Origin of the sequence: Streptomyces sp. NPDC048254 (genome assembly GCF_043201895.1) — a bacterium.
Lineage (GTDB): Bacteria > Actinomycetota > Actinomycetes > Streptomycetales > Streptomycetaceae > Streptomyces.
The window spans coordinates 288,228-396,623 of record NZ_JBICZJ010000009.1 but is presented as its reverse complement, the minus strand read 5'-3'; the positions used below and the strand labels follow the sequence as shown (position 1 = coordinate 396,623).

General features: G+C 69.7%; 119 protein-coding genes, 1 tRNA gene and 5 pseudogenes (2 of these 125 running past the window's edge). 77 read left to right on the top strand and 48 right to left on the bottom strand.

Going from position 1 to position 108,396, the window contains the following annotated elements; translation table 11 throughout:
- The 6 genes from ACGFZQ_RS26515 to ACGFZQ_RS26490 form a co-directional block, all read left to right on the top strand.
- A protein-coding gene (locus ACGFZQ_RS26515; protein ID WP_393842393.1) for a hypothetical protein crosses the window boundary here: on the top strand, window positions 1-316 show its 3' end. 869 nt of this gene lie to the left of the window's left edge; only the last 316 of its 1,185 coding nucleotides appear in the window; its start codon lies off the left edge, out of view; the stop codon is at window positions 314-316.
- 139 nt (window positions 317-455) lie between these two features.
- The gene (locus tag ACGFZQ_RS26510; RefSeq protein ID WP_393842392.1) at window positions 456-1,193 is read left to right on the top strand and encodes a DUF2993 domain-containing protein; all 738 of its coding nucleotides are present in this window, start codon (window positions 456-458) and stop codon (window positions 1,191-1,193) included.
- Between the two features lie 213 nt (window positions 1,194-1,406).
- Window positions 1,407-1,487 (top strand): Ms5788A family Cys-rich leader peptide, encoded by an 81-nt coding sequence (locus tag ACGFZQ_RS26505; protein ID WP_350751515.1) that lies wholly within the window; start codon window positions 1,407-1,409, stop codon window positions 1,485-1,487.
- Between the two features lie 121 nt (window positions 1,488-1,608).
- Entirely contained in the window at window positions 1,609-2,448 is an 840-nt protein-coding gene (locus tag ACGFZQ_RS26500; RefSeq protein ID WP_351747020.1) for a sulfurtransferase, read from the top strand.
- 63 nt (window positions 2,449-2,511) lie between these two features.
- The gene (locus ACGFZQ_RS26495) at window positions 2,512-2,799 is read left to right on the top strand and encodes a DUF1416 domain-containing protein (RefSeq protein WP_351708937.1); all 288 of its coding nucleotides are present in this window, start codon (window positions 2,512-2,514) and stop codon (window positions 2,797-2,799) included.
- Between the two features lie 154 nt (window positions 2,800-2,953).
- Window positions 2,954-3,217, top strand: coding sequence for a DUF3099 domain-containing protein (locus tag ACGFZQ_RS26490; protein WP_351747018.1), 264 nt, complete (start codon window positions 2,954-2,956; stop codon window positions 3,215-3,217).
- A gap of 17 nt (window positions 3,218-3,234) precedes the next feature.
- On the opposite strand, the gene ACGFZQ_RS26485 is transcribed toward ACGFZQ_RS26490, so the two are convergent.
- On the bottom strand, window positions 3,235-4,080 hold the full coding sequence (locus tag ACGFZQ_RS26485; protein ID WP_393842391.1) for an SDR family oxidoreductase: 846 nt from the start codon (window positions 4,078-4,080) through the stop codon (window positions 3,235-3,237).
- A gap of 107 nt (window positions 4,081-4,187) precedes the next feature.
- Here ACGFZQ_RS26485 and ACGFZQ_RS26480 point away from each other — a divergent pair, with 107 nt between their 5' ends.
- Window positions 4,188-4,589, top strand: coding sequence for a helix-turn-helix domain-containing protein (locus ACGFZQ_RS26480; protein WP_351747012.1), 402 nt, complete (start codon window positions 4,188-4,190; stop codon window positions 4,587-4,589).
- Between the two features lie 23 nt (window positions 4,590-4,612).
- Here ACGFZQ_RS26480 and ACGFZQ_RS26475 read toward each other — a convergent pair whose 3' ends face one another.
- Window positions 4,613-4,975 (bottom strand): DsrE family protein, encoded by a 363-nt coding sequence (locus ACGFZQ_RS26475; RefSeq protein WP_046732507.1) that lies wholly within the window; start codon window positions 4,973-4,975, stop codon window positions 4,613-4,615.
- 23 nt (window positions 4,976-4,998) lie between these two features.
- Complete coding sequence (locus ACGFZQ_RS26470; RefSeq protein WP_393842390.1) at window positions 4,999-5,373, bottom strand: hypothetical protein; 375 nt, start codon at window positions 5,371-5,373, stop codon at window positions 4,999-5,001.
- 176 nt (window positions 5,374-5,549) lie between these two features.
- On the opposite strand from ACGFZQ_RS26470, the gene ACGFZQ_RS26465 reads away from it, so the two are divergent.
- Together ACGFZQ_RS26465 and ACGFZQ_RS26460 are read left to right on the top strand one after the other, a co-directional pair.
- The gene (locus ACGFZQ_RS26465; RefSeq protein WP_393842389.1) at window positions 5,550-6,392 is read left to right on the top strand and encodes a helix-turn-helix domain-containing protein; all 843 of its coding nucleotides are present in this window, start codon (window positions 5,550-5,552) and stop codon (window positions 6,390-6,392) included.
- On the top strand, window positions 6,374-6,571 hold the full coding sequence (locus tag ACGFZQ_RS26460; RefSeq protein WP_393842388.1) for a DUF397 domain-containing protein: 198 nt from the start codon (window positions 6,374-6,376) through the stop codon (window positions 6,569-6,571). Before ACGFZQ_RS26465 ends, ACGFZQ_RS26460 begins: the two co-directional genes overlap by 19 nt.
- Here ACGFZQ_RS26460 and ACGFZQ_RS26455 read toward each other — a convergent pair.
- Complete coding sequence (locus ACGFZQ_RS26455; RefSeq protein WP_393842387.1) at window positions 6,561-7,109, bottom strand: TetR/AcrR family transcriptional regulator; 549 nt, start codon at window positions 7,107-7,109, stop codon at window positions 6,561-6,563. The genes ACGFZQ_RS26460 and ACGFZQ_RS26455 overlap by 11 nt on opposite strands.
- A 126-nt stretch (window positions 7,110-7,235) precedes the next feature.
- Here ACGFZQ_RS26455 and ACGFZQ_RS26450 point away from each other — a divergent pair, with 126 nt between their 5' ends.
- A complete protein-coding gene (locus ACGFZQ_RS26450; protein ID WP_393842386.1) occupies window positions 7,236-7,976 on the top strand; it encodes an SDR family oxidoreductase in 741 nt (246 codons plus the stop codon).
- A gap of 63 nt (window positions 7,977-8,039) precedes the next feature.
- Here ACGFZQ_RS26450 and ACGFZQ_RS26445 read toward each other — a convergent pair whose 3' ends face one another.
- The 3 genes from ACGFZQ_RS26445 to ACGFZQ_RS26435 form a co-directional block, all read right to left on the bottom strand.
- Complete coding sequence (locus ACGFZQ_RS26445) at window positions 8,040-8,417, bottom strand: toxin Doc (RefSeq protein WP_393842385.1); 378 nt, start codon at window positions 8,415-8,417, stop codon at window positions 8,040-8,042.
- A gap of 3 nt (window positions 8,418-8,420) precedes the next feature.
- Window positions 8,421-8,669, bottom strand: coding sequence for an antitoxin MazE7 (locus ACGFZQ_RS26440; RefSeq protein WP_393842384.1), 249 nt, complete (start codon window positions 8,667-8,669; stop codon window positions 8,421-8,423).
- Window positions 8,670-8,732: 63 nt separating this feature from the next.
- On the bottom strand, window positions 8,733-9,587 hold the full coding sequence (locus ACGFZQ_RS26435) for a LysR substrate-binding domain-containing protein (RefSeq protein ID WP_393842455.1): 855 nt from the start codon (window positions 9,585-9,587) through the stop codon (window positions 8,733-8,735).
- 115 nt (window positions 9,588-9,702) lie between these two features.
- On the opposite strand from ACGFZQ_RS26435, the gene ACGFZQ_RS26430 reads away from it, so the two are divergent.
- From ACGFZQ_RS26430 to ACGFZQ_RS26405, 6 genes and pseudogenes are all read left to right on the top strand, one after another.
- Entirely contained in the window at window positions 9,703-10,188 is a 486-nt protein-coding gene (locus tag ACGFZQ_RS26430) for a cupin domain-containing protein (protein WP_393842383.1), read from the top strand.
- Window positions 10,185-10,545 (top strand): annotated as a pseudogene (locus ACGFZQ_RS26425) (DoxX family protein). The gene ACGFZQ_RS26430 and the pseudogene ACGFZQ_RS26425 overlap by 4 nt, the downstream one beginning before the upstream one ends.
- 275 nt (window positions 10,546-10,820) lie before the next feature.
- Entirely contained in the window at window positions 10,821-11,081 is a 261-nt protein-coding gene (locus ACGFZQ_RS26420) for a hypothetical protein (protein WP_393842382.1), read from the top strand.
- Window positions 11,082-11,304: 223 nt separating this feature from the next.
- Entirely contained in the window at window positions 11,305-11,880 is a 576-nt protein-coding gene (locus tag ACGFZQ_RS26415) for an FABP family protein (protein ID WP_362561570.1), read from the top strand.
- A 29-nt stretch (window positions 11,881-11,909) separates the two neighbouring features.
- Window positions 11,910-12,371 carry a Fur family transcriptional regulator gene (locus ACGFZQ_RS26410; protein WP_351746990.1) on the top strand — a complete coding sequence of 154 codons (462 nt, stop codon included), beginning with the start codon at window positions 11,910-11,912 and terminating at the stop codon, window positions 12,369-12,371.
- Window positions 12,372-12,381: 10 nt separating this feature from the next.
- Complete coding sequence (locus ACGFZQ_RS26405) at window positions 12,382-13,347, top strand: YgfZ/GcvT domain-containing protein (RefSeq protein ID WP_393842381.1); 966 nt, start codon at window positions 12,382-12,384, stop codon at window positions 13,345-13,347.
- A gap of 219 nt (window positions 13,348-13,566) precedes the next feature.
- Here the strand turns inward: ACGFZQ_RS26405 and dtd are convergent, their stop codons facing one another.
- Window positions 13,567-13,992, bottom strand: coding sequence for a D-aminoacyl-tRNA deacylase (gene dtd / locus ACGFZQ_RS26400; protein ID WP_390864653.1), 426 nt, complete (start codon window positions 13,990-13,992; stop codon window positions 13,567-13,569).
- A gap of 158 nt (window positions 13,993-14,150) precedes the next feature.
- Here dtd and ACGFZQ_RS26395 point away from each other — a divergent pair, with 158 nt between their 5' ends.
- The 3 genes from ACGFZQ_RS26395 to ACGFZQ_RS26385 all read left to right on the top strand — a co-directional run bounded on the left by ACGFZQ_RS26395 (window position 14,151) and on the right by ACGFZQ_RS26385 (window position 17,373).
- Window positions 14,151-14,741 carry an aerial mycelium formation protein gene (locus tag ACGFZQ_RS26395; RefSeq protein WP_382534918.1) on the top strand — a complete coding sequence of 197 codons (591 nt, stop codon included), beginning with the start codon at window positions 14,151-14,153 and terminating at the stop codon, window positions 14,739-14,741.
- Between the two features lie 91 nt (window positions 14,742-14,832).
- Window positions 14,833-16,077, top strand: a complete 1,245-nt coding sequence (locus tag ACGFZQ_RS26390) for a GNAT family N-acetyltransferase (RefSeq protein ID WP_393842380.1) — start codon at window positions 14,833-14,835, stop codon at window positions 16,075-16,077.
- Window positions 16,078-16,458: 381 nt separating this feature from the next.
- Window positions 16,459-17,373, top strand: coding sequence for a winged helix-turn-helix domain-containing protein (locus ACGFZQ_RS26385; protein ID WP_393842379.1), 915 nt, complete (start codon window positions 16,459-16,461; stop codon window positions 17,371-17,373).
- Between the two features lie 18 nt (window positions 17,374-17,391).
- Here ACGFZQ_RS26385 and ACGFZQ_RS26380 read toward each other — a convergent pair whose 3' ends face one another.
- Entirely contained in the window at window positions 17,392-17,583 is a 192-nt protein-coding gene (locus tag ACGFZQ_RS26380) for a hypothetical protein (protein ID WP_351746974.1), read from the bottom strand.
- A gap of 143 nt (window positions 17,584-17,726) precedes the next feature.
- Here ACGFZQ_RS26380 and ACGFZQ_RS26375 point away from each other — a divergent pair, with 143 nt between their 5' ends.
- From ACGFZQ_RS26375 to ACGFZQ_RS26325, 11 genes and pseudogenes are all read left to right on the top strand, one after another.
- Window positions 17,727-18,602 (top strand): winged helix-turn-helix domain-containing protein, encoded by an 876-nt coding sequence (locus tag ACGFZQ_RS26375; RefSeq protein WP_351746972.1) that lies wholly within the window; start codon window positions 17,727-17,729, stop codon window positions 18,600-18,602.
- A gap of 29 nt (window positions 18,603-18,631) precedes the next feature.
- Entirely contained in the window at window positions 18,632-19,345 is a 714-nt protein-coding gene (locus tag ACGFZQ_RS26370) for an HAD family hydrolase (protein WP_393842378.1), read from the top strand.
- Between the two features lie 314 nt (window positions 19,346-19,659).
- Complete coding sequence (locus tag ACGFZQ_RS26365; protein WP_393842377.1) at window positions 19,660-20,526, top strand: winged helix-turn-helix domain-containing protein; 867 nt, start codon at window positions 19,660-19,662, stop codon at window positions 20,524-20,526.
- Window positions 20,527-20,772: 246 nt separating this feature from the next.
- Window positions 20,773-22,992 (top strand): phosphotransferase, encoded by a 2,220-nt coding sequence (locus tag ACGFZQ_RS26360; RefSeq protein ID WP_393842376.1) that lies wholly within the window; start codon window positions 20,773-20,775, stop codon window positions 22,990-22,992.
- A gap of 24 nt (window positions 22,993-23,016) precedes the next feature.
- Window positions 23,017-23,631, top strand: coding sequence for a TetR/AcrR family transcriptional regulator (locus ACGFZQ_RS26355; RefSeq protein WP_393842375.1), 615 nt, complete (start codon window positions 23,017-23,019; stop codon window positions 23,629-23,631).
- A 40-nt stretch (window positions 23,632-23,671) separates the two neighbouring features.
- A complete protein-coding gene (locus ACGFZQ_RS26350; protein ID WP_393842374.1) occupies window positions 23,672-25,675 on the top strand; it encodes a HelD family protein in 2,004 nt (667 codons plus the stop codon).
- 15 nt (window positions 25,676-25,690) lie between these two features.
- The gene (locus ACGFZQ_RS26345; protein WP_393842373.1) at window positions 25,691-26,167 is read left to right on the top strand and encodes an HAD domain-containing protein; all 477 of its coding nucleotides are present in this window, start codon (window positions 25,691-25,693) and stop codon (window positions 26,165-26,167) included.
- A 56-nt stretch (window positions 26,168-26,223) separates the two neighbouring features.
- A pseudogene (locus ACGFZQ_RS26340) lies at window positions 26,224-26,788 on the top strand (DUF6817 domain-containing protein).
- Window positions 26,785-26,952 (top strand): hypothetical protein, encoded by a 168-nt coding sequence (locus ACGFZQ_RS26335; protein WP_393842372.1) that lies wholly within the window; start codon window positions 26,785-26,787, stop codon window positions 26,950-26,952. Before ACGFZQ_RS26340 ends, ACGFZQ_RS26335 begins: the two are co-directional and overlap by 4 nt.
- Window positions 26,953-27,037: 85 nt before the next feature.
- The gene (locus tag ACGFZQ_RS26330; protein ID WP_351746951.1) at window positions 27,038-27,409 is read left to right on the top strand and encodes a VOC family protein; all 372 of its coding nucleotides are present in this window, start codon (window positions 27,038-27,040) and stop codon (window positions 27,407-27,409) included.
- Window positions 27,410-27,486: 77 nt separating this feature from the next.
- Complete coding sequence (locus ACGFZQ_RS26325; protein ID WP_393842371.1) at window positions 27,487-28,212, top strand: class I SAM-dependent methyltransferase; 726 nt, start codon at window positions 27,487-27,489, stop codon at window positions 28,210-28,212.
- A gap of 61 nt (window positions 28,213-28,273) precedes the next feature.
- On the opposite strand, the gene ACGFZQ_RS26320 is transcribed toward ACGFZQ_RS26325, so the two are convergent.
- From ACGFZQ_RS26320 to ACGFZQ_RS26310, 3 genes are read right to left on the bottom strand one after another with little or no spacing between them, the layout of a single operon-like run.
- Window positions 28,274-28,930, bottom strand: coding sequence for a hypothetical protein (locus tag ACGFZQ_RS26320; RefSeq protein WP_393842370.1), 657 nt, complete (start codon window positions 28,928-28,930; stop codon window positions 28,274-28,276).
- A gap of 50 nt (window positions 28,931-28,980) precedes the next feature.
- A complete protein-coding gene (locus ACGFZQ_RS26315; protein ID WP_393842369.1) occupies window positions 28,981-29,232 on the bottom strand; it encodes a hypothetical protein in 252 nt (83 codons plus the stop codon).
- On the bottom strand, window positions 29,220-29,486 hold the full coding sequence (locus tag ACGFZQ_RS26310; protein WP_393842368.1) for a TnsA endonuclease N-terminal domain-containing protein: 267 nt from the start codon (window positions 29,484-29,486) through the stop codon (window positions 29,220-29,222). Before ACGFZQ_RS26310 ends, ACGFZQ_RS26315 begins: the two co-directional genes overlap by 13 nt.
- Before the next feature lie 173 nt (window positions 29,487-29,659).
- Between ACGFZQ_RS26310 and ACGFZQ_RS26305 the strand changes: the two genes are divergently transcribed.
- From ACGFZQ_RS26305 to ACGFZQ_RS26250, 12 genes and pseudogenes are all read left to right on the top strand, one after another.
- Window positions 29,660-30,490: a site-specific integrase gene (locus ACGFZQ_RS26305; protein WP_393842367.1), complete on the top strand. Its 831-nt coding sequence runs from the start codon at window positions 29,660-29,662 to the stop codon at window positions 30,488-30,490.
- A gap of 45 nt (window positions 30,491-30,535) precedes the next feature.
- Window positions 30,536-30,910, top strand: coding sequence for a tyrosine-type recombinase/integrase (locus ACGFZQ_RS26300; protein ID WP_393842454.1), 375 nt, complete (start codon window positions 30,536-30,538; stop codon window positions 30,908-30,910).
- Window positions 30,911-31,095: 185 nt separating this feature from the next.
- Window positions 31,096-32,997, top strand: a complete 1,902-nt coding sequence (locus tag ACGFZQ_RS26295) for a tyrosine-type recombinase/integrase (protein WP_393842366.1) — start codon at window positions 31,096-31,098, stop codon at window positions 32,995-32,997.
- Window positions 32,998-33,007: 10 nt separating this feature from the next.
- The gene (locus ACGFZQ_RS26290) at window positions 33,008-33,241 is read left to right on the top strand and encodes a hypothetical protein (protein ID WP_393842365.1); all 234 of its coding nucleotides are present in this window, start codon (window positions 33,008-33,010) and stop codon (window positions 33,239-33,241) included.
- A gap of 70 nt (window positions 33,242-33,311) precedes the next feature.
- Window positions 33,312-33,749 (top strand): hypothetical protein, encoded by a 438-nt coding sequence (locus tag ACGFZQ_RS26285; protein ID WP_393842364.1) that lies wholly within the window; start codon window positions 33,312-33,314, stop codon window positions 33,747-33,749.
- Window positions 33,746-34,909, top strand: a complete 1,164-nt coding sequence (locus ACGFZQ_RS26280; protein WP_393842363.1) for an epoxide hydrolase family protein — start codon at window positions 33,746-33,748, stop codon at window positions 34,907-34,909. Before ACGFZQ_RS26285 ends, ACGFZQ_RS26280 begins: the two co-directional genes overlap by 4 nt.
- A gap of 769 nt (window positions 34,910-35,678) precedes the next feature.
- A pseudogene (locus ACGFZQ_RS26275) lies at window positions 35,679-36,527 on the top strand (putative RNA methyltransferase).
- 248 nt (window positions 36,528-36,775) lie between these two features.
- A complete protein-coding gene (locus ACGFZQ_RS26270) occupies window positions 36,776-36,997 on the top strand; it encodes a type II toxin-antitoxin system VapB family antitoxin (protein ID WP_181801051.1) in 222 nt (73 codons plus the stop codon).
- Window positions 36,994-37,413 (top strand): PIN domain-containing protein, encoded by a 420-nt coding sequence (locus tag ACGFZQ_RS26265; protein ID WP_181801050.1) that lies wholly within the window; start codon window positions 36,994-36,996, stop codon window positions 37,411-37,413. Before ACGFZQ_RS26270 ends, ACGFZQ_RS26265 begins: the two co-directional genes overlap by 4 nt.
- A 243-nt stretch (window positions 37,414-37,656) precedes the next feature.
- Window positions 37,657-38,160 (top strand): helix-turn-helix domain-containing protein, encoded by a 504-nt coding sequence (locus ACGFZQ_RS26260; protein WP_351746945.1) that lies wholly within the window; start codon window positions 37,657-37,659, stop codon window positions 38,158-38,160.
- Window positions 38,161-38,237: 77 nt separating this feature from the next.
- A complete protein-coding gene (locus tag ACGFZQ_RS26255; RefSeq protein WP_393842362.1) occupies window positions 38,238-38,882 on the top strand; it encodes a hypothetical protein in 645 nt (214 codons plus the stop codon).
- 132 nt (window positions 38,883-39,014) lie between these two features.
- A complete protein-coding gene (locus ACGFZQ_RS26250) occupies window positions 39,015-39,350 on the top strand; it encodes a DUF2516 family protein (protein ID WP_382534890.1) in 336 nt (111 codons plus the stop codon).
- Between the two features lie 92 nt (window positions 39,351-39,442).
- On the opposite strand, the gene ACGFZQ_RS26245 is transcribed toward ACGFZQ_RS26250, so the two are convergent.
- The 3 genes from ACGFZQ_RS26245 to ACGFZQ_RS26235 form a co-directional block, all read right to left on the bottom strand.
- Complete coding sequence (locus tag ACGFZQ_RS26245; protein WP_393842361.1) at window positions 39,443-40,774, bottom strand: PP2C family protein-serine/threonine phosphatase; 1,332 nt, start codon at window positions 40,772-40,774, stop codon at window positions 39,443-39,445.
- Between the two features lie 289 nt (window positions 40,775-41,063).
- Entirely contained in the window at window positions 41,064-42,173 is a 1,110-nt protein-coding gene (locus ACGFZQ_RS26240; RefSeq protein WP_393842360.1) for a C40 family peptidase, read from the bottom strand.
- Between the two features lie 186 nt (window positions 42,174-42,359).
- The gene (locus ACGFZQ_RS26235; protein ID WP_393842359.1) at window positions 42,360-43,151 is read right to left on the bottom strand and encodes a class I SAM-dependent methyltransferase; all 792 of its coding nucleotides are present in this window, start codon (window positions 43,149-43,151) and stop codon (window positions 42,360-42,362) included.
- 246 nt (window positions 43,152-43,397) lie between these two features.
- On the opposite strand from ACGFZQ_RS26235, the gene mshA reads away from it, so the two are divergent.
- The 3 genes from mshA to ACGFZQ_RS26220 all read left to right on the top strand — a co-directional run bounded on the left by mshA (window position 43,398) and on the right by ACGFZQ_RS26220 (window position 47,073).
- Window positions 43,398-44,735 (top strand): D-inositol-3-phosphate glycosyltransferase, encoded by a 1,338-nt coding sequence (mshA, locus tag ACGFZQ_RS26230; RefSeq protein ID WP_393842358.1) that lies wholly within the window; start codon window positions 43,398-43,400, stop codon window positions 44,733-44,735.
- Window positions 44,728-45,228, top strand: a complete 501-nt coding sequence (locus tag ACGFZQ_RS26225) for a YbjN domain-containing protein (protein ID WP_393842357.1) — start codon at window positions 44,728-44,730, stop codon at window positions 45,226-45,228. The genes mshA and ACGFZQ_RS26225 overlap by 8 nt, the downstream gene beginning before the upstream one ends.
- A gap of 159 nt (window positions 45,229-45,387) precedes the next feature.
- Window positions 45,388-47,073: a glycosyl hydrolase family 28-related protein gene (locus tag ACGFZQ_RS26220; RefSeq protein WP_393842356.1), complete on the top strand. Its 1,686-nt coding sequence runs from the start codon at window positions 45,388-45,390 to the stop codon at window positions 47,071-47,073.
- Here ACGFZQ_RS26220 and ACGFZQ_RS26215 read toward each other — a convergent pair.
- The gene (locus tag ACGFZQ_RS26215; protein ID WP_382534875.1) at window positions 47,052-47,861 is read right to left on the bottom strand and encodes an AraC family transcriptional regulator; all 810 of its coding nucleotides are present in this window, start codon (window positions 47,859-47,861) and stop codon (window positions 47,052-47,054) included. The genes ACGFZQ_RS26220 and ACGFZQ_RS26215 overlap by 22 nt on opposite strands.
- Between ACGFZQ_RS26215 and ACGFZQ_RS26210 the strand changes: the two genes are divergently transcribed.
- Both ACGFZQ_RS26210 and ACGFZQ_RS26205 read left to right on the top strand, forming a co-directional pair.
- Entirely contained in the window at window positions 47,860-48,369 is a 510-nt protein-coding gene (locus tag ACGFZQ_RS26210) for a DUF2000 family protein (protein ID WP_393842355.1), read from the top strand. The two genes, ACGFZQ_RS26215 and ACGFZQ_RS26210, sit on opposite strands and share 2 nt — an antisense overlap.
- 146 nt (window positions 48,370-48,515) lie before the next feature.
- Window positions 48,516-49,664, top strand: coding sequence for a hypothetical protein (locus ACGFZQ_RS26205; RefSeq protein WP_393842354.1), 1,149 nt, complete (start codon window positions 48,516-48,518; stop codon window positions 49,662-49,664).
- A 40-nt stretch (window positions 49,665-49,704) separates the two neighbouring features.
- Here the strand turns inward: ACGFZQ_RS26205 and ACGFZQ_RS26200 are convergent, their stop codons facing one another.
- The gene (locus ACGFZQ_RS26200; protein ID WP_393842353.1) at window positions 49,705-50,997 is read right to left on the bottom strand and encodes an MDR family MFS transporter; all 1,293 of its coding nucleotides are present in this window, start codon (window positions 50,995-50,997) and stop codon (window positions 49,705-49,707) included.
- A gap of 165 nt (window positions 50,998-51,162) precedes the next feature.
- Between ACGFZQ_RS26200 and ACGFZQ_RS26195 the strand changes: the two genes are divergently transcribed.
- The gene (locus tag ACGFZQ_RS26195) at window positions 51,163-51,924 is read left to right on the top strand and encodes a phosphoglyceromutase (protein WP_382534866.1); all 762 of its coding nucleotides are present in this window, start codon (window positions 51,163-51,165) and stop codon (window positions 51,922-51,924) included.
- A 211-nt stretch (window positions 51,925-52,135) separates the two neighbouring features.
- Here the strand turns inward: ACGFZQ_RS26195 and ACGFZQ_RS26190 are convergent, their stop codons facing one another.
- Entirely contained in the window at window positions 52,136-52,450 is a 315-nt protein-coding gene (locus tag ACGFZQ_RS26190) for a DUF6415 family natural product biosynthesis protein (RefSeq protein WP_393842352.1), read from the bottom strand.
- Window positions 52,451-52,734: 284 nt separating this feature from the next.
- On the opposite strand from ACGFZQ_RS26190, the gene ACGFZQ_RS26185 reads away from it, so the two are divergent.
- Genes ACGFZQ_RS26185 through ACGFZQ_RS26175 form a run of 3 tightly spaced genes read left to right on the top strand, consistent with a single transcriptional unit; the run spans window position 52,735 to window position 54,369 of the window.
- A complete protein-coding gene (locus ACGFZQ_RS26185; RefSeq protein WP_393842351.1) occupies window positions 52,735-52,995 on the top strand; it encodes a hypothetical protein in 261 nt (86 codons plus the stop codon).
- A complete protein-coding gene (locus tag ACGFZQ_RS26180; RefSeq protein WP_393842350.1) occupies window positions 52,967-53,494 on the top strand; it encodes a DUF6879 family protein in 528 nt (175 codons plus the stop codon). Before ACGFZQ_RS26185 ends, ACGFZQ_RS26180 begins: the two co-directional genes overlap by 29 nt.
- A 23-nt stretch (window positions 53,495-53,517) precedes the next feature.
- Window positions 53,518-54,369 (top strand): helix-turn-helix domain-containing protein, encoded by an 852-nt coding sequence (locus tag ACGFZQ_RS26175; protein WP_393842349.1) that lies wholly within the window; start codon window positions 53,518-53,520, stop codon window positions 54,367-54,369.
- 281 nt (window positions 54,370-54,650) lie between these two features.
- On the opposite strand, the gene ACGFZQ_RS26170 is transcribed toward ACGFZQ_RS26175, so the two are convergent.
- From ACGFZQ_RS26170 to ACGFZQ_RS26150, 5 genes are all read right to left on the bottom strand, one after another.
- Complete coding sequence (locus ACGFZQ_RS26170) at window positions 54,651-56,939, bottom strand: S8 family peptidase (RefSeq protein ID WP_393842348.1); 2,289 nt, start codon at window positions 56,937-56,939, stop codon at window positions 54,651-54,653.
- A 221-nt stretch (window positions 56,940-57,160) separates the two neighbouring features.
- Window positions 57,161-58,135, bottom strand: a complete 975-nt coding sequence (locus tag ACGFZQ_RS26165) for an AAA family ATPase (protein ID WP_393842347.1) — start codon at window positions 58,133-58,135, stop codon at window positions 57,161-57,163.
- 770 nt (window positions 58,136-58,905) lie between these two features.
- A complete protein-coding gene (locus tag ACGFZQ_RS26160) occupies window positions 58,906-59,181 on the bottom strand; it encodes a ribosomal protein L7/L12 (protein WP_393842453.1) in 276 nt (91 codons plus the stop codon).
- A gap of 577 nt (window positions 59,182-59,758) precedes the next feature.
- Window positions 59,759-60,556, bottom strand: a complete 798-nt coding sequence (locus ACGFZQ_RS26155) for a hypothetical protein (RefSeq protein ID WP_393842346.1) — start codon at window positions 60,554-60,556, stop codon at window positions 59,759-59,761.
- Window positions 60,557-61,124: 568 nt separating this feature from the next.
- Window positions 61,125-61,646: a hypothetical protein gene (locus ACGFZQ_RS26150; RefSeq protein WP_393842345.1), complete on the bottom strand. Its 522-nt coding sequence runs from the start codon at window positions 61,644-61,646 to the stop codon at window positions 61,125-61,127.
- Between the two features lie 385 nt (window positions 61,647-62,031).
- Between ACGFZQ_RS26150 and ACGFZQ_RS26145 the strand changes: the two genes are divergently transcribed.
- The 3 genes from ACGFZQ_RS26145 (at window position 62,032) to ACGFZQ_RS26135 (ending at window position 65,030) form a co-directional block, all read left to right on the top strand.
- Window positions 62,032-62,976: a hypothetical protein gene (locus tag ACGFZQ_RS26145; protein WP_393842344.1), complete on the top strand. Its 945-nt coding sequence runs from the start codon at window positions 62,032-62,034 to the stop codon at window positions 62,974-62,976.
- A gap of 145 nt (window positions 62,977-63,121) precedes the next feature.
- The gene (locus tag ACGFZQ_RS26140) at window positions 63,122-63,739 is read left to right on the top strand and encodes a GNAT family N-acetyltransferase (RefSeq protein WP_393842343.1); all 618 of its coding nucleotides are present in this window, start codon (window positions 63,122-63,124) and stop codon (window positions 63,737-63,739) included.
- A 337-nt stretch (window positions 63,740-64,076) separates the two neighbouring features.
- Window positions 64,077-65,030: an alpha/beta fold hydrolase gene (locus ACGFZQ_RS26135; RefSeq protein WP_393842342.1), complete on the top strand. Its 954-nt coding sequence runs from the start codon at window positions 64,077-64,079 to the stop codon at window positions 65,028-65,030.
- Between the two features lie 200 nt (window positions 65,031-65,230).
- On the opposite strand, the gene ACGFZQ_RS26130 is transcribed toward ACGFZQ_RS26135, so the two are convergent.
- Together ACGFZQ_RS26130 and phoU are read right to left on the bottom strand one after the other, a co-directional pair.
- Window positions 65,231-65,386, bottom strand: coding sequence for a hypothetical protein (locus ACGFZQ_RS26130; protein ID WP_351746889.1), 156 nt, complete (start codon window positions 65,384-65,386; stop codon window positions 65,231-65,233).
- Between the two features lie 201 nt (window positions 65,387-65,587).
- Entirely contained in the window at window positions 65,588-66,277 is a 690-nt protein-coding gene (gene phoU / locus ACGFZQ_RS26125) for a phosphate signaling complex protein PhoU (RefSeq protein WP_382534847.1), read from the bottom strand.
- A gap of 223 nt (window positions 66,278-66,500) precedes the next feature.
- Here phoU and ACGFZQ_RS26120 point away from each other — a divergent pair, with 223 nt between their 5' ends.
- Together ACGFZQ_RS26120 and ACGFZQ_RS26115 are read left to right on the top strand one after the other, a co-directional pair.
- Complete coding sequence (locus ACGFZQ_RS26120; RefSeq protein WP_393842341.1) at window positions 66,501-67,757, top strand: sensor histidine kinase; 1,257 nt, start codon at window positions 66,501-66,503, stop codon at window positions 67,755-67,757.
- Window positions 67,754-68,434 (top strand): response regulator transcription factor, encoded by a 681-nt coding sequence (locus ACGFZQ_RS26115; protein WP_010358452.1) that lies wholly within the window; start codon window positions 67,754-67,756, stop codon window positions 68,432-68,434. The genes ACGFZQ_RS26120 and ACGFZQ_RS26115 overlap by 4 nt, the downstream gene beginning before the upstream one ends.
- A gap of 190 nt (window positions 68,435-68,624) precedes the next feature.
- On the opposite strand, the gene ACGFZQ_RS26110 is transcribed toward ACGFZQ_RS26115, so the two are convergent.
- Complete coding sequence (locus ACGFZQ_RS26110) at window positions 68,625-69,290, bottom strand: DUF461 domain-containing protein (protein ID WP_393842340.1); 666 nt, start codon at window positions 69,288-69,290, stop codon at window positions 68,625-68,627.
- Window positions 69,291-69,892: 602 nt separating this feature from the next.
- On the opposite strand from ACGFZQ_RS26110, the gene ACGFZQ_RS26105 reads away from it, so the two are divergent.
- The 6 genes from ACGFZQ_RS26105 (at window position 69,893) to ACGFZQ_RS26080 (ending at window position 76,279) form a co-directional block, all read left to right on the top strand.
- Complete coding sequence (locus ACGFZQ_RS26105) at window positions 69,893-70,375, top strand: CarD family transcriptional regulator (protein WP_003953493.1); 483 nt, start codon at window positions 69,893-69,895, stop codon at window positions 70,373-70,375.
- 266 nt (window positions 70,376-70,641) lie between these two features.
- Entirely contained in the window at window positions 70,642-71,394 is a 753-nt protein-coding gene (gene ispD / locus ACGFZQ_RS26100; protein ID WP_382534840.1) for a 2-C-methyl-D-erythritol 4-phosphate cytidylyltransferase, read from the top strand.
- Window positions 71,384-71,878 carry a 2-C-methyl-D-erythritol 2,4-cyclodiphosphate synthase gene (gene ispF, locus ACGFZQ_RS26095; RefSeq protein ID WP_393842339.1) on the top strand — a complete coding sequence of 165 codons (495 nt, stop codon included), beginning with the start codon at window positions 71,384-71,386 and terminating at the stop codon, window positions 71,876-71,878. The genes ispD and ispF overlap by 11 nt, the downstream gene beginning before the upstream one ends.
- 130 nt (window positions 71,879-72,008) lie before the next feature.
- Complete coding sequence (gene cysS / locus ACGFZQ_RS26090; protein ID WP_393842338.1) at window positions 72,009-73,421, top strand: cysteine--tRNA ligase; 1,413 nt, start codon at window positions 72,009-72,011, stop codon at window positions 73,419-73,421.
- 98 nt (window positions 73,422-73,519) lie between these two features.
- Window positions 73,520-74,461, top strand: coding sequence for a 23S rRNA (guanosine(2251)-2'-O)-methyltransferase RlmB (gene rlmB / locus ACGFZQ_RS26085; RefSeq protein WP_393842337.1), 942 nt, complete (start codon window positions 73,520-73,522; stop codon window positions 74,459-74,461).
- 150 nt (window positions 74,462-74,611) lie between these two features.
- On the top strand, window positions 74,612-76,279 hold the full coding sequence (locus ACGFZQ_RS26080; RefSeq protein ID WP_393842336.1) for a DoxX family membrane protein: 1,668 nt from the start codon (window positions 74,612-74,614) through the stop codon (window positions 76,277-76,279).
- Window positions 76,280-76,373: 94 nt separating this feature from the next.
- Here the strand turns inward: ACGFZQ_RS26080 and ACGFZQ_RS26075 are convergent, their stop codons facing one another.
- The 3 genes from ACGFZQ_RS26075 to ACGFZQ_RS26065 all read right to left on the bottom strand — a co-directional run bounded on the left by ACGFZQ_RS26075 (window position 76,374) and on the right by ACGFZQ_RS26065 (window position 79,015).
- A complete protein-coding gene (locus tag ACGFZQ_RS26075; protein WP_351749277.1) occupies window positions 76,374-77,105 on the bottom strand; it encodes a nucleotidyltransferase family protein in 732 nt (243 codons plus the stop codon).
- 87 nt (window positions 77,106-77,192) lie between these two features.
- The gene (locus tag ACGFZQ_RS26070) at window positions 77,193-77,654 is read right to left on the bottom strand and encodes a hypothetical protein (RefSeq protein ID WP_393842335.1); all 462 of its coding nucleotides are present in this window, start codon (window positions 77,652-77,654) and stop codon (window positions 77,193-77,195) included.
- A gap of 224 nt (window positions 77,655-77,878) precedes the next feature.
- On the bottom strand, window positions 77,879-79,015 hold the full coding sequence (locus tag ACGFZQ_RS26065) for an ABC transporter ATP-binding protein (RefSeq protein WP_393842334.1): 1,137 nt from the start codon (window positions 79,013-79,015) through the stop codon (window positions 77,879-77,881).
- Between the two features lie 217 nt (window positions 79,016-79,232).
- On the opposite strand from ACGFZQ_RS26065, the gene ACGFZQ_RS26060 reads away from it, so the two are divergent.
- Window positions 79,233-79,306, top strand: a tRNA-Thr gene (locus ACGFZQ_RS26060).
- 29 nt (window positions 79,307-79,335) lie between these two features.
- On the opposite strand, the gene ACGFZQ_RS26055 is transcribed toward ACGFZQ_RS26060, so the two are convergent.
- Together ACGFZQ_RS26055 and ACGFZQ_RS26050 are read right to left on the bottom strand one after the other, a co-directional pair.
- Window positions 79,336-80,376 carry a sensor histidine kinase gene (locus tag ACGFZQ_RS26055; protein WP_393842333.1) on the bottom strand — a complete coding sequence of 347 codons (1,041 nt, stop codon included), beginning with the start codon at window positions 80,374-80,376 and terminating at the stop codon, window positions 79,336-79,338.
- On the bottom strand, window positions 80,373-81,047 hold the full coding sequence (locus ACGFZQ_RS26050) for a response regulator transcription factor (RefSeq protein WP_351736997.1): 675 nt from the start codon (window positions 81,045-81,047) through the stop codon (window positions 80,373-80,375). Before ACGFZQ_RS26050 ends, ACGFZQ_RS26055 begins: the two co-directional genes overlap by 4 nt.
- Window positions 81,048-81,290: 243 nt before the next feature.
- On the opposite strand from ACGFZQ_RS26050, the gene ACGFZQ_RS26045 reads away from it, so the two are divergent.
- From ACGFZQ_RS26045 to ACGFZQ_RS26035, 3 genes and pseudogenes are all read left to right on the top strand, one after another.
- The gene (locus ACGFZQ_RS26045) at window positions 81,291-82,346 is read left to right on the top strand and encodes an alpha/beta fold hydrolase (RefSeq protein WP_393842332.1); all 1,056 of its coding nucleotides are present in this window, start codon (window positions 81,291-81,293) and stop codon (window positions 82,344-82,346) included.
- A gap of 31 nt (window positions 82,347-82,377) precedes the next feature.
- A complete protein-coding gene (locus ACGFZQ_RS26040) occupies window positions 82,378-82,557 on the top strand; it encodes a hypothetical protein (protein WP_393842331.1) in 180 nt (59 codons plus the stop codon).
- An 8-nt stretch (window positions 82,558-82,565) separates the two neighbouring features.
- Window positions 82,566-82,889: pseudogene (locus ACGFZQ_RS26035) on the top strand (disulfide bond formation protein DsbA); the annotation flags it as partial.
- Between the two features lie 289 nt (window positions 82,890-83,178).
- Here the strand turns inward: ACGFZQ_RS26035 and ACGFZQ_RS26030 are convergent.
- From ACGFZQ_RS26030 to ACGFZQ_RS26015, 4 genes are all read right to left on the bottom strand, one after another.
- Complete coding sequence (locus ACGFZQ_RS26030) at window positions 83,179-84,942, bottom strand: SpoIIE family protein phosphatase (protein ID WP_393842330.1); 1,764 nt, start codon at window positions 84,940-84,942, stop codon at window positions 83,179-83,181.
- A gap of 100 nt (window positions 84,943-85,042) precedes the next feature.
- Window positions 85,043-88,294: a Tat pathway signal protein gene (locus ACGFZQ_RS26025; protein WP_393842329.1), complete on the bottom strand. Its 3,252-nt coding sequence runs from the start codon at window positions 88,292-88,294 to the stop codon at window positions 85,043-85,045.
- A 97-nt stretch (window positions 88,295-88,391) separates the two neighbouring features.
- Complete coding sequence (locus tag ACGFZQ_RS26020) at window positions 88,392-89,798, bottom strand: NAD(P)/FAD-dependent oxidoreductase (RefSeq protein ID WP_393842328.1); 1,407 nt, start codon at window positions 89,796-89,798, stop codon at window positions 88,392-88,394.
- Between the two features lie 9 nt (window positions 89,799-89,807).
- Window positions 89,808-90,464, bottom strand: a complete 657-nt coding sequence (locus tag ACGFZQ_RS26015) for a rhomboid-like protein (RefSeq protein ID WP_393842327.1) — start codon at window positions 90,462-90,464, stop codon at window positions 89,808-89,810.
- Here ACGFZQ_RS26015 and ACGFZQ_RS26010 point away from each other — a divergent pair.
- Window positions 90,463-91,380 (top strand): aminoglycoside phosphotransferase family protein, encoded by a 918-nt coding sequence (locus ACGFZQ_RS26010; protein WP_393842326.1) that lies wholly within the window; start codon window positions 90,463-90,465, stop codon window positions 91,378-91,380. The genes ACGFZQ_RS26015 and ACGFZQ_RS26010 overlap by 2 nt on opposite strands.
- A 216-nt stretch (window positions 91,381-91,596) precedes the next feature.
- Here the strand turns inward: ACGFZQ_RS26010 and ACGFZQ_RS26005 are convergent.
- Window positions 91,597-91,731, bottom strand: a pseudogene (locus ACGFZQ_RS26005) (oxidoreductase); the annotation flags it as partial.
- Between the two features lie 156 nt (window positions 91,732-91,887).
- On the opposite strand from ACGFZQ_RS26005, the gene ACGFZQ_RS26000 reads away from it, so the two are divergent.
- A complete protein-coding gene (locus ACGFZQ_RS26000; protein ID WP_351737027.1) occupies window positions 91,888-92,574 on the top strand; it encodes a pentapeptide repeat-containing protein in 687 nt (228 codons plus the stop codon).
- Window positions 92,575-92,595: 21 nt separating this feature from the next.
- On the opposite strand, the gene ACGFZQ_RS25995 is transcribed toward ACGFZQ_RS26000, so the two are convergent.
- The 3 genes from ACGFZQ_RS25995 to ACGFZQ_RS25985 all read right to left on the bottom strand — a co-directional run bounded on the left by ACGFZQ_RS25995 (window position 92,596) and on the right by ACGFZQ_RS25985 (window position 96,347).
- Window positions 92,596-92,916 (bottom strand): hypothetical protein, encoded by a 321-nt coding sequence (locus ACGFZQ_RS25995; RefSeq protein ID WP_393842325.1) that lies wholly within the window; start codon window positions 92,914-92,916, stop codon window positions 92,596-92,598.
- A complete protein-coding gene (locus ACGFZQ_RS25990) occupies window positions 92,871-95,555 on the bottom strand; it encodes a hypothetical protein (RefSeq protein WP_393842324.1) in 2,685 nt (894 codons plus the stop codon). The genes ACGFZQ_RS25995 and ACGFZQ_RS25990 overlap by 46 nt, the downstream gene beginning before the upstream one ends.
- A gap of 291 nt (window positions 95,556-95,846) precedes the next feature.
- Entirely contained in the window at window positions 95,847-96,347 is a 501-nt protein-coding gene (locus ACGFZQ_RS25985) for a hypothetical protein (protein WP_393842452.1), read from the bottom strand.
- A 37-nt stretch (window positions 96,348-96,384) separates the two neighbouring features.
- Here ACGFZQ_RS25985 and ACGFZQ_RS25980 point away from each other — a divergent pair, with 37 nt between their 5' ends.
- Window positions 96,385-97,782: a M1 family metallopeptidase gene (locus ACGFZQ_RS25980; protein ID WP_393842323.1), complete on the top strand. Its 1,398-nt coding sequence runs from the start codon at window positions 96,385-96,387 to the stop codon at window positions 97,780-97,782.
- 6 nt (window positions 97,783-97,788) lie between these two features.
- On the opposite strand, the gene ACGFZQ_RS25975 is transcribed toward ACGFZQ_RS25980, so the two are convergent.
- Complete coding sequence (locus tag ACGFZQ_RS25975) at window positions 97,789-98,316, bottom strand: GNAT family N-acetyltransferase (protein WP_393842322.1); 528 nt, start codon at window positions 98,314-98,316, stop codon at window positions 97,789-97,791.
- Window positions 98,317-98,438: 122 nt separating this feature from the next.
- Window positions 98,439-99,386, bottom strand: a complete 948-nt coding sequence (locus tag ACGFZQ_RS25970) for a DUF2218 domain-containing protein (protein ID WP_393842321.1) — start codon at window positions 99,384-99,386, stop codon at window positions 98,439-98,441.
- A 116-nt stretch (window positions 99,387-99,502) separates the two neighbouring features.
- Here ACGFZQ_RS25970 and ACGFZQ_RS25965 point away from each other — a divergent pair, with 116 nt between their 5' ends.
- Window positions 99,503-100,117: an ArsR/SmtB family transcription factor gene (locus tag ACGFZQ_RS25965; RefSeq protein WP_393842320.1), complete on the top strand. Its 615-nt coding sequence runs from the start codon at window positions 99,503-99,505 to the stop codon at window positions 100,115-100,117.
- A 117-nt stretch (window positions 100,118-100,234) separates the two neighbouring features.
- Here the strand turns inward: ACGFZQ_RS25965 and ACGFZQ_RS25960 are convergent, their stop codons facing one another.
- The 6 genes from ACGFZQ_RS25960 to ACGFZQ_RS25935 form a co-directional block, all read right to left on the bottom strand.
- On the bottom strand, window positions 100,235-100,792 hold the full coding sequence (locus ACGFZQ_RS25960; RefSeq protein ID WP_393842319.1) for a Uma2 family endonuclease: 558 nt from the start codon (window positions 100,790-100,792) through the stop codon (window positions 100,235-100,237).
- 74 nt (window positions 100,793-100,866) lie between these two features.
- Entirely contained in the window at window positions 100,867-101,214 is a 348-nt protein-coding gene (locus ACGFZQ_RS25955; protein ID WP_393842318.1) for a hypothetical protein, read from the bottom strand.
- A gap of 21 nt (window positions 101,215-101,235) precedes the next feature.
- The gene (locus ACGFZQ_RS25950; RefSeq protein ID WP_393842317.1) at window positions 101,236-102,168 is read right to left on the bottom strand and encodes a hypothetical protein; all 933 of its coding nucleotides are present in this window, start codon (window positions 102,166-102,168) and stop codon (window positions 101,236-101,238) included.
- Window positions 102,165-102,749: a DUF6932 family protein gene (locus tag ACGFZQ_RS25945; RefSeq protein ID WP_393842316.1), complete on the bottom strand. Its 585-nt coding sequence runs from the start codon at window positions 102,747-102,749 to the stop codon at window positions 102,165-102,167. Before ACGFZQ_RS25945 ends, ACGFZQ_RS25950 begins: the two co-directional genes overlap by 4 nt.
- Window positions 102,750-102,827: 78 nt before the next feature.
- Entirely contained in the window at window positions 102,828-103,727 is a 900-nt protein-coding gene (locus ACGFZQ_RS25940) for a helix-turn-helix domain-containing protein (protein ID WP_393842315.1), read from the bottom strand.
- A 257-nt stretch (window positions 103,728-103,984) separates the two neighbouring features.
- Window positions 103,985-104,161 (bottom strand): hypothetical protein, encoded by a 177-nt coding sequence (locus ACGFZQ_RS25935; protein WP_393842314.1) that lies wholly within the window; start codon window positions 104,159-104,161, stop codon window positions 103,985-103,987.
- A gap of 146 nt (window positions 104,162-104,307) precedes the next feature.
- Here ACGFZQ_RS25935 and ACGFZQ_RS25930 point away from each other — a divergent pair, with 146 nt between their 5' ends.
- The 6 genes from ACGFZQ_RS25930 to ACGFZQ_RS25905 all read left to right on the top strand — a co-directional run bounded on the left by ACGFZQ_RS25930 (window position 104,308) and on the right by ACGFZQ_RS25905 (window position 107,435).
- Window positions 104,308-104,568, top strand: a complete 261-nt coding sequence (locus tag ACGFZQ_RS25930; RefSeq protein ID WP_393842313.1) for a hypothetical protein — start codon at window positions 104,308-104,310, stop codon at window positions 104,566-104,568.
- Window positions 104,540-105,070: a DUF6879 family protein gene (locus ACGFZQ_RS25925; RefSeq protein WP_393842312.1), complete on the top strand. Its 531-nt coding sequence runs from the start codon at window positions 104,540-104,542 to the stop codon at window positions 105,068-105,070. The genes ACGFZQ_RS25930 and ACGFZQ_RS25925 overlap by 29 nt, the downstream gene beginning before the upstream one ends.
- A 26-nt stretch (window positions 105,071-105,096) precedes the next feature.
- A complete protein-coding gene (locus ACGFZQ_RS25920) occupies window positions 105,097-105,945 on the top strand; it encodes a helix-turn-helix domain-containing protein (RefSeq protein WP_393842311.1) in 849 nt (282 codons plus the stop codon).
- A gap of 390 nt (window positions 105,946-106,335) precedes the next feature.
- Window positions 106,336-106,560 (top strand): hypothetical protein, encoded by a 225-nt coding sequence (locus ACGFZQ_RS25915; RefSeq protein ID WP_393842310.1) that lies wholly within the window; start codon window positions 106,336-106,338, stop codon window positions 106,558-106,560.
- Between the two features lie 100 nt (window positions 106,561-106,660).
- Window positions 106,661-106,885, top strand: coding sequence for a DUF397 domain-containing protein (locus tag ACGFZQ_RS25910; RefSeq protein ID WP_393842309.1), 225 nt, complete (start codon window positions 106,661-106,663; stop codon window positions 106,883-106,885).
- An 82-nt stretch (window positions 106,886-106,967) separates the two neighbouring features.
- Window positions 106,968-107,435: a hypothetical protein gene (locus tag ACGFZQ_RS25905; protein ID WP_393842308.1), complete on the top strand. Its 468-nt coding sequence runs from the start codon at window positions 106,968-106,970 to the stop codon at window positions 107,433-107,435.
- Window positions 107,436-107,502: 67 nt separating this feature from the next.
- On the opposite strand, the gene ACGFZQ_RS25900 is transcribed toward ACGFZQ_RS25905, so the two are convergent.
- Complete coding sequence (locus ACGFZQ_RS25900) at window positions 107,503-108,078, bottom strand: TerD family protein (RefSeq protein ID WP_351737045.1); 576 nt, start codon at window positions 108,076-108,078, stop codon at window positions 107,503-107,505.
- Window positions 108,079-108,259: 181 nt separating this feature from the next.
- On the opposite strand from ACGFZQ_RS25900, the gene arfB reads away from it, so the two are divergent.
- Window positions 108,260-108,396 carry the 5' portion of an alternative ribosome rescue aminoacyl-tRNA hydrolase ArfB gene (arfB, locus tag ACGFZQ_RS25895; protein WP_351737047.1) on the top strand. The gene runs 292 nt beyond the window's last position, so only the first 137 of its 429 coding nucleotides appear in the window; the start codon lies at window positions 108,260-108,262; the stop codon falls past the right edge of the window.

Genomic DNA, 108,396 nt, shown 5'->3' with positions numbered 1-108,396 from the left:
GGGCGCGGACCCGGACGCGGCGTCGGTGGGCGCGGCGGCGGTCGCGGTGGCGGTGGTGGCGCGGGCGCTGCCGCTGCCGACGGTGGCGTCGGTGATCGTGTCGGTGCTGGCCGCGGCCGGGGCGGGCATCGCGGTGGGCGGCATGACCGGCGTGGGCACCAAGGGCGCGCTGATCGGAGCGGGGGCCGCGGTGTGCGCGCTGGCCGGGCACCGGGCGGCGAGCTACGACTACCCGTCGAAGTTCGTCCACTTCACGGCGGGCGTGGCGCTGCCGCTGGCCGCGGCGGCACCGGCGGTGTGGATTCTGGGGCGCTGATCGCGGCGGCCCGTCAAGGGCGCGGGCCCGCCCGCACTGTCACAGGTGGTCGACAATCTCCGGTGGGATCGCTCCCACGGGGCTAGCGTGAGATCACCGACGTGCACAGCCGACTCGCCGACCCGGGGGACCCCATCACATGCGCGCCCTGCGAATATTCCTGATCGTCGTCGTCATCCTCGGAGTGCTCTTCGTGGTCGTCGACCGCGTCGCCGTGCACTTCGCCGAGGGCGAGGCGGCCGGCAAGCTGAAGACGACGGAGGGCCTCGCGAGCACCCCGGACGTCTCCATCAAGGGCTTCCCGTTCCTCACCCAGGTCGCCGGCGGCACGCTGGACGACGTGGAGGTCGGCATCCAGGACTACGACGCCACCACCGGCACGGCCGGCAAGACGATCCGTATCGAGGACCTGAAGGCCGACATGAAGGGCGTCACCTTCACCGGCGACTACAGCTCCGCCACCGCGCAGACCGCCACGGGCACCGCGCTCATCTCCTACAGCGAGCTGCTGAAGAACGCGGACGCGCAGCCCACCGACCTCGGCCTCGGCTTCACCGGCAAGGTGATCGGTCTCGCCGACGGCGGCAACGGCAAGATCAAGGTGACCCTCGACGTCACCGTCCCCGGTGTGGACGCCCATCAGAAGGTGACCGTCCTCAGCACGGTCACCGTCAAGAACAACACGGTGCAGGTGCACGCCGACAACCTGCCCAAGCTCGCCGGAGTCAGCCTCGTCGAGGACCGGTTCCGGCAGGCCTCCGACTTCCAGCAGGCGATCAGCCAGCTTCCCGGCGGCATACAGCTGGACAAGGTGCAGGCGGCGGCGGACGGTGTGGAGATCGGGGTGAAGGGTTCGAACGTCCGGCTGGCCGGGTAGAAGGGGCCACGGCGGCGGCCGACACGACAGACGCAAGCCGTCCATCTGTCGAGACGGCGGTGTCCGTACCGTAGATATGACAACGGACGGGGCGGGGCGGCTGCCGCGCGATCACGCCCCGAGCCCCCCACCCGTCCCATAATCCGGACGATCGCGTCTCATCATGCGACATGCCGGTGACATGCCCGGTCATCCGTCCCTACGATCGAGCCCATGAAGCGTCAGGCGGATCTCACGAAGCGGCGGGCAGTCGACCTGTGCCGCGTCGCCGCCATGCTCTGTCGCCCCTTCTGACGGTGGAGGCCCCTGCCTCCGCATCCCCCCAGCCCTCCCACGCCGAGGGCATCCGTGCGCGTCTGCGCGCACCCACCCGCACTCGCACGCCCCGCCGCAACTGCCCCGGAGGAGAAAGAGCATGAGCCGCAGCGACGTCCTGGTCGACGCCGACTGGGTCCAGGACAACCTGGACAACCCCGAGATCGCGATCGTGGAGGTGGACGAGGACACGTCCGCCTACGAGAAGAACCACATCCGAGGCGCGATCCGCATCGACTGGACCAAGGACCTTCAGGACCCGGTCCGCCGCGACTTCATCGACCAGGAGGGCTTCGAGAAGCTCCTGTCGGCGAAGGGCATCGCCAACGACACGCTGGTGATCCTGTACGGCGGCAACAACAACTGGTTCGCGTCCTACGCCTACTGGTACTTCAAGCTCTACGGCCACGACAACGTCAAGCTCCTCGACGGCGGCCGCAAGAAGTGGGAGCTGGACGCCCGCGAGCTGGTCGAGGAGGTCCCGGAGCGTACCGAGACCACCTACTCGGCCAAGCCGCAGAACAAGGCGATCCGCGCCTTCCGCGACGACGTCGTGGCGGCCATCGGCTCGCAGAACCTCGTCGACGTCCGTTCCCCCGACGAGTTCTCCGGCAAGCTGCTCGCCCCGGCGCACCTGCCGCAGGAGCAGTCGCAGCGTCCGGGCCACGTCCCGTCCGCCCGCAACATCCCGTGGTCGAAGAACGCCAACGACGACGGCACCTTCAAGTCGGACGACGAGCTCAAGGAGCTCTACGCAGAGGAGCAGGTGGACCTCGCCAAGGACACCATCGCCTACTGCCGTATCGGTGAGCGCTCGGCCCTGACCTGGTTCGTCCTGCACGAGCTCCTCGGTGTCGAGAACGTCAAGAACTACGACGGCTCCTGGACCGAGTACGGCAGCCTCGTCGGCGTCCCGATCGAGCTCGGCGCCAACAAGTAGGACCCCGCAGGACCCCTGGCAAGTCCCCAGACCGACCTTTCAAGACCTCAACAGGAGTACGACATGTGTGGAGCGAAGGCCGGCGGCCCGGACAGCTCGACGATCAAGCCCGGTGAGACCACGATCCAGGGTCAGGTGACCCGCGACGGCGAGCCGGTGACGGGCTACGTCCGCCTCCTGGACTCGACCGGCGAGTTCACCGCGGAGGTGCCCACCTCCGCCACCGGACAGTTCCGCTTCTACGCGGCGGAGGGCACCTGGACCGTCCGAGCCCTCGTCCCCGGCGCCACCGCCGACCGCACGGTCGTCGCCCAGCAGGGCGGCCTGGCCGAGGTCGCGATCGCGGTCTGACCAGCTGAACGCAAGGGCCGCACCCCGGGTCGAGGACCCGAGGCGCGGCCCTTCGCCGTATCCGGCCCTTGGACCTACCCTTTGCGTCGGCCTCCGGCCGTCGATCCCGCGGTGGGGCCGTGCTCAACCTTCGTGGCCGACCTACCCTTGACTCATGCTCGCCCGGCGTCGTCGCGTGTACTTCGTCATGATGGGGATCTGCATCGGTCTCTTCGTCCTGGCCTGGGGAGTCGTGCGCATCTGGTCCGTCCCCGCCGCCGTGGGGATGTGTGTGGTGGCCATGGTCATCCCGCCCGTCGCCGCGATGGTCGCGAACCGGCGGGGCCCCGACGACCGCTGGTGGGACGACCCCTCCGGTGACCCCAAGTCCGACGAGTGGTGGGACGAGCTGGACGGGAAGAAGCGCCCCCGGCAATGACAGCCGACGCGCCCGGCCTACCGGAACGCCTCGACGTTGCGCAGGGCCCACGCGGCGAAGGTCCGGGGCGGACGGCCGAGCACTCCCTCGATGTCCGGGCTGAGCCGCAGCTCGCCCGCGTTGGGCTCGCCGAGGACGGCCAGCGTCGTCTCCACCACCGGCTCCGGCATGAACGCGGCCATCCGGGCGTGCGCCGCGGCCCGGGTCAGCTCCACGAACCGCACCGGCTCACCGAGCGCCGCACCGATGGCCGCCGCCTGCTCCCGGGGCGTGACGGCCGCCGGACCGTTCAACTCGTAGACCCGGCCGGTGTGTTCGTCCTTGCGCAGGGCCACCGCGGCGACCTCCGCGAGGTCCGCCGGATCGACCACCGGGATCCCGACGTCACCGAACGGCGCGGCGACCGTCCGCTCGGCGCGTACCGACTCCGCCCAGGCGTAGGCGTTGGACGCGAAGCCGCCGGCCCGGAGGATCGTCCAGGCCAGGCCCGATCCGCGTACCGCGTCCTCGAGCGCCCGCATCGCTCCGCCGTGCGAGGGCGACTCCGGCCGGGTCGCCACGCCCTGCGAGGAGAGCAGCACCACCCGCGCCACCCCGGCATCCCTGGCCACCGCCAGCACGGCCGGTGCGTCGAGCCCGTGGCCGCCCGTGCCGCCGTCGTGCAGGAACAGCGCCTCCGCACCGTCTAGCGCCGGCCGAAGACTCTCCGGCTCGGCCAGGTCAGCCCGCACCTGTACGACTCCGTCCGGCAGGTCGACCGGGGCGATCCCCCGCGACACCGCCGTCACCCGTTCCCCGGCCGCCGCCAGGGCCGCCACCAGCGACCTGCCCACGTTCCCGGTCGCACCCGTCACCACGATCATGCTCAACTCCCGTATTTTCCGGTGGTCTTACGCGATGACAGCGACGCTAACAGCGCCGGTATAGTAGGTACCTAGAGGAAAGTGACTACCTCAGAGGGGTGTGGCTCATGACGACCGCGACGCGACGGCCCGCGCCCGACCCCCTGTCCGACCCCGAGCTGGCCTGCCCGGTCTCCCCGGTCGTGGACATCGTCTTCAGCCGGTGGACGACACCGATCCTCTGGTCCCTGCACACCTTCGGCCGCCAGCGGTTCGTCCAGCTGGAGCGCCGTATCAAGGGCATCACGCCGAAGGTGCTCACCCAGCGGCTGCGCCAGCTGGAGCGCGACGGCCTGGTGGTGCGGACCTACCACCCCGAGGTGCCGCCGCGCGTCGAGTACGAGATCAGCGACCTCGGCTCCACCCTCGCCCCGCTCTTCGCCCACCTCGCCGACTGGGCCGGCACCCACCTCGACGACGTCGAGACGGCCCGGCAGCGCTACGACGAGGCGGGATCCCCGCGCCCCTGAAGCGCGGTTCCACAAGCGCGGTCCTAGTAGACGAGCGCCTGCGTCCCCTCCGCCATCGCCTCCTGCACGAAGACCTGTGCACCCGCGATCCGGACGCCCTCGATGACGTCCTTCTCCGTGATGTCCCGGCGGGCCGCGCACTGCGTGCAGAGCGTGAGCGTGCCGCCCGCCAGGATCGAGTCGACCAGGTCCGGCAGCGGAGCGGCATGCGGCAACTCGAACTCGGCGGCCCGCCCCGGCAGCGCGAACCACGCGGACTCGCCGGTCAGCCACATCGACACCTCGACGCCGCTGGCGACGGCCACCGCCGCCACCGTGAACGCCTGCGAGCACCGCTCCGGGGCGTCCGCCCCGGCCGTCACCTTGATCACGAGCTTCTTCGCCATGCGTGCAGCGTAATCGGGCCGGGTCATGGCTGGTGCTCCGCGCGCAGGTGCTGGCGCAGCAGCACGTTCGCGTCGGTGGCCGCGCTGTGGTCGTACGCGACCAGCGCGGTCCCTCTTCGATCGCCGAGGTCCGCGCACGCGGCACAGCCGGGGACGGGCCGGGGTGGTCGGCTCAGGTCGTCGGGGGACGGCGGCACGGCCCAGGTACTTCGGTCGTTCGCCGCGCGCACGCCGGCACTGAGCCGCTCTCTGTCGGTAGCGGGGCGTAGCGTCGCCGGGTCGGCCTGCCACTCCCTGCCGCCGCCGACGGGACGCAGCATCGCGTACGGCCCCGACTGGTCCCGGTACTCGCCGACCTGGTCGGTGGCGGTGTCGTAGAACAGGGTTCCGGGCTCCATGGCATTTGCTCCTTTCGTCCAACATCTATACGAAATGCGTGAGTTGGACTACTCTGGGTATCGAGGCTGCTACGAGCATGGCCCGGAGGTGGCGTCGGCACGCCGATGGCGAGCGGTTCTTCCCCGTCTGGCGGCGCTAATTCCACAAATTCCATGGCGTACCAGGGAGGGGTGCGGTGCCGCAGAGGCGCGTGGTGACGGGGCGTAGTCAGGAGCCCAGGCAACGGTTCGCGGAGGAGTTGCGGCTGTTGAGGGCGGAGAAGGGGGTGAGCTTACGGGAGCTGGCCGAGCGGGCTGGCTGGGATCCGTCCCTCTTCGGGAAGATGGAGAACGGGCACACGCTGGGCGGGCCGGAGGTGGTCCAGGCGCTCGACCAGTACTACGGGACGCCGGGGCTGTTGCTCGCCCTGTGGGAGTTGGCGGTCGCGGATCCTACGCAGTTCCGGGAGCGGTATCGCCAGTACATGGTGCTGGAGGCGGGAGCGGTGAGTATGTGGCAGTACTCGCCGAGCGTCCTTCCTGGTCTCTTGCAAACGCCCGAGTACGCGCGGGAGTTGCTCCGTCGGGGTGGGCTCACCGGCGACGAGCTTGGGGCGCAGGTTGAAGCACGCGTTGGGCGACGAGAGGTGCTTCTGGGGGAAGACCCGCTGCAACTTCGCGCCATCGTCTCCGAGTCGGTGTTGCGTACGCCCCTCCGGAATCCCGGTGAATGGCGTGGACAGCTGGAGTACCTCGACATGATGGCGCGAGGCCACAACGTGACCGTTCAGGTGCTGCTGTTGTCGGCCGGCCTCCACGCCCTCACCAACACGGACACCATCTTTCTCCGAGGTGTTGATGGCCAGACGGTGGCGTGGGTCGAGACCGGCTATTCCGGCGAACTAGTGCAAGAAACAGCCACCGTCGAACGCCTCCTGCTCCGATACGATCGGGTACGTGATTTGGCCCTATCCCCGGACGAATCACGGCAGTTCATCGAGCGGATGCTGGAGGAAGCGCCATGCGAGCCATCGACCTGAGCGACGTCACCTGGCGCAAGAGCAGCTACAGCAACCAGGACGGCGGCGCCTGCCTCGAAGTCGCCGCCGACATCCCCTCCCTCGTGCCCGTCCGTGACAGCAAGGCTCCCGATCGCGGAGCCCTCCTCTTCGGGGCCTCCGCCTGGGCGGCCTTCGTCGACGGAGTCGTCAAGCGCTGACCCTCAGGCCGTCCAGCGTGAGGTCGAGCAGGCGCTCGGCGCGGTCCCGTTGTTCGGGCCTCGCCGAGGTGAGGGCGATGCCCTCGAGGGCCGTGGCCAGGTCGGCGGGGCTGATGTCCGTGCGGATCGCGCCCGCGGCCACGCAGGGGTCCATCAGTGCGGTGATGGCGGCCCGGATCATGTCCCGGCTCTGGCCGTAGGGGCTGTTTCCCGTCGCGGCGATGGCACGCAGGGCGTCGATCATGCCGTATTTCGTGGTGACGTAGTCCAGGAAGAGACGGGTCCAGGCGTGCAGGGCCGCGTAGGGCGGCTGCGCCGCCAGCAGGCCGGGGACGGCGTCGCAGAGCTGGGCCACCTCGTTGCGGTAGACGGCCTCGATCAGGGCCTCCCGGGTGGCGAAGTTGCGGTAGAGGGTCGCGCTGCCCACGCCCGCCTCCTTGGCGATGCGCTCCAGGTGCACGTCCAGGCCCTCGTCGGCGAACATCCGCACCGCGGCCGCGAGGATCTTGTCTCTGTTGCGCTGTGCGTCAGCCCGCACCGAAATCTCCTTCGACTTGCTAAGTGGGGGCGTGTCCACTTAGCGTTGAGGTAAGTGGTGGCGCCTCCACTTTCATCGTAGGCCATGCTCTGGCCTGCGCACATCCCCCTTGGAAGGGTGTTGATCATGTCATCAGGGATCGAGGGCAGGGTCGTGGCGATCACGGGTGCCAGCAGCGGCATCGGCGCGGCGACGGCGGCCTACCTCGCCGAGAAGGGCGCACGGCTCGTGCTCGGGGCCCGGCGGGAGGACCGGCTGGCCGCGGTGGTGGAGGAGATCACGGCGAAGGGAGGCTCGGCCGTCGGGGTCGTCGTCGACGTGACACGCCGTGCGGACCTGGGGCGGCTGACGGACACGGCGGTCGACCGGTTCGGGCGCCTGGACGTCCTGGTCTCCAACGCCGGCACGATGGGGGTGTCGCCGTTCGACGAACTGCGTCAGGACGACTGGGACGCGATGGTCGCGACCCACATCACCGGCCTGCTGAACGGTATCGGGGCGGCGCTCCCGGTCTTCCGGCGGCAGCGCGCCGGCCAGTTCGTCAACGTCGCCTCCACCGCGGCCTACGTCGTGAAATCCCCGATGGGTGTCTACGCGGCCACCAAGACGGCGGTGAAGGTGCTGACGGAGGGGCTGCGGCAGGAGTCGGGGCCCGACCTGCGGGTCACCCTGGTCTCGCCCGGGTTCACCGACACCGAGGGGGTGGGCAAGGGAGGGAGTCCCGAGGTGGCGGCAGCGCTGGCCCGGCAGCGCGACGAGATCGCCATGCCGCCCTCCGCCGTCGCGTCCGCGATCGGTTACGCGATCGGGCAGCCCGCCGGTGTCGACATCAGCGAGATCGTCGTCCGGCCCACCGCGCAGGCCTGACGCCCGAGGGCGCCTGGCCGGTACGTGCTTCAGGGTGCCACTGGTCGCCTTGCCGTCGGCTGATCAGGTCGCTCGCCAGGATCGGAGCCGCTCGGCGATGCTGTACGAATCAAGTCGTAGCGCGCGAATGTCATGGATGAGGTCGCGCCACAGTTCGAACTTCGTCTCCACGTGTTTCCCGGAGGCTTCCAGGTAGGCGACGGCGACACCGTATCCGAACAGCTCGTTGCGGGCGGGAAGCGGGCGCAGCAGAACGATCTCTTCGAGAAATGTCGCGGCCCGCCAGTACGCATCCGGGTCGGAGTGGTCGAGATGTGGGGTGTTGACACGGTGGCGAGCCGTCATGCCGACGAGGACGGAGAGGTCGTTGACGGTGAGGTCGCGGCGGAGGATGTCTTCCTGGCGATCCAGGAACCACCGGTGGTCGACGTGCAGTTCCAAGGGTCAGGCCACCCGTCCGGTGCCTTCGGTGACGGGCGGGAGCCCGCCGAACTCGGCGTCGAAGGCCTCCTGGACGCCGGGTTCGCTGATCACGCGGCGGAAGGCGGCGGTCGCCGTGGTGAGGGCTCGTTCACGCTGGTGCTCCACAGCCAACCGGGCGAGGTACTCCTTGATGGAGAGCCCCTGTGCGTCTGCCAGCTCTCGCAGTATGTCCCTGGTGGCCTCGTCGATCTTGACTGTGGTATCGGCCATGCAGCGAGTATGCCGCACGGTATACCGCTCTGGCCACCGTCACTTACGCCGAGACCGGCGCCCTCACGCGGTGCGGTACGCGGCGGTCGCTGTCCGGACGAATGAGTGGAGCAGAGGGCTCGTGTCGCCCTCCCGCCACGCCACCACCACCCGGCTCGGCCGCATGTCCGCGACCGGTACCGTCACGAGCCCGGCGCCCGGCTCGTGGTCGGTCGTCGTCATGCCCACCGTGCCGTTCCACAGCACCGCCTGCCGGCATTCCTGGATCGCCCGCACCACCGGCCCCTCCCGCACCGCCCCGCCGTTCCAGTACGACTGCCAGCGGCCGTCCGTGCCCGCCGGGAACCGGAACCACTGCCGGTCGGCGAGGTCGGCCAGCGTCAGGCTCTTTCGGCGGGCCAGCGGATCGTCGGCGCGCAGCAGCGCACCCACCGGGTCGGCCCGCAACTCCCTTACCACCAGGCCGGTTTCGTCGAAGGGCGCGCGGGTCAGGGCGATGTCGACGAGCCCGGCGTGCAGCCCGCAGGTGGGGTCGGTGAGGTCGGTCTCGCGGATGCGGATCTCGACGCCGGGGTGGCGTTCGCGGTAGGCGCGGGCCAGCCGGCGCACGCCGGGATCCGTGCTGTCGCCGAGGAGGCCGACGGTGAGGGTGGTGGCACCCGCCGCCGTGGCGACCCGTACGCGCAGCCGGTCGGCCCGGTCGAGAAGCGCCCGTGCCTCGTCGAGGAGCACGGCTCCGACGGGGGTGAGCGCGACACCGGCCGAGGACCGCTCGAAGAGCGCCGCGCCGATCTCGCCCTCCAGCCCCTTGATCGCCCGGCTCAGCGGGGGCTGGCTCATGTGGAGCCGTGCGGCGGCCCGGCCGAAGTGGAGTTCCTCGGCGACGGCCACGAAGTAGCGCAGCGTCCGCAGCTCGATCCGCTCCCTCCGCTCCCTCCGCTTCATCCCCTCCATACAGCCACGATACCGATCGGGTATCGAGGCGGCGGAACAGGTCTTGGACAGCCGTACGTCCCGGCCGTGGAATCGAGACATGACGACCCACGACCACCCCCACGACCACCACGATGAGCCCGCCGTATCCGTCGTCGGCCCGGACGACGGCGAGGTGCTCGTCCTCGGCACCACCCGGATGCGTGTCCTGGAGGACGGCCGTACCACCGGCCACCGGCTCGGCATCGCCGAGTCCGTGCTCGCGCCGCACACCCCCGGCCCGCCGCAGCACCGGCACGCCGGGCACGACGAGGGCTTCTCCGTCATCTCCGGATCCGTGCGGTTCACCGTCGGGGAGGACGACTACGACGCCACCGCGGGCACCCTGGTGATGGTGCCGCCTGGCGCCCCGCACACCTTCGCCAACGTCACCGACGCACCGGCGGTCATGCTCAGCACGTTCACGCCCGACCTGTACGTGCAGTACTTCCGGGAGCTGCGGGACCTGTTCGCGACCGGAGCGGCACCGACCGCGCGGGCGAACGTCGAGGTGATGAGCCGGTACGCCACCGAGCCCGCCTCATGAGCGTCGCGTACTGGACCGTCGCCGGTCTCCTCGCCCTCTTTTACCTCTACGCGGGCGGGCTGAAGGCCGTCCGGAGCCGGGAGCGGCTGCGGCCGATGATGGCGTGGGTGGACGGGATGCCGATGGCGGCCGTGCGGGCGATCGGGGCCGTCGAGCTGCTCGGTGTGCTCGGCCTGGTGCTCCCGCGTCTGACCGGTGTCGCGACCTGGCTGGCGGCCGCGGCCGCGGCCGGGTTCGTCGTCCTCCAGGTCGGCGCGCTCCGGGTGCACCTGAAGAGGGGGGGACCGTCAGGTCGCCCTCAACGTCACGGTGCTGCTCGCGGCGGCGGTGACCGGCTGGCTGGCGGCGGTGTCCTGATCGTGATTAATCGTTGTACAACTCAGTGAGTCGACCATGAGTCTCCTGTGGCGCGCGGATCAAGGAATCCGCGCTCCCGTTTTCACAGGGGGATCCATTGGACGCCTCAGAAACACCTCCAGAAACACCTCCGGGAAGACCGAGAAGACGCCACACCGGCGTGCTGATCGCCACCGCCGCCGTGCTCGGCGTCGTCGCCGGCACCTGCGTCGGCTACCTGCTACCTCCTCCAGTTCGGCACGGCGGCGGTCGCGGACGAACTCAGCCACCAGCTCATGACCTACTCGTCGCCGACCTTCGCACTGCGCGACGGCGACCAGTACGAACTCGACCAGAAGTTCCCGGACCCGGCCCGGATCGACGACGTCACCCTGGCGTCCTACGCGGAGCTCAGGCCGTACGGCGCCGAGCAGGTCCGGCAGGCCTACGTGACCAGCGGCGACACCGTCGGCGTGATCATCCAGTCCCGGAAGGGCGGCGCACTCGCCGTCCCCTACCAGCAGACGGTCACCCTGCAGGGCGAGCTGCTGGCCTGACCCCGCAGGGGCACACCTCGCCAAGAGCCCCGGGCCCCGGCCGCGTAAGCTGGGGCCCGGCTCTTTTACGTACGCCCACCCCCGCTCAAGGAGCACCCGTGGAGATCTTCTTCGAAACCCTGCTGGTCCTGGTCTGCGTCGGCGTCATCGCCTTCGCCGGACTGACCGTGAAGAAGCTTTACCAGGGCCAGCGCTGATCCCCACCGCCTAGGAAACCGCCGTCATGATCGAGATTCCGTCCGACCTGCACAAGGACCTGGTTCCGCTCGCCTTCCTGCTGGGCAAGTGGGCCGGCGCGGGCGTCCACGACTTCCCGGGCTCGGAGAAGTGCAACTTCGGCCAGGAGGCCACCTTCAGCCACGACGGGCGTGACTTCCTGGAGTACCACTCCCAGACCTGGGTGCTGGACAACGACGGGAACAAGGTCCGCCCGCTGGAGACCGAGCACGGCTTCTGGCGCATCGACGCCAACCGCAGGGTCGAGGTCACGATGACCCGCGACGACGGCGTGATCGAGATCTGGTACGGCGAGATGGCCGACAAGAAGCCCCAGATCGACCTGGTCACGGACGCCGTGGCCCGCACCGCCGCCTCCGCCCCGTACACCGGTGGCAAGCGCCTGTACGGCTACGTCAAGAGCGACCTGATGTGGGTGGGGGAGAAGCAGACCCCCGAGGTCGAGCTGCGCCCGTACATGTCCGCGCACCTGAAGAAGGTCGTCACCCCGGAGGAGGTCGAGCGCTGGGCCAAGGCCCTGCCCGCCGATATGCCGGACGACGGCATCGCTTTCTTCAAGTAGTTCCCGCAGAGTAGTTCTAGACTTTCGGTGTGGTGAGCACCGACTGGAAGAGCGACCTAAGGCAGCGCGGCTACCGGCTGACGCCGCAGCGGCAACTCGTGCTCGAAGCTGTGGACACCCTTGAGCACGCGACCCCCGACGACATCCTCGGTGAGGTGAGGAAGACCGCGTCGGGGGTCAACATCTCCACGGTCTACCGGACCCTGGAGCTCCTGGAGGAGCTGGGGCTGGTCAGCCATGCCCACCTCGGGCACGGTGCGCCGACCTACCACCTCGCCGACCGGCACCATCACATCCACTTGGTCTGCCGCGACTGCGAGAACGTGATCGAGGCGGATGTGGCGGTCGCCGCGGAATTCACCGCCAAGCTGCGGCGGGAGTTCGGCTTCGAGACCGACATGAAGCACTTCGCGATCTTCGGCCGCTGCCAGGACTGCGCGCGCAAGAGAGCCAAGGCCGCAGCCGTCCAGACTTCAATTACCGAGTCGTAGGCTTACTCATATGAAGAGTCCCCTGCTGACCCTGCCCGGCGCCGTCCCCGCCGAGGGCGTGGACGAAGGTGTCGCCGCCCACTACGGCGACCTGTTCCGCGAGCAGCGCGCCCTCGCCGACGGTGCCGGTTTCGTGGACCTCTCGCACCGCGGTGTCGTCACCGTGACCGGCGACGACCGGCTCGGCTGGCTGCACCTCCTGCTCACCCAGCACGTCAGCGAACTGCCCGTCGGCGAGGCCACCGAGGCGCTGGTCCTCTCCGCGCACGGCCACATCGAGCACGCGCTGTACCTGGTCGACGACGGCACGACGGTCTGGGCCCATGTGGAGCCCGGCACCGCGGAGGCGCTGATCGCCTACCTGGAGTCGATGAAGTTCTTCTACCGGGTGGAAGTCGCCGACCGGACGGGCGAGTTCGCGGTCGTGCACCTGCCGGCCGGCTCGATCGCCGAACCCCCGGACGGTGCCGTCGTACGCGAGACGCCGTACGGCCGTGATCTCTTCCTGCCCCGCGCGGACCTGGAGTCGTACGCGGAGAAGGCGGGCCCGGCGGCCGGCCTCCTCGCGTACGAGGCCCTCCGGGTGGAGCACCACCGGCCCCGCCTCGGCTTCGAGACCGACCACCGCACCATCCCGCACGAGCTGGGCTGGATCGGCAGCGCGGTGCATCTGCAGAAGGGCTGCTACCGGGGCCAGGAGACGGTGGCCCGGGTGCAGAACCTCGGCAAGCCGCCCCGCCGCCTGGTCTTCCTGCACCTGGACGGCAGTGACGTGCACCTGCCGCCGCACGGCACGGAGATCCGGCTGGCCGACGACGGCGAGGACGGCCGCAGGATCGGCGTCGTGACGACGTCGGCACGCCACCACGAACTGGGTCCGGTGGCCCTGGCGCTGGTCAAGCGCAACGTCCCGCTGGACGCCCGGCTGATCGCGGGGGAGACGGCCGCGGCACAGGAAGTGATCGTCGAACCGTAGGGAGCCGGGATTCCGGCTCTTCCCGGGATTCCGGCCTGCGGCCGCCCGGCCCGTCGAGGGGCTGCGTACCGAGTTCGAGCTGATCTCCTCCGCGGAGGCCACGGTGTCCATGTCATAGAGCAATCGCATCCCGTGATCCTCCGGGACTTCGGCAAGTCCCGTGCCAGGGCGCAGCTGCCTGAGCCAGGAATCCCCTCCCTTGACCTGAGGGAGGGGGATTCACATCTCCAGCAGAACGGTGAACGGTCCGTCGTTGGTCAGCGACACCCGCATCTGCGCCCCGAACCGCCCGGTGGCCACGGTCGCCCCCAGCGCCCGCAACTGCGCCACGACCTCCTCCACCAGCGGCTCGGCCACCTCGCCCGGCGCCGCCGCGTTCCACGTCGGCCGCCGCCCCTTGCGCGCATCGCCGTACAGCGTGAACTGGCTGATCACCAGCAACGGCGCGTCGATGTCACTGCACGACCGCTCCTCGGCCAGCATCCGGACCGACCAGAGTTTCCGGGCCAGTTGGGCCGCCTTCTCCTTGGTGTCGTCGTGGGTCACGCCCACGAGCACACACAGCCCCTCGCCCTCGATCGCGCCGACCGTCTCGCCGTCCACGACGACACTGGCGCCGTCCACCCGCTGAACCACAGCTCGCATGCGGACCATCATGCCCGGTGCCCCGGCGGCCCCCGCGGGGGGCCCACTATTGATCCTTAACCTCACATCTACGGCCGTTCGGGGGCACTCGGTCACATTGCGGCCACTTGGGGTGGCACCATGCTTCCACACGCCGGTCGAGGGGACGGTAGAGGCGTATGAGCACACCGAGTACCGGGCGACTGAGGACGCAGGGCGCGCAGAGCGCGAGCCTGCCCCGGCCGCCCGCACAACGCGGCGAGGGCATCGCACTGCCCGCGGAGCCGCCGGAGCACGACCTGGCCCGCCTGAGCCTGCCCGAACTGCGCGTCCTGCGCCGGGACGCGCAGCGCGACGAGGCCGACCTCAGCTACGTAAGACGGCTGCTCCAGGGCCGTATCGACATCCTGCGGGCGGAACTGGCCCGCCGCTCCCCGGCGGGTGCGGCCGCCGTCGTGGACCGCCTCCCGGAGATCCTGACCGACGCCCCGGCCCGCCACCGCTCCTCGGCCCGCCACGTCACCCTGGGCACCCCGCACAACGAGGAGTACGGCCGCCTGGCCGCCGACATGCTGGCAGAGGTCGAGCTGTCCGACCTGGCGGCCCGCACGGACCCGGAACTGACGACGGCGATGGGGAGGCTGGTCCGGTACGAGCAGGAGGTGTCGAGACGGCGGCAGCGACTGCAACGGACGGCCGACGACTCCAGCGGGGAGATCGCAAGGCGCTACCGGGAGGGCGAGGCCCAGGTCGACGATCTGCTGACGTAGGGCTGAGCGCCCCTCCGCTGGGGGCGGCCCCCGCGCACCCGCACCCGAAATTCGATCGGCACCACCCCGATCGAACACCTACCGTGCTGTCATGAACGACGCCGTCGAAGTCCGCACCGTCACCGAACCCGAGCTGGAGGACTGGCACCGGGCCCTGAGAACCGGCTTCCTGCACCCGCCCGCCCTCACGGCCGACCAACTCGACGCCCGCCGCAGGCAGTTCGTGCCGGGCAGGCTCCTCGGCGCCTTCGACGGCCCCCGCTGCGTGGCGACGTTCCGCTCCTTCGCCCAGGAACTGACCACCGTCGGCGGAGCGACCGTCCCCGCCGACGCCATCACCAACGTCACGGTCACCGCCACCCACCGCCGCCGCGGCCTGCTCACCCGGATGATGAGCCAGGACCTCGCCGCGGCGAAGGAGCGCGGAGACGTGGTCGCGACCCTGATCGCCGCCGAGTACCGGATCTACGGCCGTTACGGCTTCGGCCCGGCGACCACGATGACGGAGTGGACGGTCGACGTCACGCGGGCCGGCCTGGACCCGCGCTGGTCGCGCCCCGAGGACGGCGGGCGGATCGACCTCGTCGACGCCGACGACGTCTGCAAGCTCGGCCCCGAACTGCACGAACGCATCCGCCGCGCGCATCCCGGCGCGGTCAGCCGGGACTGGCTGTGGTGGCGGGCGAGCACCGGCAAGATCCGCTTCGGCACCGACTGGACCGAGCCGTTCTACGCGGTGTACCGGTCGGCGGACGGCGAGGTCGAGGGCATCGCGTCGTACCAGTCGGACGACAAATGGCAGGACAACCAGCCGCACAACACGGCCGAGGTGAACTGGCTGCTCGCCACCGGACCCGCGGCCGAGCGTGCCCTGTGGCACTACCTGTGCTCGATCGACTGGATCACCAGGGTGAAGAGCGGCTGGCGGTCGCCGGACGACCTGCTGCCGCACTACTTCCCGGACCCGCGCGCCGCGCGGATCACCAGGCAGGTGGACTGGCTGTGGGTGCGGATCCTGGACGTCGTACGGGCCCTGGAGGCGCGGACCTACGACGTGCAGGGGTCGCTGGTCCTTGAGGTGGTGGACCGGCAGGGGCTGGCCGGCGGGCGGTTCCGGCTGGACGCCTCCCCCGAAGGGGCGTCCTGCGTCCCGACCGCCGACGCCCCCGAACTCACTGTCGACATCGCCGAGTTGGCGAGCGTCTGGCTTGGCGACCAGTCCGTGGCGCGGCTGCACGCCCTCGGCCGGGTCCGGGAAACGCGAGTGGGCGCCGCCCGGAAGGCCGACGCCCTGCTGCGCACGTCCGGGCGCCCCTGGTGCCCGGACGTCTTCTGAGACGGTCTCCTTTCTTCCGGCGACGGTGCCTGAATCACCTTGTTCACTTGTTCAGCTGTGCTCATCCGTAGCGAGCCGTTCGAGCTGTTCGAGCTGTTCGAGCTGTGAAGTTGTGGCTGTGCGGATCTGCGGGTGTTCAGTTGTCGGTGTTCAGTTGTGACTGTGCTCAGGTGCTGTGCACTGGTCGTGCGCCTCGGCGGCCGCCCTGATTGACCGGGCTCCCGGCTCCCCTCCGGAAGGGAACCCTGTCGGCCAACCACCGAGGAAGTATGACCATGTTGCAGAAGTTGGTGGCCAACTTCACTGTACTTATCTCCACTTGGAAGCGACTCATAACCACCTTCCCGGGAACTGCCGAAAGATGGCGGGAAGTTGTACTGTTTGTCCGTGGACCCGGAACGCGCCTCCGCCAGTGGGCGGGAGAGGCCACAGCGGCCTCTGGCGTCACACCGAACGGTGGCCGACGCGCTGCGCACCCAGATCAGGTCGGGGGTGCTGCGGCCGGGCCAGCGCATGCCCACCCAGGCCAAGCTGGCCGACGAGTTCGGCGTCGAGCGCGGGGCCGTACGGCAGGCGCTGCGCATCCTCCAGTCGGAGCATCTGCTCACCAACGCGTCGAAGGGCGCGCCGGCGACCGTCGCCCCTGATCCGGGGCCGATCCGGCTGGCCGTGGGCCCGGAGGCGGCGCCGCAGCCCACCATGGTGGCCCTCGCCTCCCGGATAGAGGCGGCCTTCGCGGCCCCGCAGGTGCGGATCGACGCGCTCTGCCTCACCTCGGTCTCCCTCAACCTCGCGCTCGGCGAGCCGCTGCGCCTCATCCACGCGGGGCGCCTGAAACCGGCCAAGATCGACGTCCGGGTGCTGCTGCCGAGCCGGAACATCGACCTCGCGTTCCCGACGGCGCTGGACGCCTCGGACGAGGAGGCGGTGCACAACCGCTGGCTGGCCCAGCGCAACGCCCAGGGCCAGGTGCTCCAGCACAACCTGCAGGCGCTGCGCGCGACGCACGGCATCGACGTCCAGGTCACCTTCCGGGCCCTGCCGTTCACCCCGCCGGTCAAGCTGTACCTGCTCAACGGGGCGGAGGCGCTGTTCGCGTACTACACGCTGGGGCGCCACGAGCGGGAGATCGGCCACGAGCACCTGCAGACGTACGACGCCGAGGGCACGCGGTCGATGCTCTTCGCGTTCGAGCAGGGCGCCGGGCTGCGGGACACCGCGTTCGTGGACCAGTCCACGCGCTGGTTCGACGCCCTGTGGGAGACGATCAGTTCGGATCTGCAGCTGACGGCCTAGTCCGCGCCGGGCCGGTCCTCACAGTGCGGGACCGGTGAGCAGCAGGGCGAGCAGGACCGCGCCGACGGAGCTGACCGCCGGACTCTTGGCCTTGATCCCCACGGTGAGCAACAGCAGACCGATAATGCCAGTGGCACCGTACTTCGACTGGACCATCTGTTCGAAGCCGAAGACGAAGGCGGCGGAGAGAAGTGCGAGGGCGGCAGGCATGGCGGTTCCCCCATCGTCGGGAAGCAAAGCTTCCACCAACTCGACCAAGTTGGTAACCAACTATGCTTAAGTTGTCCCCAGTTGGTTGGGACTTATAAACAACTTTCAAACAACTCCCGCCAAATAAATCAAAGTTGTAGCGTTTGGTCGTGACTCAGGAGAACGTGGCAGTGAACGGCGCAAGCAGACTCACTCCCCAGGAGATCGCCGACGCCCTGCGCAAGCGCATCCGCAGCGGTGACCTCAAGGCGGGCGACCGGCTGCCCACACAGGCCGAGTTGGCCGACGAGTTCGGCGTGGAGCGGGGCACCGTGCGCCAGGCCCTGCGGGTACTGCAGGACGACGGTCTCCTCACCAACGTCACCAAGGGCAGCCCACCGCGGATCGCCGTACCCGGCCCGCGGCCCCATGACGAGCCCCAGCCGACGATGGTCGGCCTCGGCCCCCGCATGACGGAGGCGTTCGCCGCCCCGCACGTCCGCATCGACGCCGCCTGCCTCACCGCCCAGAGCCTGCTGCCGGCCCTCGGCGAACCCCTGCGCCTGATCCACGAGGGCCGGATCCGCCCCGACCGCATCGACGTCCGCGTGCTGCTCCCCGGCCGCGACATCAACCTTGCCTTCCCGGTCCCGGTCGAGGGCGACGACGACGCCGTGCACAGCCGCTGGCTGGGCATGCGCAACGCCCAGGGCCAGGTCCTCCAGTACAACCTCCAGTCCCTGCGTTCCACCCACCAGATCGAGGTCAACGTCACCTTCCGGGCCCTGCCGTTCACCCCGCCGGCCAAGCTGTATCTGCTCAACGGCGTGGAGGCGTTGTTCGGGTACTACATGGTCATGCGCCGCGAGGAGCTCACCGACAGCGGAACGCTGGACATGTACGACGCCGTCGGCTCCGAGTCGCTGCTCTTCTCCTTCGAGAAGCGGGCAGGTCACCGGGATGCCGCGTTCGTGGAGCAATCGCAGAAGTGGTTCGACGCCCTCTGGGAAACCATCACCACGGACCTGACACTCTCCTAGTGACTCCTGATACGACGCAGACTGAACCAGTGACGGAAGAGACGGCGCGCGAGACCGAGCAGCTGCGAGAACTGATCACGCGTGCCCAAGTGGTCCTGTGGGACTTCGACGGGCCGATCTGCCGGCTGTTCGCCGGCCATTCGGCGGACCGGGTGGCCGCGGACCTGGTGCGCTGGCTGGAGGGCCGCGGCCTGCGGGGCCTGGTCACCGGCACCGAGCGGGACTCCCTCGACCCGCACCTCGTGCTGCGCGCGGTGGACCGCCGGCGCCGTGGCAGTGACCTGGTCGCCGAGTTGGAGGAACGTCTCACCAACGAGGAGCTGCGGGCCACGTCGACCGCGATGCCCACCGCGTACGCGGACGTCCTCATACAGACCTGGCGGGCGCACGGCGCCCGGATGGCGATCACCACCAACAACTCCCCGCGGGTGGTCCGGGCCTACCTGGAGGAGCGCGAGCTCATCTCCTGCTTCCACCCGCACCTCTACGGCCGCACCGAGGAACTCCAGCACCTCAAGCCCGACCCGCACTGCCTCAACCGCGCCCTCAACGCGATGGGCGCCGCCCCCGGCGCGGCCCTGATGATCGGCGACTCCCCCTCGGATCTCGAGGCGGCCCGGAGGGCCGGGGTGCCGTTCCTGGGCTACGCGCGTAACGAACGGAAAGCCAAGCTTTTGACCGAGGCCGGGGCGGAGTGCGTCGTGGGCTCGCTGGAGCCTCTGCTGGCGATGCTGCGGGACTAGCCGCAAGTTCGCGCGCCCGCCGGCGCCTGCGGACCCATGCCGTCAGGGACACCAGTAAACCCGTTGCCCAGAACACCAGTTGCATCAGGTCGTCGACCTGTACGCCGATCCCGAACACCTGGATGGCCATGGCTTTCCACCCCCCTTTGACCCCGCAGCTGTCCGTCAACCTCTCAAGTTCCGCAGTTGACTGAGAAGTTGACTGCCTACCGCAGGAATGCCCAGGCAACTAGATCCAGTAACCGGCAAGTTGACTGGCAAGTTGCATGACTGGAAGTTGTTTGCCGGGGACCCGCACGAGGTACGTACGGCATGTGACCAACCGGACGAAAGACGGCGGCGCGTTCCAGCGGGTCTCGGAGGAGCTCCGGGTCCGGCTCTCCGACGGCGGCTACCCGCTGAACTCCTTCCTGCCGTCCCAGGAGACGCTCGCGCAGGAGTTCGGCGTCTCCCGCGACACCGTCCAGCGGGCCCTGCGCGAGCTGGGCAGCGAGGGGTGGATCGAGGGCGGCCGGGGCAAGCGCTCCAGGGTCGTCATGCGGCAGCACATACAGTCCTCGGCACCCCGGGCCAGCCGGTCCCGGCACCACCCGATGACGCTGGGGCCGCTGATCGGCGAGGCCTTCGAACGGGACGACGTCACCCTGGACATCTCCACCCTGACCTCGGAGAGCCTGGACGCCCACATCCGTATCCAGGCCGAGCGGATCCGGGCGGGCGACATCTCGCCCCGGCGGATCCACCTGCGGATGCTGCTTCCGGCCGAGACCCAGAACATGCCGTACCCCCGGGCGAGGGACAACAAGGACGACCCGCGGCTGCCGGCGCGGCTGCGCGCCATCACCGAGGCCCACACCGCGTCCCTGCGCACGGTCCTCGACCAGCTGCACACCGAGAACCTGGTGCCGGACGTGCGGCTGGAGGTCCGCCGCACCGAGCTCACCCCGACCTTCAAGCTGTACGTCATCAACCACGACGAGGTGCTGCACGGCTTCTACGAGCCGATCCTGCGCACGGTGATCCTGACGGACGGCACGGAAGTGGAGGCCGTGGACGTCCTGGGCTTCGGCGCCACCCTCACCCACCATGTCGGCGACTCGGACCCCAAGTCACCCGGTTCGGTCTTCGTCGCCAACACGACCAGGTGGTTCAACGCGGTGTGGGACCTGCTCACGGTCTGACCCGGCCCGCCGTGCGCTACCATGCGGCCAACCGTCTGAGCAACAACTCGGGTTCACGCGTATGAGTGCGTGTGTCAGGCACGGCGAAAGCACCGGCCTGGGCCGACCGAGGACCGGCAGACGAGTGCCCACCACCACCCGACGGGGTCACTCGGCCAGGCCTCCAGTCGTGTCGCGCGTTGTCTGGCATTACCGTTTCCCTGCCCAATTCCTCGCGATCTCGCGCGCACGACCCCGGAGCGGCCAGTGGGTGTACCGCCTGTCCCCCCTGACGTCGTGAACGGGGGAGACAACGGCAGACCGCCGCCCGTCGACGAGTACGACGCGTTCCTGCGGGACGCCGCGACCCGGGGGCTCGCCAGCAGCGGCTTCCACAACCAGAACTACGTCCTGCCGCTGACCGAGCCGATGGCCCGGCACCTGGGCCGCGAGCCCGGCACCGCCGTGACCGTCCGGGTCCGCAGGTCCGACGCGCTGCCCGTGGTGATCAGGACCTGGCAGAACGAGGCCGCGATCCTGCGGGCGATCCAGGGCGTGCTGCCCAACGTGCCGGCGTGCCTTTTCGAGGGGAATCGCTTCACCATCCACAGCTATGTGGAAGGAGTGCCGCTCTCCGCCGTCTGCCCGAACGACAAGCCGGTCGATCACCTGCTGCTGAAGGACCTGGTGGAGCTGTTCGCCCAGATGACGCAGGTCCGCGGTAGCGCGCTGCCGTCGCTGCCGTCGATCTGGCCCCGGAACCACGTGGACAGCCAGGGCTTCCTGCGGACCCTGGCCCGGATGGCCGACATCCAGATCCGCGAGGCCAACTGGCCCGCGTTCGGCGGCTTGTTCGCGGCCCTGGGCATCCCCGAGGACGCCCTGCTCCGGTTCGCCGACCGGGTGCCCTGGATGGCCCGGCGTCCCTACAGCCTGCTCCACGCCGACCTGCACCGCGACAACCTGATCATGTCCTACGACGGCCCCGCGCCCCTCATCTGCGTCGACTGGGAGCTGGCGAGCTACGGCGACCCCCTGCACGACCTCGCCACCCACCTGGTCCGGATGCGGTACCCGGAGCACCAGTGGGACGAGGCCGTCGACGCGTGGGCGGCGGCCATGCAGGCGGTGCGGCCCGCCGCCGTGCACGGGACGGCCAAGGACCTGCGGCACTACGTGGACTTCGAGCGGGCGCAGTCCGTCTACCCCGACGTGATGCGGGCCGCGCAGTCCCTGGAGGAGTCCCTCGACCAGAAGAGCCTGGACCGGGCGACGGCGGCCGTCCGCCGCGCGCTGACGGCGGGCGCCGAGCCGCTGCGGCTGCGCACGGTGCCCGGCGACCGGGAGATCGAGCGGATCCTCGCCCGCTGGGCGACGTCCCCGGCCGTCGACGGCACCCGGCGCGGCCGGATCACCGGTGTCATCGAGTGGAAGCCGGACCGGCGGGTCCCGGAGCACCCCGACTTTCCGTATCACGCGGTGTCCTCGGCCCTGCTTCTCGAAGGAGCGGCGACGGCCCGCCAGGTGTTCAAGGGCACCGCGCACCTCAACTCGGTGATCCGGGTGCCGGGCATCGAACGTCCCGTGGTGGTCCGCCGCAAGGTGCCCCACGTGCTGCGCCGTGAGCGCAGCTACCTCAGCGAGCACGCGGTGCTGCGGGCGATCGAGCGTTCCCGCGCGCGGGTGGCCGCACCCCGGGTCCTGGCCCTCGGGGAGAGTCACTCGCACTACCTCTTCGCGCACTCCAGGGACCGCTTCGCCATCCACACCTACGAGGGCCCGGCCGACATCGACCGCAGACCCGACCACCCCGTGCACGGCCTGCGCCCGCACGAGGCCGACCGGCTCGTCGACCAGCTGGCCGCGCTCACCGAGGTCGACTACACCGAGGTCGACCCGGTCGCGAGCCAGCCGTACTTCTACGAGTGGCTCAGCGACCAGCTCTTCGCCCTCGTCGCCGGCCTCCCCAAGGAGTCCCAGCAGCTGGCCCGCTTCCTCGGCCTGCCCGACGCCGCCCGGCTGCGCGAGATCCTCGCCCGGCACCGGCTCAGCTCCCGCGCCCCCGCTCTCCTGCACGGCGACCTCAACCCCTGGAACCTGGTGCGCCGCGACGACCCGCTCGCGCTGACCATCATCGACTGGGAGATGGCCCTGGTCGGCGACCCGCTCTACGACCTGGTCCGGCACATGCATCTGACCCCGACCCGGCCGGAGATCCGCGACCGGATGTTCCGCCGCTGGGAGCGCCTGCTGCCGGAGAGGTTCACCGTGGACTGGCAGCGGGACTGGCGGGTGTACCGGTGGACCGAGATCGTCCGCTCGGCCTACGTCGACCTGGACCGCCTGGTCACCGGGGCGGGTCTGGACGCGCCGAACGTGCGCCGCGCGGTGGACACGTACACCATGACCCTGGCCGCGGCCACCGCCTCCCTGGGCCTCACGGTCCCCTACCGGGCCAACCCCTACCTCACCCGCGCCCTCGCCTGACGCCCGCTGCGTAGGCTCGGTCCCATGGGTGAGACGGGCCTGCGCGCGCGCAAGAAGCGGCGGATGTACGAGGACGTGTCGGACATCGCCGTACGGCTGTTCCTGGCGAAGGGGTTCGACGCGGTGCCGGTCGCCGAGGTGGCCGCCGCGGCCGGTATCTCCAAGCCGACGCTGTTCCGGTACTTCCCGGTCAAGGAGGACCTGGTGCTGCACCGGATCGCCGACCACGAGACGGAGGCCGCGCGGCTGGTCGCCGGGGCGGAGTCGCCCGTCGGCGTACTGCGGCAGCGCTTCCTCGACGGCCTCCGGCGCAACGACCCGATCACCGGGCTCAACGACCACCCGCAGGTCCTCGCCTTCCACACCCTCCTCAACAGCACGGCCACCCTGGTCGCCCGCCAGCACACCTATCTGGAGCGGTCCGAGGCCGCGCTCGCCGAGGCCCTCGGCGGCACCCTGGACGCCCGGCTGGCCGCCGGCCAGATCATCGCCGTGCAGCGGATCCTCGCGCAGGACAACTGGCGGCGGATCGTGGCGGGGGAGGGGGTGGAGGAGGTACGGGAGGACGCGGTGCGGGCGGCGGAGCGGGCCTTCGAGCGGCTGGAGCGGGCCCTGCCGGAGCTCGCGAGTCCCGGTTAAAAATTTAACCGGGTTACGTTTTCTCGTCTACGCTGTTCCCATGCAGCAGGAACTCGACCGCGAACGCGCCCACCACGACACCTGCCGGGCCGCCCTCGCCCGCATGGTCGAAGGCGCCGCCGAGCACGTCGTCACCGGCGCGGACGTCTCCGCCTCCGGCGCCGACGCCGAGGTCCTCGGCCACCGGCTGCGCAGCCGGGCCAAGGAGATGCGCGAGCTGCCCCAGGGCCCGCTGTTCTTCGGCAAGCTGGACTTCGAGTCCGGCGAACACGCCGGGCAGAGCTACCGCATCGGCCGGCTGCGGATCAGCGAGGAGCCGACCGCCCCGCCCCTGGTCGTCGACTGGCGGGCGCCCGTCTCCCGCGCCTTCTACCAGGCCGGACCCGACGAACCGCAGGGCGTCGCGGTACGGCGCCGGTTCGGCTGGGCGCCGGGCAGCCGCGGCGACTCCGCCGACCTCACCGGATGGGAGGACGAGCGGCTGACCGCGGGCGAGTCCGGCCCCGGCACGCTCCTCGCCCAGGAGATCGAACGGCCCCGTGTCGGCCCCATGCGGGACATCGCCGCCACCATCCAGCCCGACCAGGACGACCTGGTCCGCGCCGACCTCGCCGCCTCCGTCTGTGTCCAGGGCGCCCCGGGCACCGGCAAGACCGCCGTCGGCCTGCACCGCGCCGCCTACCTGCTCTACACCCACCCCCAGCGCATCCGCCGCTCGGGCCTGCTGATCATCGGCCCCAACCGCACCTTCCTCTCCTACATCTCCGAGGTCCTGCCGGCCCTGGGCGAGACCGGCGTACGCCAGACCACCCTCCCCGACGAGATCGCCCGCCACCCGGCCACCGGCACCGACTCCGCCCGGACCGCCGCGCTCAAGCACGACCCCCGGATGGCCGAGGTCCTGCGCCGCGCCCTGTACGCCCACGTGTCCGCCGAGGCCGTCCACCCGCTCTCCCTCTCCGACGGCACCTACACCTGGCGGGTGTCCGCCGCCGCGCTGACGGAGATCGTCGCGGCGGTACGGCGCGAGGAGCCGCCGTACGCCGTCGGACGCGAGCGGGTGCGGGGGCGGGCGATGCGGGCCGTACAGCTCCAGGCGGAACGGCGGGCGGGGCCGCAGCCGGCCGCCTGGACCCGCCGCCTCGAACGGTCGCGGGCGATGAGCGCCTGCCTCGACACCGTCTGGCCGAAGGTGCGCCCGGAGGAGGTGCTGGCCGCACTCCTCACCGACGCCGAGGTGCTGGCGCGGGCGGCCGAGGGGCTCCTCGACCCCTCCGAACAACAGACCCTGCGCTGGCCCCGGCCGCCGCGCTCCCACAAGTCCGCCCGCTGGTCACCCGCCGACCTGGTGCTCCTCGACGAGATCGCCGGGCTGGTCGAACACCCCGAGGGCTACGGCCACATCGTCGTCGACGAGGCCCAGGACCTCTCTCCCATGGAGTGCCGGGCGATCGCCCGCCGGGCCGTCTTCGGCTCGCTCACCGTCCTCGGCGACCTGGCCCAGGCCACCACGCCCTGGTCCGCGCGGAGCTGGGACACCGTACTGCGCCACCTGGGCAAACCGGACGCGACGGTCGTCCCGCTCACCACCGGGTTCCGGGTCCCCGCCGCGGTCGTGGACCTGACGAACCGGCTGCTCGCGCACCTGGACACGGACGTGCCCCCGGCCCGTTCCTACCGCGCGGACGGAGAGCTGACCCTCCGGCCGACCCGGGACGTGCCGGCCGCCACGGTCGCCGCGGTACGCGAGGCCCTGGCCCGCGAGGGGTCGGTGGGCGTCGTGGCGGCAGACGCGCAGGTGGCGGACGTACGCGCCGCGCTCACCGCCGCGGGCATCGACCCGGCGGAGGCGGACCGGCTGGGCGCCAGGGTGGCCGTGGTCCCGGCGAGCCTGGTCAAGGGACTGGAGTACGACCACGTGGTCGCGGTGGAACCGGCGGCGGTGGCGGAGGCCGAGGAACGCGGGCTGCACCGGCTGTACGTGGTGCTGAGCCGGGCGGTGTCGAGGCTGGACGTGGTGCACGCGAGGCCGCTGCCGTTCTGAGCGATCCTGTCCCCGATGCTTCTCTTCCTGGACATCGACGGTCCCCTCATCCCCTTCGGCGCCCCGGCGGGCCACACCTACCCGGTCTACGAGACCGCGCACGCCGCCCCCGCCAACCCCCTGCTCACCCGCATCGACCCGGCACTGGGCCCGCGCCTCGCCGCACTCGGCTGCCAACTCGTCTGGGCCACCACCTGGATGGACGACGCCAACACCACCGTCGCCCCCTGGCTGGGCCTGCCCCCACTGCCCGTCGTGCGGTGGCCGGACGAGGACGAGCCGCCCGCCCTGCTGCACTGGAAGACGCGGCCGCTGGTGGAGTGGGCGGGGGAGCGGCCGTTCATCTGGATCGACGACGAGATCACCGAGGCCGACCGCGCCTGGGTCGCCACCCACCATCCCGGCCCGGCCCTGCTCCACCGGGTCGCCCACGAGTTCGGCCTGACGGACGCGGACTTCAGGGCCGTGGAAGCCTGGCTGACGGGCCGCTGAGGGCACGCTGAGGACCGGGGCAGGGGCACGGGTGCCGGCCCCCCTGCCGGGGAAGGATCCCGGCCGTGCCCGATCTCCCTGTCGCCGCCTCCGCCCAGGCCGTCGCCCTGCTGCGCGATCTCGGTGCCGCCGGGATCACCCACCCCGGAGGGACCCTCCTCGCGCACCTCCAGCGCGTCGAGGAGCAACTCGCCGTATGGGGGTGCCCGGCCCGCCCTCCGGCTCGCGGGCCTCTGCCACGCGTTCTACGGCACCGACGGCTTCCCCACCGCGCTGTTGCCCCTGAGCCGCCGTGCCGAACTCGTCGCGGTGATCGGCGCGGAGGCCGAAGCCCTGGTGTACCGCTACGGCTCGTGCGACCGGAAGGCCACCTATCCGGCGCTCGCGCAGGCCGACGCCGCCGTCCACGACCGGTTCACCGGCCGCGCCCGCGTCCCCGGCATCCAGGCGTGCCGGGACTTCGCCGAACTGACGGCCGCCAACGAACTCGACCTCGCCGTCATCGACCCGTCCTTCCGCGAGCGGTGGGGCGCCGGTCTGCTCGCCCTCTTCACCCGCTTCCGCCCCCTGCTGAGCCGACCGGCCTGGGAGTCCTGCCGGAGCGTGCTGGGGGAGAGGTGAGCGCGGGGCCCCTGGAGTGGATCGGGGTCCCCGTCTTCGCGACCCTTCACGGTTACGCCGACCTGGCCGCGACCGGCATGCTCGCTCCGCAGATCGCGGAACGGGGGCTGGACGAGGTGATCGCGTTCATCCTGCGGGGCTGCGCACCGGACCCGCGGCCCTGACCGCTGCCGTCTTATTCCGGATGGCCGCAGGCGGCCGCCCTAGGCTGCTCCTCGCAGATCTCCACTGGCCGGCCCGGAGGTGCCCATGTCCCTGCAGATGAAGCTGGTTGCGATAACGCTCGACTGCCCCGACCCGACGGCTCTGGCGGCGTTCTACCAGCAGGCCACCGGTCTTGAACCGCACCCGAAGTCCGACGCCGAATTCGCGGGCCTCAACGGCGAGCACGGCCTCTTCATCGGTTTTCAGCGGGTCGACGACTACCGGGCGCCACGCTGGCCCGAGCAGACCGTTCCCCAGCAACTGCACCTGTGCTTCGACGTCGTGGACCTGGACGAAGCCGAGACCCGGCTGCTCGCGCTGGGCGCGGGCAAGCCGGACCACCAGCCGCACGAGGCAGCCAGGGCCCGCGTCCTCACCGACCCGGCCGGCCACCCCTTCTGCATCTGCCTGGGCTGACCGGGCGTCCTGCCCCACCGCCGGCTGCCGCGGAAATCGACTGGTGGGCAACTCGGCCTCCCCGTACGTTCGGCCGCATGGCTGACGAGTGCTTCGGGCATCCACGGCTCGCCGCGATCTATGACCCGCTCGACCCCGATCGCCGCGATCTCGACGCGTACGTCCGGATGGCGGAGGAGTTCGGGGCACGTCAGGTGCTGGACATCGGCTGCGGGACAGGTGTGTTCGCGCTTCTGCTGGCCGATCGCGGGGTCGAGGTGGTCGGCGTCGATCCCGCCGTGGCGTCCGTCGACGTGGCGCGCGGCAAACCGGGCAGCGAGCGCGTGCGCTGGATCTGTGGGGATGCGACGACACTCCCGCCGCTGCGGGTCGACCTGGTGACCATGACGGCGAACGTCGCCCAGGCCATCGTCGATCCGCGGACGTGGCGGAAGACCCTGCGAGGAGCATACGAAGCACTGCGACCCGGCGGGCATCTGGTCTTCGAGACCCGGGACCCGGCCGGGCGCGCCTGGGAGGAGTGGAACCGTGAGGCTTCGTACACGGTGACGGAGATCCCGGACGTCGGCGCCGTCGCGAGCTGGGTGCGGTTGACCGAGGTGAGCGAGCCGCTGGTGACGTTCCGCTGGACGTATGTGTTCGGCGCGGACGGGCAGGTGCTCACCTCGGACTCCACGTTGCGTTTCCGTGGGCGGCAGGAGGTCGAGGCCGAGCTGACCGCGCAGGGATACGTGGTCGAAGACGTACGCGACGCCCCTGACAGGCCGGGCAGGGAGTTCGTCTTCGTCGCGCGTCGTCCGTAGGGCACTCGGGTGTCCGTTCCCAAATGATCTGAATGGGCGAGGTTCTCTGAGCTGGGCGTTGTCAGTTCTGCTGGGACAGCTCCGAAGCTGACCGGCCCAGCGGATCTGAACGGTGATGAGCCTGCTTGCCCGGTCCGTGCCGTTCCGCCAGCAGCGCCTCCACCCGCCGACGCAGCCGGCCGCGGGTGCCAGTGGACTCGTTCGTCGTCGCGGCCAGGATCTCCGTGATGGCGGACACGACCCGGTCATCGGCTCGTCCCGTCGGTGAGGAGAGACGAGTCGCACGGTGATCGACCAGGCCCCACAGCCCCTGCTCGCGGTAGCGCCTGCGCATCCGCTGAACGGTCCCCACACTGGCCTGCCAGCCGATAGCCCGCAGTTCCGCCGCCTTGGCCGCCACCCGCTCCTCCACCGTGTGGCGGGCCGGGTCGTATTCCGGACGAGGCAGGGCCGTGGGATCAGCATCCAGCGGCCTGCCGAACTCCACCTCGGTCACATGCCGTTCCCAGGCCACCGCCTTCTCGGCTTCCCGTTCCGGCACGATGTCCAACAGGGCGAACGGCGGCATGCGGCCCTGATCGGCACCCTGGCCGATGAGCTCAAAGCCCTCCGAGACCAGTAGATGCGACAGGAACACCAGACTCGCCGACCCGGCTTCGTCGAGGAGCCGCACTGTCGTCCCGGACAGGCCCACGACCGTGTGCAGCCGGTCGTCCATGCGCACCTGATCCCCGACCCTCAACGCTCCCCGTGCCCCTGGGGGCCCGCTCACCGAGCCTCCGCCCGTGACACCAGCGTGGCATCCGACAGGGGCCGCGACAGGTCAGCTGTCAGTCGTCCCAGCCAGAGCAGGTGGAACACCGTCGGCAACACCGCGATCGGATCACCGAGCAGCGCAGCCTGTGCCACCAGCGGCGACGGCATCGAGAACAGGGCCAGCGACCGGGCCGCGAGCCCGTCATCGGCCCCGTGCCGTGGATGCCGGTATCCCGCCAGCCGGCGGACGTTCACCATCCGCACCGGATCCACCTCGCCGACGACGCGATATCCCACCCCACTGCCTCACAAGCCGCCCGCGCCGCTGCGAACTTGGCCGCCGACCGTGCGTCGATCCGGTCCAGGGGGCGGCAATCCACCACCAGCCCCCGCCCGTCCTCGAACCGAGCGAAGTAGTCCGGAGCGTGCGAGACCCGCTTGCCCCGCTCGTCCTCCCAGAACAGCCACAACGGCTGCGACAGCAGCCCCGTCACCTGCGGCGTGAAGTCGAGCAGCATCGCGTGTCCTGTTGACCGAACTAACCGAGGTCACGGCCCTCTGCTCACCGTGCCGTGAAGTAGCAGACGGTAGCCACTCCCTCTGTCACCCGTCTCCAGAGCGTCCTCGATCAAGTTCCGACTTGTGCTGAGATCCCGGGTCGTCAGCGTTCGCGACGTACCTGGGGGCAGAGGTGGCAGACGGGCAGGTCCGGAACATCCAGGCGTTGGTCGTGCCGCGGGTCGGCAAGGTCAAGCAGATCTTGGGCGACCCGATCCCGTACCGGCTGTTCGACGCCTGCGGGAGTGAAGTGCTGGCGGTGACCGAGTTCCTGCGAGATCTCACAGCGTCCGACTGTTCGCCGGCGACCCTGCGGTCGTACGCCTACGAACTCCTCGGCTGGTTCCGGTTCTTGCAGGCCGTGGCGGTTTCGTGGGATCGGGCATCGCGAGCCGAGGCGCGCGACTACGCGCTCTGGCTGGCCCGCGCGTCCAAGACGCCCCGGCCCCGGCGCCAGGACAGCCCGCCGCCCGGGGCGGTCAACCCGGTCACCGGCAAAAGGCATCCAGCGGAGTCCTACGCGGTGGCGACCCGTCGGCATGCCCGCGCGGTGATCCACGGCTTCTACGAGTATCACCGCGCGGAACACGGACACCCGCTGGTCAACCCGTTCCCGGCTGGCCGCGGCGCCTCGGACGCGTACGTCATCGCGCATCACAACCCGCTGCAGCCCTGGCGGCGGCCCGGACGGCCGGCGCCCTACCAGCCCAAGGCACCCAAGCGGGTTCCCCGCGCGATCCCGGATGAGTGCTTCAACGAACTGTTCGCCGCGCTGTCATGCCACCGCGACCGGGCCCTGCTGGCCTTCTGGATCTCCACCGGAGCCCGGGCCGAAGAGCTCCTTGGCGCGGTCCGCGGCAGAGTCGACCCGGCTGACCAGCTCATCGGCGTGATCCGCAAAGGAAGCCGTGCTCTGCAGATGCTGCCCGCCTCCGCCGATGCGTTCGTCTGGCTACGGCTCTAACAACACAGCCTTCCTGACGACGTTCCCAAAGGGCCGGACGATCCGCTGTGGTGGACGCAACGGCGCCCGCGCCGTCCCTTGTCCTATGACGCCGCCCGGATGATGTTCACCCGGGCCCAGCAGACCCTCGACTCCAACTGGTCCCTGCACGACCTTCGCCACAGCGCGGCATATCGCATGGTCAACGACCCGCACATGACCTTGGTCGACGTCCAATGGGTCCTCGGACACGCTCATTTGTCCACGACGGAGCTATATCTGACACCCAACCCCGACCACGTGGTCGAACGTCTCCTCGCTCACCACGCGCGGCAGAGCGAAGCGGCAGCGGCCCCTCCACGGCCGGCGCCGGGATACCGCCCCGAAGTGCTGCAGGCCCTCTTTGGCACCCTGCCGCCGAGTGAGGAGACGACCTCGTGACCACAGACGTCGCACACACGGTCCTTCCCACAGCCCGGCACGACGCGCCCGCCCGCGTCCCGCAGCAGTACCCTCCTCGGCCTCAGCCACAGACCTGGGCAGAGACAGAGCAGTCCCGTGAGGAGCTCCTCGAGCGCCTGACGAAGCCACCGTTCCGACCGGACGGTGCCGACATCCGGCGGGCCATGCGCCGCGGGCTCACCGCGCTATTGCACTGGCTCGGTGAACACCCCGGACAGACCTGGCAGGACCGCTGGCTGGCCAGTGGCGCCGAGACGGCAGGGGCAGCCTGGACGGATCTCGTCGTGCAAAGCGTCCCGGCTCTCGCCGACCGTCCGCCGAAGCACGTCCGCGCTGATCTGCTCGCGGCGATGCGGTTGCTGCTCACCGGTAAGGTGCTCCGCCCCGGCTACCGGTGGCTGCTGCGCTACCGGCCCAGCGTGCTCCTCGAAGAAGCCCGCAGCCGGCTGGACTCCGCCGGCGTCGCCCGGCTGCTCGCCCATTGCGAAGCGACCGGCCGCCGCAATCCCCTCGACCGCAAGGAGGCCCTCAACCGGATCACCTGGATCTTGCTGAACAAGGGCGGGCGGATCAGCGACATCACCGTCGGCGACTGCATCGAGCTCAACACCGCGTTGTGCCAATACCAGTGCAGTGGATCCAACAACCGGCCGCTCTTCTATGCCCTGCTGGCCGAGACGTGGGTTCTGCCCGCCAGTTCGCCGCCCCGCCTCCGAGCCACCCAGATGCCCGGGCAGCGCACTCCCGCCGAACTCGTCGACAAGTACGCACTGCAGAACCCCTCGGTGCGGGAACTGTTCGTGTCGTACTTGTCCGAACGGGCCGCCGAGCTCGACCACGCCTCCCTCGTGCACATGGCTCACGCCCTCTGCGGCCTGTTCTGGCGGGACCTGGAACAGCACCAACCCGGAATCGACTCCCTGCACCTGGAGACTTCGGTCACCACAGCCTGGAAGGAACGCCTCAAGCACCTCCGCGACCAGGACGGGCGGCCCACTGGTGACCGGGTCACGGCCCGCAGCCAGCTGCTGATCATCCGGGCGTTCTATCTCGACATCGCCCGCTGGGCTGCCGAGGACCCGTCCCGATGGGCGGCCTGGGCCGCACCGTGCCCCATCAAGGCCAGCGAATGCTCCCTACACAAGGAGCGCAAGCACCGCAAGGCCGCCATGGACCAACGCACCCGCGCCCGCCTCCCCGTGCTTCCGGCACTGATCCGTACAGCCGAACGCGAACGCAAGGAGACCCGCGCCCGCCTCGATGCCGCGCTCGCGGCCTCCCCCGGGAAGGTGTTTGCCGCCCAAGGCGAGAAGTTTCTCCGCAGACGGGCCGCAGCGGGAAGGATCTACGTCACCGACCTCGCGATCGAACGGCGCCGTGACCTCACCTTCGAAGAGGAACGCGCCTTCTGGGGCTGGGCCACCATCGAAGTGCTCCGCCACACCGGCATCCGCATCGAGGAACTCACCGAGCTGTCCCACCACAGCTTCATCGCCTACAAGCTGCCCAGCACCGGCGAGGTCGTCCCGATGCTGCAGATCGTCCCGTCCAAGACCGACGCCGAGCGGCTGCTGCTGGTCTCACCCGAACTCGGCGAAGTCCTCGCCGAGGTCATCCACCGCGTCCGCGGCGGCCGAGCCACCCTGCCCCTGGTGGCCGCCTACGATCCCTACGACCGCAGCTGGAGTCCGCCGATGCCCTTCCTGTTCCAGCGGCCTCGCGGCCCTGAACACCGGGCACTCTCCTACGGCACCATCCGCCGGTTCCTCAACCACACCCTTGCCGTCTCGGGTCTGACAGACGCCACGAACCGCCCACTGCAGTTCACCCCGCACGACTTCCGCAGGCTATTCGCGACAGACGCCCTGCGCTCGGGACTCCCGCCCCACATCGCCGCCAAAATCCTCGGCCATCTCGATCATCGCCCGCCGTCGCACTCTCCGCCCCGGCGAGGAATATCGCGACCTCACCGCCGAAGAGTGGGACCAGTTCCTTCACCACTTCGAGCTCCGCAAGGTCGCACTCGGCGTCTGCACCAGGGACTTCGGCAGCCCATGCGTCCATGAGCACAGCTGCGTGCGATGTCCGCTGCTCCGTCCCGACCCCCTCCAGGAACCCAGGCTCCTGGAGATCCGCGACAACCTGCGGGCCCGGATCGCCGAGGCCCGCCACGAGGGCTGGCTCGGCGAGATCGCCGGCCTGGAGGCCACCCTCGACGCCGCCGAGCAGAAGCTCCAGACCATGCAAAAGCTCAGCACACGGGCCGAACCGACCCGCCTTGGCATGCCTGGCTTGCCCCAAAGGAGCTGACCCCGGGACACCACTCCAAACAGCGTCAGGGCACCTTGACGTCAAGGTGCCCTGACGAAATACTCGGGCCGTGCCTACCCTCAACGAGCTTGAACACCAGTTCACGCTGGTGACCGCGGTCGTGCGTTATGACGTACTACGGACTCGCGACGCTCTGGCGCCGCCGACGGATGAGGACGATTCCGCGCTCTCGCCGCCCGCCCCCGGCACAGAGCCTCTTACGCAGGGCGAGGCGCTGGAGCTTCTCGCACTGGGTGAGGTGATCGCGCGCAAGGCGAGCTATGGACGTCAGCTCTCGGTGCGCTCCGCCCGCAGAGTCGGCGCCTCGTGGTCGCAGATCGGTGCGGCCCTGGGCACCAGCAAGCAGGCGGCCTGGGAAGCCCACAACCGCTGGATCGACGAACAGGCCGAGCAGCCCCAGCACCCCGGCCACTGGGGCTGGGACGAGAGCGACCTGGCTGCCGCACGCGCACTCGCAGGCGAACCCGAAGACGAGGACACCGAATGAACGAGCACACAGCAACCGCCGTCCGCTCCTTCACCCTCGACATCCCCCAGACAGATCTGGACGACCTGGCCATCCGCCTCGCCGCCACCCGGTGGCCCGACGAGTTAAGCGATGTCGGCTGGTCCCACGGCGTGCCGATGGCCTACCTCAAAGAGCTGACCGCCTACTGGCACACCACCTACGACTGGCGGGAACACGAAGCACATCTCAACCGGCTGCCCCAATTCACCACCACAATCGACGGCGCCAACATCCACTTCCTGCACATCCGCTCCGCCCAGCCCGACGCTCTGCCCATCCTGATCACCCACGGCTGGCCCGGATCCATCATCGAATTCCTCGACACCATCGGCCCACTGACCGACCCTGGCTCCCACGGCGGCGACCCAACCGACGCCTTCCACCTGGTAATTCCCTCCATCCCGGGATACGGGCTGTCCGGGCCGACCCACGACCGCGGCTGGGACATCCACCGCGTCGCCAAGGCATGGGCCGAGCTGATGCGACGCCTGGGATACCCCCGCTACGGCGCCCAAGGTGGCGACTGGGGGCACGCGATCACCCGGGAACTGGCCGCCATCGACACCGACCACGTCATCGCGATCCACCTCAACACCCTGCTCACACCACCCCCCACCGACCCGGCCGAGGCAGCCGAACTCACCGACGACGACCGCGCCCGGCTCGACCGGCTGACCAGCGCCGAACCCGAGATGTCGGGCTACGCAAAAATCCAAGGCACCCGCCCCCAGACGCTGGCCTACGCACTCACCGACTCCCCGGTCGGACAACTCGCCTGGATCGTGGAGAAGTTCAAGGAGTGGACGGACAGCACCGAGGCACCCGAGGACGCGGTCTCCCGCGACCGACTCCTGACCAACGTGATGCTCTACTGGCTCACCGCGACCGCAGGATCTTCCGCCCGCCACTACTGGGAAGCATTGCACCCCTCCCACCCACCACGCACCGAGCCGCTGGACACACCCACCGGCGTGGCGGTCTTCGCCGCCGACCTGGCCCGTCCCGTCCGACAACTCGCCGAACGGGAGCACAACATCGTCCACTGGTCGGAGTTCGACCGCGGCGGCCACTTCGCCGCGATGGAAGAACCCGACCTCTTCATCGACGACCTCCGGACGTTCTTCCGCGACTTCCGCTGAACTGCCTCAAGGACCAACCGGGCACCGGCCCCTTCACAACGGCGCCCCGCCGGGACGACACGCCCAAACTCGCGGTGCTACAAGATTCTTCCCAATCACAGTCTGTGAGCGTGCAAGACACACAGGGCACCAGCAAGATCAGTTCGGTTAAGATCCCGCTCCAGCAGGACTCGAACCCCACGTGCCCACCAGTCGTCGACGACCAGTACAACCCCGGGAAATGCCGTTGCCCGCGATATGACGGGAAGTCGCGGACCGGCCGCCCGGCCTCGAACGGCACCGAGACCGCATCCGCCAACGACAGCCGATATTCACCCTGGTCGTCCCGCCAGCCGACCTCGAAGCCGTCTACTTGTGACGGCTTCGTCCCCTCCAACGCACCCAGCCCCATGTATGTCACTTTGCAGACCTGCAGGGACTGGGCAGCTTGAATGGGACCAAACCCCTCGTCCGGCTGATTACCCAGTCCGGCGCGAACCCCCGGCGCTGGGCCGTGTCTTAACTGCTCAGGCGAGGCAAGGGGCTTTCAGTGAGCCTCGTAAGGTGTAGGCATGTGGACCCAGCACACCCAGGCTCTGTGATCACGAGGCATTGAGGGCGATGCCGTAGGGCGTCGCCCTCCTTGGCGTGCCTGCTACGTGATCCCTCTTCCTTGCGCCGCCCGCACCGAGGCGGCGGGATGCCCCGGGCCTTGTTCTTCTTACGACGGCGGCCTCTGAGAGCGCGTACAGGCACGGTCCCTTTCCTTCACCGTTGCCGGGAGTGCCTTGTGCCTGCGTTGCTTCCCCCTGCCCTCGAACCGTTCCTCGACTCGCTGCGCTGCCCGGTGTGCCGCGCCAGTCTCCGATCCGACGGTGGCTCACTGCGCTGCCCGTCAGGCCACACCTTCGACATCGCCCGTCAGGGCTACGTCAGCCTCTTGACGGGCGCCCGCGCCACCAGCGGTGACGACACATCCATGGTTCAGGCCCGAAATCAGTTCTTGTCCACCGGCAGGTACGCCCCTATTCGACAGACCCTGGCCGGTATGACAGCCGACGTCCTGCCTGGGCAAGGCACGGTCGTGGACATCGGATGCGGCACCGGCTACTACCTGGCCGGCGTCCTCGATCAACTGCCCCGCGCCCGCGGCCTGGGGCTGGACGCGTCAGTACGCGCCCTGCGCTCGGCAGCCCGAGCCCATCCACGAGCTGCTGCGGCAAGCTGGGATGTCTTCCGCCCATTCCCCATGGTTGACTAGGCGGTCGACGTACTGCTGGACGTGTTCGCCCCGCGCAACCCGGCCGAGTTCCACCGAGTACTCCGTCCGACCGGCCGGTTGATCGTGGTGCGCCCCATCGAGCGGCATCTGGCCGAGCTGCGGGGCCAAGTCCCCGCAATGGTCACGATCGACCCGGACAAGGAACAGCGCCTGCAACAGACATTGGGCCCCTACTTCCAGGCCGCCGGTACCCAGCACGTCGAATACACCGCACCCCTGACCAGGCAAGAAGCCATCGACCTGGTGGGGATGACACCGAGCGCACGCCACGTGACCCACGCGGACGTGAGCGATCACGGTCCCCTACCTGGCCAGGTCACCGTCTCCGTCCTGGCCACCTCCTACCAGCCTCGGTGACCACGAGCGGCGGACACGCCTACTGACCGACGAACCATTGAGCGCTTGTCGCCCCACCCTTTTTGGCAACTCTGGGAGGGTGGGGCGTCCGAATGAAGGTATGCAGTCCGCCCGTGGCGAAGCCGCGACCTTGTCTGTCGGCGTTCAGCGAACCACGACAGGAGGTCTGGGGGCGGAACGCGCCGGTGACAGACGTGCACCCCGCGGATACATATACTGGATATTGTCCTTGAATAGAGGAGTCCAGTATGAGCGTGACGACGATCGACCTTGATGACGATGCGCTGGAGAAGGCCATGCGTGTCGCCGGTGGTGGCACCAAGAAAGATGTGGTCAATGCCGCCCTTCGCGAGTACGCCGAACGCCATGAGCGGGCCGCGCTCGTAGCCAAGCACTTCCACGCCGCCCAGCAGTGGGACTACGAGGGCTGGCAGCAGCGCCGCGTCGAGGACAAGCAGGGTGGCGCGTGATCCACTACCTGCTCGACTCCTCGGGTCTGTGGCGCCTCCTGCGCGAGGAGCAGCTGAGGGACGCGTGGCTGGAGACCACCACCCTCCGGGCCATCGGGTCGTGCGCTCCCCAGCGGGCCGAGTTCCGGCGCTCAGCGCGTAACGCGGTGGAGTACGAGGCCATGGGGGAAATGTTCATGGATCTGTACCCGGACGTACCTCTCCCGAAGAGGTTGTGGGACTGGATTGAAACAGCCCAGTACGCGCTCGCGGAGAAGGGGGCGCTCGGTGCGGCCGGGCCGCTCGACCTGATGATCTGCGCGACCGCCGTGCATCATGGACTGGTTGTACTGCACGACGACGCTGATTTCGTCACCGTGGCCCGCTTCCTGCCCGACGTCAGCGAGCGGAATGTGCGCAACGCTCCAGGCCTCTAGCACCCTTGGCCGTCGTGGACACGCGAGTACACCGGAGCCCCGCCTTCATCACGCACCCGGCCGAGCCGACAGCGGGGTACGCCGTGGAAGACGTGGGCGACGCTCCTGACAGGCCGGGCACGGAGTTCGTCTTCGTCGCGCGTCGTCCGTAGGGGGGCGTGACTCGGCCGTTCGGATATGGCGCGACACACTTTTGCAAGCGGGTGCTTGCAATTGTTAGCGAGGGTGAGGCAGGGTGGGGGTATGGCATCGCTCAACGTCGGCAATCTCGGTGAGTATCTGCGCGAACAGCGGCGCAACGCGCAACTGTCGCTCAGGCAGCTCGCCGACGCCGCCGGGGTGTCCAATCCGTACCTGAGCCAGATCGAGCGCGGGCTGCGCAAGCCGAGCGCGGAGGTACTCCAGCAGGTCGCGAAAGCCCTGCGGATCTCCGCCGAGACGCTGTACGTCCGCGCCGGCATCCTCGACGCCGAGCGGGATCTGAACGAGGTGGAGACCCGTGCGGTCATCCTCGCCGACCCCACCCTCGACGAGCGGCAGAAGCAGGTGCTGCTTCAGATCTACGAGTCGTTCCGGAAAGAGAACGGCTTCGGGTCGGGCGAGGAGCGCGCGAGTGCCGCCGGCAGCGAGGCCGACGGCGTGCGGGGCGACGGCAGCGAAGCCGGCAGTGACATCGGCGGTGACGCCGACAGCGACACCGGCAGTGATGCCGGCAGCGAGACCGATCCACGGCGGACGGCCGGATGAGCCGGCCAAGCGCGCCGACCGCCGCGCCGCGGACCACAAAACCCTCAGCCGAACCTGAATCCGGGAGGACCATCACCATGGCCATCACCGACGACCTGCGCAAGACCCTCAGCGACCCGACTCCGCTCTACTTCGCCGCCGGCACCGCCGACCTCGCCCTCCAGCAGGCCAAGAAGGTCCCCGGCCTGGTCGAGCAGCTGCGCGCCGAGGCCCCGGCCCGCATCGAGGCCGTCCGCAACGCCGACCCGAAGGCCGTGCAGGAGAAGGCCGCCACCCGCGCCAAGGAGGCCGGTGCCAAGGCCAAGGAGGCGCAGGCCAGCCTCCAGGCCAGGGTCAACGACTTCATCGTCTCCCTCGACGGAGACCTCAAGAAGCTCGGCGAGTCCGCCCAGGACTTCGCGCTGCGCCAGGTCGGCGTGGCCGCCGAGTACGCCGTCAAGGCCCGCGAGACCTACGAGAAGGTCGCCGAGCACGGTGAGCAGGCCGTGAAGACCTGGCGCGGCGAGGCCGCCGACGAGATCGAGGACCTGGCCATCGCCGTCGAGGGCAAGCCCGAGCCGGTCGAGGTCAAGGCCGACGAGAAGAAGGCGGAGCAGCCGAAGGCCGCCGTGGCCAAGCCGGCCGCGGTGAAGAAGGCCCCGACGGTCACCGCCAACGCCAAGAAGGCCCCGGCGCCCCGCAAGGCCACCCCGGCCAGGAAGACCACCCCGCCGGCCAAGTAACCGGCAGGACGACGGGACGCACGGGCCGGGCACTCCTCGGGTGTCCGGCCCGTTATCGGTGTAGCGGCAACGGCCCAGCGGGTACGGTTGCCGGGTAGGAACAAGCCGAAACGGGTGGTGGACGTTGTGCTGATGCAGGGCTTCTCAAGTTTTCTGGGGCTGCTCTACCTCGCCATGCTGGTCCTCGCCGTGGTGGCGCTGGTCATGGCCGCGCTCTTCCGGGACGACGCGTACCGGGCCGCCAGCAAGCAGAACAAGGGCTTCTGGCTGATCATCCTCGGCATCACGGTCGCGGTGAACCTCCTGGTGCCCATGCTCTTCCTCCAGCTGGCGGGCCTGGTCGCCACGATCGTCTTCTTCGTCGACGTCCGCCCGGCCCTCAGGCAGGTCTCCGGCGGCGGCTTCGGCCGCCGAGGCGGCGGCAGCAGCAGCGACGGCCCGTACGGCCCGTACAACGGCGGCCGGTAACCCCGCGGGGCGCGCCCGCTGAGACACGCCCACTGGACGCGCCCCAAAGGCATACGGCACCCCCCAACGGCCCCCCCACGGCGAGCAGCCGATCAGGCCTGCCGATCCAGCAGCACCAGGGCGACGTCGTCGGTCAACTCGCCGCCGTTCATCTCCCGCACCTCGTTCACCGCCGCGCGCAGCAACGCCTCCCCGCTGAGCCCCTCGCCCAGCTGCCGGCGCACCATCTCGACCATCCCCTCCTGACCGAGCCGCTCCCCGCCCGAGCCCACGCGGCCCTCGATCAGCCCGTCGGTGTAGAGCATCAGGCTCCACTCGGCGCCCAGCTCCACCTGCATCCGCGGCCACCGAGCCCCCCGCAGCAGCCCCAGCGCCGGTCCGTTGTTGTCGTACGGCAGCAGCTCCGCCGGCCGCCCGGGCCGGGCGATCAGCGGTGCCGGATGGCCGGCCAGGCACAGCCCGGCCCGGCGCCCGTCCGGCGCTATGTCGACCGTGCAGAGCGTCGCGAAGATCTCCTCGTCGGAGCGCTCGTGCTCCAGCACCTCCTGGAGCGTGCCCAGCAGCTCGTCGCCGCACAGCCCCGCCAGGGTCAGCGCCCGCCAGGCGATCCGCAGCTCCACACCGAGCGCGGCCTCGTCCGGGCCGTGCCCGCAGACGTCACCGATCATCGCGTGCACGGTCCCGTCGGGCGTGCGCACGGTGTCGTAGAAGTCACCGCCGAGCAGCGCGCGCGAGCGGCCGGGGCGGTAGCGGGCCGCGAAACGCAGCGAGGAGCCGTCCAGGAGCGGCGTGGGCAGCAGGCCCCGCTCCAGGCGGCGGTTCTCCTGCGCCCGCATCCGCCCCTCAGCGAGCTTGCGCTCGACCGTGAGGGAACGTTTGCGCTCGACGGCGTACCGGATGGCGCGGCTCAGCAGCCGGCCGTCCAGTTCGTCCCGGAAGAGGTAGTCCTGCGCGCCGACGCGCACGGCCTCGGTGCCGCGTTCGGCGTCACCGGAGGCGGTGAGGGCGAGCACGGCGTGCCGGGGCGCGAGCTGGAGCACGTGCCGGAGCACGGCGAGCTCGTCGGTGTCGGCGCCGTCGCCGGTGGCGGCGCTCGCGCGGCCCGGCGCCGGCAGCGCCAGGTCCAGCAGGATGCAGTGGACGTCGTCGGTCAGCAGCCGCTCGGCCTCGGTGAGGTTGCGGGCGGTACGGACGCGGATCGAGTTGCCGGACGCGTCCCGCAACTCGGGCAGCACCGGCGAACCGGCCGGATCGTCCTCGATCAGCAGCAGGGTGAGAGTGGTGCCGCCGCTGTTCGGGGCGACGGCTTCCGTGCGGTTGGCCTCTTCCTTGAGGGGGCCGCCGCCCTGCGCGGGTATGGCGACCGGCGCCTGACCACTCTCCACGGCCGGGATCGCTCTCTGCCGCGGTACGGGTACGGGCATCGTGTTGGGTTCCTTCCCTCCCCCCGAGGGCATGGCGGGGCGAGGGACCTCGACCCACCCGACGGGGACCATAGCGGTACTGGCCACCGCAACGGAATGGTGTGAGCCGCGTCGCTCTGTCTCAAGCCTTTGGCATATGCCGCGTGCCGTAACGCAGTTGGACAAGAAGGCCCCCAGGCGGGGATGACGAAGGTCACGTGGTGCCCGGGTTTCAAAGGGTGTTGGCGTGCGCTGGGTCACATGGCGCAGCTCACGAAAGGGGCATCACGCCCAAAGTGCCTTGCGGTGCTCAGGCGTCCGGCCGTACCACCCCGAGGATCGGCATCGTCCCGGCGCCGCCGACCGACACGGTCCGCCCCGGGCGCGGGGCCTGGATGATCGCGCCGTCGCCGACGTACATCGCGACATGGCTGGCGTCGTCGAAGTAGATGATCAGGTCGCCGGGGCGCATGTCCTTGACGTCGACGTGCTTGAGCTGCTTCCACTGCTCCTGCGAGGTGCGCGGGATCGGCTGCCCGGCGCTCGCCCAGGCCTGCGAGGTCAGTCCGGAGCAGTCGTACGAGTCCGGGCCCTCCGCGCCCCATACGTAGGGCTTGCCGATCTGGGCGGTGGCGAACGCGACCGCCTTCCTGCCCGCCGCGGACGCCTTGCTGTGGACCTCGTCGAGTATCCCGGTGTCCAGCCAGGCGGTCTGCGCCTTGTAGGCGGCCTCCCGCTCCAGCTCGGCGAGCCGCGTCTTCTGCTTCTTCTCCAGTGTCGACTGGAGTTTCTCGGCGGCGGCGATCCGCTGCGTGATCTTCTTCTTCGCGGCGGCCTTCGCCTTGCGCCCCGCCTCCAGCCTGTTCCACTGGCCGGCCGCGTCCGCCGCGTACTGCTTCAAGTCCTGCTGGGTCTGGGTCAGTTCCGTGATCAGGCCCTTGGTGGCGCGCTCGCCCTGGAGCACCCGTCCGGCCCCGTCCAGGAACTGCGAGGGGTTGTCGCTCAGCAGTAGTTTGGCGCTGTCGGGCAGCCCGCCGGTGCGGTACTGGGCGGCCGCCGCCCGGCCCGCCCGCGCCTTCAACCCGTCGAGCTTCTGCTGCCCCTTGACGATCTTCCTGGCCAGGTCGACGATCTCGGCGGACTGCTTCTCGGCGGCCTCTTCGGCGGCGTTGTACGCGTCGGTGGCGATGGCCGCGTCGTGGTAGAGATCGTCCAGTTTCTCCCGTACGGCCTCAAGGTCCTTGTCGGGCGGGAGAGTCACGGAGGCGCTGGGGGAACCGCTCGGGGAGGGGGTGGGGCTCGGTGCCGCGAACGCCGTGCCGGGTGCGGCCAGTACGGTCACCGCGCAGACCACGGTCACGGCCGCTGCCAGGATCCCGCGACGCCCGCCCGCCCGGACGCGGTACTTGTCCGGTCCCATGACCCGACCCCCCAAACCTGATTAACCGTCAGTAACTTCCGGCACGGGGAGGATCGTGCCATGTCACGCCGCAAACCGACAGAGGTAGTGACGGGTGGGTTCCTCCCCGGTTTCCCCCCGCGCATGACGATCTCCCCGCCTATGTGACGAACACCTCACCGAGATCGTTCCCGGCGTCCGCGGGTGTCAGGCCGAGGGTGCCAACGCCTCCCATGCCACGGTCATTTCCCCCTGCCGCCAGCGCACCGCCGAGTCCGTCACCGGCCAGTCGCCGGTCAGATCCCGCACCGTCCGGATCCACCGCTGCCGGGCGCCGTACGACGCGTAGGGTGCGGCGGCCGCCCAGGCGCGCTCGAAGTCCCGCAGGAACGCGTGCACCGGCTCGCCCGGCACATTGCGGTGGATGAGTGCCTTCGGCAGCCGCTCGGCGAGGTCCGACGGCCGTTCCAGGGAGCCGAGCCGGGTCGCGAAGGTCACCGTCCGGGGCCCCTCGGGCCCGAGCGCGACCCACACGTGCCGCCGGCCGATCTCGTCACAGGTCCCCTCGACCAGCAGCCCGTCCGGCGCGAGCCGCGCACACAGCCGCGCCCAGACGGCGGCGACCTCGCGCTCGTCGTACTGCCGCAGCACGTTGGCCGCGCGAACGAGCAACGGCCGCCCGGGGACCGGGACCTCGAACCCGCCATGCCGGAAGACCAGCCCCTCCCGCTCGTACGGCTTCGCGGCGGCGACCCGGTCGGGCTCGATCTCGATCCCGACGACCCGCGCGCGCGGCGCGACGGTACGCAACCGCCCGAGCAACTCGACGGCGGTCCAGGGGGCGGCGCCGTACCCGAGGTCCACGGCCACGGGGTCGACGGCGCGACGCAACGCGGCCCCATGGGTGGCGGCGATCCACCGGTCCATACGGCGCAGCCGATTGGGGTTCGTGGTCCCGCGCGTCACCGTCCCCACGGGGCGGGAAGCGCGGGTAGCCATGGATACGAGGGTAAGTGTGAGGCGCTCCTGTAAGGGGCGCGGGGAACTGCGCGACCAGCCCCCACCGGCCCGCACGGCATCCACAACCACCCCACGCATCCCATCATCGAACGGTTGAGCGATCACGGGCAATGTATAGGCAAAATCGGCCACCTCGGAATGGGAGTCCACCCCCTCCGCGTTGCAGTTTCTCGGAGGGTCCCCACACCCTCCGACAGGCATGCCCGCAACAAGGAGGACCGCCACGTGAGCCAGTACGTCAGCAGGCTCGGGCGTCGCTCTCCGGCGGCCCCCTCACGGCTTCGGCTGCACCGCAGGCCCCGCCGCGTCGCCATGCTCTCCGTGCACACCTCACCGCTCCACCAGCCCGGCACCGGCGACGCCGGCGGCATGAACGTCTACATCGTCGAGCTCGCGCAGCGCCTCGCCGCGATCAACATCGAGGTCGAGATCTTCACCCGGGCCACCTCCGGCGGCCTCCCGCCCACCGTGGAGCTCGCCCCCGGCGTCCTCGTCCGGCACGTCGACGCCGGCCCCTACGAGGGGCTCGCCAAGGAGGACCTCCCGGCCCAGCTGTGCGCCTTCACGCATGGCGTGATGCAGGCCTGGGCCGGTCACCGCCCCGGCTACTACGACCTCGTCCACTCGCACTACTGGCTCTCCGGCCACGTCGGCTGGCTCGCCGCCCAGCGCTGGGGCGTCCCCCTGGTGCACGCGATGCACACCATGGCCAAGGTCAAGAACGCCAGCCTGGCCGACGGCGACACTCCCGAGCCCGCGGCCCGCGTGATCGGCGAGACCCAGATCGTGTCCGCGGCCGACCGCCTCATCGCCAACACCTCCGAAGAGGCCGACGAACTCGTACGCCACTACTGCGCCGAACCCGCCAAGGTCGCCGTCGTCCACCCCGGCGTGAACCTGGAACGCTTCCGCCCCGCCGACGGCCGCGCCGCCGCCCGCGCCCGCCTGGACCTCCCGCAGGACGCGCTGATCCCGCTCTTCGCGGGCCGCATCCAGCCCCTGAAGGCCCCCGACGTGCTGCTCAGGGCCGTGGCCGTGCTCCTCGACGAGCGGCCCGAGCTGCGCCCCCGGATCGTCGTACCGATCGTCGGCGGCCCCAGCGGCAGCGGCCTCGCCAAGCCGGAGGGCCTGCAGAAGCTGGCCGCCCGGCTCGGCGTCGCGGACGTCGTCCGCTTTCGGCCGCCGGTCGGCCAGGAGCAGCTGGCGGACTGGTTCCGGGCGGCCTCCGTGCTGGTCATGCCCTCCTACAGCGAGTCCTTCGGCCTGGTGGCGATAGAGGCGCAGGCGGCCGGCACCCCGGTCCTCGCCGCCTCGGTCGGCGGTCTGCCGGTGGCCGTACGGGACGGCGAGACCGGCTTCCTGGTGCGCGGTCACGATCCCGCCGACTACGCGCGCGTGCTGTGCCGTTTCGCCGACGACCCGTCCCTGGCGGACCGTTTCGGCGACGCCGCCGCCCGGCACGCCCAGTCGTTCGGCTGGGACACCGCGGCCGCCGCCACCGCCGACGTCTACATGGCCGCGACCCAGTCCCACCGCCGTCGCGTACGCTCGGCCCATGGGTGATGTGGACAAGGCCGCGCAGGTCATCGAGGGGGTCCTGAAGGACGCCGAACTGGAGTGGGAGAGCCCCGGGCCCGGCAACTACGTCGTACAGCTCCCCGGTACCCGCAAGCTCAAGACCACCGTCTCCTTCCTGGCCGGCCGCCACTCCCTCTCCCTGAACGCCTTCGTCATCCGGCACCCCGACGAGAACGAACCCGCCGTCCACCGCTGGCTCCTGGAGCGCAACCTCAAGCTGTACAGCGTGAGTTACGCCGTCGACCGGCTCGGTGACATCTACGTCACCGCCAGGCTGCCGCTCGCCTCCGTCACCCCCGACGAGATCGACCGCCTGCTCGGCCAGGTCCTGGAGGCCGCGGACGGCGCCTTCAACACCCTCCTGGAGCTGGGCTTCGCTGCCGCGATCCGCAAGGAGTACGCGTGGCGGGTGTCCCGGGGCGAGTCGACGCGGAACCTGGACGCGTTCACGCACCTGATCGAACGCCCCGCTGACTGACTTCAGGTCCAGACCTGATTGACCCCTGCACGACTCTTTCGAGGTGACGGGGCGCCGTGGCATGCTCGCGGCCGACGCACATATGAACGTCGTTCACAACCATGAATAGCCGCGCACGAACAGCGGCCATGAAGAGCCGCCATGGGAAGGACGTACGGAATGAGCACCGCCGGAATGAACACCGCGCAGCACGGCATGACAAGACGGAGCCTCCTCGCCGGCGCAACGGCGGTCGCCGCGACCGCCGTCGCGGGCACCCCCGCCCGGGCATCAGCCGCATCGGTCGCTTCGGGCGGCGAAGTCCCGTCCCTCTGGCGGGAGTTCACCCGCACCCCCTTCACCCACCCGCAGATCCCGTACGTCGGCCGGGCCGGAGCGGCACGGATCCGCCGCCTTCCCGTGGTGGCCGACGTCCGCGCGTTCGGCGCGGTGGCCGACGGCGTCACCGACTGCGCGCCCGCGATCAACCGTGCCATCGCCGCTGCCGCCAGGGCCGGCGGTGGCACGGTCACCATCCCGCCCGGCACCTTCCGCATCGACGGCCTGGTCCACCTCGCCTACGACCACGTGGTGCTGCGCGGCGCCGGCAGCGGCCGTACGACGCTGCACGCGACGAAGAACCTCACCGAGCTGATCGGCCCCTACGGCTCCCGCTACGGCGGCACGAAGTCGGCGTGGTCCTGGGCGGGCGGCCTGATCTGGCTGGCGCCCAAGGCCCGTTGGGACTCCCTGACCGCCGCGATCAAGGCGCAGGACTGGCCGTTCGAGGGCTGGACCGGCAACAAGCGTGACGAGTGGGAGCAGTTGACGCCGGTCGCCCCCGCCCGCCGGGGCGAGTGGACGGTCACCGTCACCGACCCGTCCCGGCTGCGCCCCGGCCGCCTGGTCCTGCTGCGCGTCTCCGACGACTCCGCCCACACCCTCCTCCAGCACATGTCGGGCGGCGGCCCGGGCCCGGCCGCGTACTCCTGGGAGGACAAGACCAAGCTGCTGTCCTACGTCCCCTACGAATGGCCCGTCCGCGTCACCGCCGTACGAGGACACCGGGTGACGCTGGAGCGCCCGCTCCCGGTCGACCTGCGCCCCGAATGGAACCCGCAGCTCACCACCCACGTCCGTGAACTGACCGGATCCGGGGTCGAGGGGCTCACCCTGGACGTCGTCGAGACCCCGCAGTCCCCGCACCTCCTCGACAAGGGCTACAACGGGGTCGTCCTGCAGTGCGCGTACGACTGCTGGGTGGACGACGTCACGGTCCGCAACGTCGACAACGGCTTCGGCCTGGTCGCCGCCTCCGCCTGCGCCCTGCGCCGCACCCGGGTCGGCGGCCGGGGCGAGCACCACCCCTACTTCTGCCGCGAGGGCTCGCACGACAACCTGATCGAGGACTTCACGGTCGAACAGCGCACGGTCCCGGCCCCCTCCGACACCCAGCTCCACGGCATCAACGTCGAGGGCCTGTCGTCGCACAACGTGTGGTCGCGCGGCGAGATGCAGATGGGCACCTTCGACTCCCACCGCGGCCTGCCCTTCGCCAACGTCCGCACCGACATCACGGTGAACAACAACGGCCGGCACGGCGGCGACGCCAACGCGGGGCCGCTGTTCGGGGCACGGTTCACGCACTGGAACGTCCGCGTGACCAACGGCCGCGCGGGCCTGATGCGCCTCGACGGCCTCGCCCCCTGGTCCGCGACGGTCGGCCTGAACGAGGTGACCGACTTCGACCAGATCGACGTACCGGACTTCACCGGCGACCTGCACTCCCGCCTGGAGCTGTACGACACCTGGGACGCGGTGCGGCCGCGGAACCTGTACGAGGCTCAGCGCGCGCTGGACCGGTAGCGCCCCGGGGTCACCCCCACCAGCTTCCTGAAGTGCCGGGTGAGATGGGCCTGGTCGTAGAAGCCGGTGGCGGCGGCCGTCTCGCCGGGCGGGACGCCGTCGAGCAGCAGCCGGCGGGCGCGGCCGACCCGGCGGGACATCAGGTACTGGTGCGGGGCGATGCCGTACGCGCCGCTGAACGCCCGTACCAGATGGGCCGGGTGGGCGTGCAGCAGCCGCGCGGCCTCGTCCAGGGCGAGCCCCTCGCCGACCCGCTCGTCGAGGAGCTCGCGGAGGGTGCCGGCGAGGGCCGGATCGGCGGGCCTCGGTGCTGCCGTGAGCCGGGGGCGGAGCAGGCCGCGCAGCCGCTCGCCGATGAGGGTGAGCCGGCTCTCGGCCTCCAGTTCGTCGCCGGGGCGCGCGAGCGAGGCGTGCAGCCGGCCGACGCGGCGCCGCAGCAGCGGGTCGCGCAGGTCGGGTCCGTCGACGGCCGCGCCGATGAGCTCGTCCCCGAGGAGGGTGCCGTCCAGGTAGACCACGCGCTTGCGGAACCCGTCCGCCGTGGCCGGGGAGCCGTTGTGCGGGACGTGCGGCGGCAGCAGGGACACGGTGTCGTCCGGGGTGCCGTGCTCATGCCGTTCGAGGTCGTACCGTACGGCGCCGTCGTCCACGATGAGCAGCGTCCAGGCGTCATGGACGTGCATCGGATACGCGTACTCGGTGAAGTGCGCGTGGAAGACCTCGGTGACGCCCGGGACACGGGGGCGCCAGGCGGTGACTTCCTCCGTGAGGTGCTGCCGGGCGGCCATGCAAAGAACGTACAAGACGAGGCCGTACGACGATCGGCAGTCTCATTGCATGAGCACTGAACCCATCGCGCCCGCCCCTTCCGACGTCCGTCCCGAGGTCCGCTTCGACACCAAGATCGCCGTGCTGCTGCGGGACGACCTGGAGCCCTGGCAGCGCCTCAATGTCACCGCGTTCCTGGTCAGCGGCCTGGGCGCGACGGTCCCCGAGGTGGTCGGGGAGCCGTACGGGGACGCCGACGGGGTGGCGTACCTGCCGATGTTCCGGCAGCCGGTGCTGGTCTTCGAGGGCACGAAGGAGACGATGAAGGCGGCGCACGAGCGGGCGCTGAGCCGGGCACTGCCCCGGGCCGTGTTCACCGCGGACCTGTTCGCCACCGGCAACGACCGCGACAACCGCGCGGCCGTCCGGGCGGTGCCGACGGCGGAGCTGGACCTGGTGGGGCTCGCGGTGTACGGGCCCCGGAACGGGGTGGACAAGGTGCTGAAGGGGGCGCGGATGCATCCGTGAGGGTGGATGTATCCGCGGATGTGTGCGTGAGGCCCGGTGTATCCGTGAACGGCGGACTGGGCCGGTCGGAGGAATCACATGGCGTGACCGGGTGATCCGATCATCACACTCGCCCCATTCCCTGGCGAACGACGCATCTGACTGTCATGCGACTTATCAAATTCAGCAGCATGGCGGCGGTGGCGGCGGCGGTCGTCACGAGCGTGACGGGCGGACCGGCGACCGCCGTGGGCCAGGATGACGGGACCTCGGTTCCCTGTAGCACGACGGCGCTGACCACTGCCATCGACGCGGCGTCACCGGGCGAGACGCTCTCCCTCGCGCCTGCCTGCACTTACCATCTGACCTCGGCCTTCACCAGCGGTGAGGGTCTGCCGACCATCGCCCAGCGCCTCACGATCCGGGGCAACGGCGCGACGATCGTCCGCGACGGGAACGGGACCGCCCAGTTCCGGATCTTCCATGTCATCTCCGGCGGCAACCTCCGCCTGGAGGATCTCGCCGTCCGCGGCGGCAGCGTCAGCGGCGACGGCGGAGGCATTCTGGTGGACTCCGGCGGCAGGCTCACGCTGGTCGGTGTCGACGTGATCGACAACACCGCGTCGGGCAGCGGCGGCGGTGTGGCGGTGCCGGCGGGCGCCACGGCGGTCGTACGGCGTGGCTGGATCGCGTTCAACAACGCGCTCAACGGTGCCGGGCTGTACAGCGGGGGAACGCTGAGCGTGGACGACTCCGAACTCAGCCGCAATCACGCCCGGAACATCGGCGGTGCCCTCGCCCGGGTCGCCGGCAACGCCTTCCTGCACGCGACCCTCGTCAGGCGCAACACGTCGGCCGTCGGCGGTGGCGGCGTCACCAACGGCGGGGCCGGATCGCTGGAGTTCAGCGACAGCAAGATCGCGAACAACACGACCACCGGTACCGTGGGCGGCGGCATCCAGAACCTGTCGAACCTGAGGCTGGAGAAGACCGAGGTCAGCGGCAACGTCGTCGGAGGCACGGCGGGAGCCGGGGGCGGCATCTCCAACACCAGCGGCGCCGTGCTCGTGCTGAAGGGCAGCGAGGTGCTCCGCAACAGCGCGAACGGCAACGGCAGCTCCCGGGCCGGCGGCATCTACAACAACGCCGGATCGGTCACCCTCGACCACACCCACGTCCGCAACAACGCCTCCACGGTGGCTCCCGGAGGCGTCTTCACGACCAACCAGTTCACGGTCATCGACTCGGACATCAGCCGCAACATCCCGACGAACTGCGCGGGAAGCCCCGTCGTGGTGACGGGCTGCTCGAACTGAGGCGGCCGGGCCGGGCCCCGCGGGCCGGGGCGCTTGCCGGTCAGGCGCGTGCCTCGGCCTCTGCCCCGGCCGCGTCCTTCGTGGCCGGGGTGCGCTCCTGCGACACGCGCTCTTCCGGCGTCCGCTCCTCCGGCAGCCGCCGCATGAGAACGCCGTACCCGAACGCCGCCGCCGTCCCCACGACCGCGCACACCCCCCACAGCCACCGCGCCCCGAACCGGTCGATGACGACACCGGACATCAGCGGCGCGATGAGCGCGGCGGCGGACCAGGACAGCGAGTACATGCCCTGATAGCGCCCCCGCCCGTGCACCGGCGAGAGCCGCACCACCAGCCCCGTCTGGGTCGGCGCGTTGACGATCTCGGCGAGCGTCCACACGCACACGGTGAGCGCGAAGACCCCGACGGACCCGGCGAAGGCGGTGAGCCCGAACCCGTACCCCGCGAGGAGGGAGGAGACGACGAGCAGCGACCGCGGGTCACGGTGCTCGATGACCCGCGTGACGGGAATCTGGAGTACGACGATCAGCACGCCGTTCACCGCGATGGCCGTGCCGTAGTCAGCGGGCGAGAACCCGGCCTGGCCCATCGCCACCGGCAGTCCGACGGACCCCTGCTGGAAGACCAGGGCGACGAGGAAGGACAGCCCGACGACGGCCATGTACCGCCCGTCTCGCACCACGGTCCAGAGGCTGACCGCGCCACCGCCCTTGGTGCCGGCCCCCTTGGCGGCGCGCTCCGGCCGCGACTCGGGCACCTTGGCGAAGACGAGGACGGCACAGACGGCGGTCATCCCGGCCTCGATCAGGAACCCGGCGCGATAGCTGACCTCGGCGATGAACCCGGCCCCCATGGACGACACGGCGAACCCGAGATTGATGGCCCAGTAGTTCAGCGAGAACGCCCGCACCCGGTCCCGCGGCCGCACGATGTCGGCCATCATCGCCTGCACGGCCGGCCGGGACGCGTTGGAGGCCATGCCGACGAGGAAGGCGACGCCGGCGATGGCGACGGGATCCCGCACGAACCCGAGCAGCGCGACGGCCCCCGCGGTGGAGCCCTGGGCGAGAAGCATGGTCGGCCGCCGCCCCAGCCGGTCGGCCATCACCCCGCCGCCCAGGGCGGAGACCACCCCTCCGAGTCCGTGCAGGGAGGCGACGAGCCCGGCGTAGGAGGCGCTGTATCCGCGGTCCAGCGTCAGATAGAGGGCCATGAACGTGGCGACGAAGGCGCCCAGCCGGTTGACGAGGGTGCTGGTCCACAGCCACCAGAACTCACGGGGCAGACCGGAGACGGTCTCCCGGACAGCGCGCCGCAGGGCGACGGACGGCATGACTCCCCCAGGACAAGGTGTAAGTGACGCAAGGACTGAGCGGACATTACTTATGCGTCGCTCACCTGAGCCACTCAATTAACAAAAGCAGTCAACTGTCCGACGTCTGGGACGCCCTCCGGGCGCGGGCACTCCGCCCCGAACACGTGGATTACGCTCTGACCCATGGCCGACGCACCGTACAAGCTGATCCTCCTCCGCCACGGCGAGAGCGAGTGGAACGCGAAGAACCTGTTCACCGGCTGGGTGGACGTCAACCTCAACGAGAAGGGCGAGAAGGAGGCAGTCCGCGGTGGCGAACTCCTGAAGGACGCCGACCTCCTCCCCGACGTGGTCCACACGTCGCTCCAGAAGCGCGCGATCCGCACCGCCCAGCTCGCGCTGGAGTCCGCGGACCGCCACTGGATCCCGGTCCACCGCAGCTGGCGCCTGAACGAGCGCCACTACGGCGCGCTCCAGGGCAAGGACAAGGCGGCGACGCTGGCCGAGTTCGGCGAGGAGCAGTTCATGCTCTGGCGCCGCTCGTACGACACCCCGCCCCCGCCGCTGGCCGACGACTCGGAGTTCTCCCAGGCCGCCGACCCCCGCTACGCGACGATCCCCCCGGAGCTGCGCCCCCGCACGGAGTGCCTCAAGGACGTCGTCCACCGGATGCTCCCGTACTGGTACGACGGCATCGTCCCCGACCTCCTGACCGGCCGCACGGTCCTGGTCGCCGCCCACGGCAACAGCCTGCGCGCACTGGTCAAGCACCTCGACGGCATCTCGGACGCCGACATCGCGTCCCTGAACATCCCGACGGGCATCCCCCTCTACTACGACCTCGACGCCGACTTCAAGCCACTGACCCCCGGCGGCCGCTACCTCGACCCGGACGCAGCGGCAGCAGCAATCGAGGCAGTCAAGAACCAGGGCAAGAAGAAGTAAGCCTGCACGATCAAGCCCCTCACCTGCTGTTTCTCTGCGGGTGAGGGGCTTTTTGGTCACCTGGGGCCGTGAGGGGGTCGATCGGGCCGCGCTCAGTAGTCGAGGAACTCCGGCTCCGGTTGTTCTCTTGTCTCTGCCTGGGCTCCCACCTCGCGGAGGGCTTCCGCCTTCCGTGTCGCCAGGTCCTTCCGCTCCTCGGTGGGTGGAGCCGTCACCGCGGGGCCAACCGCTCGTAGTGCTCGCAGAGGGTTTTCACCGAGCGGGCCAGCCGGGCGGCGACGGAACCGCGGATCGCGTCGGTGTCGCCGGGGCCAAGGCACAGGCGGATCTCCGCCTCGCCGATGCACGCCATCGCGGCGGCGCGGTTGGCAGAGGCCTCCGGGAGAACGCAGGCCCTGGCCCGGACTGCGGGGATGAGCGCCTTGATGTACTCGCGGAAGGTCGCCGCGAGTCCCTCCAATTCGGCACCCTCAAAGTGCTTTTCAGGGGCGTCTACGGCGAGCACGAGCAGCGTGCTGCGGCGCATCGCCGTGACGTTCGGAGGGGGACTGTCCGCCTCTGCCGTGCTTGGCCCTGAAGTTGTAGCGTGCGGCACGTCGACTCCTTCGCAGTCGGCCACTCCCCGGGAGGTGACCGCCTCGCCGGGGTTCTTCTTACGGCCATCGACGCTAAGAGCGTGACGCGCACTACTTCCACTAATGTTCACCGATGTTCACAGCATCCCGGTTCTGCTGGTGCACCCTTGACCAGTTACCTCAGCTGCTGGACGGTGGTGTACATCTGTGAACGCCACCAGCAGCGGAGGCAGCGATGACACTACGGTTCATCGGCATCGACCCCAACACGGGCACAGGCGAGAGCCCCACCGTGTGGGTCGATGACACCACGAACGAACTGGTCATCCAGGGATGGAAGCCGGACCAGGCGCTCGAAGCGGAATGCGCCGCGTTCGCCGTGCCGGGGCACGCGGTAGGCATCCCCGACCATGAGGCAGTTGTCCGAATCCCGGCCCGCATGGTGCCGGTCCTGAGGGAGGCGTGCGATGCCGTCGAGCGTGCCGAGCTTCGATGAGCTCCTGGACGGCGCCGAGCGCTCCGCCGTCCACCTGGAGATGCGGGACGCCTACGGGGTGGCCGGCGAGGCCGACGACTTCACCCACTGGAAGGCCACAGGAGAACGGGACACCAACCCGGATTCCCCGTACTGGGGTCCCTGGACCAGGCTGATCCGGCGGACCGTCGCCCGCGGCGTCGTCGTGCGCCGAGCCCGCATCGTGTCCGAGCCGGTCACCGACTACATCCGGTACGAACACGGGGCCACGCAGGTCAACATCGACGCGGGCGAACAGGTGCGTTGGCTGCCACGCCGCCGAGCCTCGGACATCGCCCTGCCCGGCAACGACTTCTGGCTGATCGACGGCCGGCTGATCCGGTGGAATCACTTCAGCGGGGACGGGGCATCGGGAGGCGGGGAGATCAGCGAAGACCCGGCTGCGGCGAAGCTGTGTGCCGAGGCGTTCGAAGCCGTGTGGGTGCGCGCCACCCCACACGACGACTACAGGATCAGCTAGCGCGGAAGGTGCACGGCCGGCTCATGCCCATCTCCCCATCCTCCTCAGCCCAAGCTGCACGCGAAGGGGTCGCGCTGCGGCTCCGAGACCTGCGCGCCGATGCGGGCATCACTGGGAGTGAGTTGGCCGAGCGGTGCGGGTGGACGCATCCGAAGACGTCCCGGCTGGAGAACGCGCGCACGCCTCCCACGCCGGACGACATCCGCCGCTGGTGCACCGCGTGCGGTGCCGAGGACCAGGCCGCGGACATCATCGCTCAGTCGCGTGACGCCGAGTCCCTCTACAGCGAGTGGCGGCGCAAGGTCCGTGCCGGGCTGAAGCGCCTACAGGACAGCTACGTGGAGCTGTACCAGGCCACGCAGTTGTTCCGGATCTACTCGCCCACCCTGGTGCCCGGGCTGCTGCAGACCGAGGGATACGCGTGCGCCCTGCTGTCCGCCAACGCTCGGCTGCTCGGTATCCCTGATGACTCCGACGAGGCCGCGGCTGCGCGCGTCGAGCGTTCGAGGGTGATCCATGAGCCGGGTCACCGGTTCGTGCTGCTGATCGAAGAGGGCGTTCTCCGCTACCAGTTGGGAGACAGCGATGCGATGGCAGCCCAGCTTGGCTATCTCCTGACGGCCGGGGTGCTGCCGTCCGTCTCGTTGGGCATCATCCCCGGCGCGACCCGGGAGCGCGTCCTGTGGCCGCAGGAGCTGTTCCACGTGTATGACGACACCCTCGTCTCGGTGGAGCTGCTGTCGGCCCGGGTCCGCGTCACACAGCCCTCCGAGATCGAGCTGTACATCAAGGCGTTCGAGCAGCTGCGCGCCATGGCCGTGTACGGCGCCGAGGCGCGGTCCCTGATCCTCAAGGCCATCGACGCCCTGGACTGACCCCCGAACCCACGAAAGCGGCCCCGCCCTCCCAGCCACCGTCCACACGCCACAACAACGTGCACAGAAAAGCGGATCACGCCCACCGTCAACCATCAGCCGGGACCGGACAGCCCCACAGACCAAGAGTGAGTTACAACTTTCTCTACTGGTCCAAGGCGGCTCGCTCCGCTCCCCGCGCGCAGCCCCGGCCCCCGGCCGCGCCTGCGCTCCTGCCTCCGCCCCGCTCCAGCCCGGCCGGCGCCCGTGCCGCGCAAGAGGTGTAGGCCGCCTGAGCGGGATTACGGGCGAACTTCAACCCTGCTGCGTACCTGGTCTCTGACTTGCTGATAAACGTCGACGCCGACCGCAGGAGCTACCCACAATGACACTACAGCGGCGTACGGAACTTTCGCTCCATCCAACCCGCCCGCTTGCTCCAAGCATTTGACCTTAATGCTCATTTCGGATCCATGCCCGTAAGCAAAAGCCTGCTGCGTTTCCCAGCTCAAATGTTGCACGGTACCGGCTCCTCGAGTCGCCGTATTCGTCGACAATCCCACAGGAGTTCCCAGCTTGGGAATATCACCGTTTGGCTTAACAAGCGAGAGCGCGGCTTTCCGATACTGTCGATGCCGCCAATTTACTGGCGAGAGCCAAGCGAGAGTAGCATCAATCTTTTTCACCTCGCGTACACTCAAACCATCGGGTAGCGGAAAAACCAATTCTTGCTCCTCCGATGCCCCAATTGAGCCACAGAATAGCAACACGGCCTCGTTGGAGGCACAGCCACCCGACAGGTCGCGAGTATGGACTCCGTTACCCGTTACCCGTTCTAGAGGAAAGTCGCCCTGCGGAACGTCCAGCGGGCCAGTGCCATGAACCAGGAGCGCTTTGACTGCAGAGGCACGCTGGCCGCGTGTTAGAGACTTGCCGACCGTGATCTGTTCAATTAGCTCGTAGAGCCCTGCCGCCTGACGAGTTACCAAAGCGCACGCCGGGCTCGTCCCCGCAATGAACAACTCCCGTCCAGACTCGGGAGCTGCTACACGGATCCCCGGCCCTCGAGTAGTGGCGCCGGTAAACTCAAGCGCATCACTAGGCTGCGGCGGAATTCGAAAGAATGCCTTCCCCCCACTTGCCGCCAGTTCCGGCTTGAGACTTCGCCTATATCCAGTCCCAACTGCCGTAAAGGGGCTGATAGCCAAAAGGCCATCTGCCGGATCCGCGACATATCCGATCGGGCTCACCTGGGACCCATCGTCATGGATGGCGCCCACGGTGATTGAATTAATTGACTCGGATGGGGAAATCAGGCGCCGATTGAACTGATCGCGCCCCTGAGATTCGAGGACCGCTTTTCTTCGGTCATCACCACGCAACTGCAGAAGCTGTTCAGTGTTCAATGAGTACAGAGGGAGTCGGCCATGGTTGCCGGCTGACACGATGATCAGGACACCGTAATGGTAGCTGAGCCAGTCCAGCATGCGGGCCCACGAAGAAACTAGGGTGTCAAAAAGAGTCGCAGGATCGCCGACAGAAAGATTGACGATAGCGATATCCGCGCCCACAGGGCCCTCGCCATCGTGCTCTTCGAATAGTTCACGGAAAGCGCGCCGCATCAAATCTGGGGCTAGCTGGCCAGGCGGAAGTTCTTCACTTCGGTCAGCAGTGTCGTCGGAAGGAGCGAGAATAGGCCTGACCAAGATGGGACGCAGCAAGGGATTGTCACCTTCACTGAGATCTCCCCAAACTACAGCGGAAGACATCCAAGTCCCATGCTTGCGTTCGTTCACTGTGGAGTCACTTGCCAGGTCGTCTGGATCATGCACCAACACCCGATCCTTGAGGAGTGGGTGATTTGCTGCAGGAACTCCATCGAGAAGACAAACAATCGGAGCGAGGTTCGATGGCGCAACCAGAGGAGCATCGCCGCTCGACTCAATCGGAACACCGTGCACAGGCATTGCCTGACCTGTGACGCGGAGGTACATGACGTTGGCAGATTTCACCAACTGCACATTATCAAAATGCCCGTTAGCTAGATCAGAAAGGATCTGCGTTGGGACTGTGCACCTAAGTCCATGATATCCGATACTATCGATGACGACCGACGAGCTAATCTCCCCGCCAGCCTGGGAAATAAGGGTCGCCACTTCCCTTTGCGATTTATCGCGTGCAGCGACTGTTTTTCTGTACCAAAGCTCTACTTCCACTTCGAGGAGAATCCCAGGGAGCTGTCCTCCGAAGTGCTCCTCCCAGGGCACCATCTTGAGCCGGTCCTGCGGCCCCCAAGGGCGAACATCCTTCAAGTGAACAAACAGATCACGAAGAGGGGCGTAGCCGTGGGGTAGTTTTCCCCCACGCTTCCAAGTACGCCATTTACCAAGAAGGTTATTAAATGCAGTCTGATTTAGGCATGCCGCGTGAAGGCAGGAGCTAAGAAGTGGGTTGCGAGGAGTCTTAGACTTGAGTGTGAAGTCCGCATCGGGATCTACTTCGTCTTCTGTCTCGATAAGAACCTCCATACCGAGACGTTGCGCAACCTTTTGTAGGTCGACCTGTTCCTCAATTGCTTCAAAAACCAGCACTAGTTGAGGATCCGCCTCTTGGATGGACGCGGCCACCTGGATTTGAGCTGCCAACTCCTCGGCTGCCGAATCCATTCGGTCGTTCAAACGTTCAATGCGGCGACCGCCTCCGCTGATATTTACCCGTACACTGCTGCCACCCCCCATACTGAATCTTACAGAGGGCCCCGGTTCCCCTAGGATTACCGGACGAGAGCGTGAGACTTCGCCGTCCGCACTTGTCATTCAGTTTCCCCCACACGAACTGACCAATGATGCAAGACCCTTTGTGCTACTTCTTTAACATCTGGTTCCGGCCCAGAAAGAATCGATCGACGCTGAACATCTAGTGCAAATTCTTCAAGCTCTGCATAGCTCACTTCACTTAGGCGCTCTGCAATCGTTCGCAACGATAGGCCGAACTCGACACCGGTTCGTGCTGACCACGCGCTCAGCCACTCAATCCGGCCTGCTCGCGTCGGATGAGGAAGCTCAAGTCGCAACTGCATTCGCCTCCACACCGCGCGATCTAGCAACTCGGCATGATTTGTGGCAGCCACAACAACTACGTGACTTGGCAGCTTGTCTACCTGCAAGAGTAGTGAGCTTACAACCCTCTTAATTTCGCCCGTTTCGTGAGTGTCGCCACGCTCTTTTGCCACAGCATCGAATTCATCAAAAAAGAGGACGCATGGTCGAATCCTGACAGCCGCAAACAAGGTTTCCATTCGCGTAGCCGTCTCGCCGAGATAGCTGCCAATCAAGCCTTCATATCGAACACTCAACAGAGGTACTGCCAGCTCAGTGGCGACTGCCTCAGCTAGCGTGGTTTTCCCTCCACCGGGAGGACCGACGAAAAGAAGCCTGTGCCGGGGTTCAACTCCATGGCTCCGCAGCAAGTCGCGCCTGTGGTGCTCTTCAATGAGTTCATTGATCGCAAGTCGAACATCGCTCGTGAGGACCAGCTCGGTGATGCGCTTCTCAGGCTCCATCTCATGGAAAAGGCCAGGGGCTTCACTGTTGCGCGCAAGTGTGGAAACCTGATTGCCGGGGGCCGGACGGCGTTTCGTCAAGGCATCTGCAAGCTGCGAGGCAAGAACGCCATGCTTCTTGCCTTCTTCCTCGGCGATGAGCGCTTCGGCGGCGCGCCTGAAGGCAAGCTCGTCTCCCCCTGCTCCTGACTTAACCAACGCCAGCAGCAAGTCTGCACGCGCCACGAGTCCTCCCACGATCAAACTTGTCTGTTGCGGCTATACCCCATCCTCGCAGAAGCGCTCAGTTGAGCTGGAGCCTACTGTCAACTGTGGAGGTTGTACCCAAAAATCCCGAAGATCGGTGATCTCTGCAGCTGGAACACGAGAAACCCTGCGGCTAGCACGGATGGCCGACAAGCCAGCAGCGTGGCTGAGGCCGGTGGGGGTGCAGCGAGACACACGCGCGCCTGCTCGGTCGACGCACCCACCATCGTGGCTGGCTGTCGATGGCTGAGGCCTAAACGACCCCTCACGTCGCCCGCCTGGGTAGCTCAGACGGGTTACGCCTCAGCGCCTCCCGAGCTGAGCAACACACCTAGCACCACATCGTGGTTCGGCAGGGCCAGCCACGACTTTGCCCGCCAACATGGCAGGCTCCAGCTCATCGAAGGGCCGGAGCTCAAGTACCTGATCAAGGAACACCTTGGCAAGGATGTGATCCCGGGCCCGGTCCCCCCGAAGAGGCGCCCCTCGCGCTGAGGCCGGCAACCCGCCCACACGGACCGAGGAGCTGGGCCGTCCCTGGGCCGTCCGAGGTCGCTCGACAGCGGCCGATGACGACCAATGACGACCACCAAGCGCCCGGGCCCACTGCTCCTGACCAGCCAAAACCCAGCTCACCTAGATCCACGGCAAGACGCACGCGCCACGATCAAGGCCCCTGCCTGCGGTTTCTCCGCCGGAAGGGGCCTTGTCCGTGTGGTGGGGCCGTGAGCGGGTCGATCGGGCCGCGCTCAGTACTTGAGGAACTCAGGTTCCGGTTGTTCTCTTGTCTCTGCCTGGGCTCTCACTTCGCGGAGGGCCAGGGCGGCCGCCGCTGCGTCTTCCTGGGGCACGCCGCCGAGTACCAGGGCAGGGACCTGCGTTGCCAGAACCTTGCTGCGCCAGAGACTCAGCCCGGTCAGCCGACGCACGACCTGAGCGACATCCAGCACACGGACACCAGGGTCGGTGAGCACCACGTCATGGGGCACGTCGTCGCACACCAGCAGGAAGCACTCGTCTGCCATCGCCTTCCCGCCCATCTCTGGTTCGGAGCGCACGAACTCTCACTCATCATGGCGCGTCGCTTCGGTGGTGACACCTCGGACGAGCCTGGACGGTTGTGTGTCGGTTGATGCTTTCCGGTTCCTCGCCTGTTCTGCGCTTCTTCGGGCCGTAATCCTTGTAGCGGTTCACCTCCTTGCTGTCCTGGTCGAAGACGTCAGCCAGTCCCTCCCGGAGGGCGTGTCCTGGACGGTGGTAGAGGAATCGGACCCGCCGATCGCGTCACACCGTGTCGAGAAGCCGAACGCCCGCCGTACGGTCGCCGCATGACTGAACTGGCGTTGCGGGGACGCCGGGTCACGGCGCGATTCAAGCGCGACGCCGTGCCGTTGGAGCGGGCGTGGAGGTGATCGGGAATCCGTATCCCGCTCGATGCCGTAGAGACGGTCCGTACGCGAGGACGTGCCGGACAGGATTCGCGAGCAAGTACGGCAAGTGGGCTCAAGCCGCGCGTCACTGAGATCGTCCTGACCTCCGCCGGGCGGCCACAGCCACGGCAGCCGGTGATCAGTTGTCAGCGATACCGATCGCGCCCGCCGCCTACGGCCCGCCGTCGAAGAAGCCGGACTTCAGGTCCCGGATGGTGGCGTCGAGTGGATGCCCACTGACGATGAACGGTCCGCTCCAGGGCGCGCTGAGTGCGAAGAGCAAGGCCAGGCTCAGCCCGACCACACTCGCAACCCCCACAATGAGCAGCGACGTTCGCACACTGCTGCGGAAGACCAGTGCGCCCGAGTTCACGATCAAGGCCAGTCCGCTGACCACAAGCGTGACGACGTAGAGTCCGGGAACGTCGCGTGAGGCGGCCGCAACACGGGCGCGACGACTACTGGTGACACCGTCCAGGGAAGCCACCAGCTCCGTGCCTGTCGGGGTTCCCACCTCGGGCCGGGCCGCCTCGGTGCGCACACTCCGCTCCAGCCGTGCGATCGCACGAGCGGTGGCCGGGTCGTCACCGGACGCCGCTGCTGTACCCTCCCACTCCCCGGCACGCGTGGCCTGCAAGTAGTCCAGCAGTGCCGCATGGATCGGCTCCGACTGGACTCGCGGACTTGTCGCCGCCCATGCCAGGCGGGAGGCCGCGGCCGCCTCATCGCTCACCAACCCCTCGGCCGTGCGCAGGTAGCCGGCCTCGCTGGCCAGTGAGAGTGCCGCGAAGATCGCGAAGGCGGCGCCGAGTGTCGGCATCAGGGGCGTGGCGATCTGCGGCACCCGATCCCGTTCCGCGACCGGTACGAGCGCCCGGACGCCGACCCGCGCCGCTGCCGCGACCAGTAGGGCGAGTAGGAGTCCGCTCACAACCAGCACCACCGCCGGCAGCGAGGTCAACCAGTTCACCACATCACCTACAGCGCGTTTCCGCGAGCGCCCCAGCGCGGCGACCCATCGGGCCCGGGACCTGGAACTCCTCGTCGATCACTTTTAATGAACGCTCCATGATCACAGGGCGAAGACCTTTGACGCTCACGACGCCCGGCACGGCACCTCTTTTGGTCGGCAAACAGCCGAATACGGCCCCGGGCCTGTCGGCCAGGCGCCCGATCGAGCAGCCGGCATCGAGCGGCCGCCTTCGACCCGGTCCCCATGCGCGACCTTCCACGAAGCGAGGGGGACTGTGGTCGGCGGTGCGTCAGGTGCATGATGATCCGGTGACTTCATGGCTGCGCACCCGGAGCACATGGTTGCTCGTACTGCTCCTGTGGGCGATCACGCTGACGGCCGCGCTGCTCGGGATTGCGTTCGACCGGGCCTTCCTTGAACACCCCCCTCTCAGGCCCTTCGCCTCTGACCTCCCCATGACAGTGGGCGGCACTTTCCTCGTCGCCGTCGCGAGCGCCGGAGGGGTGCGTCGTGGACGACGGAGGCAGGACCGCTGAGGCGGAGCCGGTGCGACGGGAGGGAGATTTCAGCGTCGCTCGGGCGGATTGGGGTCCCAGCCAACCGCGAACGACCACTTGACGTTTGGCTCCGAGGTGAAGCTGACCGAGCCGCTGGAGTGGGTCTCGCTCATCTGGATCTCGTTCAAGGTCGGCAAAACCTTCCCTTTCTCGCACAGAGTCCGAATGAAGGTGTTCGTCGGCTGCACCCGCACGGTAAGGCGCCCCGCCCCTTGGCAGTTGACGGCGATCGCGAGGGTCTTTCCCGCCTTGATGCCGCCGGGAATCTCGTAGACGGCGTTGCCCTTGACCGAAGTGCCACTGGCCAGGCTGGTGATGCCGTCCGGGGCGAACTTCGGGGCGCTGGCCACGGAAGGCGCGTACGGGTCAGGGGTTGCGCCGGCAGTGGATGCTGAGGGCGGCACTGTTGCCGCCCGGGGCGGACGACCGTCCGAAGTGGCGTCCTGATGACCGGAGTCGCAGCCGGCTGTCGCCAGCGCGGCGATCAGCGCGCAGCCGAGCAGGTGGGCGGAACGCCGTGTGGTCGCCATCAGGACTCCCGGATATGTCAGCCCACGTATGGGGCGTGCAGCTCGTGCCCACCGTCCGCACACGTGCTGCCGCTCCCGGGGCTGCGGGACTCCACGCTCACCTGGCCCGCGGAGGCGTCACCATACCTGCACGATGTGGCCAGGGAGACAGGGAGACAGGGAGACAGGGAGACAGGGAGACAGGGAGACAGGGAGTGGCGGGACGTGGGACGGTTCGCCGTCCCGCGCATCGCCCTGGACGGTTCCCCGCCGCACAACCTTCCCGCGGGTTGGCGTGTCTCAGTCACATACCAATGCCGACCGGGTCCGGTCGGTCCATGGATTGCCTGCGCGGGGCACGACGGCTTGCCGCTGTCGTGCCCGGCGCGTCTGACACGGAGAACGCATGCGTATTCGCACCACCGCGGCCCTCGCCGTCGCCTGCGGCGCCGCCGCGCTGACCTGGGTTGCCGTTCCGGTCGCCACCGCCGCCGATGCCCCGGCTTCCGTACGGCCCTGGCAGCTCGCCGGCGCGTCCGCCGACGGCAGCGCGCGCACGGCCACCACCGCAACCGCCAAGCAGCCCTACCCGCTGGCCGTCACCTTCTCCAAGGTGAAGGTCGCCAGCGGCAAGTCCGCCGTGTCCGTCGGCACGGATGCCATCGTGCACGTGTCCTACAGCTTCAACCTCACCGCCACCAACGTGGACGTCTCGGCACCGGACTTCTTCGTCGGTCTCGACCTCTACCGCGGGTCCGCCACCAAGCCGACGAGCGACCTCTACGGCGACCAGCCGGCGACGTGCGACGTGACCTCCTCCGAGTCCTCGTACGAGAAGGTCGTCACCGGCATGTCGTGCAAGGGCAAGGTCGACATCTACCCGCGCTCGGACCTGCACAACGCCGACGCCGGAGCGAAGTGGCACGCCGTGGCCTGGGCGATCGCCTACAACGGCCAGAAGCCCGGGGACCCGGCCGACGTGAGCAAGATCGGCACCGCCGAGCTGGCCGGGCAGGCCTCTCCCACGGTCCGCCGCCTGTCCAAGCTCACCACCAACGCCGCGCCCGAGCCGGTCAGGAAGGGCAAGACCCTCACCGTCACCGGCGCTCTCACCCGGGCGAACTGGGACACCCACAAGTACGCCGGCTACACCGGGCAGAAGGTCAAGCTGCAGTTCCGCAAGAAGGGAACCAGCACCTACACGACCCTCAAGACCATCTCCACGGACAGCCACGGCAACCTCAGGACGACCTACAAGGCGACCACCGACGGCTACTGGCGCTACTCGTTCGCCGGTACGACGACCACCCCGGCCGTATCGGCCACGGGCGACTTCGTCGACGTCAAGTAACCAGTAACCAGTAATCAGTAGCCCGTCACGCGTTCCGTGCCGGAGCCGACATCCGTACCGGCTCCGGCACGCGCCTCGTCGAGCCTCCTGGATCCCACGCTCAAACCGCAGGACGGCAGGTCCCTCGACCCGGCACACTGCGGCAATGGCCGATCATGATCGAGATGTTCCGCATCCTCGCTTCCGCCGCAAGCCCACACTGGACGGGGAGGCGGTCCTGCTGCGGCCGGTCACCGTGCACGACGTGGCTGCGCTCATGCCCGTCTTCCAGGACGCGCAGGTGACACGGCTGACCGGCAGTCATCGTGAGAACGGACTCGATGAGGCGCGGCTACGAGCGTGGTACGGCACCCGTGCCGACCAGGACGACCGTCTGGACCTGGCCGTGGTGGAAAGGGCGACGGGCAACGTCGTCGGGGAAGCCGTGCTCAACGAGTGGGACGCGGGCAACGAGAGCTGCAGTTTCCGTATCGCTTTCGTGCCCGACGCGCAGGGACGTGGTCTGGGGACCGAGGCGACCAGGCTGATCGTCGGATACGGCTTCGAGGAACTGGGGCTGCACCGCATCTTGCTGGAGGTGTACGCCTTCAATCCGCGGGCCCGTCGGGTCTACGAGAAGGTGGGCTTCGTCCCCGAGGGCGTCCTGCGTGACGCCCTGCTGTGGGAGGGCGGGCGAGTGGACGCCGTCGTGATGTCGATCCTCGCACCGGAGTGGTTCGAGCACCGCGGGTGGCCGGCAGGGACCGGCCGGACACCGTCCTAGCCGTGCCCCGGCGCTGGAACCGCGGCTGCCAGAAGAAGCCCACCCCGCTGACGCCCGAAATGTGGTGCGCGGCCGGCGCTGGCAGGTCTCTCTCTGGCCATCGACTAGGCCCGACCGTCGGTTGGGTCCCGGACGTGTCTCCGGGCCGCCCCCGACAGATCGGGGATGCAACCATTCCCTACGGAGCTGGAACCCCCGGAAGCCGGCCGCGCGGTTGTGACCCTAGCCGGGGGGGACTGACAACGGGCCTTCGGTGAGGTTGTGGTCGCCGGCCACGAGGTCTTCGTGGGGTTGCCGGATCGGCAAATGAGGTCGTGGTCCTGGACTCGGCGCTCGCATGATCCTTGGTAAGGCGCTGAGGCGCTGGGACCGAGACCGAGGAGGGGCCATGGAGGGTACGCATCGGGTTGTTTCCGGTGGTGGACGGCGGATTCATCTTGTCGAGCAGGGGACCGGGCCCCTCGTGCTGCTCGTGCACGGGTTTCCCGAGGGCTGGTACTCCTGGCGGCATCAGTTGCCGGTGCTCGCCGCGGCGGGATACCGGGCCGTCGCCATCGACGTGCGGGGGTACGGACGCTCCGGCAAACCGGTCGCGCCGGACGCCTATCGGATGGGCGAGCTCGTCGAGGACAACGTCGCCGTGGTGCGTGCGCTCGGCGAGGAGTCGGCCGTGGTCGTCGGCCATGACTGGGGCTCCACCATCGCCGCGAACTCCGCGCTGCTCAGGCCCGAGGTCTTCCGGGCCGTGGGGCTGCTGAGCGTGCCGTACGCCCCGCGCGGCGGCCCCCGGCCCAGTGACGTCTTCGCGCAGATGGGCAGCGGCGGCGGGGGCGGTGGCGGTGGCGGGGAGTTCTACGTCTCGTACTTTCAGGAGGCGGGGCGGGCCGAGGGGGAGATCGAGCCCGATGTACGGGGGTGGCTCGCGGGGTTCTACGCCGCCTTCTCCGGCGACACCATGCCCGGACCCGACGCCCCCGACCCGCACTTCGTCGGTGCGGGGGGGCACCCTGAGGGACCGGTTTCCCGTCGGCCGTCGGCCCGGCTGGCTCGGCGAGCGGGATCTCGACGTCTACGCCGGGGAGTTCGAACGCACCGGGCTCACCGGCGCGCTCAACCGGTACCGGAACATGGACCGCGACTGGGAGGACCTCGCCGCCTACGACGGTGCCCCGATCACCCAGCCCTCCCTGTTCGTCGGCGGCAGCCTCGACGCCTCCACGAACTGGCTGGCCGAGGCCATCGAGGCGTACCCGGTCACCCTGCCCGGCCTGGTCTCCGCGCACCTTCTTGACGGCTGCGGGCACTGGATCCAGCAGGAACGGCCCGACGACCTCAACCGGCTGCTCGTCGACTGGCTGGCCGGCCTGCCGGCCTCCTGACCGCCCCGTCGGCATCCAACCGGCGGCTCCCCCTGCCAAGACCCCTCGCCCCTCCACCGACGCAAAGGGCCCCCGACCGAAGTCGGGGGCCCTTACGGGTACGTCGGGTGGCTCAGCCGCACTGGCAGGGGCTGCCCGACTGGCAGCCGCAGCCGCAGCCCGAGCCGCACCCGCACGCGCCGATGACCAGAAGGTTCTTGATCTCGACGGGCTGCTCGGTCTCGCGCTGCTGTGTGGGGTCGGGCGTGGTGCTGGGGGATTCGGCCATGGATCCCTCCTAGGGGTCCCTAGAGGTAGGGCGAGGTAGGGCGTGGTGCATTTGCCCATTCCCCGCCCATTCCATACCTGTTCCGCTGGGCGCATCAACGGCGCACAGTGGCGCCCACGCGCCCGCTCCGCACGACCTCGCGAGCCGAAGCCCACCCGGCGGGATCAGGCCCACCGGCGGGGTCAGGCCCACCCGGTGGGGTCAGACCCCCTCGGTGCCCGTCACCGGCTGGATGTCCGGCTGCAGGTCGTCCGCGTGCTCACCGGTGACCAGGAAGACCACGCGCTTGGCGACGGCGACCGCGTGGTCGGCGTACCGCTCGTAGTAGCGGCCGAGCAGCGTCACGTCGACCGCCGTCTCGATGCCGTGCTTCCAGCGGTCGTCCAGCAGGTGCTGGAAGATCGTGCGGTGCAGCAGGTCCATCTCGTCGTCGTCCTGCTCCAGCTGGAGGGCCAGGTCGACGTCCTTGGTGATGATGACCTCGGCGGCCTTGGCCATCAGGCGCTGCGCGAGCTGACCCATCTCGAGGACGGTCGCGTGCAGGTCCTGGGGGATGGCGTTGGCCGGGTAGCGCAGCCGGGCCAGCTTGGCGACGTGCTGCGCCAGGTCGCCGGAGCGCTCCAGGTCGGCGGACATGCGCAGCGAGGTGACGACGATCCGCAGGTCGGTCGCCACCGGCTGCTGGCGGGCCAGCAGGGCTATCGCCCGGGCCTCCAGGTCGTGGTGGAGCTCGTCCACCTTCTGGTCGGCCTCGATGACGCTTTCGGCCAGCTTCAGGTCGCCGTCGAGGATCGCCGTCGTGGCGCGCCCGACGGCCGATCCGACCAGCCTGGCCATGTCGACCAGGCTGTCGCCGATCGAGTCGAGTTCCTCGTGGTACGCGTCCCGCATCAGGGTTCCCTCTCGTACGTTTGTTCTAGTGGGGGCCGGGAGCCGGGGTCCGTGGCCGAAACCAGCTGCGAACCCCACGCTCCCATGTTCTGGTCCCCGCGCGTCCGTTTCTGCCATCGCAAATGAACCAATACTGGCTCCAAGGTGAACTTCGGGCGACGAGTGTTCGAGCTGACACCTCGCGGACTGTGGGGATGTCGTACCCCCTGCTTAACCTGTTTGCATGGACGTGAACGCGGCGGTCGCCGCAGCGGCAGCGATCGCCGGGGTACTTACCGGTGTCATCGCCATGCTGGCGTTCCGCTGGAGCGAACGCGACCAGAAGCGACCGACCAGGACTTCTCTGCACACCGACCCCGTACTGCCCCCGGGCGTGGACACCGTACTGAGCGTGCTGCGCTCTTCAGCGGTCGTCCTCGACGAGGGCGACATCGTGGTCAAGGCGAGCTCGGCGGCGTACGCCCTCGGACTGGTGCGCGGCGGCAAGCTCGCCGTCGAACCGATGCTCCAGATGGCCCGGGACACCCGGCGCGACGGCGAGATACGCCAGGTCGAGCTGGACCTGCCCCGGCGCGGTACCGGACGCGGAGAGGCGCTCGCCGTCTCCGCCCGGGTGGCGCCCCTCGGCTCCCGGCTCGTACTGCTACTGGTCGAGGACCTCACCGAGGCCCGTAGGATCGAGGCGGTACGACGCGACTTCGTGGCGAATGTCAGCCACGAGCTCAAGACCCCGGTCGGCGCACTCTCCCTCCTCTCCGAGGCCGTCATGGACGCCTCGGACGATCCGGAGGCAGTGCAGCGCTTCGCCGGTCGTATGCAGATCGAGGCCACGCGCCTGACCAACCTGGTCCAGGAGCTCATCGATCTGTCGAGAGTGCAGAACGACGATCCGCTGGAGGACGCCGAGCCCGTCCGAGTGGACGAACTCGTCGCCGAGGCGATCGACCGGTGCCGCCACCAGGCCGGCACCAAGCAGATCACCATGGCCGCAGGCGGCACCGCCGACCTGCACGTCTGGGGCAACCGCGGCCAGCTGGCCGCCGCTCTCGGCAACCTCGTCGAGAACGCCGTGAACTACTCGCCGGCCCGGACCCGGGTCGGAATAGCCGCCCGCCGGCTCAGCGCACCCGGCGGCGACATGATCGAACTTGCCGTGACCGACCAGGGCATCGGCATCACCGACAAGGACAAGGAGCGCATCTTCGAGCGCTTCTACCGCGTCGACCCGGCCCGCTCGCGGGCCACCGGCGGTACCGGTCTCGGTCTCGCCATCGTCAAACACGTGGTCGCCTCGCACGGCGGGGAGGTCACGGTGTGGAGCGCCGAAGGTCAGGGCTCCACGTTCACCCTCAGGTTGCCGGAGGCGGGCGCGGCTCGCGACCGCGCCTCGCAGCACCCCGACCCCGACCTCGATGACGAGGCCGGCACCACCGAGTCATCCCCGTACGAACCGCTTCCCGCCCCGGAGGTCCATCCGTGACCCGAGTGCTCGTCGTCGAGGACGAGGAGTCCTTCTCCGACGCCCTGTCGTACATGCTCCGCAAGGAGGGCTTCGAGGTCGCCGTGGCGGCCACGGGCCCCGACGGACTCGACGAGTTCGAGCGCAACGGCGCCGACCTCGTCCTCCTCGACCTGATGCTGCCCGGCCTGCCGGGCACCGAGGTCTGCCGCCAGCTGCGCGGCCGGTCCAACGTCCCCGTCATCATGGTGACGGCCAAGGACAGCGAGATCGACAAGGTTGTCGGGCTCGAAATAGGAGCCGACGACTATGTCACCAAGCCCTTCTCCTCCCGCGAGCTGGTCGCCCGTATCCGGGCCGTCCTGCGCCGTCGCGGGGAGCCGGAGGAGGTCACCCCGGCCGCCCTTGAGGCCGGTCCGGTCCGCATGGACGTCGACCGCCACGTGGTGACGGTCTCCGGCTCCAAGGTCGACCTCCCGCTCAAGGAGTTCGACCTGCTGGAGATGCTGCTGCGCAACGCCGGCCGCGTCCTGACCCGTATGCAGCTCATCGACCGGGTCTGGGGCGCCGACTACGTCGGTGACACCAAGACCCTCGACGTCCACGTCAAGCGCCTGCGCGCCAAGATCGAGCCGGACCCGGGCGCCCCGCGCTACCTGGTGACGGTCCGCGGTCTCGGCTACAAGTTCGAGCCGTAAACCGCTGACCTGGTCCTACGACCGTACGGCCGAGCCGAGCCGCGGTCACGACCGCGGGGCTGAGCGCCGTGCGGTGAGGACGGCGGAGTCGGTTGCCGTGCGGTGACGGCTGGTCGCGGCCGTACGGCGAAGGGCGGCCCCCCTCGGGGGTACCGCCCTTCTCGCGTTGGTCGTACGGCGGTGCGACCGCTCAGCCCGCGTTCGCCGACTCCGACGCCGAGTCGCTCGGGGTGGCGCTCTCGGACGCCTTGTTCTTGGCCTTGGCGCTCTCGCTCGCCGTGGAGCCCGCCGCCGGAGAGCCGGAGACCGAGGAGGAGGCGGACGAGGACGCGGAGGCCGACGGGACCGCGCTCGGGCCCCAGCCCGTGAAGAAGCTCTCGGCGGGCACGACGAACGCGCGCAGGCTCACGTCACCCGTCTTGCTGAAGGTGAACGTGACCTTCTGCGCGTTGCCGTCCTTGACGGCCTCGCGGCTGCTGCCGAGCACCGCGGAGGCGTTGCCCTTGCCGCCCAGGATCAGCCGGCCGCCGCCCGGGATGGTCAGCGGCTGGGACTTGGTGCCGTGCAGTTCGGCGGTCTTGTTGGTGCCGGCGACGACGATCGACTGGAGCGTCTCCGGCTCGGTGCCGGTGTTGAAGATGGTCGCGGAGACCACGGCCGGGCCGGTCGAGGTGAGGTCGGGCTGGGTGATCACGGTCGCGTTCTGGACCTTGATGTCACCCACAGTCGTCGCGGCGTTGTCCGGCTTGATCTCCAGCGTCTGGGAGTTGTTGCCGGCACCACAGGCGGCGAGCGAGGCGACGGAGAAGGCGATGGCGGAGGCGGCGAGGGCGCCGCGTCGAAGGCTGCTGCTCACGGCGGCGGCTACTCCTTGAACGCGCGGGCGGCCCCCTATAAAGCCGCCCTAAGTGTCTGTCAGCGGCCTTAGGTTACCGAGCCGTTCCCGCGTGGCCGCACCCGACCCTCCCCAAGCCCCTCGCTTCTCTCGAGCGGCGGTACCCCCAGGACTCCACAAGTGACTCTCCGGTCACTTTGGGGGGCGCTCGTCAGGCATTCGCATAACCCGCTCGCAACACCGCGCGCAAAATTTCCGTGAAGGAATGCGCGACCGCCGGGGAAATTGATCACGTACCGTTCGGTCGGATGCCTGTGATCAATTCCGGAAACGTCCCCGATCCGACATCAGCAGCCGAACGGAGTAGCGGAAGTCGTACGCTTGGAAGTGGACATATGGGGACGTTCGTCCACTTGGCCGGGTGTCCGGAGGTGTGTAACGTACGCGTTTCACCTCGCCCGGAGAGCCGCTCCGACCTGCGAATACCTGCTTCCGGACGGCTCGCGAAGCACGTTCCTGTTGCTGTTGTCAAGCCCCGAGATATGCCCTGACCTGCGAAAACGCCATTCAGAACCGCCGGTTTCCGTGTTACCCTGGATAGCCACGGAAGGGGTACCTGTCACATGACGTTCAAGGTTGGCGACACCGTGGTCTATCCCCATCACGGGGCCGCGCTGATCGAGGCTATCGAAACTCGCCAGATCAAAGGCGTGGACAAGACCTACTTGGTGCTGAAGGTCGCCCAGGGTGACCTGACGGTACGTGTGCCAGCGGACAATGCGGAGTTCGTCGGCGTGCGTGATGTGGTCGGTCAGGACGGACTGGACCGGGTCTTCGAGGTGCTGCGCGCGCCGTACGCCGAGGAGCCCACGAACTGGTCCCGTCGTTACAAGGCAAACCTGGAGAAGCTCGCCTCCGGCGATGTCATCAAGGTCGCGGAAGTCGTGCGTGACCTGTGGCGTCGTGAGCGCGAGCGCGGACTCTCCGCCGGTGAGAAGCGGATGCTCGCCAAGGCCCGCCAGATCCTGGTGAGCGAGCTCGCTCTTGCGGAGAACACAAACGAGGACAAGGCCGAGGCCCTGCTCGACGAGGTCCTCGCGTCCTGACGCGATCCAGCTCGGCACACCGAAACTCCGCACACTGAATGCCGCGGTGCCCGATGACACATTCTGTCGCCGGGCGCTGCGGCATGTCCGTGCCCGGAACTCGCGCACTCGGAACCCCGCACCTGGCGGAGACCCCCGATACTAGGCGTGCCGGGCCCGGGCTGCTGGCTCGACCAGTGTCACGGAAGGGTCCGGTCAAGGCGTCGCGCCCGGCACTTCCCAGGCCATACCCACGCCAGGCCCGCACACAAACCTGACAGGAACCGATGTCTGACGATTCGCGTCCTTCGCGTACGGAACTGCGTACCGCCGCCGTGATTCCCGCCGCCGGCCGGGGCGTACGGCTCGGTCCGGGCGCCCCCAAGGCGCTGCGCGCGCTGAACGGCACGCCCATGCTCATCCACGCCGTGCGCGCGTTGGCCGCCTCCCGCGCGGTCTCCCTGGTCGTCGTCGTGGCCCCGTCCGACGGCGCGCCCGAGGTCAAGTCCCTCCTCGACGCGCACGCGCTGCCCGATCGCACCGACTTCCTCGTCGTCCCCGGCGGCGACTCCCGCCAGGAGTCGGTCAAGCTCGGCCTGGACGCGCTGCCCCCCGACTACGACATCGTCCTCGTCCACGACGCGGCCCGCCCGCTGGTCCCCGTCGACACCGTCGACGCCGTGATCCAGGCGGTCCGCGACGGCGCCCCCGCGGTCGTCCCCGCCCTTCCCCTCGCCGACACGGTCAAGGAGGTCGAGCCGGCGACGGTTCAGGGCGACCCCGAGCCGGTCCTCGCCACCCCGGACCGCGCCCGCCTGCGTGCGGTCCAGACCCCGCAGGGTTTCGACCGTGCGACGCTGGTCCGCGCCCACGAGACGGTCACCGACAACGTCACCGACGACGCCGGCATGGTCGAACAGCTCGGCGAACGGGTCGTGGTCGTCCCCGGCCACGAGGAGGCCTTCAAGGTCACCCGCCCCCTGGACCTGGTCCTCGCGGAGGCGGTCCTGGCCCGCAGGAGGCTCAACGATGGCTTCTGACCAGCCGCTCCTGCCCCGGGTCGGCATCGGCACCGACATCCACGCCTTCGAGGAGGGCCGCGAGCTGTGGTGCGCCGGCCTGAAGTGGGAGGGCGAGGGCCCGGGCCTGGCCGGCCACTCCGACGCGGACGTCGTCGCGCACGCCGCGTGCAACGCGCTGTTCTCGGCGGCGGGCCTGGGCGACCTCGGCCAGCACTTCGGCACCGGGCGCCCGGAGTGGTCGGGCGCGTCGGGGGTGACCCTCCTGACGGAGGCCGCGCGCATCGTCCGCGACGCCGGATTCCTGATCGGGAACATCGCCGTGCAGGTCGTAGGACCGCGCCCGAAGATCGGCAAGCGCCGGGACGAGGCCGAGAAGATCCTTTCGGACGCGGCGGGGGCTCCGGTTTCGGTTTCGGGGGCTACGACGGACGGCCTCGGATTTCCGGGCAGGGAAGAGGGACTCATGGCGGTGGCAACGGCGTTGGTCGTCAAAGCGACGTGAGTTGAGTGATTCGTTTGGGGGCGCGGGGCTGTATCGATATGCGGCTCCGCCGCGGGGCGCGATCAACCCCCACGAACCCGCACATGACAACGGTCCCCGGCACTCCGGTCGGCCCACTACCCTAGGTCTCGTGACGATTCGCCTGTACGACACCAACGCCCGGCAGATCCGTGACTTCGCCCCGCTCGCCCCGGGCTGTGTCTCGATCTACCTCTGTGGTGCCACCGTGCAGGCGGCACCGCACATCGGCCATATCCGCTCCGGCCTCAACTTCGACATCATGCGCCGCTGGTTCGAATACCGCGGCTACGCCGTGACGTTCATCCGCAACGTCACGGACATCGACGACAAGATCATCGCCAAGTCCGCCGACCAGGGCCGCCCCTGGTGGGCGATCGGCTACGAGAACGAGCGCGCGTTCAACGACGGTTACACCGCGCTCGGCTGCCTCCCGCCGACGTACGAGCCCCGCGCGACCGGGCACGTACCGGAGATGATCGAGATGATGCGCGGGCTGATCGAGCGCGGACACGCCTACGAGGTCGACGGCAACGTCTACTTCGACGTGCGCTCCTACCCGGACTACCTCCAGCTCTCCAACCAGGAGCTGGACAACCTCCGCCAGCCGGAGGGCGAGGGCGAGACCGGCAAGCGGGACCAGCGGGACTTCGCGCTGTGGAAGGCCGTGAAGCCTGGCGAGCCCAGCTGGGAGACGCCGTGGGGCCGCGGCCGGCCCGGCTGGCACCTGGAGTGCTCGGCGATGGCCCACAAGTACCTCGGTGAGGCCTTCGACATCCACGGCGGCGGCCTCGACCTGATCTTCCCGCACCACGAGAACGAGATCGCCCAGGCCAAGGCCTACGGCGACGACTTCGCCCAGTACTGGGTGCACAACGCCTGGGTCACCATGAGCGGCGAGAAGATGTCGAAGTCCCTCGGGAACTCGGTCCTCGTCTCCGAGATGGTCAAGGCGTGGCGCCCGATCGTGCTCCGCTACTACCTCGGCACCCCGCACTACCGCTCGATGATCGAGTACAGCGAGGAGTCGCTGCGCGAGGCCGAGCAGGCGTTCGCGCGGATCGAGGGGTTCGTGCAGCGCGTGGTGGAGCTGGCCGGGGGAGCGGTGGAGCCCTCGACCGAGGTCCCGCCGGCCTTCGCCGAGGCGATGGACGACGACCTGGGCGTCCCGCAGGCGCTGGCCGTCGTGCACACCACCGTCCGGCAGGGCAACAGCGCGCTGGCCGCCGACGACAAGGAAGCCGCCGTCGCCCGCCTCGCCGAGGTCCGCGCCATGCTCGGCGTGCTCGGCCTCGACCCGCTCGACGCACACTGGTCCGGCGGGGCCGAGAGGGGCGAGACCGTGCTCAACAAAAACGTGCACGGGGTCGTCGACAGTCTCGTACGACTCGTCCTCGACCAGCGCGAGTCCGCCCGCGGCCGCAAGGACTGGGCGACCGCCGACGCCATCCGCGACCAGCTGAACCAGTCCGGTCTCGCGATCGAGGACAGCCCCCAGGGCCCGCGCTGGACCCTCAAGTCCTGACCACCGGTCAATCAAGATCGACTGTGCCGCCCGGCCCCCCGGGCGGCACACTGCATAAGACGTACGTACGAAACGAAGCTTACGGAGACGGGTAACCCATGGCAGCCAACAACCGCCGCATGTCCGGCAAGAAGGGCGCGCAGATCGGCAGTGGCGGCCAGCGGCGCCGGGGCCTGGAGGGCAAGGGTCCGACCCCGCCCGCCGAGATGCGCAAGGGACACAAGAAGAACCGCATCGCCAACGCCAAGACGAAGCAGACGGTACGCCGTCCCGCGCCGCGTGGCCGGGGCGGCAAGGGCACCTCCGAGCTGGTCGTCGGCCGTAACCCGGTCGTCGAGGCGCTGCGCGAGGGCGTTCCCGCGTCCACGCTCTACGTCCAGCAGTTCATCGACAACGACGAGCGGGTCCGCGAGGCCCTCCAGCTCGCCGCCGAGCGCGGTGGCATCAACCTCATGGAGGCGCCGCGCCCCGAGCTGGACCGGATGACGAACGGCCTCAACCACCAGGGCCTGGTCCTCCAGGTCCCGCCGTACGAGTACGCGCACCCCGAGGACCTGGCGGAGGCCGCGTACGACGGGAGCGAGGACCCGCTGATCGTCGCCCTGGACGGGGTCACCGACCCGCGCAACCTCGGCGCGGTCGTCCGCTCCGTCTCCGCCTTCGGCGGCCACGGCGTCGTCGTGCCCGAGCGGCGCGCGGCCGGTATGACGGCGGGTGCCTGGAAGACGTCGGCCGGTGCGGCGGCCCGTACGCCGGTGGCCCGTGCCACGAACCTCACCCGGGCCCTGGAGGCGTACAAGAAGGCCGGCATCGTGATCGTCGGCCTGGCCGCCGACGGTGAGCACCAGATCGGTGATCTGGAGGCGCTCTCCGGCCCCGTCGTCATCGTCGTGGGCAGCGAGGGCAAGGGCCTGTCCCGGCTGGTCGGCGAAACGTGCGACTACCGGGTGCGGATCCCGATGCCGGGCGGCGCGGAGTCGCTCAACGCCGGTGTGGCGGCGGGGATCGTGCTGTATGAGGCGGCCCGGCGGCGGGCCTGACGGCGGTACCCGGCGGCGCGCCGCCGGGGCTGAACAAACGTCCGTGACCTCACCTGCGCGGGGTAATTCCGGCATCCCGTGCATCCTTGACGGGGTCCGGACACTTCGGGGCGGTCAAAGCAGTGTCCTAACTCCACGTCACTCGGTTAGATGAGTGTGGACACCAGAACACCCCGCACACCCACGGGGGACCGCTCGCCGGGATTCCGCTCCGGATTCACTTCCGGGCCCGACGACGCTCCCGCGCTGAGCATGGTGAAGGTGCCGAGCGATCCGGCGCAGGTCATCGTCAACCACGCGAGTTTCCGCGTGCAGTTGGGCGTATCGACACGGCGTGCCCAATCTCCCCGGGTCGCACGGCACCTGAGCGCCACCGAGGACACCGCGCGCATTCCGGTCGCCGGCACGGCGGGCAGAGCGGGGGCGGCGCCCGGCCGGCGCCGCCCGGTCGTCTGGAGCGGCAAGTCCGCGCCCGACGACACCGGAGCCCACCGGCTGCTCCAGGCCGTCCGCGGTGGCAGCGTCCGGTACGCCGAGGAATCCGTCGAACCGGCCGGCGCGACCCAGGTCATCCCGCGCGTCGACGACGGCTACGGCGACCTCGACCGGACCGTCGAGACCCCGCTGGTCGGCCATCCGCGCTCCCCGGCCTCGGGCGAGTCCCGGCTGCTGCCGCCCATGCGCACGACGGGCAGCGCCTACGACGAACCCGCCTACGACGAACCCGCCTACGACGAACCGGCCTACGCCGACGACGAGTTCGAGGACTTCGAGGAGCCGTCGTCGACCAGACGGCACGGCGACGACCCGGCCCGGCACGCCTACTATCCCGGCCGCCGGATGAACCTGGGCGTGGTCCTGCTCCCGCTCCGGATCTTCCTCGGCTTCATCTCCATCTACGCCGGCATGGGCAAGCTGTGCGACCCCGTCTACTTCGACGGCGGCAAGCGCGGCTCCATGGTCACGTGGCTGAACACGCTGCACCCCTGGGACGTCGCCGAGCCGCTGCGTCAGTTCGCCCTCCAGCACCCGGTCGGCTCCGGCCTGGTCATCGCCTTCTTCCAGGTGATCGTCGGCGTCCTGACCGTCCTCGGCTGCTGGCAGCGGGTGGCCGCGGTGGTCGGCGCCCTGCTCTCCGCCGCGCTCATCGTCACCGTCAGCTGGAAGACCGTCCCCGCGTACGACGCCCCCGACATCATCTATCTCGCCGCCTGGTCCCCGCTGATCATCGCCGGCGCCCCCGTCTACTCCGTCGACGGCCGCCTCGCGGGCAGCGCCTGGCGACGCCTGGGCCCGCACTCCGACATCTGGGACCTGCGCGCCTACGTGCTCCGCCGCGGCGCCCTGATCACCGCCGTCACCATCGGCCTCACCCTCCTCGTCGGCTCTCTCCTGGGCGGCGCGGTCCGCGACTCCAGCCGCGTGGTCGTCCCCGGCCCCGGCGAGGCGCCCCGCAACAACCTCCCGGGCTCCCCGCTGCCGGGCGAGACGGCCAAGCACCGGAAGCAGACCCCGTCGGCCTCCACGGCCCCCTCGAGCGGCGCCACGGCGAGCCCTTCGCAGGCGGCGACCACCCCGGGCGCCGACCGCGCCACGAGCGGTGCCACCACCACGACTCCCAGCCAGACCCAGGGCACCACGGGCCAGGCTCCGCCCCAGCACACGGCTCCCGCACCGACCACGGCCGGCCCGACCTCGGGCGGCACCGCGACCGGCGGCACGTCCTCGACGGGCGGCACGGGCAGCGGCACGGGCAGCACCGGCGGCGGCTCGACCTCCTCGGGCCAGCCGGGCCTGGTGGGCGGCTTGCTGGGCTAGCACGGCCACCTCATGGTGATGGGCCCCACGCCGCAAGGCGTGGGGCCCATCACCATGAGGGTGAGGGGGAGGAAGGGCTGTCCCCCTTGTCGGTCTACCGACCCAGCGCCGCCAGTTCCTTCGCCGCCTCCGTCAGGTCCTTCGCCGTGTCGATCGCCCGCCAGTACGCCCCCTGCGGAATCGGGAACCCGGCCAGCCGCCGGCTCCGCGCGAGATGCGGGAACGTCGTCCGCTCATGGTCCCCCCGCTCCGGAAGCATCTCGGCGAACTCGGGCGAGAAGACGTACACACCCGCGTTGATCTCGAACGTGGACGGGGGCGACTCGATGAAGTCCGTGATGTGCCCGAAGCCGTCCGTCTGCACCGCGCCCCACGGGATCCGCGGCCGGGCGAGCGCCAGCGTCGCCACCGCGTCCCGCTCCGTGTGGAAGTCGGCCATGTCGCGCAGCGAGAACCGCGTCCAGATGTCGCCGTTCGTGGCGTACCAGGGCCGGTCGGTGTGCGGCAGATGCGCGGCCGCGTACCTCAGGCCGCCGCCCCGGCCCAGCGGCTCGCTCTCCACCACCGTCGTGACGGAGAGGGGCAGGTCGGCCGAGTCCAGCCACTTCTGCAGGACGTCGGCGAGGTGGCCGCAGGAGACCACCACGTCCGTGACGCCCTCCTCGGCGAGCCAGGTCAGCTGGTGGCCGATGATCGGCGTGCCCGTACCCGGGATCTCGACCATCGGCTTGGGCCGGTCGTCGGTGTACGGACGAAGCCGTGAGCCCTGGCCACCGGCCAGGACCACGGCTTGAGTGGGGCGCAACGCGGCGTTCGGATGGGTCATGACCCGAACTGTACGACGCGCCCCGGGGGCTCCTTGAGCGCCGTAGGACGGCCCTTAAGGAGCTGTTACCCACTTACCGTCCGGTGTTCAGCTGTGCGCGGCCAGCACGCCGGACGCGAAGGACGTGTCGCACACCGGGCGGGCGTACGACTGGGCGCGCGAGGCGCCGTAGATGCGCACCGCGGCCCGGCCCAGCGCGCGGGCGATGGACGAGCAGTGCCGGGCCATCGACGGGTGGCCGTTGACCGCCTGCTGGAGGTGGGTGAGGACCTGGCCCGGGTTCTTGTCCTGGAGCTCGGTCATCAGCTGCTCGCGCAGGACGTCCTGGGGGGCCCGGGAGACCGCCTTGGAGGAGACGCCGGCGTCGGTCACGTCGGTCGCGGTGAGCACCGAGTTCCGCGGGCTTCCCGTCCAGTTGACGCGGGTGACGGCGAGGGTCCCGGAGAGCACCAGGACGACGGGCAGGACGAGGGCGAGAGTGCGGCCGATCCGGCGGGCAGGGCCGCCCCGATGGCCGCGTCGCGTCTGAGGGGTGGTGGAGTGCTTCACGCGTGTGAGGGTAGCGTGCGGTAATGATTTGGCGACATTTAGTCACCGGTTCGGGGGATGGAGAAGTGCCCCGTTTCGGGTACGGGGTTGACGTACACGGCTCGAAAACCACCCGCTTGCCGGGGTAATTCGGGGCAACGCAAAGGGCCCCGCAGCAGGCTGCGGGGCCCTCTTCGTCAACCTGGGTAAGTTCACCCTGGTCAGAGGTTTCTCTGCTTGATCGGTCAGTCGGAGAGACGCTCGCCCGTGGACGTCGAGAACACGTGGGTCTCGCCCGGCCGCGGCACGACGTGCAGCGTGGCACCCTTCTCCGGGACCGCGCGGCCGCTGACGCGGACGACCAGGTCCTTGAGGTCGTCGCCGACCTTGGCGCTGCCGTAGACGTAGCCGTCGGCGCCCAGCTCCTCGACGACGTTCACGGAGACCGCGAGGCCCGCCGGGGCGTCCTCGGTGTGCTTGGAGAGGGCGGACGCGGCCTCGCCGTTGTGCTCGACGATGTCGAAGTGCTCGGGACGGACGCCGACGGTCACCGTGCGGTCGCCCTTGTCGGTGGCGGCCTGGAGCGCCTCACGGTTGACCGGGACCACGCTGTTGCCGAACTTCACACCGCCGTCGGTGATCGGGACCTCGACCAGGTTCATGGCGGGGGAGCCGATGAAGCCGGCGACGAAGAGGTTGGCCGGGCGGTCGTACATGTTGCGCGGCGAGTCGACCTGCTGGAGCAGACCGTCCTTGAGGACGGCCACCCGGTCGCCCATCGTCATGGCCTCGACCTGGTCGTGGGTGACGTAGACGGTGGTGATGCCCAGGCGGCGCTGGAGGGACGCGATCTGCGTGCGGGTCGAGACACGGAGCTTGGCGTCCAGGTTGGACAGCGGCTCGTCCATGAGGAAGACCTGGGGCTCACGCACGATGGCGCGGCCCATCGCGACACGCTGGCGCTGACCGCCGGAGAGGGCCTTCGGCTTGCGGTCCAGGTACTCGGTGAGGTCGAGGATCTTCGCGGCCTCCTCGACCTTCTGCCGGATCTCCGCCTTGTTCCGGCCGGCGATCTTGAGCGCGAAGCCCATGTTGTCGGCGACCGTCATGTGCGGGTAGAGGGCGTAGTTCTGGAACACCATGGCGATGTCCCGGTCCTTGGGCGGCAGGTGCGTGACGTCGCGGTCACCGATGCGGATGGCGCCGGCGTTGACGTCCTCCAGGCCTGCGAGCATCCGCAGCGAGGTGGACTTGCCGCAACCCGACGGGCCGACCAGGACGAGGAACTCGCCGTCCTCGATCGCGATCTCGAGGCCGTCGACGGCGGGCTTGGTGGAACCCGGGTAGATCCGGGTCGCCTTGTCGAACGTAACAGTGGCCATGGCTCAGAGGCCCCCTTCTACCGGCAGGAACGTGCCGGACGATCCGTTGTAGGAAGGTGGTTGGTGTAGTCCACGCGAGTGAACTGGCTCTGGACGGTACCTGGCGTTCACCCCGTATGTCAGTACCTGGACCCCTGTGAACTTCGCGGAAATTTTCGACAGGGCGGCCTCGGGAGCTGGGTACACTGCACTGGCACGCACCCCACGGTGCCTGCACGCCTCCTTAGCTCAGCTGGTCAGAGCGCCGCTCTTGTAAAGCGAAGGTCGTCGGTTCGAATCCGACAGGGGGCTCCGACAGCATGGACAACGAGGTGGCACCCCTACTGCCTGGAACGTCGCTTGGCGCGGCGGGGTATCAGCAGGGTGACGCAGGTTCCCTCACCTGGGGCTGAACCAACGCGGAGGTGTCCGTTCAGCAGGTGGCCGCGCTCGTGCATGGCCGACAGCCCGGTTCCTGTGGAGACCACCGTGCGGAGCGCGGACGGGTTGACCGGTGCGGAAGGCTGCCGGTCCATCCCGCGGCCGTTGTCCCTGACCGCCACACTGATCGCGTGGTCGTCGCTGTCGAGTTCCACGAGAAGGTGGCTCGCCTGAGCGTGCTTGACCGCGTTGTTCAGCGCTTCCTGCACGATGCGGTAGACGTGGGCCTGGGCCTCCGGCGACAGTTCGTCCCCAGGCCCGTGCCACTCCGCTCCGACGCGCAGCTCGACGTTCAGCCCGAAGGTGTCCTCGGTGCGCCGGCACAGCGTCTCAAGAGCAGGCGCGAGTCCGAGCTGATCGAGGGCGAGAGGCCGCATTTCCACGATCAGGTGCCGCAGGGACGTGATCTGGTTCGCGATCAAGCTCTGTGCCTGGTCGATGGCCTCGTTCATGGCGGCGGACTGGGCCCTGCCGGCGGCGGACAGAACCATCTGAACAGCGGCCAGTTCTTGAAGGGTCCCATCGTGCAACTCACGGGCCCAGCGCCGACGCTCCCGTTCTTCGCCGTCGCTACGGGCGTGCGCCCGCTCCCGCGCGAGACTGTGGCGGCGCGCCACCGCACTGCGGCCGAGCATGACGGCGCAGCCGATCAGCAGGAGGGGCACGATGTTCAGGCCGTTGAAAAGCGGCTCCTTCGTCATGCGAACCAGCTGTGACACGGCGAGTATGAGTGCGAGCCCGCACAGGGCCGCCAGCCATGCCCTCCGGACGGCGTTGCTCAGTGCCGCCGCGACGATGAGGGCGACGGCGGCACCGAGGGAGAAGCGCATCACCCAGCGAGGCTGCTGCTGGAGGACCTCGACCGCGAAGGCGATCACGAGCAGCGCGGCACCGGTGGCCTCCGTGATCGGGCCGGCCTTGGCTCGCAGCGTGCCGTTCATCCCAGCAGCCCGCGCTCGCGAGCCGCGGCGATGAGTTCCGCCCGCGTCTCGGTCCCGAGCTTGTCCCGAATCCTGGCGCGGTGGGTCTCCACCGTCCGAACGGAGACGTAGAGACGTCGCGCGACCTCCTGGTTGGTGTGGCCCAGGGCGAGCAGTGAGAGAACCCGGAGCTCGCGCGCTGTCAGAGAGACGTCCTCAACGGCTCCGGAAGCGCCGGCGTCCGCGATGGCCAGCCGGGCACCCATGGCGGGCTGGAGGTATACGGCTCCCCGCGCGACCTGGCGAGCCGCACCGACCAGTTCCTCCGCCGCCGCCTCCTTGAGCAGATACCCGGCCGCTCCGATCCGCAGGGCCGCGCGGGCGAACGCGGGATCCTCCTGCATCGTCAGGATCAGAATGCGGGTACCGGGTGACGCCGCGAGCAGGTCAGGGATCGAGGGCAGGCTGGACTGGCCCGCCATGGTGAGGTCCAGGACCAGCACGGACGGTTGCTCCTCCGCCACGGCCTGCACGGTCTCCGGGACCGTCGAGCTCTCGGCGACGATCTCGAAGGACTCGTCCCGGGACAACAGCGCGCGCATGCCCGCACGGACCACGGGGTGATCATCGGCGATCACCACGCTGAGACGTGACACAGCCTCCACCCCCGGCTCAGCGCGGTCGGCATTCATGGGGGCAAAGGTACTGCGTGAGGCCGGTCGGCCCGGGCTCCGGGGATGGGCGGAGCGATCGGGTGAACCCTGAAGCGGGGGGTGCCGAGGGCGGATGCCGAAGCGGCGGGTGCGGGAAACCCGAAGGACGACTGCGGACGGGCACTGAGGCCCCGAAGGGTGTCGGAGCACCACGATGGCTGGGCAGAGACCTCGGTCGGGCGCGAAGCGCCGGCCGGCCGACACGGACAGAACGGTTCACAGATGATCGACAGGCGTACCTTCGGCAAGGTCATCGGCGTGGGCGCGGCGGGAACGGCTGCGGCATCACTGGTCGGGCTGAGCGGCTCCGCGGCAGCGGCGTCCTCGTCGTCCGGGGCCGGCGCCGAAAAGACGACGCTGCCACCGGACTCGGGCGACAGGTCCTTCCCGATGCTGAGGCAGGTCAGGGCGGGCGAGCTCATGGTGGGCTACGCCGAGGCCGGCCCGGCCGACGGACCAGCCGTCATCCTCCTGCACGGGTGGCCGTACGACATCCACAGCTATGTGGATGTCGCGCCCCTGCTCGCGGCCCAGGGCTACCGAGTCATCGTTCCCTACCTGCGCGGACACGGCACCACGGCCTTCCTTTCGTCGACCACGTTCCGCAACGCGCAACAGTCGGTGATCGCCCACGACATCATCGCCCTGATGGACGCTCTGAGGATCAAGAAGGCCGTGTTCGGGGGCTTCGACTGGGGATCGCGGACCGCCGACATCATCGCCGCCCTCTGGCCGAAGCGGTGCACGGCTCTGGTCTCCGTGACCGGTTACCTGATCACCAACCGGGAGAAGAACAAGCTGCCGCTGCCGCCCGCGGCCGAGTGGGCATGGTGGTACCAGTACTACTTCGCGACCGAACGCGGCGCGCTGGGCTTCGAGAAGTACCGGCACGATTTCGCGAAGCTCATCTGGCACAACGTCTCCCCGACGTGGAACTTCGACGACGCCACCTTCGACCGCACGGCGGCGGCATTCAACAACGAGGACTACGTCCCCATCGTGATTCACAACTACCGCTGGCGGCTGGGCCTGACCGAGGGCGACCCCCGCTACGACGGTATTGAGGCACGCCTCGCGGCCGCGCCCGACATCGCGGTGCCCACCATCACTCTCGACGGGGAGCTGGACCCCTTCACCCCGGCCGGCGACGGCGCGGCATACCGGGGCAAGTTCACGGGCCCCTATGACCACCGGACGCTCAAGGGAATCGGCCACAACGTGCCGCAGGAAGCGCCCGAAGCATTCGCCCGAGCCATCCTCGATGTCGACCGATTCTGACCAGCGGTGTCTCACAACTGAGGAGGACGAAATGACACCTGAGAAGACAGGATTCTCGAATTCCGCCGATACCGGGCAGCGTCCCTGGTTCGGCAAGTTGCCGGAGCGCGTTCGCCCGGAGCAACTGGTGGAGGTGCAGCCTGCCACGGTGCCGGATCCGGCCAGGGATACGTACAGTTCCGACGACTGGCTCACCCGTACCTGCCTGTAGACGGGCGTCGCGCCACCATCGAGGCCGCCCTGCGCGAGGCGGGACTGCCCGAGCACCTCGCCGGAGGCGGCGACACCGACACCTACGACGCGGTGCTGCGTCGCTCCCACCAGGAAGGCATCACACTGGTCGGCCAGGAGGTCGGCAGCCCCCTCATCGCCGTCCCCGGCCCCGACAGCGACGACAAGATCGCCTTCTTCGGACCCGTCGTCACCCCCGCACCTACCGGCGAGCAGGCTGCCCGGCTGTGGGACGGCACCCTCGCCGTCGCCTCCACACCCGGCTTCTACGAGATCAAGCGGACCCGCACCGTCGGCCCGATCTTCGACTAGTGCCCTGCGGGTGACAACACCCGGCCCCCGACGCCCCGCAACCGCTACATCCAGGGCCACCGGGGGGACGCACGCGCCGGACCTGAACAGCGATCACGGGCTTCCTCCGTCCGGGATCTCGGCGTACCGGCATCCGGGGGAGGGAGGCGACCCAGAGGACCGGGGACGTGGATTCGCTGCTCGACCGCTTGCGTTCGGAGATCGCTGAGGCCCGGGCAGTGGTGATCATGCCAACCGCCGTGACGGTCTGGAACAGCGCCCCGACCGCATGATCCCCCGAGGGGCCTCTCTATTGGTTCTCGCAGCGCTGCCGTGCCGCGAGGAGTGCGATGTCGTCCTCGCAGATTCCGCTGGTCAGCTGGGTCAGCAGGGTGTCGAGCAGGAGCTCCAGGGAGCCGTCCGCCGGCAGGCTCAGCTCCGTGAGGCCGCGGATCGCGTCGTCGATGTCCGTGCCGCGCTGTTCCACCAGGCCGTCGGTGTAGAGCAGCAGGACCGCGTCCGGCTCCAGGGAGAACGTTGTCATCTCGTAGTCGCCGAGCTCGGTGCCGAGGGGCGGTCCGGCGGTGAGGTCCAGGACCTCGGCGCTGCCGTCCGGGCGGAGGACGACGGGTGGCAGATGGCCGGCCGTGGACGCCGTACAGGTGCCGTTCTCGGGGTCGACGAGGACGAGCAGGCAGGTGGCGACCCGGTCGAGGCCGATCCGGGCGGCCCGGCGGTCCGCCTCGCCCAGCATCTCGTCGACGGGCAGGCCGGAGGCGGCCACGGTGCGCAGCACGGAGCGGTACTGGCTCATCGCCACCGCCGCCTGGAAGCCGTGCCCCATCACGTCGCCCATGACCAGCAGGGTCCGGCCGCCCGGCAGGGCGACCGAGTCGTACCAGTCGCCGCCGACCAGCGCGCTGCGGCCGGAGGGCAGATAGCGGGTGGCCACCTCGACGCTGGGGTGCGGGCGGTCCGGCTCGGAGAGCAGGGCGCGCTGGAGCTCCAGGGTCATGGTGTGCTCCCCGGTGTAGCGGCGGGCGCTGTCGATGGAGGTGGCGGCGCGGGCGGCGACGCCCTGGGCGGTGAGGACGTCGTCCTCGCTGAAGGGGGCGGAGTCGCCGCCGCGCAGCAGCATCACGGTGCCGACACTGCGGCCGGCCGTGGGCAGCGGCACGATCAGGACCGAGTGCATGCCGGCCGTGCGGAAGATCTTCACGCGTTCGGGATCCGCGGTCACCTTCTCCAGGAGTTCCTCGGAGGCCATGTTGCTCAGCCACGGCCGTCCGCTGTCCATGCAGTTGCGGGTGACCCCGCCCCGGGGAAGGTCGATGTACGGCTTCGGGCCGCCGAGTTCGTGCAGATGCAGCTGGACCTCCGGCGCCGCGGTGAGCTTCATCTTCCGCAGCCGCAGCACTCCGGGCGGCGGTGGAGGCGCTCCCAGGAACTCCTCCTCGACGATCCCCACCGCGGCCACGTCGGCCACCGACGGGGAGAGGAAGTCGGCCAGTTCGGCGCAGGTGGTCTCGACGTCCAGGGTCGTGCCCACCCGGGTCCCCGCGGCGTCCAGCAGGGCGAGCCGCTGGTGTGCGGTCTCCAGGTCCTCGAGGTACTGGCGCAGGTTGCTGACCTCGACGCCGATGCCGCACACGCCGATGACCCGGCCGTGGGACTCCAGCCGGTGGAAGACCGAGCGCCAGATCCTGCGGCCCACGGATGAGGGGACCAGCGTGTTCCCGGTCACGGTCACCTCACGCGGCTTTCCGTCCGCCAGTACCTCGATGAGGACGTCGTCGGGTGTCTGGACGTCGGGCAGCACCGAGCCGAACTTCTTGCCGACCCAGTCGGCGGCGGCGACCCCGGTGACGGCGGTCCAGGCCGGGTTGACGTAGGTGTACCGCAGATGCTCGTCGACGATGACGACCGGGGCGGAGGTGCCTTCGACGATCTGCCGCAGAAGGCCGCACGCACAGGGCCTGTCCACGCCGTCGACGTGGGGTTCCGGTGTCATCGCCGGCGGAGCGTCCGTGGTCTCGGGGAAGAGCCACGCCGACGGGAGCCGTTCAGCGTTCACCTGATCTCTCCTGCCCGTCCGGGCCTGGGCGGTCCCTCTCCCATCGTGTGCGGTGGGGTGGTGGGGCGCATCTCCAGGCCCGGACGGTGTGACCCGTCGGTCAGGCGGTGACCGTCTTCGTCGCCTTGCTGGTCGCCGTGCCGTCCTTGTGGCCCGTGCGGCGGGCCGTGACCTTCACGGTGATCTTCTTGCCCTTCTGGGCCGACTTCAGGGTCAGCGTGGACTTGGTGGCCCCGCTGATCGCCTTGCCGTTCGCGTACCACTGGTATGCGTACGAGGTCGCCGCCGGGCTCCAGGTGCCGTGCGCCGCGGTCAGCTTCTTGCCGACCTTGGCGGTGCCGCCGACCGTCGGCGCCTTGGTCGCCTTCGGCGCGTCCCCCTTCGCGACCGTCACCGCGGCGGAGGTCGCCGACCCGCTCAGCCAGCCGCTCTTCACGGCCGTCACGGTCACCGTGAGCTTCTTGCCGACGAGGGCCGCCGGGACGGTGTACGACGCGGCGGTCGCCCCGGAGATCGCCTTGCCGTCGGCCTTCCACTGGTACGTGTAGGAGCCCGGGGCCGCCGACCAGCTCCCGGTCGTGGCCGTGACCTTGGCGGCGACCTTGGCCGTGCCGGTGATCTTCGGTGCGGCCGTGCTGGTCAGCTGGGCCTGGGTCACCGTGAAGGAGCCGAGCGGGTACTCGCAGCACGTGGTGAACACGCTGGCGTTCCAGGTGCCGGCCGCCGCGCCCGTCAGGTCCAGGGTGGCCGTCACCGAGCGGTTGTCGGCGGCGACCGAGTCGGCCTTCGCGGAGACGGTCCTGCCGTCGAGGCTCAGCCGCACCTCCGTGTTCGGGCCGAGGGCCGTACCGGTGACCGTGACCTTGACCTTCGTGCCGCTGACCCCGGTGGCCGGGCTGATCCCCGTGACGCTCACCTTGTCGGTGCCGCACAGGAGGGACGAGCAGGCCAGCCGGGCGCTGTAGGCGGTGCCGGACGCGGTCTCGGGGAGGCCGAGCAGGAACACGGTCGGGGTGAGCCCCGTGGACGAGCCGAGCGTGGCGCAGTCGTAGCCCTCGCCGTTCTCGCCGATGTAGCGGGTGCAGCCGTTGCGCCAGGACGTCGTGTTGTACAGCGCCGGTACGGCCTTGGCGGTCGCGCCGGTGGTGTCCTTGATGTCGGCCGAGAAGCGGTCGAGGCCGGCGGTCGGCAGGACCGCGCAGACGGCGCTGTGCGTCTCGTCGAGGGTGCCGGTGACCGGGCCGTACCCGTAGGACACGGACGGGACCCTGGTGCACTCGGGTGCGGGGCCGTCGGCGGTCGCGACGCGCAGGGCGTCCAGGTGGTACGCGGGGGCGGCCTTCAGGTCGGCCGGGGTCTGGACGAGCACCTGGTGGGTGGTGGAGCCGGTGACCGCGCAGGAGCTGTTGCGGTAGGAGCACTCGGTCTTGCCGTCACCGCCGATCACCGCGATGTTCGCCGTGCCCAGCGCGTCCCGCACGTTGACGTGGAGGACGTCGGTGGCGGCCGGGGTGGTGACCTGGACGCAGTCGACGGTGCCGGCGGCGCCGGCCGTGCCCTTCACCGACGGGCCGCCGACCTTGGCGGCCGCGGTCCTCGTGCAGCCCGCCGAGGCGGCGGTGGCGGTGACGTCCCGGCGGGTCAGGGTGTAGGCGGCGGCCTGGTCGCGGCCGGTGACCAGCACGGTGTGGGCCATGCCCGGGGTGAGCGAGCACACCGTCCAGCCGCTGGTGGTGGGGATGTGGTCGCAGACCTTCTTGCCGGTGGCGTCCAGCACCGAGAACCTCGCCGGTACGTCGCCGGAGGTCGCGGTCAGCTGGAACAGCTCGGTGCCGGTGTGGGCGTCCGCCGGGATGCTCAGGCACCGGGAGAAGACGCCGTCGCCGGTGGCGAAGGTGGCCTCGGCGCCGTCGGCGGTGAAGCTGCCGGCGGGCAGGACGGGGCAGTCACCCGCGGCGTCGGTGCGGTACAGGGCGAGGGCGTAGGGGCCGGTCGCGCCCTCGGCCTGGTTCTCGGTGTGCACCAGCGTCCGGTAGGGCGCGGTGCCGGTGAGCGCGCAGTTGCCGTCGGAGATCTCCTGCGCGGTGCACTGGGCGGTGCCGTCCCGGTCGAGGACCTCCAGGCGGGCCCCGACACCGGAGGAGGCGAGCGGCCTGAGGACGGCGATCCGGGCGTTCTGCGGGGCGGGCAGGGTCAGGCAGTCGTACTGGCCGGGCGTGCTCAGCTCGCCCTGGTGCGGGCCGTATCCGGTCGCCGTGCAGCCCGCGTCGGAGGCGCGGTCGAGGACGACCACGCTCTGGCGGGCGGAGCCCTCGGGGATCGCGGTGTAGGTGCCGGCCGCGGGCACCCGGCACGGGTCGGTGCCGGCGCGGCACACGGTCTTGCCGTCCGTGCCGTAGACCTGGACCGGGCCGGTGGCGCGGTCCTCGTTCACGTAGTGGACGGTGTACAGGCCGGCCTTGTCGGTGGTGAAGGTGTAGCAGCCGCCGACGGTGAGGTCCTGCGGGTCCAGGGCGCCGTAGGGGCGGACGGGGGTGGTGGTGCAGCCCTGGGGGTCGTTCAGGCGGCGGGCGGTGACCGTGTAGTCGGCCGGGAAGCCGCCGTCCGTGGAGTCCACCTGGGAGATCACCCGGTAGGGGCCGCTGCCGGGCAGCACGCAGCTGGTCTCGCCGTCCTCCGGGAAGTGCGGGCAGATCCGGGCGCCGGTCGCGTCGGTGAGCCACGCGGTCGCGCCGCCGTAGACCCGGGTGACGGCGGTGAGCCGGATGCGCTCGCCCGGCTGGGCGTCGATGCCCTGGCAGTCGACCTCGATCGGGCTCACGCTGGTGCGCGTGGTGAGCGGCTGGTCCCAGTTGGTGCCGGCGGCCTCGAAGCAGCCCGGTGTGGCCGAGCCGAGCGGGACGACGGTGACCTGGGCGTCCTCCGGGTCCACCCAGCCGCTGTTGACGACCGTGAGGGTGTAGGTGCCGGCCGCGGGCACCTGGCAGCGGCCCTGCTCGGAGTACTCCTCGTCGTAGCAGTCCACCGGGGTGCCGTCCGCGGCGGACAGCTGGGTGTACGCCTCGTGGTGGCTGTCGTCCAGCGACACCATGTACAGGCCCGCAGCCGGGGCCGTCACGGTGAAGCAGGCCGTCTCCTGGGCCGGGACGGTCACCTTGCCGACGGCGTCCCCGGGGTCGCCGAAGGGCGCGAGGGCCAGTGCCGCGCACACCGGGTCGTCGGCGCGGGCGGACCCGGCGCCGGTGAGCGTGAGCAGCGAGGTGAGCAGCGATACGACGAGGACCGTCACGGCGGTGAGCCGCCCGGGTCTCACCGTCCTGCCGAAACCGGTGTCGGGCACGGGGTGCGCCATCAATTCCCCCCTGGAATGCGAATGTTGGGGCGATGGTCGCACACAGGTGTGACACAGCCTCAACGGGTTTCCAGGGGCGCCCGTGCCTCGCGGTGTGTCAGTGCCGCCCCGCCACCCGGTCCGCGACCCGCGCCAGCCGGGACGACTCGGCGCTCGGGTGGAGCCGTTCGCGCTGGTCGGCGGCGCGGTAGGTGGCGTACATGCCCTGCACGCCGAGCCAGCGGAACGGCTCCGGCTCCCACTTGCGGACCTTGTGGTTCACCCACGGCAGCTCGGTCAGCCCGGTCCGCCCGCCCTGCCCGGAGTCGAGCTGGACGAGGTCCCGCAGCGTCCGTCCCGCGAGGTTGGTGGTGGCGACACCGGAGCCGACGTATCCGCCCGCCCAGCCAAGCCCCGTGGAGCGGTCGAGGGTGACGGTCGCGCACCAGTCCCGCGGCACCCCGAGCACCCCGGACCAGGCGTGCTCGATCCCGACCCCCGCCAGGCTCGGGAAGAACCGCACGAGGATCTCGCGCAACGCCTCGATCGTCGCCTGCTGTGTCCGCCCGTCGTTGTCCGTCCGGGACCCGAACCGGTACGGCACCCCGCGCCCGCCGAGCGCGATCCGGCCGTCGGCCGTGCGCTGGGCGTACATGTAGGCGTGCGCCATGTCGCCGAGGGTCTCCAGCCCCCGCCACCCCACCGACTCCCACTGCTCCTCGGTGAGCGGCTCGGTGGCGATCATCGAGGAGTTCATCGGCAGCCAGGTGCGCTTCTGCCCCTTGAGGTTCGCGGTGAAGCCCTCGGTGCAGCGCAGAATGTAGGAGGCGCGGACCGTGCCGTACGGGGTCACGGCGTGCCTGGGCCGGATCTCGGTCACCGGAGTCGACTCGTGGATCCGCACCCCCAGGCCCTCAACGGCCGCCACCAGCCCCTTCACCAGCTTCACGGGGTGCAGCCGGGCGCCGTGCGGGGTCCAGGTCGAGCCGACCGCGTCGGCGATCCGGATCCGCTCCCGGGTCTCCCCGGCGCCGTACAGCTCGCGGTCCTTCTCCCCGTACGACAGCTCGTGCTCGTGGAAGGCCTTGAGACGGGCCAGCTGGGCCGGGGTGGTGGCCACTTCGAGCACCCCGCCCTTGTGCAGGTCGGCGTCGATGCCCTCCGCCTCCGCGACCGCGAGGACCTCGTCGACCGTCTCGTTCATGGCCTTCTGGAGGCGTACGGCGGCCTCGTGGCCGTGCAGTGCGGCGTACCGGTCGCGGCCGGCGATGCCGTTGTAGAGCCAGCCGCCGTTGCGGCCGGAGGCGCCGTAGCCGCAGAACTTCTGCTCCAGGACCGTGATCCGCAGGAAGGGGGCGGCCTTCTTCAGGTAGTACGCGGTCCACAGTCCCGTGTACCCGCCGCCCACGATCACCACATCCGCGGTGGCGTCCCCGTCGAGCGGCTCCCGTACCGCCGGGAGGCCGTCGTTCGCGTACCAGAAGGAGATGCCGCCGTTGACGACACTGCTTGCCGAGCTGCTCATGGCCGGACGTTAACTCCTGAGGGCGGCCAGTGTCTCCTTCGGATTCCATGCTTTTCCACGGCCCCTGACCAGCGGATAGCAGGCCAGACCGATCAGTGTGGCGACGAAATGTCCGAGGTCGGTGAAGGTGGGCGACTCGGTCAGCGGCAGCCCGTAGACGAGCAGGACGACCGCGACGTACGCGTACCGCCAGGGCGTCGCGATCCGGTACGCGAGCACCGCCATCACCCCGGCGAGCGCGTAACTCACCCCGATGTCCATGGTGTTGACCGCGGCGTACGGGACGATGCCGTCGTGGATCCCCTTCAGCAGCGCACCCTCGCTGATCAGGGTGGCCAGCACGTGCGCGGCCGCGCACACCGCCAGCCAGCGCCCGGTACCGAGCCAGCGTTCCGCCGGTGCGTGGAAGACGGTGTACAGGAAGGCGTACGGCACCCAGTGCCCGCCCTCGATCCACATCGCACTGGCGACCAGCACCCGCACCGGGTTGTCCGACAGCTCATGGATGTTGGTGGACCGCTGCCGCAGGAACTGCTGCTCGAACTCGGGTGACATGTGGTGCAGCGCGAAGGTCGTCACGAAGAGAACCGCCAGCCAGATGTACGTGCCGGGGGCGCTGCGGACATACGCCCACACCCTGCTGCCGAGGCCCCGGGTATTTCGCATGAGGCGATTCACGCACGGCAGTAACGTCACATGGGTGATTGACATTCCGGATGGGCTGATCGCCCGGCACGAGCGGTACGGCGGCCCGGCGGGACGCGCCTTCGTCGCCTCGCTCCCCGGACGGGCCGAGCGGTTCCTGGACCACTGGGGGCTGCGGCCGGACGGCCCGACGATGTACGGCCGCTGCGCGCTGGTCCTGCCCGTGCTGCGGACCGCCGACGGCGCACGGGCCGTGCTGAAGCTCCAGGACGTCGACGAGGAGACCGCCGGAGAGCCGGTCGCGCTGCGGGCCTGGGGCGGGGACGGGGCGGTCCGGCTGCTCGACTCCGACGACGAGACCGGCACCCTGCTGCTCGAACGGCTCGACGCGGGACGGCACCTCGCGGACCTGCCCGACGCCCGCGAGGCGACCCTGGTCGTCGCCCGGCTGCTGGCCCGGCTGACGGCGGCCGAGCCCCCGGCGGGGCTGCGGCACCTCGGTGACATCGCGGCGCGACTGGGAGAACGGGCGTCGGCGGTACTGCCCCGCCACCCGGATCCCGCCGAACGCCGTCTCCTCGCGCACTGCGCGGCGGCGCTGGCCGACGTCGCCGGTGAACCCGGTGACCGCCTGCTCCACTGGGATCTCCATTTCGAGAACGTGCTCGCCTCCGACCGCGCCCCCTGGCTCGCCATCGACCCCAAACCGCTCGTGGGCGACCCCGGCTTCGACCTCTTCCCGGTGCTGTGGAACCGCTTCGACGCCGGGGAGGTGCGATGGCGCTTCGACGCCCTGACGGACGTCCTCGGCCTGGACCGGGACCGGGCCCGCGCCTGGACACTGGGCCGGGTCCTGCAGAACGCGGTCTGGACGATCGAGGCCGGCGGCCGCCCCGGCGAGGAGCAGCTGGAGATCGCCCGCCGGCTGCTCAGCTGACCGGCTCCGCCACCGGGGTCTCCGCCGAGGCGCCCTGCCTCGGGCTCCGCCGTCACCAGCAGGGCCGCGAACGGGCCGCGCTGTGCGGCGGGGAGGGCGATGTGCACGCCGGTCGCGCCCAGGACGGCCATCGGCCGCGCGAGCCGGTCAAGGTTCCAGGAGCACCTTTCCGACCGTCGCCCGATTTTCCAGAGCCCGGTGTGCGGCCGCCGCCTCGGCCAGGGGAAGCGCGTGGACACCGGCCGCGGCGACCGCGACCCGCACCTGCCCCGGACCGGGCACCGGGTCCTCGGTCTTCTCGTGGACGAGGTTCTCGGCAGGCCCGAAGGCGTGCAGAACGATGGCGTGCACAGGGACTCCCCCCAGGTACGGGACGCAGGGACCGGATGATCCGACAGCCGGATGATCCGACAGGTCGACTCTTCGACCTCAAGCGCGCTTGAGGTCAAGCCCCGGCCGGTCCCGGGCCCGCCTTCCGTTGTCAGTGGCGGGCTGCAAGATGGGGGCATGGCGAGGACAGCGGCCGGTGGGCCCGGCGGTGGCAAGGTGAAGGGCGCGCGGCGGCCGGAGGTGCGGCTGCCCGAGCTGGAACCCTGGAGCGGCGGCGAGCTGGAGCCGGACGGGGACTACGACGGGCAGGAGTTCCGGGACGCGGACTTCGTCGGGCAGGACGGCGCGGGCGCCCGGTTCATGGACTGCGCGCTGACGGGCTGCGCCTTCGACGAGACGGGGCTGCGCCACGCCCGGCTGCTGGACACGGTCCTCACGGGACCGAGAGGCGTCGGCACCGACCTCTCCGACGCGACCCTGCGCGACGTCGAGCTGGTCGACGCCCGCCTCGGCGGCACCCAGCTGCACGGTTCCGTGCTGGAGCGCGTGGTGATCCGCGGCGGCAAGATCGACTACCTCAACCTGCGCACGGCCAGGCTCAGAGACGTGGTCTTCGAGGGCTGCGTCCTCGTGGAACCGGACTTCGGCGACGCCGTCCTGGAGCGGGTGGAGTTCATCGACTGCACCCTGAAGGGGGCCGACTTCACGGGGGTGACGATGAAGGACGTCGATCTGCGGGGCGCCGCGTCCCTGGAGATCACCAGAGGAGTGGAGCGCCTGGCCGGGGCGGTGATCAGCATGTCCCAGCTGCTGGACCTGGCACCGGTGCTGGCCGTGCAGCTGGGGATCCGCGTGGAGGGGTGAGCCCGGCACCGGCAGCGGTGCTCAGTCCGAGGGCGTGGCCGCGGCCGCCTTCCGCAGGCCCAGGTGGTCGTCCGGGTCCTGGAGCCGGTCCTGCTGGGCGGCCAGCATGCGGCGGACCACTGGCTCCGGCATGCGGATCACCACCGGCCGGGGCAGGGTCAGCTCCCGCACGGCGGTGCCGGTTCGGCCGGGGCGCATACGGTTGCCCACCCTCGCCACCACCCGCACGTCCAGCGTGAACTGCACCAGGACCGACGCGGACTTGGGCTTGTGCAGCGGCATCGAACCCGACGCGTTCACCGCCGCGTCGGCCGCGCCGCCGCTGCCACCGGCGTTGCCCATTGGCAGCTGCGCTCCGTCAACCACACCGCCGCCTCGGCCGGCAGGGTGCGGCCGGCCGTCGCCACGTAGGGGCCGCCGCCGGTGACCTTGACCTCGGCGACCATGGTGACGAGCAGGTCGCACTGGACCAGATGGAGCGGCGCCTTCTTCGGGGTGTGGGCGTTGCGCTCGACCGTGCCGGACAGCGCCGCGGACCGGGCGTCGCCCTCGCTCGTGGTGCGGCTCCCGGACAGGCCCTGGCCCAGCCGCCACTCGGGGCCGTTCTCCGAGCCGGTGGCGCCGGCCTGCCAGGTGCTGGTGGTGCCCCGCCCCTCCTGTCCCGCGGCCTGGTGGCCGCCGAGCACGAAGGTCTCCGTGCCGGGACCCGCGCCCCGGTGCAGGAACTTCGGGTGGGCCAGCGTGAGCCGGGTGCCCACGGCCCCGTTCAGCGCGGCGAGCCGCCGCGGATAGCGCAGGTTCTTCACCACCCACCCGGCGGACGCGGCCTGCCGCAGCGCCGCCGTGACGGCCTGCGGCCCGAACCGCTCCTCGATGGCCAGCCGCGGCGCGAGCCCCTCCGCCGCCAGCGCGGGATCCTCGCGTACGCCCTTGTTGCGGGCGGCGGCCCGGGACAGCAGCTGGAAGGCGAGGTCCCGGACGGCCTGTCCGTCGCCGACCGTCTCCACCAGCTGCCAGTCCCGCAGCGCCTGTCCGGTGGACGGCCGGGGCACGAGCGTGGCCAGGTCGCCGATGCCCTCGGCGGTGACGGCGTGGTCGGGCCGCGGGGTCTGCGCCCGCCGCCGGTCGCCCACCGCGTCCTGCCGCCGCTTGCCCTCCTCGTCGAGGGTGAACTCGGTGGGGGTGACCAGCCGTACGTCCTGCTCCTCCAGGTGCAGCCCTGCCATCGGCCTGGCCTCCGGCGCGTCCTGGCCCGGGGAGCCGGGGGTGAGGGCGCGGCCGAGCTTGCGCTGTCGGGAGGTCATGGTGACGTCGACGTCGACCTCGTTGCCGTCCTCGTCGGTCCGCTTGGGCTTCTCGATGAACTCCTTGGCCTCGGTGCCGGGCGGCAGCGGCAGCCCGAGCGACCGCGCCTCGTCGGCCCGCAGGCTCATCCACACCCGCATCGCGTGCCGGGCGACCCGGGTCCCGGGGCGCAGGACGTTCTCGGCCGAGCGTGGCCCCGTGCCTTCCGCGGTGAACTGGACGGTCGCGAGGTAGAGCACCTTGTCGCCGCGCACCTCCGCGCCCTGGCGGCTCGACACGGTCTGCTCGGCCACCGTGAACCGTGCCTTGCGGGCCGCCGCGACCGGCATGGCCGTGGCCCGTACGACGGCGGCGTTCCCGACCGCTCCGACGCCGATGGCCGGGCCCAGGCCGCCGGTGACGGCACGCCCCTTGCCGGCGCTCTCGGTGACCGTGTGCTGGGTCTGCTGATGGGTGCGCAGCTGGGTCCCGCCGGTGCCGCAGGCCGGCGACATGCCGGTGATCTCGGCGTGCATGCGGTAGCTGCCGACGCTGCTGCCGTCCTTGGACGCCAGATCCTCGCCGGTGACGCCGTCGCGCAGCAGCCGGGGCATGTCCTCCAGGACGGTCGCCGGGGAGGTCGCCTCGTAGAGCCGGGCGCGGCCGGGTGCCCCGGGTGCGGTGAGCGAGGGGTGCAGGACGCCGGCGACCGCGTCGAAGAGTCCGCCGCCGCCCTGGTGCGGGGCCGCGCTGTCGGTCACCGCGACCGGGGCCATGGAGTCGGCGCGCGAGACGCGCCGGGCGGTGCCGGCCTGGAGGGGCTGCGGAGCGGCGGGCGCCGCGGTCCCGGCCGGGACGAGATGCTCGGTCGGCACCCGCTGGGTGAGGGCGCCCGAGCCGTGGAAGACCTGCGCGGCCGGGGCGCCGTGCTTCTTGATCCGTACCCCGTACCGCACCTTGCGCGGCGCCTCGACCGAGCCCTTCTCGCTGCGCAGCACCCGCGGTTCGGCCACGTTGCGCTGGCTGCGGGACTCCCGCGAGGACTGCCAGGGCTGCGCGTTCGCCAGGCCGGCGCCGCCCAGCCACAGCCCCGGTACGACGGGAGCGAGCCCGAAGGCCATGCCGCCCAGGCCCTTGCCGGCCCCGCCGCTCGCGGTGGTCGCGACGGTGGCGGCGGAGTTGTGCTGGACGTCGACCTTGGTGTCCTTGCCCTCGGCCTCGTCCACCGCGGCGAGCGGCGCTCCGTCCGGGTCGGGCACGGTGTTCGCGAGCAGGTCCTTGGGATGGAAGACCGGCGGCCGGTCGTCGGGGGCGCGGGAGATGCTGACGGTGACGTCGAACCACTCCTTGCCGGTCCTGCCCTGGACCGCGAAGGCGCGGCCCTGCCCGTAGAACGACTCGGGGCGCCCGGCGAGCTCGGCGCCGATGTCGGCGACCGTGCCGTCGCCGTGCCCGACGACGGCGGCCACCGCGTTCCGTACGAACTCGTGCCCGGTCAGCCCGTACGCCGTGGACAGCCCGGCGGCCCGGAAGTCCATCAGGTACGGCGGCAGCACCAGTCCCGGCTCGGTGCGTTTTTCCTCGACGGGGGCCACGGGCGCCACCGGCCGGCTGCGCACCGCCGCCGGCCGTGAGACGCCTTTCCCCTTCGCGTCCCGCAGCGCCTGCGTGGTGGCCGCGTTCCCCGCGGTCCCCATGAGGGCGAGCATCGCGTGTTCCGTGGGCCCGACAGACGTGGTGGGCCCGACGGATGTGGTGGGCCCGACAGGCACGGTGGACCCGGTGGGCTTGGCGGTGACCGGTACCGGTGCCGGGGGAGAGGCGTCTTTTCCGCTGTCGCCTGCCTGTCGCTGCGTCCGCACGGAGCCAACGTATGGGCGGCCGGGCCAGGCGGAACGTCTTCCGTCGACTCCCGCCTCACTTGTCACTCCCGGCTCTTCGGGAGGTCAACGTCCGTACATCCGGGCGTCGTTCGGCGGCCCGGGAGGTCAGGAGAGTCTCGGGAAGCGGGCCTGGAGCGTCCAGATCGCCGGGTTGTCGGCCAGGCCCTCGTGCATGTCGGTCAGGTCGGCGAGCAGGTCGTGCAGGAAGTCCCGTGCCTCCCGGCGCAGTTCGCGGTGGGAGAAGGTGAGCGGAGGCTCCTCGGCCGGCATCCAGTCCGCCTCGACGTCCACCCAGCCGAAGCGGCGCTCGAAGAGCATGCGGTCGGTGGACTCGGTGAAGTCGAGTTCCGCGTGCTGGGGCCGGGCGGCCCGGGAGCCCGCCGGGTCGCGGTCGATCCGCTCCACGATGTCGCACAGCGCCCACGCGAAGTCGAGCACCGGCACCCATCCCCAGGCTGTGGACAGCTCCCGGTCCGCCTTGGTGTCCGCGAGGTAGACGTCCCCGCAGAACAGGTCGTGGCGCAGCGCGTGGACGTCCACCCGCCAGTAGTCGGTCTGGGGCGGGTCCGGGAACCGGTTGGAGAGGGCATAGCCGATGTCGAGCACGTCGTCGATGGTGTCATGGCGTCCTACGATCACGTGCGTGCCCCGATCCGTGCTCGCACTCCCGTCCGTCCTCCCGTCCGTCCTGCTCTGCCTCGTGCTGGCCGCGTGCGACGGCGGGGTCCACGGCACCCCGGGCGGCGCGGGCGTCCACGACCCGTACTTCCCGAAGGCGGGCAACGGCGGCTACGACGTGAGCCACTACGCCCTGGACATCGGCTACGAACCCGGCACCCGCCGCCTCACCGGCACCGCCGTGATCACCGCCCGGGCCGGCCAGGACCTGTCGGCGTTCGACCTCGACCTCCGGGGACTGCACGTCGACTCGGTCACCGTCGAGGGCAAGGCGGCCCGCTGGAACCGGGCCGGCCAGGAGCTGACCGTCCGCCCGCACGACGACCTGGACAAGGGCGAGATCTTCGCGACGACCGTGCGCTACTCGGGCCGCCCGGAGACGATCACCGACCCCGACGGCTCGAAGGAGGGCTGGCTGCGCACCGCGGACGGCGCGCTCGGCCTCGGCGAGCCGGTCGGCGCCATGGCCTGGTTCCCCGGCAACCACCACCCCTCAGACAAGGCGTCGCACGACATCACGGTCATCGTCCCGAAGGGCCTCCAGGCCGTCTCCAACGGGGAGTTGAAGAGCGAGACGACGAAGAACGGCCGTACCGCCTTCGTCTGGCACAGCGCCGAGCCGATGGCGAGCTATGTCGCCACGGTCGCCGTCGGCCACTACACGGTCACCCGCTCCACCCTCTCCGACGGCCTGCCGGTGTACACGGCCGTCGACCCCACGCAGGTCAAGGCGAGCCGGGCGGTACTGGCGAAGCTCCCCGAGATCATCGAGTGGGAGTCCTACAACTTCGGCCCCTACCCCTTCTCCTCCACCGGCGCGATCGTCGACCGTCCGGCCGACGCCGGGTACGCCCTGGAGACCCAGACCCGGCCCGTCTTCCCCGGCGCCCCGGACACCGAGACCCTCGTCCACGAACTCGCCCACCAGTGGTACGGCGACTCCGTCACCCCGAAGACCTGGCGGGACATGTGGCTCAACGAGGGCTTCGCGACCTACGCCGAGTGGCTCTGGGCCGAGGACCACGGCGGGCCGAGCGCCCAGGAGACCTTCGACAAGACCTACGCCACCCCCACGGACGACGCCACCCTCTGGGGGTTCCCGCCAGCGAAGCCGCCGAGCGCCGCGTACATCTCGGAGCGGCCGGTGTACGACCGCGGTGCGATGGTCCTCCAGAAGATCCGCCAGACCGTCGGCGACGACACGTTCTACGACATCATCCAGGGCTGGGCCGCCACCCACCGCCACGGCAACGCGGACACGGCCGAGTTCACCGCGTACGTCGAGAAGAAGGCCCCCGGCAAGGACTTCTCCGCCATCTGGAAGGACTGGCTGTACGGCGACGGCAAACCGTCCCGGCCGTAGGCCCGGTCACCCCTGAGCCGTACCCAGCTCCTTGCGCAGCACCGCACACGGCCGCCCGAGCTGACGATCCGGGCGATGGCCGATCACCTCGTACCCGAGGGCCGTCCAGAAGGCGAGCCCCTTCGGGTTGTTCTCCAGCACGGCGAGCCGGAGGGCGTCCCGCCCCGCCGCCCGGAACCTCTCCTCGACGCCCTCAGCGATCCGCCGCCCGTACCCCCGTGCCCGTGCCGCCGCGTCCACCATCAGCAGCCCGATCCACGGATCCGGGTCGGCGGGATCAGGGTGCCGGGCCAGCGTGACGACCACCCCGACCAGCCGGCCCTCGGCACGCGCCAGCAGCACCTCCACATCCGGGTTCGCCAACTCCTCGGCCAGCGCACTCGCCACCTGCTCCGGCCGGATGTCGTCCGGATCCGGAAAGTCACCGCTGAGCGCCTGGAACTCCCGATCGGAGGCGTACAGCGCGGTGAGCTCGGTGAGGACCGGGGCCGGGATGTCGCGGTCGGGGGTGAGGGGGAGAGGGGCGAGGATCATGTCGGCAACCTATCCGGCCGGTCCGGACCTCGGTCGGACCTCGGGGAGGCGAGGCCCGGCTCCGGTGCGGCCCGTCGGCGAGTCCGCGCCGTGGGGCCGGGCGGTCGCGTGCGGGCCGTGGGTCAGCGGCGCCGGGCGATGGTCACCCCGTCGCGCACCGGCAGCATCACCGAGTCCACCCTCTCGTCGACCGCGATCAGGTCGTTCAGCCGCCGCATCGCCAGGTGGTGTTCCTCCTGGTACGCGGGGTCGAGGACGCGGCCGCCGAGGAAGACGTTGTCCAGCACCACCAGCCCGCCGGGGCACAGCCGGCGCACGACCTCCTCGTAGTACGCCGGGTAGTTGGCCTTGTCGGCGTCGATGAACGCGATGTCGATGACCGGCTCGGCGTCCAGCGCGCGCAGCGTCTCCAGCGCGGGGGCGATACGCAGGTCGATCCGGTCGGCGACGCCCGCGCGCTCCCAGTACGGACGGCCGATCGAGGTCCACTCCTCGCTGACGTCGCAGGCGAGCAGCCGGCCGCCGTCGGCCAGGCCGCGGGCGATGCAGAGGGTCGAGTAGCCGGTGAAGACGCCGACCTCGACCGCGAAACGGGCGGTGGTCAGCCGGGTCAGCATGGTGAGCAGCGCGCCCTCGTCGGAGGAGACCTGCATGTGCGCGGCATCGGCGGTGGCCTCGCGGGTGGCGACGGCCAGCTCCCCGAGGACGTCGTCGGCCGCTGTGTGGTGGCTGAGCAGGTACGCGTCGACGGCGGGGGTGACGGGCTCCAGCTCGCCGCCGTCGATGGGGGCGGTCCACTCGACGGCGAGCTCCTCCTGGGTGGCGAAGCGCACCAGGTGACGGGAGATCACGTCCTGGACCCGGGCCAGCGACTCGGCGTCGGCCGCGGAGGCGGTCAGCTCCAGCCGGTCCGGGGTGGTCCCGAGGGTGCAGGTCCCGGAGGCGACCGTGATCGTGCCGCGTCCGTCAGGGGTGAGGGCGGTGGTGGCCTTGTGGCTCATGTGCGAGACGAGCTGCTTGAGGTAGCGCGCGGGGCGGGTGGTGGTGACACGGGCCGTCGCGAGGGGCATCGGACTCCTTGGGTTCCCGGTAAAGCGACGAGATTCCTCGCCACTTTCGTGATGGGGATTCTGCGCCGACGCGGCGAGGTTGTCAAAAGTGTTTAGATTCGTGGACACTTTCGCCCATGGCAGAAGATCAGCCACCACAGCCACTACCGCGCGGGACCGACGCCGACCGGGAGCAGGGCCTCCAGGGCGAGGAGAGCCTCCACGGCGAGGAGGGCCACCTCGTGCTGAGCTCGGCCGAGCAGTTCAAGGCCCTCGGGCATCCCGTGCGCCACCGCATGGTCAACGCGTTCCGCCAGCGCCCCGCGACGCTGCGCCAGCTCGCCGACGCGCTGGGGATGAGCAAGGGGACCATCGGCTACCACGTACGGGTGCTTCGCGAGGCCGGACTGGTCAGGCTCGCCGATACCCGCCAGGTGCGCGGCGGCACCGAGCAGTACTTCGCGCTGGTCAGCAGGAGCTTCAAGTTGCACCAGGACGCGGCGGCCGGCCCGGAGTTCCTCATCAACGCCGCGCTCGGCGAGATGCTGCCGGACGGGCCCGGCCAGGCCTCGCACACCACGCTGCGCCACCTCTGGCTCACCGAAGCGGAAGCGCGCGCCCTTGAGGCCCGGCTGCACGCGATGGCCGCCGAGCCGCATCCCACGGACCCGGCACACGGCGAGCCGTACGGGTTGCTGGTCAGCCTCTTCCGCGCCGACGTGCCCAGCCTGCCGCCGGACGACGAGCACTGACCGCACGCGGGTCCGCCTGCGCGAACGAAACATCGGGCATGTCATTCCGCCCTCAGCGCCTCCAAGGAGCGCGCGCCTGCGCTCACGCCAGCTGTCGCCGGTCACAGTCGCACCCGCTCAGTGCTGCTCGCCAGTCCCGTCCTTATAGCGCGGCAGGTTATCGGTCGGGATGGTCCAGTCGCCGATGGTGACGTCCTCGCCGTAGACGAAGTCCTTGCGGGTGGCGTAACGGGGGCCTTCAGGGGTGGGGTGGATGTCGGTGAGGACGGCGCCCGTGCCGGTGCGGGGATCGAAGACCGCGTAGACGGGGATGCCGATCAGGGGGTAGTCGCGGACCTTGCCGATCCAGTCGTTGTCGGGGTTGGAGCGGGAGACGACCTCGACAGCTGCGCGGATCGTAAGGGGATCGAAGGCCTCACCGACCTCCATGTCCGCCTCGGCGATCACCATTACGTCAGGGCGACGCATGATGCCCTGGGCCTCGTCCGCGACATCCGGCTTGCCCGTGTGCGCCACCATCGCTTGCGGCAGGACATCCTCCAGCCGCTTCCGGAGACGAGCCCTCGTCAGCTCGTGAGGGCCGTTGGGTGAGAGCAGGTCGTGAACGATCCCTTCCCGGGTGATCTCGAACTTCCCGGGGAGGGCGTCCTCCGTGGCCTCGACGACGTCTCGCATGGCTCGGTAGACGCGGAGGCGACGTTCACGGTCAGAAGCCGAGACGGCCCCGGAGGCGTACTCCCGTTTCCAGCTCACGCGCGCACTGCCCTGAGCGCCTCTTCGATGATCGCGCTCAGTTCGCGAAAGGCCTTTTGGGCGATGACCGGGTCGTCATGTTCCAGAGCCTGCTCCGCCCGGGCGTAGCGAGCGGACAGGTCTCGCCGACGGGCGATCTCGATCTCCTTGGCCCAGATCAGCACCCAACTCTGCACCGGGCTGAGGGACTGCCACTCGACGGCCTTGGCGAAACCCTCGTCCTTCGTGGTCTGCATCTTTTCCAGCAGGCCCGGCGCCACGACGGCGAGAGCCGAGCGCAGGGCTTCAGGGGTCTGTTCGGGGCGGGGGATCACCTTGCCCCCGGGGCCGACCTCGGCGTTCATCGTGCCTTCCGGACGCTCTGATCAGGGCTCAAGCGGAAGTGAGGGCTGTTCCGCGGCTGGTCCCAAATAGGTGTACTCGGTGGACCGCGCGATACCCATGGAGTCCAGCTGCTGCCGGAACCGGACCCGGAAGTGGACGTTGTCGCCGAGACCGGGACGCATGCGCAGCAGTTCGTCAGGTTCCTCGAAGCGGACGTCGTATGCGGGTGCGTTCTTGGCGGTACCCGTCTTGACCTTCACCAGGCCGCTTTCCCGTAGCTCGGTGATGCGACCGGAGATGGTGATCTCCTGGTCGCGATCCCTGGTCTCCCGCAACCGTTTCACGTAGCTCCTGCCCTGCTCGGTCAGGCGGGCACGGCGCAGGCTCCCGTCAGCCCCGTACCAGGTCACGCCCAGGTCCAGTGCGTACCTGCTCAGGGCTCGGGATACCGTTTCAACCGCGTCGAAGAGCTTCGCCCACTCGCGGATATCGCGTTCCGACTCAAGAGCGTCGAGCAGCATGGTGAGGGTGCCGAGGCCGGTGGAGGCAGCGGATGTGGGGGGCGCGTCGAGGGCGTCGGTTCGGGCGGACTCGACGGGGGTGGTGATGGGCCGGGCGTGTACGACGGTGCTGCCTGCCGAGATGCCCGTGAGTTCTAGCTGTACCGGCGTACCTGCTGCAACGGAGACCAGGTGCTCCACGGGTTCGAGAAGTGCATCGCCCCACTGGAAGCGGAGAGCACCGCCGTCTGCGTTCGGCCCGGTCAGCCGCAGTTGGAGTTCCTCTTCGAGCAGAGCGTCCGGTGCGTACTCACGTGCTGCCGCCAGTCGGCTCGCCCGGTGTTCCGCCTCGATCTCCTCGTCGTCCCGTTCCTCGGTGCCCAATGCGTCCAGGAGACGGGCAGCGCGTTGGGACTCGGCCTGGTCGCCTCCAAGGAGCGCGCGCCTGCGCTCACGCCAGCTGTCGCCGGTCACAGTCGCACCTCCAGATAGCCGCGTGCCGGGGTGGCACTTTCCTCGGATGGCGAGCGGTCGTTCGTGCCCGGCAGCCTGCGGCGCTGCCACCAGTCATCCCACACACCTCGTTGTGTGAAGTATGTCCGTTCGTCCGGTGTGAAGCGTTCCGGCTCGAAAATGCGGGCAACGGGCTGGTACCCGATGCGAAGCGGCGAGACGCCGAACTTCTCCCGCATCCTGGCCCTGCTCTGGAAAGCGGTGGTCAGCCACTTGGAGCCCGGCTTCCCTCGTATGGCGCACTCGGCACGTGTATCGACCAGGAGGGTCACATCGATGTTCGCGGGATCGACTTTGGTGCTGACGTAGCTGCCACCCAGCCACAGGCTGTGGATAAGAGGGGTGCCGCCGAGGGCATCGGTGTAGGTGTCCTCCAGTGTGAGGAACGGGTCGAGGTAGTCGTGCAGACCGCCCCACAGTTCTGTGCGTGTCGTGGAGTCCTCGAACTCGGGGGCGCTGACCAGCATGGACTCCGCCTCGTCGAAGGAGATGGAGTACCGACCCAGAGGGAGAAATCCGTTCGCGGTGAATGAGGGCAGCACAAGAGGTCCTGTCTGGCGAAAGAGTGGTTCATCCTGCCTGGTCCGCTATGGAAATGCGGCGGATTCCGGGAAATCGCCCTACCGGCGTACATGTTGCCGAGGCATGTGGCGGGGCGCTTGCTGGGCGGCCTCCGGGAGATCGGATCGGCAGTCGCGGCAGCGGCCGGGTGCGGGGGCACGGAAGGGGCGCTCGCAGCCGTCGCAGGTCTGGAACGGGTGTCTGGGCTGCGCGGCCGGTGCGGTCGGAGGCCGGAACGGGGGCGGGGGCGGAAGCTGTGCGGCCAGGCGGTGGGCCAGGAAGGCGGCCGGGCGGATCAGGGGTTCCGCCGGCAGGTTGTCGGTGAGGGCGTGGCGTACGGCTGTGGGGGCGATGTCGCGCTCCAGCCAGGCGGCGACGCCCGGGGCGAGGTGTTCGGCGTCGGTGGCGGAGAGGAGGAGGCGGGGGTCGCGGCGGCGGAGGCCGGTGAGGATGTCGAGGGCTGTGTGGAGCAGCGCGGGGGAGGGGCAGGCCGGGCGTGGCACGGGTGGGAGGGCCTTGCGGGCCGGCTTCTGCGGTGTCTTCGGTCGTGCTGCGGCTTCCGGCTGATGGGCGCGACTGCTGTGGCCGGGCCGGTTGCAGGAGACCGTGCGGGTGATGATGCGGCCGTCGGGCAGGCGTACGCGTTCGCGGCGCAGGTACCCGACCGCCTCAAGCTCCCGCAGCGCGGCCGCGATACGGGTCCTGCCCTCCTTCAGGCGCTCCGCCAGCGTCTTGATGTCGACCCGGGAACCAGCCGGAAGCGACTGGATGTGCACGCCGATCCCGACCGCGAGCCCCGACAGATCGGGGTGCTGGGCCAGGTGGTTGCCGATCACCACGAAGTGGGAGGTGTGGCGGGCGTTGTCGTGCAGGAGGCCGCCGGATCCCCGGTTCGAGTGCTTCTTGGCGGCAACACGGGGCTGGGCGCACGAGGGCGCGCTAGGGTTTTCCGTATCCATCGGGAAGCGTTCTCTTCCTTGGTGGTCAGGCCCTCGCACTGGGATTGCCCGTCCCGGCGAGGGCCGAAGTTTTTCTGCGGTTCTGTTGCACAGAGCGTAGGGCACGCAACCCGCCCCAAATCCAGCCCACTTGGGCATATTCACTCGCGGGAGTGACGCTGCGCGACGGGCGGGAGGGGTGGGGCTTGGTGGGGTTCTTTCTCCCCGTCGTTCCTTAGGTGGTGACGTCCCTCGCGACCGACGCCCGCGTTTCCGGGCTACGGCGACACGCCGATCTCGGCCTGCACCGTCTTGCGCGGCGACAGCCTGGGTGCCACGCCCCATTCGTCGGCGAGTGCCTGCACGAGGACCAGGCCGCGGGCCGACTCGGCATCCGGTGCGAGGAGGATCCAACGGCAGCCCCCAGGTGCGCAGTTGTAGGGGTCCAAGTCCAACCCCTGCCCCTCGCGCTGCGCTGCCCCGTGTGGCTGAGAGTCGCCCCTGTCGGCCCGCGTATATGTCCACGCTCCCTTGACTCGGTTCAGCTGCCACAGCGAAGCTCGTGCAAGTTGGCGTAAGCCACTCGACACCGGAGGCGGCTGTGGCACTACGGTTCATCGGGATTGATCCAGACACAGGGCAGCAGGGTTCTCCCACCATCTGGGTGGACACAGCGAAGCGGGAACTGGTGCTCCAAGGCGGGAAGCCGGACAAGGAGCTTGAGGCAGAATGCGCAGCGTTCGAGGCGCCGGGACATGCGCCCGGGATTCCCTCGCACGAAGCTGTCATCCGGATTCCGGCCCGTATGGTGCCGATGCTCAGGGAGGCGTGTGATGTCGCAGAACGAGCCGGGCTTCAATGAGCTTCTGGCAGCAGCAAGGCACTCGGCCGTACACCTGGAGATGCGGGACTCGTACGGAGTGGGTGACGAGGTCGAGGACTTCGAGAACTGGAAGCGCACAGGGGAACGCGACGTAGATCCGGCGTCCGCTTACTGGACACCCTGGGTTGACTTGATTCGAAGCACCGTTGCCCGTGACGTCACCGTACGTCGTGCCCGAATCATCTCGGAACCGGTCACCGACTACATCCGGTACGAGCACGCTGGCACGCTCGTCAACATCCACGCTGGGGAGCAGGTCCGTTGGCTGCCGAGGCGCCAGGCGTCCGACCTCGCGCTTCCTGGCAATGACTGCTGGGTGTTCGACAATGAAACCGTGCTCTTCAACCACTTCTCTGGGTCCGGTGACTGGTCGGAGCCTGGCTGGGAAGTGCGTATCGAGCCGGCCGTGGCTCGGCTGGCCTCGTCAGCGTTCGAGGCTGTCTGGGAGCGCGGCATCCCGCACGAGAAGTACACGGTCTGATCCAGGAAGCACCCAAGAGCCAACTCATGTCCGCGTCTCCCTCCTCAAGCGCTCAGGCCGCCCGTGAAGTCATCGCCGCCAGACTCGGGGAAATACGCAGAGACGCTGAGCTGACCGGTCATGAACTGGCGCTTCTGTGTGGCTGGAGTCCCGCGAAGTCATCGCGCATCGAACGCGCCAAGACGCCCGCCTCTGACGCCGATATCCGTGCATGGTGCAAGGCGTGCGGTGCGGAAGGACAGACCGCTGATCTGGTCGCCGCGAACCGTCAAGCCGATCAAATGTACGTGCACTGGAAGAGGCTCCACAGGCATGGAATGCGCCGGGCGCAAGAGGAAGTCGTGCCGCTGTACAAGGGCACGCAACACTTCCGCGTCTACTGCTCCAACGTGATTCCCGGCATGCTCCAGACCGAGGCCTACGCGACTGCTCTGCTCTCCACGATCGCCGCTTTCCAAGGCACCCCGGATGACTCGCCCGAGGCCGCAGCATCGCGCGTCGAGCGCTCACACGTCCTCCATGAGGGCGGCCACCGCTTCGCGTTGCTCATGGAAGAGACCGTGCTCCGGTACCGCATCGGAGACGCGGACACGATGGCCGGCCAGCTCGGCTACCTGCTGGCAGTGATGGCGCTCCCGAACGTCAGCCTCGGCATCATCCCGTTCACCGCCGAGCGGCGCGCGTGGCCGCTGGAAGCGTTCTATCTGTTCGACGACCACCGCGTGAGCGTCGAGCTGCTGACGGCCGCCGTGAACGTGTCCGCGCCTGGAGAGATCGCTGTCTACGCCAAGGCGTTCTCCCAACTGGCGGAAATCGCCGTGTACGGCGCAGAGGCCCGCACCCTCATCACAGAGGCGATTAACTCACTCGGGTAGTCCGTGTGCAAGCTCGTGCAAGAACGTGGACCGGCAAGTCGCTGTCTCCGTAGCGTCCTTGACGTAGCGGAGTCATCGGAGAGGGCGGGCCATGGTGAGCGACAGCAGGGCACATGGGGCCGAAGCGGCTGATCATCTGGGCAGCAGTGAGGCCCGACGGTTCCTCTCCCTCCTCTCCGGAGCATTCGGTGTCGGCGGCGTGCTCTTGGTGCGGAAGAGCGACCCTGGCCCTGAGGGCGCAGACCTGGCCCCCAGTTCGGCCCTGCACTGGCCTAGGTGCGAGTGCGGGCGCCCGAAGTGTCCTGACTACAAGCCCTCGCCGAACATTCCGGCAGAGGGGCTGAGCGGCAGAGTGGCTGAAGCCAACGCGCGGAGCCGTAGGGGTGGGCTGTGAGCGTCAGAGCGGCCATGCGGTACGTGATGCACCGGATCACCGAGCATCCCGACACGGGCGCGACGTTCGAGGCCGAGTGTCTGCACTGCGGTTGGAAGGCCACTCCCGCCGATGACTCGTCGCCCGTCGACATGGAGTGCATGAGCCACACGGGCCGGTCCGGTCACGCCGGTTTCCGACGCATCCGGACCTCGTTCGCCATGGTCGTCCGCGCCGAGTAGAGCCACCCCACCCCCTCGAAGTGGAATCCCTGGACTCCCGTCCTCTGCGGGCGGCGGCGGTCAGTCATGGCCGCGATCAGTTGAGCAGGAAGGTGCAGTGATGCTGGACGGAGTCGATCTGTATGCGCTCGACATCAATGAGGCGTCGTTCGTGGAGGCGTGCGGCGGCCCGTGCACCGAGGGTTGCGTGACCCTGGCGCGGATCGGTGACGACGCCTGGGCCCTCGGTGACAGCAAGCGGCCGGACGCTCAGCCGCTGCGGTTCACCACGGAGGAACTGGATGCGGCCGGGGGCGACCCGGCGCGCTTCGGCCTCAACGTCTGATCCTCCCCCTCCGCCGGCCGGGCCGCCCATCCCCTGTGCAGGGTCCATGCCCGGCCGGCACCTCTCGGAACGGGTACGACACGTGCATCACCACGGCTACCTGTGGACCGGCCCGAAAGACCGCTTCGACCAGGAAGCGCTACGACGGCCCCCGCATCCTGAGCCGCCCCCTGCCGGAAGCAGGCTGGAACTGATTCAGCGGTACCGCGAAGTGGCCGCAGAGTTCCCTATTTCGGATCTGCCGCCACTGGAAACGGCGTACTGGCTGATCAAGCCGCGTTCCGTGGTTCGTGGCACGTGGGAGGAGGCGAAGGAGGCCGCGTCATGGCTCGGCGAGCAGCTGGCCGAGTACGCACCCCGCTTCGCAGCAGACCGGGACCAGGACACCAACCGTCTCGCCCGACTGGTGAATGCCACCGCCGAACAACTGCGCTCGGGCGCCGATGTGTCGTACGGCTTCTACCTCGAACGTCCCTCGTATCTGTCTCTGGCCGTGGTGACCTGCTCCCCGAACTGGGCAAACCCTGAACTGACCTGTCCAGTCGCATAGTGGGAGCGACAAAGGAGCCCCCGGCCGTACCCACACGACCAGGGGCTCCCGCACAGCGCAGCGACCGTCAGACGTTGACGCCGAAGTCCTGGGCGATGCCGACCAGGCCGGACGCGTAGCCCTGGCCCACCGCGCGGAACTTCCACTCCGCGCCGTTGCGGTAGAGCTCGCCGAAGACCATCGCGGTCTCGGTGGCGGCGTCCTCGGAGAGGTCGTAGCGGGCGATCTCGGCGCCGCCGGCCTGGTTGATGATGCGGATGTAGGCGTTGCGGACCTGGCCGAAGTTCTGCGAGCGGGTCTCCGCGTCGTAGATCGAGACCGGGAAGACGATCTTGTCGATGTCGGCCGGGAGGGCCGCCAGGTTGACGTTGATCGCCTCGTCGTCGCCGGCGCCTTCACCCGTGCGGTTGTCGCCCGTGTGGACGATCGTGTTGTCCGGGGTCTGCTTGTTGTTGAAGAAGACGAAGTGGGCGTCGGAGTAGACCTTGCCCTGCGTGTTGACCGCGATCGCCGAGGCGTCGAGGTCGAAGTCCGTGCCGGTGGTGGTGCGGACGTCCCAGCCGAGGCCCACGGTGACGGCGGTCAGGCCTGGAGCCTCCTTGGTGAGCGAGACGTTGCCACCCTTGGACAGGCTTACAGCCATGGTCGGGAGTCCTTTCCCTCGTTTGCGTACGGCCGTGCGGCGTACGGGCTTGAAGCTACAGCTACCCGTATGAACGCCACGAGGGGTACCGAAGGTTCCAGGTCGCTTTACTTTCTTTGCCAAACGGGTGACGGGCGATAATCGCGTGACGTGTGCCGGTCAGACGCGCGACCATGGGGGCATGTCCGGTCCGTATGTCATCCGTGGCTCCGTCTCGCTCCCCGAGGCCGAGCTCAACTGGCGTTTCTCGCGGTCGTCCGGGCCGGGCGGCCAGCACGTCAACACCAGTGACTCGCAGGCGGAGCTGCGCTTCGACCT

Excerpts from the sequence above, each read along its gene's own strand:
- ACGFZQ_RS26510 (WP_393842392.1), top strand. The coding sequence starts at position 456 with ATGCGCGCCCTGCGAATATTCCTGATCGTCGTCGTCATCCTCGGAGTG.
- ACGFZQ_RS26505 (WP_350751515.1), top strand. The coding sequence starts at position 1,407 with ATGAAGCGTCAGGCGGATCTCACGAAGCGGCGGGCAGTCGACCTGTGC.
- ACGFZQ_RS26500 (WP_351747020.1), top strand. The coding sequence starts at position 1,609 with ATGAGCCGCAGCGACGTCCTGGTCGACGCCGACTGGGTCCAGGACAAC.
- ACGFZQ_RS26495 (WP_351708937.1), top strand. The coding sequence starts at position 2,512 with ATGTGTGGAGCGAAGGCCGGCGGCCCGGACAGCTCGACGATCAAGCCC.
- ACGFZQ_RS26490 (WP_351747018.1), top strand. The coding sequence starts at position 2,954 with ATGCTCGCCCGGCGTCGTCGCGTGTACTTCGTCATGATGGGGATCTGC.
- ACGFZQ_RS26485 (WP_393842391.1), bottom strand. The coding sequence starts at position 4,080 with ATGATCGTGGTGACGGGTGCGACCGGGAACGTGGGCAGGTCGCTGGTG.
- ACGFZQ_RS26480 (WP_351747012.1), top strand. The coding sequence starts at position 4,188 with ATGACGACCGCGACGCGACGGCCCGCGCCCGACCCCCTGTCCGACCCC.
- ACGFZQ_RS26475 (WP_046732507.1), bottom strand. The coding sequence starts at position 4,975 with ATGGCGAAGAAGCTCGTGATCAAGGTGACGGCCGGGGCGGACGCCCCG.
- ACGFZQ_RS26470 (WP_393842390.1), bottom strand. The coding sequence starts at position 5,373 with ATGGAGCCCGGAACCCTGTTCTACGACACCGCCACCGACCAGGTCGGC.
- ACGFZQ_RS26460 (WP_393842388.1), top strand. The coding sequence starts at position 6,374 with ATGCGAGCCATCGACCTGAGCGACGTCACCTGGCGCAAGAGCAGCTAC.
- ACGFZQ_RS26450 (WP_393842386.1), top strand. The coding sequence starts at position 7,236 with ATGTCATCAGGGATCGAGGGCAGGGTCGTGGCGATCACGGGTGCCAGC.
- ACGFZQ_RS26440 (WP_393842384.1), bottom strand. The coding sequence starts at position 8,669 with ATGGCCGATACCACAGTCAAGATCGACGAGGCCACCAGGGACATACTG.
- ACGFZQ_RS26430 (WP_393842383.1), top strand. The coding sequence starts at position 9,703 with ATGACGACCCACGACCACCCCCACGACCACCACGATGAGCCCGCCGTA.
- ACGFZQ_RS26420 (WP_393842382.1), top strand. The coding sequence starts at position 10,821 with ATGACCTACTCGTCGCCGACCTTCGCACTGCGCGACGGCGACCAGTAC.
- ACGFZQ_RS26415 (WP_362561570.1), top strand. The coding sequence starts at position 11,305 with ATGATCGAGATTCCGTCCGACCTGCACAAGGACCTGGTTCCGCTCGCC.
- ACGFZQ_RS26405 (WP_393842381.1), top strand. The coding sequence starts at position 12,382 with ATGAAGAGTCCCCTGCTGACCCTGCCCGGCGCCGTCCCCGCCGAGGGC.
- dtd (WP_390864653.1), bottom strand. The coding sequence starts at position 13,992 with ATGCGAGCTGTGGTTCAGCGGGTGGACGGCGCCAGTGTCGTCGTGGAC.
- ACGFZQ_RS26395 (WP_382534918.1), top strand. The coding sequence starts at position 14,151 with ATGAGCACACCGAGTACCGGGCGACTGAGGACGCAGGGCGCGCAGAGC.
- ACGFZQ_RS26390 (WP_393842380.1), top strand. The coding sequence starts at position 14,833 with ATGAACGACGCCGTCGAAGTCCGCACCGTCACCGAACCCGAGCTGGAG.
- ACGFZQ_RS26380 (WP_351746974.1), bottom strand. The coding sequence starts at position 17,583 with ATGCCTGCCGCCCTCGCACTTCTCTCCGCCGCCTTCGTCTTCGGCTTC.
- ACGFZQ_RS26355 (WP_393842375.1), top strand. The coding sequence starts at position 23,017 with ATGGGTGAGACGGGCCTGCGCGCGCGCAAGAAGCGGCGGATGTACGAG.
- ACGFZQ_RS26350 (WP_393842374.1), top strand. The coding sequence starts at position 23,672 with ATGCAGCAGGAACTCGACCGCGAACGCGCCCACCACGACACCTGCCGG.
- ACGFZQ_RS26345 (WP_393842373.1), top strand. The coding sequence starts at position 25,691 with ATGCTTCTCTTCCTGGACATCGACGGTCCCCTCATCCCCTTCGGCGCC.
- ACGFZQ_RS26330 (WP_351746951.1), top strand. The coding sequence starts at position 27,038 with ATGTCCCTGCAGATGAAGCTGGTTGCGATAACGCTCGACTGCCCCGAC.
- ACGFZQ_RS26325 (WP_393842371.1), top strand. The coding sequence starts at position 27,487 with ATGGCTGACGAGTGCTTCGGGCATCCACGGCTCGCCGCGATCTATGAC.
- ACGFZQ_RS26320 (WP_393842370.1), bottom strand. The coding sequence starts at position 28,930 with ATGGACGACCGGCTGCACACGGTCGTGGGCCTGTCCGGGACGACAGTG.
- ACGFZQ_RS26310 (WP_393842368.1), bottom strand. The coding sequence starts at position 29,486 with ATGCTGCTCGACTTCACGCCGCAGGTGACGGGGCTGCTGTCGCAGCCG.
- ACGFZQ_RS26295 (WP_393842366.1), top strand. The coding sequence starts at position 31,096 with ATGCGCCGCGGGCTCACCGCGCTATTGCACTGGCTCGGTGAACACCCC.
- ACGFZQ_RS26280 (WP_393842363.1), top strand. The coding sequence starts at position 33,746 with ATGAACGAGCACACAGCAACCGCCGTCCGCTCCTTCACCCTCGACATC.
- ACGFZQ_RS26270 (WP_181801051.1), top strand. The coding sequence starts at position 36,776 with ATGAGCGTGACGACGATCGACCTTGATGACGATGCGCTGGAGAAGGCC.
- ACGFZQ_RS26260 (WP_351746945.1), top strand. The coding sequence starts at position 37,657 with ATGGCATCGCTCAACGTCGGCAATCTCGGTGAGTATCTGCGCGAACAG.
- ACGFZQ_RS26255 (WP_393842362.1), top strand. The coding sequence starts at position 38,238 with ATGGCCATCACCGACGACCTGCGCAAGACCCTCAGCGACCCGACTCCG.
- ACGFZQ_RS26250 (WP_382534890.1), top strand. The coding sequence starts at position 39,015 with ATGCAGGGCTTCTCAAGTTTTCTGGGGCTGCTCTACCTCGCCATGCTG.
- ACGFZQ_RS26245 (WP_393842361.1), bottom strand. The coding sequence starts at position 40,774 with ATGCCCGTACCCGTACCGCGGCAGAGAGCGATCCCGGCCGTGGAGAGT.
- ACGFZQ_RS26240 (WP_393842360.1), bottom strand. The coding sequence starts at position 42,173 with ATGGGACCGGACAAGTACCGCGTCCGGGCGGGCGGGCGTCGCGGGATC.
- ACGFZQ_RS26235 (WP_393842359.1), bottom strand. The coding sequence starts at position 43,151 with ATGGCTACCCGCGCTTCCCGCCCCGTGGGGACGGTGACGCGCGGGACC.
- ACGFZQ_RS26225 (WP_393842357.1), top strand. The coding sequence starts at position 44,728 with ATGGGTGATGTGGACAAGGCCGCGCAGGTCATCGAGGGGGTCCTGAAG.
- ACGFZQ_RS26220 (WP_393842356.1), top strand. The coding sequence starts at position 45,388 with ATGAGCACCGCCGGAATGAACACCGCGCAGCACGGCATGACAAGACGG.
- ACGFZQ_RS26210 (WP_393842355.1), top strand. The coding sequence starts at position 47,860 with ATGCAAAGAACGTACAAGACGAGGCCGTACGACGATCGGCAGTCTCAT.
- ACGFZQ_RS26215 (WP_382534875.1), bottom strand. The coding sequence starts at position 47,861 with ATGGCCGCCCGGCAGCACCTCACGGAGGAAGTCACCGCCTGGCGCCCC.
- ACGFZQ_RS26205 (WP_393842354.1), top strand. The coding sequence starts at position 48,516 with ATGCGACTTATCAAATTCAGCAGCATGGCGGCGGTGGCGGCGGCGGTC.
- ACGFZQ_RS26200 (WP_393842353.1), bottom strand. The coding sequence starts at position 50,997 with ATGCCGTCCGTCGCCCTGCGGCGCGCTGTCCGGGAGACCGTCTCCGGT.
- ACGFZQ_RS26195 (WP_382534866.1), top strand. The coding sequence starts at position 51,163 with ATGGCCGACGCACCGTACAAGCTGATCCTCCTCCGCCACGGCGAGAGC.
- ACGFZQ_RS26190 (WP_393842352.1), bottom strand. The coding sequence starts at position 52,450 with ATGCGCCGCAGCACGCTGCTCGTGCTCGCCGTAGACGCCCCTGAAAAG.
- ACGFZQ_RS26185 (WP_393842351.1), top strand. The coding sequence starts at position 52,735 with ATGACACTACGGTTCATCGGCATCGACCCCAACACGGGCACAGGCGAG.
- ACGFZQ_RS26180 (WP_393842350.1), top strand. The coding sequence starts at position 52,967 with ATGCCGTCGAGCGTGCCGAGCTTCGATGAGCTCCTGGACGGCGCCGAG.
- ACGFZQ_RS26175 (WP_393842349.1), top strand. The coding sequence starts at position 53,518 with ATGCCCATCTCCCCATCCTCCTCAGCCCAAGCTGCACGCGAAGGGGTC.
- ACGFZQ_RS26160 (WP_393842453.1), bottom strand. The coding sequence starts at position 59,181 with ATGGCAGACGAGTGCTTCCTGCTGGTGTGCGACGACGTGCCCCATGAC.
- ACGFZQ_RS26150 (WP_393842345.1), bottom strand. The coding sequence starts at position 61,646 with ATGGCGACCACACGGCGTTCCGCCCACCTGCTCGGCTGCGCGCTGATC.
- ACGFZQ_RS26145 (WP_393842344.1), top strand. The coding sequence starts at position 62,032 with ATGCGTATTCGCACCACCGCGGCCCTCGCCGTCGCCTGCGGCGCCGCC.
- ACGFZQ_RS26140 (WP_393842343.1), top strand. The coding sequence starts at position 63,122 with ATGGCCGATCATGATCGAGATGTTCCGCATCCTCGCTTCCGCCGCAAG.
- ACGFZQ_RS26135 (WP_393842342.1), top strand. The coding sequence starts at position 64,077 with ATGATCCTTGGTAAGGCGCTGAGGCGCTGGGACCGAGACCGAGGAGGG.
- ACGFZQ_RS26130 (WP_351746889.1), bottom strand. The coding sequence starts at position 65,386 with ATGGCCGAATCCCCCAGCACCACGCCCGACCCCACACAGCAGCGCGAG.
- phoU (WP_382534847.1), bottom strand. The coding sequence starts at position 66,277 with ATGCGGGACGCGTACCACGAGGAACTCGACTCGATCGGCGACAGCCTG.
- ACGFZQ_RS26120 (WP_393842341.1), top strand. The coding sequence starts at position 66,501 with ATGGACGTGAACGCGGCGGTCGCCGCAGCGGCAGCGATCGCCGGGGTA.
- ACGFZQ_RS26105 (WP_003953493.1), top strand. The coding sequence starts at position 69,893 with ATGACGTTCAAGGTTGGCGACACCGTGGTCTATCCCCATCACGGGGCC.
- ispD (WP_382534840.1), top strand. The coding sequence starts at position 70,642 with ATGTCTGACGATTCGCGTCCTTCGCGTACGGAACTGCGTACCGCCGCC.
- ispF (WP_393842339.1), top strand. The coding sequence starts at position 71,384 with ATGGCTTCTGACCAGCCGCTCCTGCCCCGGGTCGGCATCGGCACCGAC.
- rlmB (WP_393842337.1), top strand. The coding sequence starts at position 73,520 with ATGGCAGCCAACAACCGCCGCATGTCCGGCAAGAAGGGCGCGCAGATC.
- ACGFZQ_RS26080 (WP_393842336.1), top strand. The coding sequence starts at position 74,612 with ATGAGTGTGGACACCAGAACACCCCGCACACCCACGGGGGACCGCTCG.
- ACGFZQ_RS26075 (WP_351749277.1), bottom strand. The coding sequence starts at position 77,105 with ATGACCCATCCGAACGCCGCGTTGCGCCCCACTCAAGCCGTGGTCCTG.
- ACGFZQ_RS26065 (WP_393842334.1), bottom strand. The coding sequence starts at position 79,015 with ATGGCCACTGTTACGTTCGACAAGGCGACCCGGATCTACCCGGGTTCC.
- ACGFZQ_RS26055 (WP_393842333.1), bottom strand. The coding sequence starts at position 80,376 with ATGAACGGCACGCTGCGAGCCAAGGCCGGCCCGATCACGGAGGCCACC.
- ACGFZQ_RS26050 (WP_351736997.1), bottom strand. The coding sequence starts at position 81,047 with ATGAATGCCGACCGCGCTGAGCCGGGGGTGGAGGCTGTGTCACGTCTC.
- ACGFZQ_RS26045 (WP_393842332.1), top strand. The coding sequence starts at position 81,291 with ATGATCGACAGGCGTACCTTCGGCAAGGTCATCGGCGTGGGCGCGGCG.
- ACGFZQ_RS26040 (WP_393842331.1), top strand. The coding sequence starts at position 82,378 with ATGACACCTGAGAAGACAGGATTCTCGAATTCCGCCGATACCGGGCAG.
- ACGFZQ_RS26025 (WP_393842329.1), bottom strand. The coding sequence starts at position 88,294 with ATGGCGCACCCCGTGCCCGACACCGGTTTCGGCAGGACGGTGAGACCC.
- ACGFZQ_RS26020 (WP_393842328.1), bottom strand. The coding sequence starts at position 89,798 with ATGAGCAGCTCGGCAAGCAGTGTCGTCAACGGCGGCATCTCCTTCTGG.
- ACGFZQ_RS26010 (WP_393842326.1), top strand. The coding sequence starts at position 90,463 with ATGAGGCGATTCACGCACGGCAGTAACGTCACATGGGTGATTGACATT.
- ACGFZQ_RS26015 (WP_393842327.1), bottom strand. The coding sequence starts at position 90,464 with ATGCGAAATACCCGGGGCCTCGGCAGCAGGGTGTGGGCGTATGTCCGC.
- ACGFZQ_RS26000 (WP_351737027.1), top strand. The coding sequence starts at position 91,888 with ATGGCGAGGACAGCGGCCGGTGGGCCCGGCGGTGGCAAGGTGAAGGGC.
- ACGFZQ_RS25995 (WP_393842325.1), bottom strand. The coding sequence starts at position 92,916 with ATGGGCAACGCCGGTGGCAGCGGCGGCGCGGCCGACGCGGCGGTGAAC.
- ACGFZQ_RS25990 (WP_393842324.1), bottom strand. The coding sequence starts at position 95,555 with ATGGGGACCGCGGGGAACGCGGCCACCACGCAGGCGCTGCGGGACGCG.
- ACGFZQ_RS25975 (WP_393842322.1), bottom strand. The coding sequence starts at position 98,316 with ATGATCCTCGCCCCTCTCCCCCTCACCCCCGACCGCGACATCCCGGCC.
- ACGFZQ_RS25970 (WP_393842321.1), bottom strand. The coding sequence starts at position 99,386 with ATGCCCCTCGCGACGGCCCGTGTCACCACCACCCGCCCCGCGCGCTAC.
- ACGFZQ_RS25965 (WP_393842320.1), top strand. The coding sequence starts at position 99,503 with ATGGCAGAAGATCAGCCACCACAGCCACTACCGCGCGGGACCGACGCC.
- ACGFZQ_RS25960 (WP_393842319.1), bottom strand. The coding sequence starts at position 100,792 with ATGCGAGACGTCGTCGAGGCCACGGAGGACGCCCTCCCCGGGAAGTTC.
- ACGFZQ_RS25955 (WP_393842318.1), bottom strand. The coding sequence starts at position 101,214 with ATGAACGCCGAGGTCGGCCCCGGGGGCAAGGTGATCCCCCGCCCCGAA.
- ACGFZQ_RS25940 (WP_393842315.1), bottom strand. The coding sequence starts at position 103,727 with ATGGATACGGAAAACCCTAGCGCGCCCTCGTGCGCCCAGCCCCGTGTT.
- ACGFZQ_RS25925 (WP_393842312.1), top strand. The coding sequence starts at position 104,540 with ATGTCGCAGAACGAGCCGGGCTTCAATGAGCTTCTGGCAGCAGCAAGG.
- ACGFZQ_RS25920 (WP_393842311.1), top strand. The coding sequence starts at position 105,097 with ATGTCCGCGTCTCCCTCCTCAAGCGCTCAGGCCGCCCGTGAAGTCATC.
- ACGFZQ_RS25910 (WP_393842309.1), top strand. The coding sequence starts at position 106,661 with ATGCTGGACGGAGTCGATCTGTATGCGCTCGACATCAATGAGGCGTCG.
- ACGFZQ_RS25900 (WP_351737045.1), bottom strand. The coding sequence starts at position 108,078 with ATGGCTGTAAGCCTGTCCAAGGGTGGCAACGTCTCGCTCACCAAGGAG.